Here is a 113632-nt window from a genome sequence, read left to right as displayed (position 1 = left end):
TGGTGGTCGGTTTCCTCATGATGACCGCGGTCCGGACGATCGACTGGAACGACTACGAGATCGCCATCCCGGCGTTCCTCACCATCGTGCTGATGCCGTTCACCTACTCGATCTCGAACGGGATCGGGGCCGGGGTGATCAGCTTCGTGGTGCTCAAGCTGGCCCGGGGCAAGGCTCGGGAGTTGCACCCACTGCTGTACGGGGTGGCCGCGCTCTTTGTGCTCTACTTCCTGCGCGGTCCGATCGAGACCGTACTGTTCTAGCTGGCCGGCGGGTCCGGCTGGCTGGTGGGACGCCGTCCGGGTGGCGGTGACAGTGGTCATAACAGCTGGTCGTTAGCCTGGCTCATTAGTTAGGCTAACGACCGTGACGGAGTGGACGGTGATGGCAGAGCACATGCCGGCGACGCAGCTCGCCACGGTGCTGCGTGACGCGATCACCCGACTCAACCGACGGGTACGGCAGACCCGCCCCGTCGGCGATCTCACGGGGACCCAGCTCTCCGCGCTGACCAGCCTCGAGCTGGCCGGCGCGCTGACTCCCCGTGAGCTGGCCGACACCGAGCGGGTCCAGCCGCCGACGATGACCAAGATCGTTGCGAAGTTGGAGGAGCGCGGCCTCGTGCGGCGTACCCCCCACCCGACCGACGGCCGCCAGGTCATTCTCGCGGTGACCGACCCCGGTCGCTCGATGCTGGCCCAGTTCGACCGGGCCCGTAACGAGTGGCTGGCCGGCCGGCTCACCGAGCTGACCCCGGAAGACCGTGAGGTGCTGCGGCGGGCCGCCGAGATCCTGCAGAAGGTGGCCCGCGACTGACCGGCGGCCTCCATCGGGTCCGCTTCGTCCGCACGGTAGCCGGCGCTCTCGCCGGGTACCCGGATGACGCGTACGATCCGAGGAGGCGCACCCCGAGTGCGGGCAAAGCTGAGCACGACCTTCCAGTCCCTGAAGGTTCGCAACTACCGGCTCTTCGCCACCGGTCAGCTGATCAAGCTGATCGGCGTGTGGATGATGTTCACCACCCAGGACTGGCTCGTCCTGGACCTCTCGGGCAACAACGCCACCGCGCTCGGCATCGTGGTCGCGGCCCAGTTCACCCCGGTACTCCTGCTCACCCTGCTCTCCGGGCGGCTCGCCGACCGGTACGACAAGCGCTTCCTGCTGATGGCCGCCAACACCGCGTGGAGCGTGCTGTCGCTCGCGATGAGCGTGCTGGTAATCACCGGCCTCGTGCAGCTCTGGCACGTCTTCGTCTTCGCCGCCCTGCTCGGCGTGGCGAACGCGGTCGAGACCCCGGTACGGCAGTCGTTCGTCTCCGAACTCGTCGGCACGCCGCTGCTGCCCAACGCGCTCTCGCTCTCCGCCGCCACCTTCAACTCGGCCCGGATCATCGGCCCGGCGGTCGCCGGCATCGCGATCGCGGTCTTCGACGTCGGCCCGGTCTTCCTGTTCAGCGCGTTCAGCTCCATCGCCCCGGTGATCTGCGTGGTGCGGATGCGGGCCGCCGAGTTGCACCGCGAGGACCTGCCGCCGATCGGCGAGCGTGAACCCGCCCGGGTGATCGACGGGCTGCGGTACGTCGCCCGCCGCGCCGACCTGCTGCTGCCGATGGCGGTGATGTCGGTGATGGGACTCGCGCTGTTCAACTTCCAGCTCACCCTCTCGGCGCTGGCCAAGACCACCTTCAACACCGGAGCCGCCTCGTTCGGCCTCTTCACCACCGCGCTCGCGGTCGGCGCGCTCTGCGGGGCGCTGGCCGGCAGCGGCCGGCGCAGCCGGCCGTCGGTCTGGATCGTGTTGGGTGCCGCGATCGGCACCGGCTTCTTCGGCACCCTGGTCGGGCTCGCGCCGACGTACTGGCTGGTGGTGACGCTGCTGCCGCTGACCGGATTCTTCATGGTCTTCTTCGCCCAGGCGGCCAACCAGCGGGTGCAGCTCGGCGTCGACGCCGCCTTCCGGGGCCGGGTCATGGCCCTGTGGGTGCTGGTCTTCCTCGGCACCAACCCGGTCGGTGCGCCGATCGTCGGCTGGATCGCCGAACGGTACGGCGCCGGGACGAGCATCTGGATCGGTGGGCTGCTCTCGATGGCCGCCGCCGGTGCCGCCCTGATCTGGCAACTGCACCGCGACGGCGCCCGCCTGCGCCTGCGGCTGCTGCCCCTGCCCCGGTTCTACGTGGTCAGCTCCGCCGACCTGTAGGGCGGCGCCCGGTCCGGGCGGGCCACAGCCACGCCGGGCCGTCCAACGCCAGCGTCAGCGTCAGCCCGTGTCCGCCGCCGCTGTCTCCCGCCACACCGCTCGGGGAATCGTCGATCCGGCGACGGGCCGCGCCGGCGCTGCCGATAATCCTCGGGAGACAGGGCGGAGGCGGGTCATGACCACCGGTGGGGATGCGGCGCTGCTACGCCGGCTGGACGGGTCGACCCGGGCCACGCTGCTGGAACTGCTCTTCGACGTGGTCTTCGTCGCCGCCCTCGCGCTGTCATCGAATCTGTTGACCGAAGACCTCTCCTGGTCCGGTAGCGGCAAGGTGCTGCTGCTGCTCACCGCCATCTGGTGGACCTGGTCGGTCACCGCGATCACGACCGAGTTCTACGACCCGCAGCAGCGCCCGATCCAGGCCATCCTGATGATCGCCATGGTCGGTTCGGTAGGGATGGCGGCAGCGCTGCCGATGATCACCGCCGGGCACCTGCGGGTCTTCGTGAGCGCGTACGTTGGCACGCACCTGATTCGCACCATCATCCTGGTCATCGCCCTGTACTGGCAGGGGCACCAGGCGGCCAGGCAGCGGGCCACCCGGTTTCTGTTCTGGTTCACGGTATCCGGCGTCTTCTGGGTCGCCGGCGCGTTGGCGAACGCTCCGAACTGGGGGCTCTGGACCATCGCCATAACGATCGACCTGGTCGCCGGGGCGGCCCGCTACCCCACGCCCTGGCTGGGTCGGGTGCCGGTCGACCAGTACACGCGGACCACCGGGCACCTGGGCGAGCGGTACCAGCAGTTCGTCATCCTCGCCCTCGGCGACATCATCCTGTTGCCCATTCTGCAGGTCAGCCGGAGCCACCTTGAATTCTTCCGGGTCGTCGCCCTGCTCTGCGCGTTCACCACCATGCTGCTGCTCTGGCAGGTCTATGCCTACCGGGCCGGCGAGTTGGTGCTGGCGGCCGGGTCCAAGGCAGGCCGGCCGGCGCGGCTGGCTCCGTACACCCATCTGCTGATGCTGGCCGGCGTAGCCGCCACGGCGGCCTCCTTCGACCTGGTCGTCGCCCGCCCGACCGGAACAACGCCGGTGCCGTGGCTCCTGCTGATCATCGGCGGCCCGGCGTTGTTCGTCATCGGCCGCTTCCTGTTCACTCTGCTGGTGTCCGCCGTCGTACCGTCGTGGCGAGTGAGTTGGCAGCTCCTGCCGCTGCTGGTGCTGCCCTGGGCCGGTGGCTGGCCGCCCCTGCTGGTCACGGTGCTTGTGGTGCTCGGGTTGGCCGGTCACATCATGGTCCCCACGGGGGCCCGGGAGACCACGCCGGGCCTGCGAATGCGCTGAACCGGCGACTGACCCGCAAGAGTCGGGCGAGGTGTCGACCGGCTCCAGGCGGTCTGGGACCGGCGACACAGTGAAATGGTCGGTGCCGCCCCATCGGTAGCGGTACCCTGTATTCCGCCTAGCGTCGAAGGATGTGTCCGCCGTGCATGCTCTCGCGCTGCCGCTGGCACTACTCGCGACCGCGTGTCTGCCCGTCGTCGTGGCCGCGCTGATCTGCGCGGACGAGTTGCTCGACCACCTCGGGCGCCGGATCGCCCGGCGCCGGCAACAGCGCCGGGAACGGCGTCTGCTGAACCGGTTCGACCGGGCGTTCGAGGTGGACCCGCACGGCCGGATCGATCCGACCGAACTGGACCGGGTCGACGGCCCGACCATCCAGCAGCTCGCCGCCGACCTGCGTCGCCTCGCCGACCAGCGCTGGTACGCCGCCGACCGGTCGGGCCCGGAGCAGCAGGCGCTGCTGGAGGCGTACGACGACCGGCTCCGGCTGGCCAGTCAGCGCCTCGGCGTACCGGAGCACCTGGGCGAGCTGACCGGCGTCGACCGGGAGATAGAACGGGTACGCGTCGAGGGCGAACTGGAGGCCGCTGGTCTGGTGCTCCGGACCCCGCACGCCGGTCCCCGGCGACCGGCCGGCTGACCGGACCCGGGACCGGCGACCGGTGCGGCTCTTCGTCGCCGTCTACCCGCCCGTCGAGGTGGTCGACGACGTGATGGCGCAGGTGCGTCGGCTCCGGGTCGGCGCGGTGGCCGACACCGGAGTCAACGTACGTCTCGCCGACCGGGCGAACCTGCACGTCACGGTCGCCTTCCTCGGAGAGGTGCCGGACGACCGGCTACCGGAGGTGGCGAAGGCGCTCGACCGGGCCGTACAGACCTGGCGTAAGCCGCCCATCCGTCGGCGGGACCGGCAGGCCGTCCCCGAGCCGAGTCCGCTCCGGTTGCGGCTCGGTGGTGGCGGCCGGTTCGGTCGGGGCCGGTTCACCGTGCTCTGGGTAGGCCTGCTCGGTGACGTCGCGGCGCTGCGTCGACTGGCCGACGTCAGCCGGCGCGAGCTGCGCAGGGCCCGGTTGCCGTACGACTCCCGACCGTTTCGACCACACCTCACCCTGGCCCGGCCCGGCGACCGGATCGACCGGGAGAGTGTCGACGAGGATCTGCGTACCCTCGACGGTTATCTCGGACCATCCTGGCCGGCGACCGAACTGGTGCTGGTCCGCAGCCAGCTCGGGCCCCGCCCGACGTACGACCGGCTGGCGACCTGGCCGCTCGCCGGGGACGCGTCGGAGCAGCCGGTATCCGACCGGTAGCCGCGACGGGCCGCGCTCGACCGACTAACCGTGCTCCACGAGGCGGGCGGGCCGGCGGAGCTACCCGGCCGTCGGGAAAGTCACCAGGCCCAGGCCTCCGGGCCGGCGCCGCCCTTGCCCGGTGGCGGGAAGAGGTCGTCGAGCCGGGCCAGCGTCTCGGGGCTGAACTCGACACCGAGCGCCCCGAGGGTGGCGTCGAGCTGCTGCACCGTACGCGGGCCGATGATCGGCGCGGTCACCGCCGGCCGGGTCAGCAGCCAGCCGAGTGCCACGTTCGCCGGGTCGTGACCCAGGTCGGCGCAGAGTTCCTCGTACGCCTCGATCGCCGCCCGGTTCTCCGCCAGCAACCTGGTGGCGTGCTCGTTGCGCGACCGGCTCGCGCCGCCCTCGGCGAGTTTGCGGATCGCCCCGCCGAGCAGCCCGCCCTGCAGCGGTGACCACGGGATGACGCCGAGGCCGTACTGTTCGGCGGCGGGCAGGACCTCCAACTCCACGAACCGGTTCATCAGGTTGTAGATCGACTGCTCGGAGACGAGACCGAGGAAGTTCCGCCGGTTCGCCGACTCCTGCGCCCGGGCGAGGTGCCAGCCGGCGAAGTTGGAGGAGCCGACGTAGAGCACCTTGCCCTGGGCGACCAGGGTCTCCATCGCCTGCCAGATCTCTTCGAACGGGGTGGTCCGGGAGATGTGGTGCATCTGGTACAGGTCGATCCAGTCGGTCTGCAGACGACGCAGCGAATCCTCGCAGGACCGGACGATGTGCCGGGCCGAGAGACCCTGCTCGTTGGGCCAGTCACCCATCCGGTTGTGCACCTTGGTGGCCAGCACGATCCGGTCCCGGCGGCCGTCCCCTCGGGCGAACCAGCGCCCGATGATGTTCTCGGTGACGCCCTCACCGACCTTGCGGCCGTACACGTTGGCGGTGTCGAAGAAGTTGATCCCCTGCTCCAGCGCCCGGTCCATGATGGCGTGGCTGTCCGGCTCGCTGGTCTCCGGCCCGAAGTTCATCGTGCCGAGGCAGAGCCGACTCACCGACAGCCCGGTTCGACCGAGATTCGTGTATTCCATGACTCCCACCCTGCCACGCGCTCCGTCGAGCTTGATCATGACGGTGGCCGCGGGGCGGGAAGTGAGCCCCGTCCCGCGGCCACCGCAGGGACCACCGTCCGGATCAGGCCGTTGCGGCGTACGGCCCCGACCAGGTGGGTAGTGTCGACGTCGGCGGCAGCTCGGATCGGCGCGGCGACGAGGCCGGCACCGGGTCGGCGACCGGCGCGCAGCTGGCCCCGGCCGGCGGGACGATCCGGTCGACCAGGTACCGGTCGACGAATCCGACGGTGCAGGGGGTGCGGTCGTACGCGCCGTGCCCCCAGCCGAGGTAGCTGACGAGCCGACCATGCCGGCCCAACTGCTTCGCGACCGCCACCGACCACTGGTACGGGGTGGCCGGGTCGTACCGCGAACCGAGCACCAGCAGCGGGATGTCCGTCCGTATCTTGGGCCGGTGCTGGGGGTTGCCCACCTCGCCCGACCAGCCGAGGCAGATGGCGACCGCGAGGACGCCGAGCGTCGAAGCGCGGATCTGGGGAGCCACCCGCCGGTTCTCGGCGAGGAACCGGGAGTACTGCGCGAAGTCCCGTACCGGCAGCGACCAGTCCTGACACAGGATCGCCATCGGGAACTGGACGACGGTGGGCGGAGCGACAACGTCGGCCCGCCCGGCCGTCGGGTCGTTTGTGGCGCCGGTCGCCGGCCAGGTGAGAGCCGCTGCCGGGTCGTCTGTGACGTCGGCCGTCGGCCAGGTCAGGGTCGCCGCCGGTACCGGCCGTGGTGCGGGCGACCGGTCGGCGTCGGCCCGGTCCGCGGACCTCTGCCCGCCATCCGGGTCACCGGCGGTGTCGGCCAGCGCGGCGAGCCACTCGGCCAGTGACAGCCAGGCCGGACGGTAGCCGGCGGTGCGGACGGTGCTGCTGAGCGCGTACCAGTCGAGCGGCGTGCCGGTGCCCGGATCGACCAGGCCACCCGCGTCGGCACGGCGCATCAGCTCGTCGAAGAGGGCCAGCACGTCCCGGCCGTGCAGCGCACACCTCTCGTCCCGGTCGCACCAGGCCGCGAACTCCTCGAACGACTCCTGCGCTCCCACCGTCTGGCCGAGGAGGAAGTCCCGGACACCCACGCTGTGGTCCATGTTGCTGTCGATCACCAGGGCGCGTACCCGGTCGGGGAAGCGCTCGGCGTACGTCTGGCCGATCAGGGTGCCGTAGGAGAGCCCGTAGTAGCTGATCTGCCGTGCGTTCAGCGCCGCCCGGATCGCGTCCATGTCGCGTACGACGTCGAGGGTGTCGACGTGGTCGAAGAGGGGACCGGTCTGCCGCCGGCAGTCTTCGTGCAACCGCTGGCTGAACCGGAGCAGATCGGCGTACCCCGCCTCGGTGGCGGGCGCCGGGGAGGGGCCGGTGGCGAGTACGTCGATCGAGCAGACGATCGCACTGCTGCGCGCGACTCCGCGGGGATCGAAGCCGATCACGTCGAAGCGTCGCAGCACCTCGGCGCTGAGCTGCTGATCCGCGCCGAGTGCGGCGTCCACCCCGGAGCCGCCCGGGCCGCCCGGGTTGACCAGGAGCGGACCGATCGCCGGCTCCGGCCCGGTGGCGGCGCGTTTGGCGATCGCCAACGGGAAGGTGGCGCCGTGTGGTCGGCTCCAGTCGATCGGCAGGTCCAGCGTGGCGCACCGTACGCCGGGGTCGTCCGGCCGTTCCGGACAGGGCTGCCAGTCGACCGGCGCCGCATGCCAACCTCCGGTGACCCGGTCGGGTGCCGGGGCCGCCGCGGCCACCCCCGGCGCGGTGGTGACCAGCAGGAGCGAGGTGGCGAGTAGGCCGATGGCGGCATGGGACGTTCGTCTCATGGGCACTCCCCGTTCGACGGAGCAAACTGATACCGGTCAGTTGATCACAGTCGTCGGTCGGAGCAAAGAGCAACGGTCCGAAGTGTCCGGTTGTTCTACCGGGTGGCGTCTACGGTCTGACGACGGATCGGCACCTCGGTCCGGGGCGCGGAAGCCGGCGAGTCGCCTCGGTCCGGGGCGCAGGCCAGCGGGTCACCGCCGGTGACGAGTGGACCCCTGACCCCGGTCCACCGCTGCGACGGTGGCCGCGGGCCGGGCGTACGTCCCGACCCACGGCCACCCCGGGGTGTTCCCGGTCGTCCAGGTCAGCCCGCGTGCCGGCCGAACCAGGTCGGTGGGTTCGGCAGGGTTGGCGCCGGCAAGCCGGGGCGCTGCGGTGACGGTGTACCCGAGGGCTGCGAGCGGGGGGTCGGATCCAGGACGCCCACGCAGGTCGCTCCGGGTGGCGGCAGTTTCCGGTCGACCAGGTACCGGTCCACGATCGACACGGTGCAGGGTGTGGCGTTGTAGCCGCCGTGTCCCCAACCGAGGTAGGTAACCAGTCGACCATGCCGGCCGAGTTGCTTCGCCACGTTCACCGACCACTGGTACGGGGTGGACGGGTCGTAACGGACGCCCAGCACCAGCAGCGGAATCGACGTACGCACCCGGAGCCGGTGCTGCGGGTTGCCCGGCCTCGCGGGCCAGCCGATGCAGGAGCCGACCGTGAGGCTGCTGAGCGTCGAAATCCGGACCTGCGGTGCGACGCGCCGGAGCTCCGCCAGGTGGCGGGAGTACTCCGCGAAGCTCCGGACCGGCAGCGACCAGTCCTGGCAGAAGATCAGGAAGGGGTGCTCGGTGACCTCCACTGAGGTGGCGTCGGTACCGGGTGCCGTGCCGGCACGATCCGCCGCAGGGACGGCCCGGCGCGGCGCCACCGCGCCGGCCGCCGTCGGGGACGTCTGGTCCACCAGCGCGGCGAGCCAGTTGGACAGCATGATCCAGAGCGGTTCGAAGCTGCTGCTCCGAACCTGGGCGCCCAGCTCGGACCAGTGCATCGGGGCGCCGGTGTCCGGGTTGACCAGCTCGCCGGCCTCCGCCCGACGGAGGAGGTCGTCGAAGATGGCCCGCACGTCCCGGCCGTGCAGCGCGCACCGTTCGTCCCGGCCGCACCAGGCGACGAAGCCGTCGAACAACTCCTGTACCGCGACCGTCCCGGTGCGCAGGAAGTCCCGGACACCCAGGCTGTGGTCCATGTTGCTGTCGATGGCCATGGCCCGGATCCGGTCCGGGAAGTGCTCGGCGTACATCTGGCCGATGAGGCTGCCGTACGAGAGGGCGTAGTAGCTGATGTGTCGCGCGCCCAGCGCGGCCCGGACGGCGTCCATGTCGTACGCGACGTCAACGCTGTCCAGGTGGTCGAAGAGCGGTCCGGTTTGGGTACGGCAGTCGGCGTACAGGCGCCGGTTGTAGTTGACAAGTGCGGTGTAGGCCGCCTCGCTCTCCGGGATCAGGAACGGCTGCTGGGCGAGGAGTTCGCTACTGCAGACGAGTGGGTGGCTCCGCGCGACCCCCCGCGGGTCGAAGCCGATCAGGTCGAAGCGGCGCAGCAACTCGGGGCTGTACCGCGGCTCGCCGCCGAACCGTGCCCCGAGGTAGATCGCCTCGTCGACTCCGGAGCCGCCCGGACCGCCCGGGTTGACCAGCAGCGGCCCGACGGCTGGTTCGGGGCCGGTGGCGGCGCGCTTGGCGATCGCCAACGGAAAGGTGGGGCCGTGTGGCCGACGCCAGTCGATCGGCAGGTGGAGCGTGGCGCAGCGGACGCCCGGGTCGTCGGGTACCTCGGGACACGGCTGCCAGTCGATCGGCCCCGGCCGCCAGTCGCCCACGACCCGCTCGGGTGCCGGGGCGGCCGGTGCCGCGACCGCCGGGTTGGCGCCGGACAGGATCAGTGTGGCGGCGAGCAGGCCAACGCCGGCGCGGAACGTTCGTCTCATGCTTCTCCCCGTTGATCGTTAGACGGTCGTGGTTGGTCCACGACCGCCACAGTCGACCACGTCGATCGGGTACGGGAAAGGGACCGTCACCCGGGTGGGAACGGGACCCGGGCCGGATCACCGCCCGGGACGCGACCGGCCGGCCCCGGCGGATCCCTGGTGGGCCCGGTGCAGCCGGTCGGCGACCACGGCGAGTTCCGCGACCAACTCGGGTGGTTCCAGCACGGTGAAGTCCTGCCCGAGCAGCGCGAGGTGCACCGCGATACTCGTGACCGAGTCGGCGCCGGTGACCAGCAGGCAGTGCCCGGCGTCGACCGACTCGACGACCCCGGCCGAGGACGGCACCCGCTCGGCGACCTGCTCGGCCGGCGCGTGCACCAGGACCCGGGCCCGGAACCGGTACGGCGCGGTGGTGATCGCGTCGGCCACGAACGCCGCCGCGTCCGGCGGGTCGCGCGGGGTGAACCGGCCGCCGGTGGCCCGTGGGTCACCGATCCGGTCGACCCGGAAGGTACGCCAGTCGTCCCGGTCCTCGTCGCGGGCGAGCAGGTACCAGCGGCGGCCGGTGTGCACCAGCCGGTGCGGCTGCACCCTCCGTACCGTGGCAGTGCCGTCCCGGCTCCGGTAGTCGAAGCTGAGACGCCGGAACTCCTGGCACGCCTCGGCGAGCGTGGTGAGCAGTTCGGGAGCCACCGGCGTGACCCGGTCCGGCAGCGGCACGGTGGCCAGCCGCAGTGCGGCGGTACGTCGACCCAACCGGGCCGGCAGGATGCGCTCCAGTTTCGCCAGTGCCCGTACCGACGTCTCGGCGATGCCGGTGACGGTGTGGCTGGTCGTGCCTCGCAAGCCGAGCACCACCGCCACCGCCTCGTCGTCGTCGAGCAGCAGCGGTGGCAGGGTCGAGCCGCTGCCGAGCCGGTAGCCGCCGGCGACCCCCGGGGTGGCGTGCACCGGATAGCCGAGTTCGCGCAGCCGGGCGATGTCGCGGCGCAGCGTCCGTACGGTCACGTCGAGCCGGTCGGCAAGCTCCGGCCCGGTCCATTCGGAACGGGTCGAGAGTAGGGCGAGCAGCCGGAGCAACCGGGCCGAGGTGTCCAACACCCACCAAGTCTGCCAGCGATCGAGGACCGGAACTGTCCTCGATCGTGGATAGCGTGACCGGATGGACCTGATCTGGACCGACCAACTCGCGGACCAACTGGACTGGCACTGGCAGCACCAGTTGCGAGCCCGGCTCGACGGACTCACCGACGACGAGTACCTCTGGGAGCCGGTGCCCGGCTGCTGGAGCATCCGGAGCCGGGCCGAGAATCCGGACGGGCACGGTGGCGGCGGCCACGTCGCCGACTTCGTCTGGCCGGAGCCGGTTCCGCCTCCGGTGACCACGATCGCGTGGCGGCTGGCCCACCTCGTCGTCGGCGTCTTCGGTGCCCGCAACGCGAGCCACTTCGGCGGCCCGGCCCGCGACTACACCACCTTCGACTACGCCGGCACGGCGGCCGAGGCGTTGGCGCAGCTCGACGAGGCGTACGGGACCTGGATCGGGGGCGTACGCGGGCTCGGCACGGAAGGTCTCGCCCGACCCTGCGGTCCGGCTGAGGGCCCGTACGCCGAGTATCCGATGGCCGCGCTGATGCTGCACATCAACCGTGAAGTCATCCACCACGGAGCCGAGATCAGTCTGCTCCGCGACCTCTACCAGCACAGGAGCTGACGATGCCGTACGAGTTTCAGGTGACCCAGGACAGCACCGACCCGCGTACCCTCGCCGACTGGTGGGCCGAAACCCTCGGCTGGCAGGTGGAGCCGAGCGACGAGGCGTTCATCCAGCGGATGGTCGACACCGGCCAGGCCAGCGCGGACGAGACCACGCGGCACCACGGGGTGCTGGTGTGGCGGGCCGGGGCGGCGATCCCACCGGGAGGGGCCGCCCGGCTCGCCCCGGGTGCTGTTCCAGAGCGTGCCGAAGGGAAAGCCTGACGAACCAAGAACCGGAGGCTATTTCAAAAGGGTTCGCCGGCCGCTCGATAGATCTCCAGCTTCGTGACGGTGCGTAACACTCGTGGGAAATCGTGGAGGGACCGGCGGTAGCCGGTCTTGAGGATCTTCCAGTTCTTGAGGTGGGCGATGGCGCGTTCGACGGCGGCGCGGGTGCGGTTGATCGCGGTGTTGCAGGCGCGGCGTACGTCGGTGAGGTCTCGTCCGGGTGGTTTCTTGTACGGGGTGGTCAGGCCGGTGCCTTGGTAGCCCTTGTCGCCGATCACGCCGGGACCGTCCGGGGCGTAGTGGCTGGCCCAGCGGGTGGCGGTACCGGAGTCGACGAACGCCTTGCTGTCGTGGCGGGCTCCCGGGCAGGGTTCCCCGACATCGACGACGCGGCCGGTGAGGGTGGCCACGACCTGCACGTTCTGCCCGGGCATGTGCTTCTTGTCGGAGAACAGGCCGGTGGCGTTGGCGCGTTCGCCGACCGGGGCGACGAACCCGTCGACCAACACCGCCCCCGAACGGGCCCGGGCGGTCACCCGCGCGGCGAACTCGTCGAGGATCGCGTCGATGAGCGGTTCGAGTTGCTCTTGATAACGCCACACGGTGGCGGTCGCGCAGCCGAACACCTCGGCGCAGACGTCCTCGGGCAGGTTGTGGCGCAACTGGAACAGGACCATCACCAGCGCCGTGTACAGCGGCAACGCCTTCGGCCGGCCCAGCGGCGCCTGCCAGTCCAGGATGAGATCCAACTCGGCGTACAGGCGGTCGACTTGCTCCCGACTCAACCCGGTCATACGCTCACAGCGCGGCGGCTGTCCCTCGATCAACGTGGTCCACACAACCCAGTTGATCTACCGGGTGACAGCCGCCGTGTCCATATGCGACACACGCGACGCGGACCACTTACACCCCGCGGCGATCACACAAGGTTACATCGATTACCCTCAGATCAAGATCGCAAATAGAGTTTTGAAATAGCCTCACGGTATCGTATTTCCCCCCGGTCGTGAGTTGACGCCGGGTGGATTGCCTCGTGATGCTGTGGGTCCATCCGCCACTGCCTACACCGGAGGACTTCACCGTCGGCGCTCCTCTTGAGGCGATCCGGCAGACCTGCCCCGATGCGGACCAGATCCAGGGCGCCGCCTGGATCACACTCATTTCAACGCGCTGCTCGCCGTGGGGGACGGCTGCGGTTATCTCTTCCTGCATGACCGCATGACGGGAAGACGTGCGAGAAGCTGCCCGCTCGGGCTTCGAGAAGCAGCTTCGAGCTTTGCCCGGCCCGAACGACCCAGTTCGTCTTGACGCCTTCCGGCTGGAAGATGAGTTCAGTGGTCTGGGGTGACATAGGTGGTTATCGGTGTGCGTCGGTGCGTTGCAGCCGTAGCCAGCCGAGCAGGAGTGCGCCGATTCCCCAGGCGAAGAGGACTGCCACCGACGATGCCGTTGTCATCCCTGGCACTTGACGGGTGATGAGGAATATCGTGCCGGAGCCGGGCAGGATCTCAGCTATCGCGGAGGCGAACGTTCCGAATTGCCGCAGCACCTGGGGAAGGACGAGCATCAGGACAAACAACGAGACCAACGCCCCGGCTGTGTTGCGCAGCACGAAACCGACCCCGGCCGCGATGGTCGCTCCAGCGGCAAAGACGACAGCAACCGTGCCGACAAACCCAGGAAACTCGTTGAACTGCAAGGTGAGCGCGGAATTGGCGGTCGCGAACGCGGTCAGTGCCGCCATCACGGCAAGCACGACACCGGCTCCCGTGGCGGTGGCGACGGTGACGAGCAGGCGGGCGAAAAGCAAGACCGTTCGGCGCGGCGTCCACTGCAACGCTGCAACGATGCCTCCGGTGGCGTAGTCAGCGGTCACCGAGATGGCGGCGAGACCAAAGAGGGCGAACTGTGCTGGCAGGGCAATGAAACGGACCTCTGTCCACGCTGGCTGGCTGGGTAGTTCCGCCGGGCGGGCAGCGGACTCGAAACCGGCGATGGTTCCCAGGCCGAGCATCACGAACGCTGCTGCGGCAAGGAACCACCAAGTGGCTTTGACGCTCCACAGCCGGGTCCACTCGGCCGCACACGTCCTGGCGAAGGTCTGTCCAAGGGAGACGTTGGGGCGCAAGTCATCGGGGTCGGGGGCGATCGTTGTGGCCGTCATGGCATGTCCTTTCGGCTGTGGTGTTCCACGCTGCCGTTGGTCAACTCGAGGTAGGCGTCTTCGAGGGATTGGTGAACTTCCGACAGGTGGTGCACGGCAACGTTCAAGGTGTGCGCCAGATTGCCAATGTCTTCGGCGGTGCTGTTGCCGACCTTCAGCTCATGTGGGTCAACGCGTTCGACGGTGAGGCCCTGCTCGGTTAGCCGGCTGAACATCAGGTCCGGCTGTGGGGTGCGGACGCGTACTTGGCGGTTTCCCAGCCCGTTCAGGATGTCCTGGGTCGTCGCGTCGGCGATCAGGCGGCCGCGGCCGATGACCAGCAGGCGGTCAGCGGTCTGCTGCACTTCGCTCATCAGGTGACTGGACACCAGCACGGTTCGGCCTTCGTCGGCGAGCTGGCGCAACAGGTCGCGGATCCACAGGACACCGTCGAGGTCCAAGCCGTTGATGGGCTCGTCGAACAGCAGGACCCGTGGCTCGCCGAGTAGCGCGGCGGCGATGCCGAGCCGCTGGCGCATTCCCAGCGAGTACCCCCTGACGGGTCTGCCAGACGCACCAGCGAGCCCGGCCTGTTCGATCACCTCTTGCACCCGGCGCATCGGGATGCCGTTGGTTTTGGCGGCGATGCGCAGGTGGTTGCGCCCGGTCCGGCCCGGGTGCATGAAGCTGGGGCCCAGGAGCGCGCCGGCTTCGCGCAGCGGTTCGGCGAAGGTCGCGAATGGCCTGCCGTTGATGAGCGCCTGTCCCGAGGTGGGCCGGTCGAGGCCAAGCATCATCCGCATCGTCGTGGACTTGCCGGCACCGTTCGGGCCGAGGAAGCCGGTGACCTTGCCGGGCTCGACGTCGAAGCTCAGGTCGTCGACGGCCAGGATGTCGCCGTAGCGTTTGGTCAGTCCCCGGACCTCAATCATCGCTGTCTCTTTCCCAGCGCAGGATGTCTCCCGGCTGACAGTCGAGGGCTTTGCATAGTGCTTCCAAAGTGGTGAAACGCACCGCCTTGGCCCGGCCGTTCTTGAGGACGGCGAGATTGGCGGGGGTGATCCCGATGCGGTCGGCTAGCGCGCTGACGGAGATCTTGCGTTTGGCCATCATGACATCGATATCGACGATGATGGGCATCAGATCACCTCATCGAGTTCGTCCTCAAGGTGCGCGGCCTGAGCATCGCGGGCGACGGCTTGAGCCAACAGCATCCGCAGCACGAGCACGATGAGAGCGGCGCCGAGGATGGCCACGACGACTCCGCCCATGATGAGGAACACTCCGGGGGAGTCACCCTCGCCCGGGGCCAGGATGATCACGAGGGCTGCCGCCAGGACAGCGGCTGCCAGGATCGCGCCGATCACAATGTCGACATAGCGGAAAGCGGCGTGGGAGAACACGGTTCCCCGTTTCACCATGGTCACCAGGCGCCATATGCAGACCAGGATGACCTGAAAGGTCAGTAGGCCAAGGGCCACGATGGCGATCACGGCATAGGGACTGTTTCCGGCTGCTAGGCCTTCGTCGAGCTGCACCGCGTTGGAGGCCACCATCGCGACTTGCACGTAAAGCGAACCGGTGAGCAGCACCACGATGACGGCCCGCAACGCGAGCACCGTCAGCTTTCCCATCGCTTCTCCCTCGATCGAACCACGATGGGAATCTACCGGTATTCGATAGGTTCAGCAACTCCCCTCAACGGGCGAGCCCACTGCGATGGCCGGAGTAGAACGGCGCCTCGGGCACACGTCGCGGGTGCTGCTGTCCGGTTTCCACCGGACGAACACGGGTGAGCATCGATCGGTTGTTGGTTCGTCGAGGTTGCCCTCCGCAACAAGGGAAAAGATGTCTGATTGTTCCGGTATGAGCCCGAGCCGAAGACGGTGAAGAACCGGATGCACCTCGACGTACGGGTCGGCACCGACGACGTCGACGTGGCGGTCGAAAAGCTTGTCGGCCGGGGTGCGACGTTCCTACACCACGGCCGGCAGGGCCCCTACACCTGGGTCACCCTCGCCGATCCCGAAGGCAACGAGTTCTGCGTCACGCTGTCCTAGCCGGGACCGCCGCCGAGCGCCGGGTAGGTCGAGCGCCCGTTAGTTGCCGCGTCGCCGCATTGATCGGTACAGCAGCCACAGTACGAGCGCGACCGGTGTCAGGACCGCCGAGAACAGGATTCCTGCGAACGCTGCGTAGCCGTGCGGATCGGAGGACAATCCGAGGGCGCTGAGCACCACCTCGGCCACGAGCAGCACGATCACCATGGCGACGCAGGCAAACGCGCCGAGCACGACGCGCCGGAGCGCTGCCCGTGGGAAACCTGTGCGGGAAGGGCCATCCGGTGTGTCCATGTCTGGCTCCACTGGATCGTGCCGGCATCAACCCGGTTCGGGAGTGCAGACTGTGAGGAACGACTTCTGGTTTTCGCGTTGAACGTCCGACGCGTCCATCCAGCCGCGCTGACCGAACAGGTAGCTTCCGGACGGGTGCTCGGCCGATTCGCGCAGCACCTGGGCGACGTCGACCCTGGCACCGAACGCCTTCGGGCCGTCAACGGAAAAGTTGATCCAGCGTGCCCTCGTCCAGTCGTAGTCCGCGGGCAGCGGTTTCTGGACTTGGAGAGGTCCGCCGGTGTCCGGGGAGGATCCCCCGACCGTGGCGAGCAGGTCCATGCGCTCGACCGTCACTCCCGGCTGCGGTGCGGTCCACACCTGCTCCGCACTCCCCTGGGTGCCGGTGTCGAAAATCAACGTCAGGCGGATGACGCCGGAGCAGGGGGTTCCCGTCCACAACTTCAGGACGCCGTCGGCGACGCGGAATCCGGCCGCCGGCGGCAGCGACGGCTCGAACCGCGATCTGGTGTCACACGCCGCGATCGTCGTCGCCACCAGTAGGGCAGCGCAGGCGACGCGCAGCCGTCTAGTGATATCCACCATCGGAAAGCCCCGCGTCTTCCTCGGTCTCGTTGCCGCCGGTGACCTGTTCCCACACGTAGGAGGCGAGGAAGCCCGGGTGGCCTTCCCGCGCCCACTGCTGGGAGTGGCGTTCCTCGTGGTGCAGCAGTCGGTCGGCGTCGAGAGCACCCTGGTATGGGCCGTCATCGCCTTCGTACCACGCGTGGCCCGACCTCACCACCTGTCGCAACTGTTGCGCCGGGTCTTCCGGGTCGTCGATGTTCAGCATGAACGTGTCGCCCCATGCCGTCCCGCCCTGCTGGCTGAACTGGTCCTGGATGAGGTTCCCGCCCAGGCCCATCATCATGCCGTTCGGGGTGGTCACCAACCGCCCACCGTTGCCGTGTACGAATCCCACATCTTCGTCGTAGCTCCAGGAGTTCTCCCGTTGCCGTTCGGTGATTCGCCGCAGTTCCTCGGACCCGTACGGGGTCGGTGCGAAGTCGGTCTTCTCGCCCTCGGTGCCGTAGTCGGTGCCCGCGTTCATGAGGTAGGTCATCCGCACCGCCTTGGCCGCATCGTCCCCGCTGATGTCGGTCGGCAACAGGAAGTACGACTTGAAGATTCCGTCGCCGTCCTCGTCCTCGCGGATCTCTTCCAATCCGTCGAGGACCTTGAAGTCCTCCGGGGTGATGTGGTGTTCGGCGACGATCTTCTTGATGGTGTCGATCGAGACGCCTCGACGCACGGCGTTCTCCAGCCACTGTCGGTAGTGGCCGGAGACGGGTGGCCCGGTCAACAGCCCGGCGTCACGCAGCGACTGCTCCATGTCGACCACCTGGGCGTCGATGTCCCCGCCCTTGTTGGCGCCGGCCAGGGTGGTCGCGTCGTGGTCGCTGACCTTACGGTCCTGCGCGAGTTGCATCACCCGGGCGAGAGTGGTGTCGATGTTGTTCGCCGTGGTGAGGATCGCCGTGGTTTCCTGCGCCAGCTGCTGCCTGATGGTTTCGCGGTACCGTTGGGCCTCGGCCCGGTCCTCGGCCTCGAACCGCGACGTTGGCGGAGGGTCGGCGGGCTTGGTGTCCACGATCGCGCCGTCAGCGGCAATGCGGAACTGGTAGGTGTCGGCGAGGGAGTCGTTGTTGGCGACTCGGTTCTTCAGCGTGTGTACGTCGTCCGCGGCGTTCTGCAGGGCTCGCTCGACGGCGGCCAGTTCAGCGACCAGGATCTCGGCGTTGTTCCGGGTGGTTCCCAGCGAATTGCGGGCGTTCTCGCCTGCGGTGCCGTTCCAGTTGGGCAACTTCCGGGCGTCGTCGAGCTCGTCCTGCAGCTCGATGATCTTGTTTTTCCGCCCGTGCAGGTTGGTGGCTGACGTGTCCAGCGCCTTGGCGTCCCATTTGCGGACGTCGTCGTAGCTGACAGTCATATCCCGAAAGCCTTCTTGGCCGCTTCGTCACTTTCGGAGTATTTTTTCGCGGCCGAGGCGACCGATCCGCTCCATCGGTCGATCTCGTCAGCCCATCTCTTCGCGCGCTGGTTGAACGTCGACGCCAGAGTGGGCGCGCTCGATGCCGCGGTGCCACCTGGCAGGCCTGTCGCGATGGTCTCCAGGCCGGCACCCGGGTTCACCGCCCTGGCCTGCTCCGCAGCGGATCCCGCTGCTGTGGCCGCCTTCCGCAGCTGTTCGATCTGGACCTCGAATCCGCTCACAGTCCGTGGCCCCCGCCCTCTGGGTCGGTCATCGACCGACACGGTACCGAAAGGTGGCAAGCCTGGGTCGACCTCGATCCGGTCGGGCGGCTCAGCAGTCCAGGGAGGGCTCGTCCGCCTCGGAGCCTCGGGATGGTGAGCCCTCAGCCTGGCGGGAAGCGGGCGATCAGTCCCACGACAGGAAGCGGTGGCCCTTGGCCGAGGACGGCACGCGGCCGTTGGCCATCCGCCGCTGCCACCGAGACCGGAGATGCCGAGCCCGAGCAGCTCGATGAGGAAAAGGCCGACGCTGGCGGCGCGTTCGGAACCGCAGACTCACGGGACGGGTTGCCTCCGCCCCCGACAGCCGTGGCTCAGGAACTCTCCCGCGCCGCCGGGCCGCCGCCGAAGAGCACGTCGTCCCAGCTCGGCAGCCGCTTGCGGGGCTTGCCCGCCGCGTCGCCGCCCTCGCCGCCCGGCCCGGAGGTGCGTCGGGGCCGCAGCACCGCCAGCGACGGTACGGCCGGGACCTCCTTCGGGGCGTCGGAGTCGTCGTCGAAGGCGGAACCGGGACCACCGCCGAGCAGCGCGGCGGCGCCGCCGACCACCGGCCGCTGCCGGGGCGTCTCCGGCGCCATCGAGGCGGCCGGTTCGAGACCCCGGCCGGCGTTGGAGCCGAGCGGACGGTCGAGCGAGGCGAGCAGTGCGTCCCGGCCGGCCCGGATCGGGTCCCGGCCGGGCCGGGGCAGGTCGCTGGCGGTGGGCAGGCCGTGCCCGCCACGACCCGGCTCCACCCGGGACGGACCGGGCAGGGCGTGCCCGCTCCGCTCCGGCGCCGGCTCCTGGCCGAGCAGCGGCGCGGGCCGCTCGGCGCAGAGATATTGCGCCATGTCGTCGTGCGGGGTGACCGCCTGCCGGGTCTTGTCGAGGTCCCAGACTGCCTGGGCGGTCGCCTTGCCGGACGGCCAGGTCGCGACGATCCGCCACGTCCCGTCGTCCCGCCGGTAGGCGTCCCAGGAGATCTTCTCGGTGTCGATGCCGTGCTGGGAGAGCCGGCCGTCGACGATCTCGGCGAGCGGGGTCGGGTTCTCGGCGTTCTTCAGCCGGCTCCGTCGGGCGTGCTGGGCGAGCATCGCCCGCTCCTGGAGCACCGGCCCGGCGTACCGCAGCACCCGGTCGACCGGCACGCCGGCGATCCGGGCCACGTCCTCGGCGGACTCGCCGGCCCGGATCCGGGCCTGGATGTCCCGGGGGGACAGCGACGGCATCGGGTCGGTGCCGCTGCCGACTGCGGTCAGGGTCGGGCTGCTGGGGTCACCGTGCAGGACGGTCTGCACCCGTTCGTCGATCGGGAGCGCGAGAAGGCGGCCCACCTCGTCGGTGAGCACCATGGCCTGGCCGTCCTCGGAGAGGGCGACGAAGCGTACTGGCCGCATCGCGTTGCCTCCGTCCCGCCTCGCTGGCCCCACGCCACAGGTCAGCCACCCGGGCGTCCTTGTGACACGGTACGCCGGTTCGTCACCCGGTGGGGAGAGCCACGCCCGCATGTCGCGGGTGAGCTGGACCAATTGATCAATCGGTTCCGCTGCCCCGGCCGACCGGGTCGGGTGGTCGGTACGACCATCCGACCCGGAGGCCGGCGTTCCCGCGCCGCCCGGTGGCGGGCCTCAGAGCCGCTCGACCACGTGGTCGACGCAGGCGGTCAGGGCCTCCACGTCGGCCGGCTCGACCGCCGGGAAGAGCGCGATCCGCAGCTGGTTGCGGCCCAGCTTCCGGTACGGCTCGGTGTCCACGATGCCGTTCGCCCGCAGCGCCTTGGCGATCGCGGTCGCATCCACGCCCTCGGCGAAGTCGATCGTGGCGACCACGTTGGAGCGCAGCGCCGGATCGGTCACGAACGGGGTGGCCACGGTGGAGCGCTCGGCCCAGCCGTACACGATGGCGGCGCTCTCGGCGGTGCGCTTGGCGGCCCAGGCCAGCCCGCCCTGTGCGTTCATCCAGTCGGTCTGCTCGGCGGCCAGGAAGACGGTGGCCAGCGCCGGCGTGTTGTACGTCTGCTCCAGCCGCGAGTTGTCGATCGCGGTGACCAGGTCGAGGAAGGCCGGGATGTAGCGACCGGACTGCTTGATCTCGGTGGCCCGGGCCAGCGCGGCCGGCGACATCAGGGCCAGCCAGATCCCGCCGTCGGAGCCGAAGCACTTCTGCGGGGCGAAGTAGTAGACGTCGCTCTCGCGCACGTCGACGTCCAGGCCGCCCGCGCCGGAGGTCGCGTCGACCAGCAGCAGCGCGTCGTCGTCGGCCCCGGCGACCCGGCGGATCGGCACCGCGACCCCGGTCGAGGTCTCGTTGTGCGGGGTGGCGTAGACGTCGACGCCGGCCTCGGCGACCAGGGTCGGGGCGCTGCCCGGGTCGGCCTTGCGCACGGTGGGCTCGCCGAGGAACGGCGCGTCGGAGACGGACTTGGCGAACTTGGCGCCGAACTCGCCGAAGCTGGCGAACTGGGCCCGGTCGCGGACCAGCCCGAAGGTGGCGACCTCCCAGAACGCGGTGGCGCCGCCGTTGCCGACGATCACCTCGTAGCCCTCGGGCAGGGAGAAGAACTCGGCGATGCCGCGACGCAGCCGGGCGACCTGGTCACGCACGGTCTTCTGCCGGTGCGAGGTGCCGAGGTACGTCGTGGCGACGTCCGCGAGCGCGGAGACCGCGGCCGGACGCACCTTGGACGGGCCGCAGCCGAACCGGCCGTCAGCGGGTTTGATCTCGTCTGGGATCCGAATGGTCGATACGTCAGCCACGGTTGCGAAGATCCTTCCGATGGGCCGAGGAGCCCGGGTGCCGAGCGGTTTATCCGGCGACGCTGCCGCCCGACCATCCTCGCACCCGTCCTGTCCGGTCGGTCGGGCTATCCCATCGTGCCCACTGAGGCGTGCCCCACATCCGGGCCGGCACAATCTGGGTGGTGACCGCCCGGCGGGGCCGTCCCCGACGCCGCCGCCCGCAAGGTTGGACCCGGGAGGGACGATGGCGAGGCGGAGTCGACGTGGGCCGTCGGGGCCGGATCGTGGGCAGCTGGTGGCCCACCGGGTGGCGATGCTGCTCGGCCTGGCCGGGGCGGTCTTCTTCCTCTTCGAGGGCGTACGCGACGCGCGGCAGGACTGGTATCTGCGCGGGGCGCAGGAACGGGCGTCGGCGAGCGTCGTGCAGCTGGTCAACCGGGGCCGGGGCGGGGACGACGCTCGAATCGTCTACACCACCCGGGACGGGCGGCAGGTCACGACCACGGTCGGCGCGTACCACGGGACCAGGGCCGGTGACGTGATCACCGTTCGGTACCACCCGGTCGACCCGGCACGGTACGTCGAGGATGTGCGGACGCTTCCGCTGCGCTTTGTCGGCGCGGGTGTCGCGGCGGCCGGCTCGCTCGGCCTCGCGGCGCTGACCTGGCTCATCTGGCGGGCCGGCCCCGGGTGGCTGCCCGGTTAGGAGGGCCCTTCCACGTCACCGGCTGCCGCTCGGCGACGGGAAGGGCCCTCTTCCGGCAGTTCAGGCGTTGTGCGGGATCGCGGTCCAGCCCTCGACCTCGCTCGGCTTGCGCGGGCCGTTGCCGACGTACTTGGCGGACGGCCGGACCAGCCGGCCGAGCTTCTTCTGCTCCAGGATGTGCGCGGACCAGCCGGCCACCCGGGCGCAGGTGAACATCGAGGTGAACATGTGCGCCGGTACCTCGGCGAAGTCGAGCACCACGGCGGACCAGAACTCGACGTTGGTGGCGAGCACCCGGTCCGGCTTGCGGGCCTGCAGTTCGGCCAACGCGGCCTTCTCCAGCGCCTCGGCGACCTCCAGCCGGGGGGCGCCGAGTTCCTTGGCGGTGCGGCGGAGCACCCGGGCGCGCGGGTCCTCGGCCCGGTAGACCCGGTGCCCGAAGCCCATCAGCCGCTCACCCCGGTCGAGCAGGTTCTTGACATACCCCTCGGCGTCACCGCTGCGCTCGACAGCCTCGATCATCTCCAGTACCCGGGACGGCGCGCCGCCGTGCAGCGGGCCGGAGAGCGCGCCGATGCCGGAGGAGATGCAGGCGGCGGCGTCCGCGCCGGTCGACGCGACGATCCGGGCGGTGAAGGTGGAGGCGTTCATGCCGTGCTCGGCGGCCGAGATGAAGTACGCGTCGACCGCCTTGACGTGCCGGGGGTCGGGCTCGCCGCGCCAGCGCTTCATGAACCGCTCGACGATGGTGGACGCCTTGTCGATCTCCTTCTGCGGCACCGCCGGCAGGCCGAGACCCCGGGCCGACTGGGCGACGAAGGAGAGCGCGGTGACCGAGACCCGGGCGAGGTCCTCGCGGGCCTGCTCGTCGGAGATGTCGAGGAGCTGGCTCAGTCCCCAGTACGGGGCGAGCATCGCCACCGCGGACTGCACGTCGACCCGGATGTCGCCGGAGTGCACCGGTACCGGGAACGGCTCGGCCGGCGGCAGGCCGGGACCGAACCGGCCGTCGACGAGCAGCGCCCAGACGTTGGCGAAGGAGACCTGGCCTATCAGGTCCTCGATGTCGACGCCCCGATACCGCAGCGCCCCTCCTTCCCGGTCAGGCTCGGCGATTGCGGTCTCGAAGGCGATCACACCTTCCAGCCCCGGTTTGAAGTCGGACATGCGCGCTCCTGGATCGTCGTCCGTGCTCTCGGGGCTCGTTCCCGGTGCGCCCGGCGTTTCGGGTGTGTCGGGCTGGAGCCTCCGGCGTACTCAGGGATGTATTCGTGCCATCTTGCCTGCTGGGTAACTAACTTGCGAGTGGCCCGGGTTGTGCTGTCCGCGACACGTCCGTCACCCGGGATCGGCGTACCGTCGCCGGCCGGGGCGTCGTGGTCCGGGCGTACCGTCGGCGGGCGGCGGCCGGGGGCCGGCCGGGTGAGGGAGGAGAGGGACGTGGTGGGGGAGACGGTGCCACCTGCGGAACTACGCCAGGAGTACCCGACGACGGGCGGGCTGTCCCGAGCCGACCTGGCCGGTGACTGGTGGACCCAGTTCCACCGCTGGTTCGCCGACGCGGTCGCGGCCGGGCTGCCGGAACCGAACGCGATGGTGGTGTCGACCGCCGACGAGCGGGGGCGGCCCAGCTCCCGGACGGTCCTGCTCAAGGGGTACGACGAGCGCGGGCTGGTCTTCTACACCAACTACGGGTCCCGTAAGGGCACCGAGGCGCGGGCCAACCCGTCCGCGAGTCTGCTCTTCCCGTGGTTTCCGATGCAGCGGCAGGTGGTGATCTGCGGCACGGTGACACCGGTGGACCGGGCGGAGACCGAGGCGTACTTCGCCAGCCGGCCCCGGGGTTCCCAGCTGGGGGCCTGGGCCAGTCCGCAGTCGGAGGTGCTGGCGGACCGGACGGTGCTCGACGACCGGTTCCGGGCGGTCGTCGAGCGGTTCCCGGAGGGTACGCCGGTGCCGCCGCCACCGCACTGGGGCGGGCTGCGGGTGGTGCCGGAGTCGGTGGAGTTCTGGCAGGGGCGGGCCAGCCGGTTGCACGATCGACTGCGCTACCGTCGGTCCGGTACACAGCATTGGACCATTGAGCGGTTGGCGCCTTGAGCAGCGGTAACAGCAAGATCACGGGGGATGGTCGTGGTCGGTTCGCCCGGATGGCGATCGACGTACGACCGCTGCGGGTGCCGGCGTACCGGCGGCTCTGGATCGGCACCGCGGTGTCGACGTTCGGTCTCCAGCTCACCGCGGTCGCGGTGCCGGTGGAGATGTACGCGCTGACCGACGAGTCGTTCTGGGTCGGGCTGCTGGGCATCGCCGGGTTCGTCCCACTGTTGATCTTCGGGCTCTGGGGCGGTGCGATCGCGGACGCGATGGACCGCCGACGACTGCTGCTCGCCAGCTCGGTACTGATGTGGCTGGCCACCCTCGGCCTGCTGCTCCAGGCGCTGTTCCGGGTCGGCAGCCCGGTCCTGCTGCTGGTCCTGGTCGCGCTGCAGACGACGGCGTTCGCGATCAGTTCGCCCGCCCGGCAGGCGATCATCGCCCGCCTGGTGCCGCCGACCCTGGTCCCGGCGGCGAACACCCTGGGCTTCACCACCAGCACCTTCGGTGCGGTCGTCGGGCCACTGATCAGCGGCGTGGTCTTCTCGGTGGCCTCGGTCGAGGCGGCGCTCCCGATCGCGTACGGCGCCGACGCGCTGCTGTTCACCGTGTCGCTGTGGGCCACCTACCGGCTGCCGCCGATGCCGCCGATCCTCGACGGGGACGACGCCACGCAGCCGCGCCGGGCCGGCCTGCGCAGCATCTCGGACGGGCTGCGCTACCTCGTCGGTACGCCGGTGCTGGCGCTCTCCTTCGCCATCGACATCATCGCGATGGCCTTCGCGATGCCCCGGGCACTCTTCCCCGAGGTCGCCACCGAACGGTTCGGTGGTGGGGCGGCGATCGGCTGGCTGTACAGCGCGATCGCGATCGGCTCCGTACTCGGCGGGCTCACCTCCGGCTGGATCAACCGGATCAGCCGCCAGGGCCTCGGCCTGATCATCGCGGTGGTCGGGTGGAGTCTGGCGATCGCCGCCGCCGGGCTGGCCCACCAGCTCTGGCTGGTGGTCGGGCTGCTGGTCCTGGCCGGCGCCGCCGACCTGGTCAGCTCCGTCTTCCGGCAGTCCATGCTCCAGGTGTACGCCCCGGACCGGCTGCGCGGCCGGCTGCAGGGCGTCAACATCACCGTGGTCGCCGGCGGGCCGCGCCTCGGTGACCTGCGGTCCGGGTCGATGGCGAGCGTGTGGGGGGTCGGCGCCGCCTGGTCCGGCAGTGCCTTCGCGGCGGCGGTGCTGGCGGTACTGCTCGGGCTGCTCTTCCCAGCGCTGCGCCGCTACCGCGCCCCGGTCGCCGACGATCCGGTGGAGCCCGTCGCCGGTGCCGTGCCTGGACCGGGCAATCTGCCCGCCGCCTCCGGTCCGGCCAATTCGTCCGCCGTTCCCGGTCCGGGCGATCTGCCTGCCGCCTCCGGTCCGGCCGAACCGCCCGCCGTGCCCGGTCCGGGCGCGCCTGTTCCGAGGCGGCCGGCGGACCAGCCCGGCGTGCCGTCCGGGCGGCCCGGCGCCACGTCCGGCTAGCGGCTATCGTCCGATCAGCAACCGAGCCGCACCGCACCTCCTGTCGGGCGCGGCCGACCTAGGAGCAGCACATGGAAGACGTCAGGACGGCGGCCCGACCGCTTTCCGGTACACAGTGGACCATCTCGGCGGACGGCCACGAGGCGGTGGTGGTCGAGGTCGGCGGAGGGCTGCGGGCGTACCGGGCGGACGGGGTCGACTACGTCGACGCGTACGGCGAGGACGAGCTGGCCCCCGGCTCGGCGGGGCAGATCCTGGCACCCTGGCCGAACCGGATCCGGGACGGCCGGTACACCTTCGGGGACCGGTCGTTGCAGCTGACGTTGACCGAGCCGGAACGGCACGTCGCGATCCACGGACTGGTGAACTGGCAGCCCTGGCGGCTGGTGTCGCAGCGCTCCGACAGCGTGGTGATCCGCTGCGAGATGCCCGCCCAGCCGGGTTACCCGTGGCCGCTGGAGCTGCAGACCGAGTGGCGGGTCGGCGCGGACGGGCTGCGGGCCGAACACGAGGTGACAAACGTGGGGCGGGAACCGGCCCCGTTCGGCTTCTCGGTGCACCCGTACCTGCGGTTGCCCGGGGTGCCGGTGGACGACCTGCTGCTGCGGGTGCCGGGCCGCAACCGGCTGATGCTGGACGGGCGGCTCCTGCCGGTCGGTGCGGTCAAGGTCGCCGGCGGCGAGTACGACTTCACCGCGCCGCGCCGGATCGGTCCGGCGGTGCTCGACCTCGCCTTCGGTGACCTGGACCCGGACCAGGTCGACGCGGCCGGTTCCAGCGTCACGCTGGCCGCGCCGGACTCCTCGGCGGCGGTGAGTATCTGGGCCGACGCCTCGTTCGGCTGGTGGCAGGTCTTCACCGGAGACACCCTGACCGGCGACCGGCACCGCCGTTCGGTGGCGGTGGAGCCGATGACCTGCCCACCGGACGCGTTCCGGTCCGGCAAGGACGTGATCGTCCTCGAACCGGGGCAGACCTGGCGGGCGGCCTGGGGCATCCGCCCGGGCGCCTGAGCGACGGGACGGCCGGATGGAGTTCTCGGCGGTGGTCCGGCGGCGTCGGATGGTCCGCAACTACGACCCGGACCGGCCGGTGCCGCCGGAGGTGGTGGACCGGTTGCTCGACCACGCCGTACGGGCGCCGTCCGCCGGTTTCTCCCAGGGCTGGTCGTTCCTGGTGCTGACCGAGCCGGCGGACCGGGACCGGTTCTGGACGGTGACCAGCCCACAGGCCCGCCCCGAGGTGTCGGGAAGGGGCTCCTCCGCTACCGGAAACGACAGGAAGGGTGCCTTTCCCGCACCGGGCCGGTGGTTGACCGGGATGCGGCGGGCGCCGGTGATCGTCGTGCCGCACGCGAGTCGGGAGGCGTACCTGGACCGGTACGCCGAGCCGGACAAGGGCTGGACCGACCGGGACGAGGCCCGCTGGCCGGTCCCGTACTGGTACGTCGACACCGGGTTCGCCGCCCTGTTGATGCTGTTGACCGCGGTGGACGAGGGGCTCGGGGCGTGCTTCTTCGGACTGCCGGTGGAACGGGTCGGTGCGTTCCGGGAGGCGTTCGGGGTGCCGGACCGGTTCACCCCGATCGGCGCGGTCACGGTCGGTTACCCGGCGCCGGACCACCGGTCGGGTTCGTTGCGCCGGGGTCGCCGGCCGGTGGCCGAGGTGGTGCACCGGGGGCGCTGGGGCGGCGTGACAGATTGACCGAGAGCAGTCAGGTGCGCTACCGGAGGTAGTAACGAAACTGACATCGGCGGACAAACCACGAGGTCGTACGGGGTCGCTAGGCTGACGGGCGTCATTTGCAATCTGCGGCTTGCGCCGGGGCGGGCCGCCGGGGTGGAAACGCAAGGGGTCAGGCCAGCACGGCCATGGGGAGGGGAGCGTGCCGTCGTGATCTTCAAAGCGGTTCGGGACGGGCGACCGTACCCGGACCACGGGCTCACGTTGAAGCAGTGGGCAGAGATCCCGCCACGTCCGCTGCGCCTCGACCAGCTCATCACGACCAAGCGGGAACTCGCCCTCGACAAGCTGCTCGCCGAGGACTCCACTTTCTACGGCGACCTGTTTCCGCACGTCGTGCAGTGGGGCGGGCACCTCTATCTGGAGGACGGGCTGCACCGGGCGCTGCGGGCCGCGCTCCAGCAACGCAACCAGATCCACGCCCGGGTCCTGGTGCTGCCGGCGTCATGACCACCTACCCGTTGGAACTGCTCGACCTGGACGACGCGCTGACCGCCGAGGAGCGGGGGATCCGCGACGTCGTCCGCGAACTGGTCGCGAGCCGGGTCCGTCCGTACGTCGCCGACTGGTACGAGCAGGGCCGGGCACCGGTCCGGGAACTGGCCGCCGAGTTCGGCCGGGTCGGGCTGCTCGGCATGCACCTGACCGGGTACGGCTGTGCCGGTGCCTCGGCGACCGCGTACGGGCTGGCCTGCCTGGAACTGGAGGCCGGTGACTCCGGCGTCCGGTCGCTCGCCTCGGTGCAGGGCTCGCTCGCCATGTACGCCGTCTGGCGGTACGGCTCGGAGGAGCAGAAACAGCGGTGGCTGCCGTCGATGGCGGCCGGTACGACGGTCGGCTGCTTCGGGCTGACCGAGCCGGACCACGGCTCCGACCCGGCCTCGATGACCACCCGGGCGCGGCGGGACGGCACCGACTGGGTGCTCGACGGCGGCAAGATGTGGATCACCAACGCGCCGGTCGCCGACGTCGCGGTGATCTGGGCCCGTACCGACGACGGGGTGCGGGGTTTTGTCGTACCGATGAGCACGCCCGGGGTGACGGCGCGGGAGATCCGGCGGAAGATGTCGCTGCGCGCCTCCTCGACCGGTGAGATCGTGCTCGACGACGTCCGGCTGCCGGCCGAGGCGCAACTGCCCGGGGCGGTCGGGTTGAAGGCCCCGCTGAGCTGTCTGACCGAGGCGCGGTTCGGCATCGTCTGGGGTGCGCTCGGCGCGGCCCGGGACTGCCTGCACACCGCGCTGGAGTACGCCACCACCCGGGAGCAGTTCGGTCGACCGATCGCCGGTTTCCAGCTCACCCAGGCCAAGCTCGCCGACATGGCGGTCGAGCTGCAGAAGGGCTACCTGCTGGCGCTGCACCTGGGTCGGCTCGCCGACGCCGGCCGGCTCCGTCCGGAGCAGGTCAGCGTCGGCAAGCTCAACAACGTACGGGAGGCGTTGGCGATCGCCCGGCAGTGCCGGACGATCCTCGGCGCGAACGGGATCAGCGGGGAGTATCCGCTGCTCCGGCACGCCAACAACCTGGAGAGTGTGCTGACCTACGAGGGCACCTCGGAGGTCCACCAACTGGTCATCGGGCAGCGGCTGACCGGCATCTCCGCCTTCACCGGCTGAGACTCCGGGTCAGACCACCTTCTTGGCGCCGCGGATGGCGTTCGCCAGGGTCTCCAGGGCGGCGGCACTGCCGGCGTACGAGAACCGGGGTTCGCTGTTCCAGCCGACGATCTGGTTCGCCCGGACCGCCGGGAGCTGGTTCCAGGTCGGCTTGCTGGTCAGGTCCTTCGGCTGCAGTGTGGAACTGCGGTTGTCCAGCAGCAGCAGGTCGGCCGGGTACTTGTCGGCGTTTTCCCAGCTCAGGCCCTCGAAGTAGCCGAGGCTGTCGAGCTTGTCCGGCACGACGACGTCCACCCCGAGAGACCTGTAGTAGAGGATGTCGGAGTTGACGCCCGGGTTCGAGGCGTAGAAGAGGTCGGCGGAGGCCGAGCAGGCGAGCACCCTGAGCCCCGGCTTCTCCGCCACTGCCTGGCGGATGCTGGCGGCGGCGGCCTCGAACCGGGCCTTGGCGTCGGTGACCTTCGGCGCGGTCAGGTCGGCGCCGAGCGCGGCGGCGAGTTCGGCGTGCCGACCGATCACCGTGTCGAGTGGCGCCCGGGAGGCGACCAGTGCGACGCTTGGCGCCAGCGGGGCGATCTTGTCCTTGCTCTCGTCCGGTACGTACCAGAGCGCGCCCTCCTCGTACTGGTGGGTGACCAGCAGGTCGGGCCGGAGTGCCGCGTACTTCTCGATGTTGAACTCGCCCCAGACGTTGCCGATCACGGTCAGCCGGCTGACGTCCAGGTCACCGGCCTGTACGTCCGTCCGGCCGTCCGGCAGGGTGGTCGGGCCGAAGACCCCGACGAGCTGGTCGGTGACACCGAAGTCGTGGAGTGCGGCGGCGGTGCCGGTGAACGCGACCACCCGCTGCGGCCGGGCGTCGGTCTTCACCTGCTGGCCCCGGTCGTCGGTGAAGCTCCACGGGCCGCCGCCCGGGGCCGATCCGGAGCCGCCCGACCCGCTGTCGTTCCCGCCGCAGGCGGTGAGCAGGGCGCCGAGGCCGAGGGCGCCGGCCGCGCCGAGCAGGTTCCGGCGGCTGAGGGTACGACTGTGGGGCATGGCGGATGGCTCCTCGAACTGACGCGGATGGCGTGGCGGTACGACCCGTGGCGCGGTGGTGCGGCGACCAGCGGGCCTTAGGTTAGCCTGACCTAAGTCGGAACTGTCAAGCGGGTGAGAGTCGAGCCACCGCCGTACGCAACACCTCCCGGAACCACTCGTCCGCCCAGACCGTGTCGTCGGCGCTTCCGCCGGTCGACGGACGAAGTCGTTCCTCGGCATCGGCGAGCCCGGTCAGGCCGGGAACCGCCTCGACCGCAACCATCTCCACAAGCAGGGCCACCCCCGCCGGGTCGGCGTACCACTCCCGGACCGCGTCGAGCAGCGCCGGCACCAGTTCGGTACGCGGCTCGCCGAGCAGCCAGAGCGCCCGGGCGGCGGCGACCCGGGCCACGCCGTCGGCGAGCAGCCTCCGCAGCGACGGCAGCAGGACCTTTCGGGCCTGATCGTCGACCGCACCCAGGTCGGCGGCGAGGGCGACGGCGGCCTGGGCCGGACCGCCCCCGGTGTCCGCCCACGGGCTGCGGGCGTCCAGGATCGCGACGAGCGTCGGCAGCACCTCGGCCGGGTCGCCACCGTTGCGCCAGACGATCCGGGCCGTGGCGATCTGCACCTCCCGGTCCGGATGGATGTCGGCAGCGGTGCCGGTGAGCCGGTGGCGCAGTCGGGGTACCAGCGGGCCGAGCGCCTCGGCGGCCCGGGCCGCCGTCGGCAGCTCCCAGCCCAGCCGGTTGCCTCCCTTGGTCACGTGGGGCTCCAGGGCGGTCAGCAACGGGCCGGCGTCACCGTTGAGCCGCCACAGTTCGACGGCACAGTGCAGGTCGCCGTCGAGCGCCGCGGTCCGCAGGTACGGTTCGGTGGCCGCGTCGGCGATCCTGAGCAGGGCGAGGGTCCGGGAGACCAGCCTTGGCGCCAGCGACAGCACCGCCCGCAACTCCGGGCCGGCCTCGGCGGCGGACGGTCGCCAGCCGGGGACCCCTCCGGCCGTACCCGAGCCGGTCGTACTCCAGCCGGCGAGGAGCCCGGCGAGGCCCCGGACGACGGCGCCACCGGCATCGGCCGTTGTCGGTGTTTCGGCGTCGGCCGGGTCGGCTGCGCTGCCCGTGGTCGCGGCCAGTTCGCGGAGCTGGTGGCGTACCGCCGCCAGGTTCGCCGGGGAGCACCAGAGTCCGGTCGAGGGGAACCAGACCTCGCGCCCGGCGGCCCAGGCCGCGCAGAGCGGATCCAGCCAGCGCGGATCGCCGAGCAGGGCGAGCGTCTCCAGCGCGTGCTGCTCGGCGGTGCCATGGTTGCCGGCCACCATCGGAAAACGGGCGGCGATCCGGGCCAGGCGGTCGGCGAAGACACCGGCCGTCCGTCCCGCGCGGCGCAGCGCCCAGACGGCGGCTTCGCGGACCTCGGACACCGGATCGTCCAGGGTCGGGGCCAGCAGCGGCACGAACCGTTCGGGAGCCGAACGCTGTTTCTCGACCCGCTCGCCCAACGCCCAGATCGCGGCGCTCCGGACCGTCGGAGCCGGCGCGGCGAGCAGTCGGCCCGACAGGTCGGCGGCGACCTCGGCGGACGCGTCCCGGACAACCTCGTCCAGCACGGATCCGTGCGACAGCCAGGGCGAGAAAGCCTCGGCCTGCCCGCCGTACCCGGGATGCGCGTCCCCGTCGGCGCGAAACGCCTCGGCGAGGGAAGCCGTGCCTCCGCTCGGCCCGGCGAGGCCCGCCCGGAGCATCGCGAGCGCGGCGGCCAACCGTGCCGGGGGCGGGCCCTGGGTGACGGCGTGCCCGAGCAGTTCGGCGGAGCCGGCCGGGTCACGCAGGCCGAGCGCGAGCAGCAGCGAGGCCCGGGCACCCGGGGACTCCTCCACGTCGAGACGGTCCCGTAGCACCCCGACCGGCACCACGTCACCGCACTGGGCCAGCGCGTAGGCGGCGTGGCCCCGGACGGTCGGATCCGGGTCGGCCAGCAGCGGGCGGAGCCGGTCGGCCTCGGCCCGTACCGCCGCCCGCACCTGGTCGGCGCTGTCACCGTCCGTGTGCGCGGGATCGGCGAGCATGCCGACCAGGGCGACGATCGCGGCGCGGCGCGGCGATCCGGCCCGGGCCAGCGCGACCAGGAACCGGACCGCCGGAACCGTGGCCGGATAGACCGTGCCCTGGTGGAAGAGGCTGCTGACGACCTCGTCCCAGGCCTGCTCGACCTGCTCCGGCTCCCCGGCGGCGAGCCCGCGCAGCATGTCCGGTACGTCCCCTGCCGGCCCGTAGGCGTGGGTCAGCCCGGTCCAGTCGACGTCGTTGATCGCGGTGAGCGGCATGGGCCGGAACTGTAGGGGATTAAGGCCCGGGGTGCGGGGTAGCCGCGTGTCGTGTCCGACGAACCCCAGACGATGGCTTCGCCCGACTTTCCCCGGGTGCTGGTTCCGGTCGACCACATCGAGCCCGCCCCCCGGCGGATCCGCGGGATCCTGAACGGTGAGTGGGTGCTGGACACCACGCACGCCAAGTACGTCTGGGAGTGGTCGCACTATCCGCACTACTACGTCCCGTTGGACGACATCCGTCAGGACTTCCTGGTCGACGAGCACGACATCGAGGAGTTCAAACTCGGATCGGCCCGGCAGTACGGCCTCCGGGTCGGCGACAACTACCGGGCCGGTGTCGTCCGGGTGCACATCGACCCCTCGAAGGAGGGGCTGGTGAACATGGTGCGGATCGACTGGCAGGCCCTCGACACCTGGTTCGAGGAGGACGAGGAGGTCTTCGTCCACCCCCGGGACCCGTACACCCGGGTCGACGCGCTGCGTTCGACCCGGCACGTACGGGTCGAGCTCAACGGTGAGCTGCTGGCCGAGACCCGGTCCCCGGTGCTGGTCTTCGAGACCGGCGTACCGACCCGCTTCTACCTGAACCGGGCCGAGGTGCACCTGGGCCGGCTGATTCCGACCGAGACCGTGACCGCCTGCCCGTACACCGGCCGGACCAGCAACTACTGGTCGGTGCGGATCGGCGACACCCTCCACGAGGACGTCGCCTGGGCGTACGACTTCCCGAGCCACCTGCTGCAGCCGATCGCCGGAATGGTCTGCTTCTTCAACGAGAAGGTCGACCTCGTCGTCGACGGGAAACGGCTGCCCCGGCCGCAGACCCGCTGGTCGAAGTGACGCCGCGATCCCGGTGTCCGAGGAACTGCTGGGCCGCGTCGTCGAGGTACTGGTCGTCGTCGTCGAGGCGGTCGGTGCCGCGGTCATCTTCGTCGGTGCGGTCTGGACGGCGGGCCGGTTTGTCGTCTCCGGCCTCCGCTACCGTTCCGCCGCCGTCTTCACGCCGATCCGACTGTCGTTGGGTCGCTTCCTGACCCTGGGGCTGGAGTTCCAGCTCGCCGCGGACATTCTCCGGACCGCCGTCTCGCCGAGCTTCGGGCAGCTCGGCAGGCTGGCCGCGATCGCTACCATCCGGACCGCGTTGAACTACTTCCTGCGTCGGGAGATCGAGCGGGAGCAGCGGCAACTCGGCACCCCGGCCGATGCGGGCCACCCTGCCCGGCCCGGTCCCAGCCGGTCCGGGTCATCCGGTCGCTCCGGTGTGGACCGGCGATGAAACCGTGGACGACCCTGCTCACCGCGGTGGCGCTGGGCACCGCGGCGGTGGTGCTGCTGACCGCCCGCTCGTGGCGTACCGCACTGCGGATACTGCTCGACCTGCTGACCGCCGTCGGGTTGATCCGGTTGTCCGCCGCGCAGACCTGGACGGACCTGGCGGCGGCGGCGGTGGTCGTCGCCCTGCGTCAGCTCGTCTCGACGGCCCTGCTCGGCAGCGGTCACCGTACGGAGCGACCGGGCGGGGCGAAAGTCCTGTTCGGCACCGGTCATCGCGTGGACCGGCCGGGCGGGGCCGACGGGACGAGCCCGGGCGGGCCGGGGTGAGTACGTGGGCGGGGGACGCGCTCGGCCCCGGTCCGGGTTGGGGCCGGGCCGGGGCCGAGCACCGGTGGGGTCGGGACGCGTTGGCCGACACCGGTGGGGGGTGGTGCTGGTCGGTGCGGAGTCCGCCGGTCGGCAGGGTCCGCACGGGCGGTGACCGACCGGGGACGGGCCCGGGCCTGGCCCGTCCCCGGTCGGTCCGTCAGAAGCCGCGCCTGCTGTTCGGATCGGCGGCGACGGCGAGGACCTGCTGCAGGCCCCGGTACGCGGCCTTGGGCTGGAAGTTCTCGTCCATCGGGGTGGCCGCGCCCTGGCCCTCGAAGAAGCCGGGGACCCAGCTGTACTTGTCGGTGAAGCCCCAGACGGTGAACATCACGCACTTCGGGGTGAGCAGGCAGGCCTGGAGCAGCGTGTTGAAGCTGCCGACCTGGCCGGCCTCCTTGTACGTGTCGACCGGCAGGAAGAACCGGACGTCGACCTCGGTGAACGCGGTCTCCAGACCGAGCTTGTCGAAGCGGGCCAGGTTCTGCGGGGCGTCGATCGGCAGCGGGTACTGCAGGTCCAGGTGGCCCTGGAAGCCCTGGCCGTGCAGCGGCACCCGCTGCTTGCGCAGCTGCTTGGCCAGCTCGTAGTAGGCCGTGCTCTTCGGGTTGATGTTGTCGATCGCGTAGTCGTTGAGGAAGAGCTTGGCCCTCGGGTCGGCGGCGTGTGCCCAGCGCAGCGCGTCGGCGATGTAGTTCTCGCCGAGGTGCTGGCGGAAGATGGTGTCCCGGAGCACCGGCGCGTCGCCGTCGGTGAACGCCTCGTTGACCACGTCCCAGGCCCGGACCTTGCCCTTGTAGCGCTTCACCACGGTGGTGACGTGGTTACGGACGATGGTGCGCAGTTCGGCCGGGGTGATCGAGCCGTCGGCGACGCCGTTGCTCAGCCAGGCGGGAAGCTGGCTGTGCCAGAGCAGGGTGTGACCGTGGACCTTCTGCCCGTTGCGCCGGGCGAACTCGACCAACTCGTCGGCGGGGCCCCAGTTGTACGTGCCGCGGGTCGGCTCCAGGCTCTCCCACTTCATGGCGTTCTCGGCGGTGACCGCGGAGAATTCCTTGGCCGCCAGCTCCCGGTAGACGGCGTCGTTGGTCAGGTTGTTGACGTCGATCGCCGTACCGAAGCCGAGACCGTGCTTCTTGGCCAGCACCCGCAGCGGCAGGTCGGTGGTGACCGGTGTGGGGGCGTGCCAGCCGCCGGTCGCCAACGTCTGACCGGTGGGCACGAGTGCCTGGGTCGGCGCGGCCGTGGCGGACGAGGGCCCGACCGCGTAGAGCGCGCCGGCGGTGAGCACGCCGGCGACCATTATCCGGAGCTTCTTCATGTCGAGCGAAACCTCCAGGGGTGGGGGTTCGACGCCGACCACCGGAGTGGCCGACGGCGACGCGCGTGCCGGGGACGGGTACGCGCGGATCTCCCCTCGAACGCGCGCCGGGCGTCGAATTGCTGCACCCCGCACTGTCAGAGATCCGACATCTCTGATGAAGATCTGAAGCTTGCCATCAGGTCACGTGAATGTTATCGGGTATCGTCCTAGTTGGACATCAACGCCGCGAACTGCTCGGCGGTCAACTCCGACCGGAACAGCCGCCGCAGGTTGGTGTTGAGTTTCGACGCCGTCTCCGGGTCCACCGCCTGATCCCAGGCCAGTCCGTACGACGGCGCCCGGGCCACCAACTCCGAGATCGAGGTGGTGAACTCGGCGTGCGTACTGCCCCGCAACCGGGTCGCCGCGTCGACCACCGGCGGCACCTCACCGTCGGCGACCAGGTCGTCCAGGTACGCGTCACCGGCGACCGCCCGGACGAAGTCGACCGCCGCCGCCCGGTGCCGGCTGTGCCCGGCCACCGAGAAGTACTGCGCCGGCACGCCGACCAGGTCCGCCGGGTCACCGACCCCACCGGCCACCGCCGGGAACGGCACCCAGCCGAGCCGGCCGTCGAGGACAAAGTCGGAGTCCCGGCCGAGCTGGGTCGGATACTCCCAGGTCCCCATCAACTGCATCGCGGCCTCCCCGCTGGCCAGACGCCGACCCGCCGTGCCGTCGTCGTAGCCGATCGACGCGAAGTCGGCGCCGAAGGCACCCCGTTCGGCGAGGTCCCGGGCCTCGCGCAGGGCCTGCAGCACGGCCGGCTTCGTCCAGGCATCCGGCCGGCCGGCGGCGACGTCCGCCGTCGTACCCGGGCCGCCGATCCGCTCCGCGAGGTACATCACGTACATCAACTCGGTCCAGCCCTGAGCGCCGCCGAGGGTCAACGGAATGGTCCCGTTCGCGGAGAACCGGTCCACCAGCTGGAGCAACTCGGCATAGGTGCGGGGAGGCCGCAGATCGGCCCGGGCGAAAACGTCCCGGTTGTAGAAGAGCACCACCGGATGCGTACCGCTCATCGGCAGCCCGTACTGGCGGCCGTCGACCGCGCCACCGGCGAGCACGTCCGGCAGGAACCGCTCGGCCACCCCGGGCCGCTCCCGCAGCGGCCCGGTCAGGTCCAGCAACCGGCCGGTCCGGGCGAGCCGGGCCAGCTCCGCCCCGCCCCAGCTGACAAAAACGTCCGGGCCGGCCGGATCCTCGCCGACGCCCCGCAGCCGTTGCTTGTACTCCTCGTTGCCGTACAGGGTCAGCTCCACCCGTACGCCGGTCTCCTCGCCGTACCGCTCGACCAGCTCCTGCAGGGCGGAGTCCCGGACCGGCGGGGTGATCGCCCAGACCCGGATCGTCGCGTCCCCGTCGTTCGCGGGTGGGGCGCCCAGGCCGCCGCCCCGGATCAGCTGCGTGCCGGTCAGGGTCACCGCGAGCACCAGGACCGCCGCCGCCACGCTGGCCAGGCCGGCCCGCCGCCGCTGGCCACGTCGGTAGCGGCGGCGGATCACCGTCAACGTCTCCGGGCCGGCCGCCGGCAGCGCGGCCTGCGCCTCCGACAGCGTGGCGGCCAGTTCCTCGGCGAGCCGCCGATCGTCGGTCGAACCAGTCTCGTCAACCACGTACGCTCCGAATCGTCGGCCGGACCTCCCCCAGATGCGCCCGCAGGGCACGTCTGGCTCGCGCGTACCGGCTGGATACCGTGCCCGGCGGCTCGCCGCAGATCCCGGCGATCTCGCTGAACGTGTAGCGGTAGAGCACATGCAGGACCACGACGGTGCGTTCGGGTTTGCCGAGCTCCTGCAACGCCTGCCACAGCGCGCCGTTGCTGACCACCGCCCCGGCCGGGTCGTCCGGACGGTGGTCCACCTCGTCGGTCGGGACCTCCCGCCGCCACCGCCGCCACCGGCTGACGTTGCGGGTCACGATGACCTGCCGGGCGTACGCCTCGGGATTCTCCCGCGCCTTGCGCCAGCGCTGCCAGACCTCGACCACCGCGATCTGGGCCAGGTCGTCCGCCTCGGCCACGCTGCCGCTGATCAGGTACGCGAACCGCCGCAGTGCGTCCAGGCGCGCCCGAGCGAACTCCTCGGAGTCGCTGAAGGCACCATCGGCCATCGCCGGTTCCCTCCTGTCGGACCACAGACGCCGAACGCCGTCGATCCGTCCGAGTGTAGGGAAGGGCCCCTGCTGTCGCGTTTCGTCGAGGAAGGGCCCTACCCGACCGCTCAGCCGGCGTGCCGGCCGGTCTGCCGCTCGGCGAGCTCGACCGCGTTGCGGAAGAGCATCGCGACCGTGGTCGGGCCGACCCCGCCGACCCGGGGCGTGATCGCGCCGGCCACCGTCGCGCACGACTCGTCCAGGTCCGGCAGGAGCCGACGCCCCTCGTACCGGACCCCACCGCCGATCGCGACCGCGCCGGGCCGCAGGTGCTCCGGCCGGACGATCCCGGGTACGCCGACCGCGGCGACCACGATGTCGGCCCGCCGGGTGTGCCGCTCCCAGCCGGGTACGCCACTGTGCACCACGGTCACCGCCGCGTCGGCGGTCGCCCGCTTCTGGCTGAGCAGCAGGGAGAGCGGACGCCCGAGGGTCGTACCCCGACCGAGGACGACCACGTCCCGGCCGACGACCGGGATCTGGTGGAAGGCGAGCAGTGCCTCGATCCCGGCCGGGGTGCAGGGCACCGGGCCGGGCAGCCCGACCGCGAGCCGGCCCAGGTTCTCCGGGTGCAGCCCGTCGACGTCCTTCGCCGGGTCGATGGCGAGGATCGCCGCCGGATAGTCGAGGTGTGCCGGGGTGGGATGCTGGACCAGGATCGCGTGCACGTCCGGGTCGGCGTTGTACGCCTCGATCGCCCGTACCAGGTCGGCCTGGGTGGCGCTGGCCGGCAGGTGGGTGTGCGGGGAGGCGAAGCCGAGGTCGGCGGCCCGCTGCTGCTTCATCCGGATGTAGCCGGCGCTGGCCGGGTCGTCGCCGACCAGGATCGTCGCCAGGCTCGGTACCACCCCGGCCGACCGCAGTGCGGTGACCCGGGCGGCGACGGAGTCGAGGACCGCCTCGGCGACCGGGCCTCCGGGCAGCAGACGGGCGGTGTGGGTCGGGTTCTGGGTCAGGGTCACGGGGCTTCCTCTCGACAGCGGGAAAGCCCCGGCACCCAGGCGTACGGCGACGGAGTTCAAGTCCGGGCGGTCCGTTCCCCGGTGGTGCTCCACCTGCGCGCCAGTCGCGGAACCGCCGCCGCCAGCGTACTCCGGGACGGGTCCGGATGCCGGGCGCGGCGGCGGTGGAGGGCGGCGGCGACGACGGCGGTGGCGATGCCGAGGACGGCGTAGCCGGCGAGCACCGTCAGCGACTGGGCGATGGCGTGACCGGCGAAGTAGACGGTGTTGCGGACGGCGGTGGTGGCGGCGCCAGGCGGCAGCCAGGAGCCGATCGCGCGCCAGAACGGCGGCAGCAGCACGTGCGGGTAGGCGCCGCCGGCGCTGGGGTTGCCGAGCACCACGAAGAGGACCACCGCGGCGCCGATGCCGATGACGCCCAGCAGGGTCTGGAGGGCGACCGTGACGGCGGCGGAGGCAAAGACCGTGAGTGCGCCGATCGCCCACAGTTCGAGCAGGTGGCCGCTGAGCGCGCCCATGACCGGGCCGGCGATCAGGGCGCCGCCGAGGCCGGAGGCGACCGCGTACAGCGCGAGCACACCGAGCCGGACGATGGTGCGGTGCGGGTTGGCCGGGCGGGCTCCGGCGGCCATGCCGAGGATGGCGGCGGCGAGGTAACCACCGACGATCCAGCCGAGGGCGAGATAGAACGAGGACATCCCGCGACCGTCGCCGGCGTCCGGCGGGCGCAGGTCGGTGACCCGCACCTGCCGGTGCTGCTGGGCCTCGATCGTCTCGGCGATCTGCTGGGTGGTGGCGGAGACCGCGGGGCCGGCGGCCGAGGCGACCAGCAGGGTGTCGGTGCTGCTGCGGGGGTCGACGACGATCGCGGCGTCGACGGTGCGGTCGAGGATGAGGGTACGGGCCCGCGCCTCGTCGGTCACCGGACGGGCCCGCAGCGGCTCGTCGGGCAGGTTGTCCAGCTGGGTGACGAGCTGGTCGGAGACTTGGGCGGGGGCGACGACCGCGACCGGGATGTGCCGGGGTTTGGGCGCGTGGAAGGCGCCGATGTAGGACAGGACAAATCCCAGCTGCACGGCCAGGACGGCGACGACCAGCGAGATGGTGCGCGGGCTGACCGCGTCGCGTAGTTCGGCGACGAAGCTGGCCCGTCCGGTGGGCGGTGTCGGGTCCGGGGTGGGTTCAGCGGACGGGGTACGCATGGGGTTTGTCCTTCGGGTCGGGGTCGGCAGCCAGGGCGGCGGATCGGACTGGTCGGCAGGTGGGGCGGGTCGGCGGGCAGGTGCCGCCCCGGTTCAGCGGGTGTAGTCGACGAGGGTGGTCAGGTCGTTCACCGTGTAGCCGAGCGAGAGGCGGAAGCCGGTGCCGGTACGCCGTACGGCCAGGTCGGCCAGTTCCTCGCCGTGGGCGGGCGGGAATGCCAGTTCGCCGTTGCCGGCCCACGCCTCGGCGACGTGCACGTCGTCGAGGACCGCGAGGACGAGTTCGTGGACCGCCGGCTGGTCGTACCGCCCCTTGGCGAGTCGGGGAAAGTAGCGCAGGTTGACGACCGGCCGACCACCGAAGAGGGCGGCGGGGTTCTCGACCGGCTGCCGGAGGGTGACCCGGGCCTCGGCGATCCGCTGTCCGGCGGCGGAGGCGGTGGCGGCGAACTCGCCGCCGGGCGCCACCGCCGGGGTGGCGGGTCCACCGGTCGGGAAGGCGCGGGTCTGGTGGATGCTGCCGAGCTTCTTCGGGAAGCCCTGGATCCAGCCGCGGGCCAGGGCGGCGTCGTTGTCGACGTAGATGTACGGGCACCAGGCCACCGGGGTGTCGTCGTTCCAGCGGGCGTCGAGCAGGACGAGGAACTCGTGGTACTGGGCGCGGGCCGGGTCGAGGTACTCCCGGTCGGTGCCGGAGTACTGCCAGTCGACGAACATCGCGACGCCGCGTCCGGCGCTGTCCGGGTCGAGGGTGAGGCCGGCGGGAAGCGTCGCCTGGGCGGCCTCCGGGTCGGTGAAGAACTCGAGACCGATGGCGGTGCCGGCGTAGCTCCACGGCGGGGTGGCGGCCAGGTTGGCTTCGCCGCGAGGGGAGAGGGGAACGGTGTAGCCCTGCATGACGTGCTCCTTCCGGCAAACGATACGCGACGTATCGTTTCGTTCGAGGGAGACCGTAACACGCCTTGACCGAAAAGTGAAACGCTACGTATCGTTCTGCTCATGCAGTCGTCAGCCAACTCAGGGGCGCCAACCGGCTCGCGCCCGTCAACCGGTTCGCGCCCGTCAGCGGCCTCCCGCTCGGCCGCCGGCCCGCGCTCGGCCTCGAAGATCCTGGGTGCGGCGCGGGACGTCCTGGCCCGGCAGGGCTACGCCGCCCTCACCATCGAGGCCGTCGCGGCGACCGCCGGGGTCGGCAAGTCGACGATCTACCGCTGGTGGCCGAACAAGGAGACGCTGCTCGCCGACGCGCTCGCCGAGATCTTCCGGGGTGACGAGATTCCCGACCTGGGTGACACCCGGGCCGAACTGCGTCGGGCCGTCGACATGACGATCGACAACTACGCCAACGAGGACCTGGCGACCGCGCTGCCCGCGCTCGCCGCCGGACTGCTGCCCAATCCCGAGCTGATGGCGGGCTTCCGGGAGGGGTTCCTGCGCCGCAAGCGGGAGAACATCGCGGTCGCGTTGCGCCGTGGGGTCGCGCGCGGCGACCTGCCGGCCGATCTCGACACCGACCTGGTGCAGGACCTCTGGGCCGGCACCGTCCTGTACCGCCGGCTCATGGTCGGCGCGTCGCTCGACGACAACCTCGCCGAACGCCTGGTCGACCTCGTCTTCGCGTCCGCGTCCGCGCTCACCGTTGGTACGGCCACCCCGGACTGAGCCCGGTCGGCCGATGGGCATCCCGCGCGACTCGACGTTGAGCTGGGCAAACGTGACGGCGGGCGAAGGCGGGCAGATCCGACTCGCGGGTGTCGTACCAGGGCCGTACCGTTTGATTCAGGTACTTCTCTGACAAGGACGGTGAGGGCGCGATGTCCCGACCAGGTGATGTCAACGAGCCCACGCGTGAGGTTCCCGGGTACGCGAAGGGGCAGGCTGCGCCGGCTGTCCCGACCGACCCCTGGGCGAGTGAGGGCGACACGACGCCGTTCGACGCCGCACGGCCCGCCACCGACCACACCACCACCGAGCTGCAGCCGTCCGGCGGCGGCGGGTGGGGGCGCGGCATCCTCGTCCTGGTCGGCGTCATCGGCCTGGTCGCGGTGCTGGCGCTCGGCGCACAGATCAGCGGCATCCTGCCGGACTGGCGCAACCCGTTCACCAAGGAGCAGACCGACCGCAGCCAGCCGCCACTGCTGAAGTCGATCCAGGACCTCAGCCGGTACGTCGCGGCCGAGGGCAACTTCGAGGTCGTCGTCGACCTCGAGCAGAACCGCCGCTACGTCCCCGACTTCCTGCTCGGCGAACGCACCCTGTTCGTCGGCGCCGGCACCGTCGACGCGTACGTCGACTTCGGGCAACTCGGCGAGGGGGCGATCGTCCAGGCACCGGACCAGAAGTCGGTCGAGATCAAGCTGCCGGCGCCGCAGCTCGGCCAGGTCAACCTCGACCTGGAACGCAGCTACGTCTTCGCCGAGGACCGGGGCATCCTCAACCGGCTCGGCGAGGTCTTCGGCGGCGACCCGAACCGGCAGCGCGAGACCTACCTCAAGGCCGAGCAGAAGATCGCGGAGTCGGCGAAGAGCAGCGGGCTCGGTGAGCGGGCCCAGGAGAACACCCGGAAGATGCTGGAGCAGCTGCTCCGCTCGCTCGGCTACGAGAAGATCACCATCACCTACACCCAGCCGTAGCACCTTCCGGACGATCGAACGCCTGACGGCGGCGCGGGTCAACCCGCGCCGCCGTTACTGTTGGTGGCCGCCGTCGCGGTCGGCGATCGCCGCGACAGGAAATTCGGGTGCCGAGGCAGCGGCTGGCGCCGTACCGGCGTTGGAGACGGTATGACTGACAGGCACCTGAATGAACGCTGACCTCGAACGGGAGTTCAGTGAGTTCGTCGAGGCCCGGTCGCACGCGCTGTTCCGTACCGCCCTGGCCCTCACCGGTCACCGGCAGCAGGCCGAGGACCTGTTACAGACGGTGCTGGCCCGCAGCGTCCGGCACTGGGCCCGGATCCGGACGGAGGCGCCGGAGGCGTACCTGCGGACGGCGTTGTACCGGGAACAGACGAGTTGGTGGCGCAGCCTGCGGCGACGGCGTGAGGTGAGTGTCGAGCGGCTGCCGGAACCAGCCACCCGCGACGACACGGCCACCGTCGATCTCCACCTGGCGCTGCGGCAGGCACTGGCGCAGCTTCCCCCCAAACGGCGCGCGGTGCTGGTGCTGCGCTACTTCGAGGACCGCCCGGACAGCGAGATCGCCGAGATCCTCGGCTGCTCCGAGTCGACCGTACGCAGCCAGGCGGCCCGGGCGCTCACCCGACTCCGCGAACTCTGCCCCAGACTCGACATCCTCCAGGCGAAGGAGACCGTAGGCCGATGAACCCCCACGTCACCGGGGCCATCCGGAACACATTCGAGGAACTGGCCGACTCCGCGCCGCCGCCCACCGGGCTGGCCCAGGTCACGCTCGCGCGGGCCCGACGGCAGCGGATCACCCGACTGGGCGCGGGCGGCGGTCTGGCCACCGCGCTCTGTGCGGCACTGGTCGGGCTGCTCGCCACCGTCGTCCCCACCGGCGACGGCCCGGCCGAACAGGCGGCGGCCGGGGCTCCGGGTCGCGATTCGGTGGTCACCGCCTACAGCGGCATCCGCGACCCCGACGTCCAGGATCCGAGCCCGAACTTCTTCTACTCGGTGGTGCTGAACCGGAAGACGGGCCAGTACGACCGGTTGCCGTACCGGTTCGCCATGCCGTCACCGGACGGCAGCCAGGTGCTGGTGGGCACCGGCGACAACGCCGTGCCCCACCCGACCCGGGTCGGCATCCTGGACCGGGCCGGTGGGCAGGTCCGCTGGCTGCCCACCCCCGAGATCGGTGCTGCCAACGTCTGGGGGTACGCGGACTCCGGCAGTTGGTCTCCCGACGGGCGGCAGATCCTCTTCACCTACCGGCCCAAGCAGGACGGGCAGGCCGGCTTCCTGCTTACCGACGCGGCGACGCTGCAGACCCGGTTCGTACCGCTGCCGGACGTCGAGGCGGAGAACACCCGGGGGCTCAGCCTGGCCTGGGCTCCGGGTGGGGTGGGGGTCGTGCTGACCACCAGCCGGAATGTCGACGAGAGTCAGCCGGGTGTGGTGACCGGGATCCGCTTCTACGACCTCACCGGACGGCTGGTACGGACCCTGCCGGCCAGCGTGCCACTGGCCGACGGCGCCGGGATCTCGCCCAACGGGAGCCAGTTGGCGCTGGTGGATCCGAACCTTCCCGGTCCGACGAGGGTGACCGTCGTCGACGCCGCGACCGGTGTCCAGCGGGCGGTGGTCGACCTGGGCTCGCCGGCCCGGCTGGTCGGCTGGACCGACGACACCCATCTGCTGCTGTGGGTCTTCGCCGACTCCGCCCCGGGTGCGGAGCAGGAGACCGGGCTGGTGGTCGTCGACCTGACCGGAAAGGTCGTCCGGACGATCCGCCCGGCGGCCGACCAGCCACAGCAGACGTTTGTCGGCCCGGCCGACGGGCTGCCCGCCGAGGCGGAGCAACTGACCTTCTGACCGGTACGGATCCGGCCTTTCACGGCAACGCAGGTGCGACGTCGGAGAAATGGCGCGGGTCCGGTTTTCGGAAAAGCGGTACGCCGGGTCCGGGGCACCTGCCGGAAGAGGCGTGTGGTTCGACGGCGGCGCGGGGCTCCCCACCCGTGCCGCCGTCATGGTCCGGACGGCGGACGTGGGAAATAGGCCCGACTCGTCCGGTCCACCGCCATCGGCGGAAATTCGCAGGTGGATGGTGGAGTCTGCCCGCCGACAGTTTGTCATCGACCGCCCGATCGCCGTGCCAGACTGACGCCGGGGTCGATTCGGGTCACCTGTCCCGCCAAGAAATCCGTATCTCCGACCGGTGGATATCCATATTCCTGGCTCGGGGAGTAATCGTATTCGTGGCTGGGGGCAGTGGAGGCATTTGCATCGACTTTAATCAATTCATGGATACGAGGGGGAACCGCAGTGACCGATCATCTGGAGAACATGCCGGTGTCCCGGCGTGACCTCATCCGGATTTCCGGGGGGACAACGCTGGCCGCCGTGACGCTCGGCTCGCTCGGCGTGCCGGCGGCGGCCGGGGCCAGCCCGACACCGGCGAGCCGGCCCGCCGCCGACGGGGTCGGCTCGGCCTCGGCCAGCCCGGCGGCCCGCACCAGGCTCCGCTCCACCGGAGCCGACCTGCTGATCCGTGACGGCTCGCCGCACTGGTGGCTCAGCCCGGACATCTGGGCGGTGCCGGGCACCGACCCCAACGGCACTCCGGGCACCCCGGCCGCCGGTGACGTCGCGTACGTCTGGGCGCGGGTGCGCAACACCGGGCGGGAGGACGCGGTCGGTGTACAGCTCCGGTTCTACTGGGGCAACCCGTCGGTGCAGATGTTCTACAGCACCCTCAACCCCATCGGTACGGCGTTCGCCGACGTCGCCGCCGGTGACACCCAGGAGGTGCTCTGCCTGGTGCCGTGGAACGTGGTGACCGTCAACGACGGACACGAGTGTCTCGTGGTGGTCGCCAGCCTGCCCGACGACCCGCCGCTGCCGGACGCCGTCGACCCGGTCGGACATCCGAACGTCGCCCAGCGCAACCTGACCCTGGCCAGCGCCGGCAAGAGCGACTTCAAACTGACCCTGACCGTCACCGCCGGGCGCCGCGAACCGAAGCGGGTCCGGATCAGCGCCCTGGTCGGCGGCGAACTGCCGAAGGAGACGCTGCCGACGCTCGGGCTGCGTGACCACCGGCCGGTGGAGAAGCCGCTGGTCGAGGTCGGGTTCTCGACGAAACCGATCACCGACCCGAACGACGGCGTCGGCGAGCCCGAGCTGGAGCTGGAGGTGCCGGCCGGGCGCAGTGTGCCGGTCCACCTGACCGTACGCGGCGGGCGGGACCTGGCCGGTGGTGAGTACCAGCTGGTCGAGGTCGTCGAGTCGGACGGCAAGCAGACCCTTGGCGGGATCTCCTTCGCGGTGGTCGGTCCGGAGGGGGTCCGGTGAGCGCCACGCCGATGGCCGTGCAGACCCGGCCGTTCGCCATCGAACCGTTCACCAACGTGATGCTGCCCGACGGCATCTTCGACAACGCGCTCTACAAGCTGCGGATCGCCTGCCACTACACCAACACCTCGGGCGGCGACCTGACGAACGTCACGATCTACCTGGAGAGCGTCGGCGACCCCGGGATCGTGGTGACCGGGCAGACGTACACCTTCGCCCGGATCCCGGCCGGTGCCTCCGTGCTGGTCAGCTGGGCGGCCGACTTCCAGCACGCTTCACCCGGCAAGCCGCTGGTCAGCTTCGTCGCCCGGGCGGACGGTTTCAGCTCGGCCCGGTCGATCCGGCAGATCTTCGTCTCCCAGACCCGGTACGACGAGACGACGAAGACGTACTCGATCCAGATCCCGGAGGGGCGGCTCGAACTCTCCAAGGTGACCGTCGTACCGCCGGCCAAGGGCGAATGGTGGGCCGGGGAGAAACCCGACGGCGAGAAGCGCAAGCCGTGGCACGGCCCGTACGTCCCGACCGGCTGCACCCTGGTCTGGGTGCCGAACCCCGCCTATCCGGGTACCCACGGCGAGCTGCCGTTCGAGGACCCGTGGTGGAAGGTGCTGGCGTTGATCATCCTGGTCATCGCCGCGATCGTCGGCATCATCGCGGCGGCGGTCGGCGCGGGCACCTTCTACGTCGGGATCAAGGGCGAGTTCGAGGAGACCGATCCCGGGGTGGTGACCGAGTGCTGCAAACCGGCGCCGGGCGACGTGTTGAAGGGCGGCCTCACCGTCGCCGGGGTGGCCGGGGTGATCGCCTCGGTCGCGTTGGCGGTGGCGCTCTCCGACGAGGCCGACCCGCACTGGCGCGGTCAGGAGGCAACCCCGCCCGGGCCGGGCGAGCTGACCGTCGGCGAGCGCGTCGAGGCGCACTGGACGCTGCTCGACGAGCCGTACGCCGGGAAGCCGTACCGGACCCGGGTCAGCTGGTCGTACGAGCGGACCACCACCGGCGGCGTCTACCAGCACCTGGTGGAGGAGGAGCAGACCAACATCCACGTCACCGACGAGGTCAAGGTGGTCACCCCGGACACCGTCGCCTCGCCGGGCACGCTCTGGGCCCGGGCGACCTTCACCCGACCCGACGCGACCCTGTTCAGCGGCCCCGACCTGTACGCGTTCGCGCTGTTCCGGGCACCGCAGGGGCTCTACTTCGTGGTGCCGTTGACCGACGACGGTGTCGGGTTCGACGACTCGGCGTCCGACGGGGTCTACACCGGTGGTCTGCACCTGCGGGAGGCGCTGCCGGAGCTGAAGAAGGCCGACCAGACTCCGTACGGCATCTGGAAGGTCTACGTCTTCGCCCAGGACGTGAACCGGGTGGCACCGGGCACGCCGCCGCAGATCGCCGCCCAGACCATCGGCGGGTTCTTCGTGGCCAGCGCGGTCCAGATCGCCTTCGACCCCAACCTGCCCTGCCCGCTTGAGGCGCAGTCCAGCATCAAGGTCGTCTGATCCGGGTCGGGTCCGCCGGAGCGTCGAACCGGATGCTCCGGCTCCCCGGCGCACGGCGGTCGCCGGAGCACGCGCCGGTCGGGGTCAGTGTGCGGCGGCGTAGTGCCGGTCCTCGTTCGGCATGACGATCCAGAGCGCCAGGTAGATGACCACCTGCGGTCCGGGCAGCAGCACCGAGAGGACAAAGAGCAGCCGCATCAAACCGGCGGACATGCCGAAGCGGCGGGCCAGGCCGGCGCAGACGCCGGCGATCAAACGATTGTCGCGGGGGCGGGCGAGCTTGCGGCTCATCGTCGTCTCTCCTCGTCAGGGAACGGTCGCTGATTCCACGGTAGGAACCGGCCGAGGTGCCGCCCTCGGTCTCCAGACGGAGCCAAACACCCCGTACCCGTAGGGACGTACCCCGGAGGGACGGCCGCCATGCTCCCGTCACCAGCTCCGGGTAGGCTCGCGGACCGGCAGGTCAGGGCCATGCTGGAGGAGTACCGGCGCGCACGCCCGAGGCCAGGGTCGGCAACGGGGCCGGCCGGGAGGAGTTTCGATGATCAGCGCTTTCGACCTGTTCACCGTCGGGATCGGGCCGTCCAGCTCGCACACCGTCGGCCCGATGCGGGCGGCCCGGACCTTCGCGGCCGGGCTCAAGGCCGACGGACTGCTCGCGGTCACCGGCCGGATCCACGCCGAACTGTTCGGCTCGCTCGGCGCCACCGGGCACGGGCACGGCAGTGACCGGGCGGTCCTGCTCGGCCTGGCCGGGGAGGCGCCGGAGACGGTGGACCCGGACGGGGTGGCCGCGACCGTGGCGCAGGTCCGGACCGAGCGGCGGCTGAACGTGCTCGGGGCGCACGTCGTCGACTTCGACGTCGACCGGGACCTGGTACTGCACCGGCGCCGGTCGCTGCCGTTCCATCCGAACGGGATGACCTTCACCGCGTACGACGAGACGGGTGGACCGCTGCGGACCCGGACCTACTACTCGGTCGGTGGCGGTTTTGTGGTGGACGAGAGCGCGACCGGCGCGGACCGCATCAAACCGGACAACACGCGGGTCCGGTACCCGTTCCGCACCGGCGCCGAACTGCTCGCCCTGACCGCCGAGACCGGGATGTCGATCAGCGACATCATGCTGGCGAACGAACGGTCCTGGCGCGGCGAGGCGGAGATCCGGGCCGACCTGCTGGAGATCTGGCGGGTGATGCGGGAGTGTGTCGAGCGGGGCAGTACCCGGGACGGGGTGCTCCCCGGCGGGCTGAAGGTCCGCCGCCGGGCGGCCGAGCTGCGCCGCGGCCTGGAGGCGGATCCGACCTCCACCGACCCGCTGCGGGTGATGGACTGGGTGACCCTCTTCGCGCTCGCGGTCAACGAGGAGAACGCCTCCGGCGGCCGGGTGGTGACCGCGCCGACCAACGGCGCGGCCGGGATCATCCCGGCGGTGTTGCACTACTACAGCCGGTTCGTGCCCGGCGCCTCCGAGGAGGGGGTGGTCCGGTTCCTGCTGGCCGCGGCGGCGATCGGGGTGCTGTTCAAGGAGAACGCCTCGATCTCCGGCGCCGAGGTGGGCTGCCAGGGCGAGGTCGGGTCGGCGTGTTCGATGGCGGCGGCCGGGCTTGCCGAGGCGCTCGGCGGCACCCCGGCCCAGGTGGAGAACGCCGCCGAGATCGGCATGGAGCACAACCTCGGGCTGACCTGTGACCCGGTCGGCGGTCTGGTGCAGATCCCGTGCATCGAGCGGAACGCGGTGGCCAGCGTCAAGGCGATCACCGCGGCCCGGCTGGCGCTGCGCGGCGACGGGGAGCACACCGTCTCGCTGGACAAGGTCATCAAGACCATGCGGGAGACCGGCGCCGACATGAAGGTCAAGTACAAGGAGACCGCCCGGGGCGGGCTGGCGGTCAACGTCATCGAGTGCTGACCACGCCGAGCGCGGTCCGTCGGGTGGCCGGCAGGCGTCCGTGGGGTAGCGTGCCGGCGGCTGTCGGGTAGCGTTGGCGCGTCGCCGGGACGGCCGGACGGCGGCAATCCGGGTCCGGTTGGCGTCATCTCGGCCTTGGCCGGCACGTTACGGCGGAGCTGGCGGACTGCCGGCAGGAAATCGGGCGGTTAGTCGGCATTGTGGCGGTTTTCCTGACTGGTACCCTATGCCGCGTCAGCGGCTGCCGGGAAGGCGCGGAATGACAAGCGGGAGGCGGCGGTGACGTCCGGCGTGGTGGCGGTCTGGTCGCACCGCAACACGCTGCGGCTGCTCGTCCGCCGGGACCTCGCGGTCAAGTACCAGCAGTCGGTGCTCGGCTACCTCTGGTCGCTGATCGAACCGCTGGGCATGGGCGCCATCTACTTCTTCGTCTTCGGCCTGCTCTACCGCTCGGCCACCCACCGGCACCTCGGCGACGCCGCCGACTCGTACCCGCTGTTCCTGATCACCGGGATCTTCGCCTGGATGTGGACCAACTCGGCGATCAGCGAGGCGACAAACGCGCTCACCGGACAGGCCCGGTTGATCACCACGATGAACCTGCCCCGCGAGGTCTTCCCGGTCGGCCGGGTCGCCGGCCGGTTCGCCGAGTACCTGGCCGGCCTGCCGATCCTGGCCGCCGTCGCGGTCGCCTACGCGGCGTTCAACAAGGTCGAGTTCGGCGTCTGGCTGCTCTCGCTGCCGCTCGCGGTCCTGGTCCAGGCCACCCTGCTGATCGGGCTGGCGCTGCTGCTCTCCTCGCTCAACGTCCTGATGCGCGACATCGAGCGGTTGATCCGGCTGGTCACCCGGGTGCTCTTCTACGCCACCCCGATCATCTACCCGCTCAGCCTGGTCCGGGAGTCCGGCATGCCGGACTGGGTGAAGATCGGGTACGAGGTCAACCCGCTGGTCGGGATCTTCCAACTGCACCACGCGGTCTGGTACCCCGACGAGTTCCCGGACACCCGGCTGCTCTGCCTCAGCGTCGGCGGCAGCCTGCTCACCCTGCTCGCCGGCGCCTGGGTGTTCCGCCGGCTCGAACCCGCCGTACTCAAGGAGCTGTAGGTGGGCGAGCCGATGATCGAGGCGACCAACCTGGGGATCCAGTTCGTCCGCAACCGGCGGCGCAACCTGCGACTGCGGGAGATGTTCATCCACCGGGGCGGGCGGCAGCCGTCGGCCGGGGTCTTCTGGCCGCTGCGCGACGTCTCCTTCACCGTGGCCCCCGGCGACACCGTCGGGGTCATCGGCCGCAACGGCACCGGCAAGAGCACCCTGCTCCGGCTGATCGCCGGGGTGCTGATCCCGGACGAGGGCCGGATCCGGGTACGCGGGGCGGTCGCCCCGCTGCTGGAACTCTCCGCCGGGTTCTCCAACGACCTGACCGGGCGGGAGAACGTCCACCTGGTCGGCTCCCTGCACGGACTCAGCCCCAGCTTCCTGCGGCGGCACTTCGACGAGATCGTCGCCTTCGCCGGGGAGCAGATCGAGAACGCGATCGACACCCCGGTCCGGCACTACTCGTCCGGGATGAAGGTCCGGCTCGGCTTCTCGGTGATCGCCCAACTGCCGCACCCGGTCCTGCTCATGGACGAGGTGACCGCGGTCGGGGACGCCGACTTCCGGAAGAAGTGCTACGACACCATCGACCGGCTGATCGCCGAGGGGCGGACCGTCATGCTGGTTTCGCACAACGAGAACGACCTCACCCGGTTCTGCAGCCGGGGACTCTACTTCGACGGAGGACGATTGCGGGTGGACGGCACCATACGCGAGGCGCTCGACGCATACCACGACGTGGTCAGGCCGTGATGCTGGCGATCCTGCTCACCCCCACCCGGCCCGGAGCGCCGCTGACCCGCCCCGACGGCAAGCCACTCGCCGCGCACCTGCGGGAACAGTTGCGGGCGGCCGGCGCCCGGGACGTCGTACTCACCGATGACCTGGCCGAGGTGGCGGTGCTCGCCGGCACCGCCCGGGAGCCGGTCCTGCTCTGCTCCGGGGACCTGGTCGCGCACACCGCCGTACTCCGGCACCTGGCCACCAGCCCACTGCCCGGCACGGTGGCCCTGGTGCTGCCGGACCCGGACGCCGGCCCGGTCGGCGTGGTCGAGGAGCGCAACCAGGTGGTCGCCGCCGGCAGCCCGGCCCAGGCCGGGTCGGGCGCCGCCGTCGCGACGCTGGCCGCCGCCCCGACCGGCGCCTCCGGCGGTGCGGTACGGGTCAGCGCCGCCGACCTGCCGGCCCTGGTCACCGCCGCCCGGTCGCTCGCGGCCGCCGACGCTGCCGGCGGCGTCGACCCGACACCGGCGCTGGACCGGCTGCTCGCCGAACTGGCCCGGGTCGGCGACACCGCCGTGCCTGGCATGACGATCTTCGCCCAGCGGGTACGGCTGCTCGTCGCCCGCCGGGCCGCCGGGCCGGCCGAGGTCGCCGCCGCCGAGCAGGCCGTGGCCGCCGTCGACGCGGACAAGGCCGAACTGCGGCTTTCGGTCAAGGAGAAGGACGACTTCTTCACCACCTTCTTCGTCAGCACCTGGTCCCCCTGGGTGACCAAGCTCTGCGCCCGGCTGCGGCTCACCCCGACCGGGGTCACCGCGATCTCGGTGCTCTTCGCCGGGGTGGCGGCGCTGCTCTTCGCCTACGGCGACCGACCGGCGCTGGTCGCCGGTGCGGTCCTGCTCTACCTCGGCTTCATGCTCGACTGCGTGGACGGGCAGCTGGCCCGCTACACCCGGCACTTCAGCCCGTGGGGCGGCTGGCTCGACACCATCGCCGACCGGGCCAAGGAGTACCTGGTCTACGCCGGCCTGGCGGTCGGCGCCGAGCGGGCCGGATTCACCTACGGCTGGGCGCTCGGCATCGCCGCGATCACCCTGCAGACCGTCCGGCACATGACCGACACCTGGTACGGCGCGTTGCACGACGAGGCGGCGAAGCGACCCCGGCCGGCCAGGGCGGCCACCGGTGGCCTCGGCGCCCGGCTCAGTGCCGCCTCCAACAAGGTGCAGGCGGACACCGGTTCGGTGTCGTACTGGCTGAAGCGGACCGTGGTCTTCCCGATCGGGGAACGCTGGGCGCTGATCGCGCTCACCGTGGCGATCTTCAATCCGACGGTCAGCCTGATCGCGGTCCTGGTCTGGGGCGCTCTGGCGGCGGCGTACACGCTGGCGCTGCGGACCGTACGGGCCCGGTCGATGCGGGTCGCGGTGCTGACCGGGGTCGACACCGGACTGCACCGCGACGACGGGCCGGTGGCGCGCTGGCTGGCCGGGCTCGGCCGGGCCGCCCGACTGCCCGGACCGCTGCCGTTCGCTGTGCTCGGTGCGCTGGTCAGCCTGACGCTGCTCGGCGCCGGCCTGGCCGGAGTCGGCACCGGACCGGCCCGCTGGCTGGTGCCGCTGGCCGTGCTGGTGGTGCTGCTCGCCGCACTGCCGGCGGCGGTCCCGCACGGTGGCGCGCTGGACTGGCTCGTCCCGGCCGGACTGCGGGCCGCCGAGTACCTGCTGGTGATCGCGGTCGGAGTCCTGGTCGACGCCCCCGAAGCGGTGATGTTCGGGTTACTGTTCGTATTGGCGCTGCGGCACTACGACCTCACCGCCCGACTGGAGAAGCGGGAATCCGCACCACTGCTGCACTCCCTCGGCCTCGGCTGGGACGGCCGGCTGCTGATCCTCGCCCTCGCCACGCTGCTCGGTCCCACCGCGGCGCGGTGGGCGATGCTGCTGCTCGCCGGCTACCTGACGGTGATCTTCGCGGTGAACGCGCTGCGGGGCTGGACACCGCGCGGCATCCCCGGCCCACGACGGCCGGCCGAGACCGACCCGGTGACCGTCGGGTCGGAGGTGACGACACCGGTCGGGTCGGAGGTCGTGACACCGGGCGGGGCCAGCCCGGACCCGGCCGCCGGCGGCGGTCCGGGGATGCGGGAACGGAACGGGTAACGCCGCTGGTCGGCTGAGACAGCGCCGGGTCGGCTGGCGGCGGAGAAGGGTACGGATGACGCCGCCAGCCGAACGGCCAGACCGCCGATGGCACTGATCAGCTTCGTGGTGCCCGCCTACCGGGTCCAGGGCTACCTGCGGGAGTGCCTCGACTCGATTCTCGACCAGCCGGTCCGGGACATCGAGGTGATCGCGGTCGACGACTGCTCCCCGGACAGCTGCGGCGAGATCATTACCGAGTACGCCGCCCGCGACCCCCGGGTCCGGGCGGTCCGCCTCGACACCAACGTCGGGCTCGGCGAGGCCCGCAACATCGGCCTCGACCGGGCCACCGGCGAGTACGTCTGGTTCCTCGACAGCGACGACTGGCTGGCCGAGGGCTGCCTGCCGGTGGTGGCGGAACGGCTGCGCCGGGCCGACCCGGAGGTGCTGGTCGTCGACCACGTGCGGGCGTACTGGAACAACCGGACGCTCGGCAGCGCGATGACCCGTACCGTGCCGGACAGCGGGGAGCGGGTCTTCACCGTCCGGGACCGGCCCGAGGTGCTGGGCGTCCTGCACACCGCCTGGAACAAGGTGGTCCGTCGACGTTTCCTCACCGACCTCGGTCTGCGCTTCGGCCCCGGCTGGTACGAGGACGTGTCGTTCAGCTATCCGGTGCTGCTCGCCGCCGAGCGGATCAACGTACTGGACCGGGTGTGTGTGCACTACCGGCAGCGGCGGGCCGGCGCGATCACCGGTACCCGCGACGACCGGCACTTCGAGGTCTTCCCGCACTGGCGGCGGGTCTTCGCGTTGATGGACCGGTGGGGACCGGCGTACGACGACCTCCGCCCGTTGATCTTCGAACGGATGGTCTGGCACCAGTTGATCGTGCTCGGCAACGGTCGACGACTCTCCCCGCGACTGCGCCGGGACTTCTTCGACCGGGTGGTCGCCGACTACCGGCGCTTCCGGCCAGCCGGGGGATACCGGCGGCCGGGCGGGGCGGAGGGGGTGAAGCACCGGCTGGTGGCCGGCGGCCACTGGTGGGCGTACCTGCTGTTGCGCGCCCTGCACCGGTCGCGGAGCACGCTGGCGGGCCGGTCCCGCTGGGCGGTGCCACTGGCCACCCTGACCGGACGCCGCTCGGAACCGGCAAATAGCCGGCCGGAACGGGGGGACCGGCCGCGATTGCCGGGCAGCCGGCCGGAACCGTCGGGGGACCGGCCGGGACTGCCGGAGAACGGGCCGGTGACGGTACGGCCGTCGAGGGCCCGCCGGCTGGTCGGGCTGGGCCGGGCGGGGCTGCGGCGGGCCTACTACGCCGCCCAGTTGCGTCGTCCGATCGACCCGACGCTGGCGGTGTACGCCGCGTACTGGTATCGCGGCTACGCCTGCAATCCGGCGGCGATCCACGCCGAGGCCCGTCGGCTCGCCCCGCACATCCGAGGTGTCTGGGTGGTACGTCGCGACCTGGCCGACACCCTGCCGCCCGGGGTGCCGTACGTGGTGGCCGGGACCCGGCCGTACCTGCGGGCCCTGGCCCGGGCCCGCTGGCTGGTCAACAACGTCAACTTCCCCGACTACGTCATGAAGCGGCGCGGCTCGGTGCACGTCCAGACCCACCACGGCACGCCGGTGAAGGTGATGGGGTTGGACCAGCAGCGCTATCCGGCCGGTGCGGTCGGACTCGACTTCCGCCGGTTGCTGCGCCGGATCGACCGCTGGGACTACAGCATCACCTCGAACAGCTTCTCCACCCAGATGTGGGACCGGGCCTACCCGGCCGGGTACGTCACCCTGGAGACCGGCTACCCGCGCAACGACCGGCTGGTGAACGCCACCCCGGCCCAGATCGGCGCGGTGCGGGACGCGTTCGGGTTCGGACCCGCCGACCGGGTGGTGCTCTACCTGCCGACGCACCGCGAACACCGGCCCGGTTACCGGCCGCCGTTCGAGCCGGCGGCGCTGCTCGACGTCCTCGGCCCGACCGGCCGGGTGCTGGTCCGGGGCCACTACCTCGACCCGACCGCCGGGCGCGCCGCCGCCGGGGCGCCGCCCGACCCGCCGGACGCCGTCGCCGGCTCCACCGGGGTCGTCGACCGGTCGGACGCCGGCACCGACGTGGGCCGGCTACGGGACGTGACCGGCCATCCCCGGGTGGAGGACCTCTATCTGGCGGCGGACGTGCTGATCACCGACTACTCGTCCGCGATGTTCGACTACGGCTGCCTGGACCGGCCGATCGTGATCTACGCGCCGGACTGGGCGGACTACCGACGGCAGCGGGGAGTGTACCTCGACATCCTGGCGGAGGCGCCGGGCGCGGTGGCGACGAGTTTCACCGAACTGCTGACCCGGTTCCGTACCGGAGCGGTGGACGATCCGGCGGCGACCCGGGCCCGGGACCGGTTCCGGCGGCGGTTCTGCGCCCTCGACGACGGCCGGGCGGCCGAGCGGGTGGTCCGGCGGACCCTGCTCGGCGAGCCGGACTGACCGGTCGGCGGGTCCTGCCGTGCCGGCGCTGGTCACCGTCGTCGTACCGGTCTTCGACGTCGAGGACTATCTGCCGGAGTGTCTCGACTCGCTGGCCCGGCAGACCTGGCGCGGGCTGGAGTTGGTGCTGGTCGACGACGGGTCCACCGACGGCAGTGCGGCGATCGCGGCCGGGTGGGCGGCCCGGGACGACCGGTTCCGGTTGCTCCGGCAGGACAACCGGGGGTTGGGCGCGGCCCGCAACGTCGGCCTCGACCACGGTACGGGCGAGTACCTGATGTTCGTCGACAGCGACGACGTGCTGCCGCCGTACGCGGTGGAGGTGCTGGTCGGGGCGCTGGAACGGACCGGTTCGGACTTCGCCTCCGGCAACGTGGCGCTGCTGACCGGACAGGGGCTGCGGCAGTCGTGGCTGCACCGGGGCACCCATCGCACGACCCGGCTCGGGATCAGCCTGCGGGACCAGCCGAACCTGGTCTACGACCGGCTGGCCTGCAACAAGGTGTTCCGCCGGTCGTTCTGGACCGGGCACCGGCTGCGCTTCCCGGAGGGGATCCGGTACGAGGACATCCCGGTGACGATCCCGGCGTACGCGGTGGCGCGCCAGGTCGACGTGCTCGACCTGCCGGTCTACTACTGGCGGCAGCGGCCGCCCGGCGCCGTCCGCTCGCTGAGCCAGCGCCAGGACGAGGTACCCAACCTGGTGGACCGGTTCGCCGCGGTGACGTCGGCGAGCCGGTCGCTGGCCCGGCTCGCCGAACCCGAGCTCAAACGGTGGTACGACGAGAGCGCGCTCCGCAGTGACCTGCGGATGTTCCTCGACCTGCTGCCCGTAGTCGACGACGCCTACCGCCGCCGGTTCCTCGACCTGACCGTCGACTTCCTGGCCGGGGTGGACGAGTCGGTCCTCGACCGGCTCGCTCCCCGGCTGCGGGTCGCCTGGCGGTTGGCCCGGGAGCGGGCGCTGCCGGAGCTGCTCGCGGTGCTGGCGGTCGGCCCGGCGGGGCAGCCGTCGACGGTGGTCCGTCGGGGGCTGCGCCGCTATCTGGACCTGCCACTGTTGGACGCCGGGCATCCGGCGGTGCCCCGGCGGGCGTACCGGGCGCCGGGCGGGGTGCGGACCGAGGTGCACGAGGCGCGCTGGGTCGGGAACCGGCTTCTGGTCCGAGGGCTGGCCTACGACGTGTCCCGGGGCGCCGCCCGGCCGTGGCAGCCGATCCGGCTGCTCTGGCTGCGTGCGCCGGCCCGCCGGTGGCGGCGGATGCTGCCGTTGCCGACTCGGGTGCATCCGACGGGCGGGGTGCATGCGACGGGCGGCACCGAGCCTCCGGGCGCCGACGGCCGGCAGCCCGGGGCGGGCTGGGCGGGTTTCTCGACCCTGGTCGACCCGCGTCGGTTGCGGGGCCGGGGCGGCTGGGCCATCGGGGACTGGAGTTTCCTGGTGCTGCTGGTCGGTGCGGGTCGGCCGCGTCCGGGCATGCTGGCGGTCGGCGACGCCCGGCCGGCGCTGCCGGCCCGGTGGGTCGACGCCGGGGTGCGGGTGGTGCCGTTCGTCCGTTCCGGCCGGCTCTGGTTGCGGGTGGAGCGTCCGGGGGCCCGGGTGACCGGGGTACGGGTGGCGGAGAAGGCACTGCTGGTCGAGGGGGTGGCCGGGCGGAGGCCGGCGCCGGGGACGACGGTGTGCCTGAGCCGGGTCACCGGGGTGGTGGGTCGGGCCTATCCGGTGCTACCGACCGGCGCCGGCCCGGTGGACGGGTGCTGGACGGCGCGGGTGCCGCTGGAAAATCTGGTCGCGGACAGCGGCCTGGTCGACGGGGACGCCCGGCCCGTCGGGGACGGCCCGGCGGCGACCGGCGGTCGCGCGGTGCTGGTCGGTGAGGCGGGGGCCGGGTGGCGGGTGGCGCTGGCCGAACCGGGGGCGGAGCCGGTCGAGTTGCCGGTGCCGGCGGACTTCACCGGAGTACGACAGGTGCTCGGCCCGGTGGAGCTGATGGCCCGGCCGACCGACGACGGCGTGTTGTGGTTGCGGGTGCTGCCGCCCGGTCCGGTTGCCGCCGGGGCGGAGTTGGCTGACGGGACGCTGGTGCTGACCGGTGGCCTGCCGTCCGACGGCGAGGGCTGGGCCGAGCTGCGGATCCTGCTCCGCCACCGGGAGTCCGGTACGCCGACCGGCCCGCCGTTGCCGGACCTGGTGTTGCCGGCCGAGGTCCGGGGTGCGTGGTGGTCGGTCCGGATTCCGTTGACCGGGGCGGACGGGCCGGCGGACGGGGACTGGGTGCCGCTGTACCGGCGACGATCCGACGAGATGCCGGTTGACCTGCCGTTCGACGTTTCCGCGCGGCGGATGCTGCCCCGGGACGTCAACGTGGGGATCCGTCGGCTGGAGCTGCTGCCCGACCGGGAGCGCGAGGTGGTCCGGCTGGGCCCGCGGCCGGCCTGAGGCGGCTGCGGCCACGGACGGGGGCGGTCAGCGGCTGACGGCCCGAGGCGGCTGCGGCTCAGCAGTCGGGCAGGTGTTCCCGGGCCCAGGCGGAGACGCCGTCCAGGGCCGGGATGAGGGCCTGGCCCCGGGGGGTCAGCTGGTAGGAGACCGCGACGGGTGGTCCCGGGTCGACGTTCCGGGCGATGAGCCCGTTCTCGGTCAGTTCCGACAGGCGGTCGGAAAGCACCGAGTCGCTGACCCCTTCGATCGACCGGGACAGTTCCCGGAACCCGGCCGGGCCGGAGCTGAGGCTGCCCAGGACGAGTGCGGTCCAGCGCTTGCCGAGCAGCGAGAAGGCCCGGGCCAACGCGGCGTCGGCGCGGGCGCAGCTCTCCGGCGTCTCGGCCGGGGTTCTCGCTGGCATGACCCCATGCTAGCCACGGAGGTAGCGCTCTTCTTTTCGAAGCGGCTAGTCTGGCGCTCACGACTTCGATTTTCCAAGGCCGAAAACGGGCCAGAAGGAGACAGACATGACCGAGCAGGCAGACAATCCGCCACACGTGGTGGTGGTCGGCGGCGGCTACGGCGGTATCAAGGTCGCGAAACAGCTCGACGACGTGGCCCGGGTGACACTGGTCGACCCGACCGAGGCGTTCGTGCACAACGTGGCGGCCTGGCGAGCGCTGGTCGAGCCCGAGTGGCTCGACCGGATCTTCTTCCGCTACGACCACCTGCTCAGGCGGGGACGGTTCATCCGGGACCGGGCGGTGGCGGTCGACGGCCGCCAGGTGACGCTCGGCTCCGGCGCCCGCCTGGAACCCGACTACCTGGTCCTGGCAACCGGATCGGCGTACCCGTTCCCGGCGAAGGTCGCCGACCCGGACGTGGAGACCGCCCGGGCCCGGCTCCGGACGGCGCACACCGAGCTGCGCGGCGCCGAGCGGGTGCTGCTCGTCGGGGCCGGCCCGTCCGGGCTGGAGCTGGCCGGCGAGATCAAGGCGTTCTTCCCGGAGAAGCGGGTGACCATCGTCGACGCCGGACCGGACATCCTGCCCGGCCCGTACGACCAGGAACTCCGTGACGAGCTGCGCCGTCAACTCGACAAGATGGGCGTGGAGCTGATTCTCGGCAGCCGGCTCCGGGCACTGCCGGCCGCCGAGCCGGCGACCCGGGCGGCGGTGGCGGTGACCACCGAGGCGGGCGAGGAACTGACCGCCGACATCTGGTACCGCTGCTTCGGGGTCGCCCCGGCCAGCGACTACCTCACCGGCGCGCTCGCCGAGGTCCGCAACGAACAGGGCTACCTGCGGGTCGACCCGCGGCTGCGGGTGCTCGGCCAGGACCGGGTCTTCGCGGTCGGCGACCTGACCGACGCCGACCTGAACATGGCAGGTCGGGCGAGCGCGCAGGCCGACCTGGTCGCCGCGAACCTCCGGCACCTGATCACCGGCGAGGGCGAGACCGCCGACTATCAGCCGATGCCGCCGGTCATCCTCGTGCCGCTCGGCCCGGAGGGCGGCGCGGGGCTGCTGCCCGGCATGGTCGAAGGGGTCGCCGGACCGGAGATCGCCGCCGACATCAAGGGTCGGAACATGCTGGTCGGTACGCTCGTGGAGCTGTTCGACGCGGCACCTGACGAGGTCGACTGACCCGCCCGGGGCGTTCGTACACATGTTCGTCCACAGCCTGTGGATGGAACATGTGTACGACCGGTCAGCTGGTGGGCGGGCCGGGCCGGCGCAGCCGCTGCCGGAGGCGGTCGGCGGCCAGTCCGGCGTACCGGTTCGCGACGAACCGGGTGGCGTTGGCCAGGGACCGGATCCCGCCCACCGGAATGGTCTCGACGCCGGCCATCGCGGCGCGTCGGGCCCGCTTGTCCGACCGGACGACCAGTCGGGGTCGGGGGGCCACCCACTGGCTCTCCGGCAGGCGTCGCAGGTCGCCGACACCGAGGTCGTCGCCGCTGACCCAGCGCCGGCCGGCCACCTCGGCGACCACCTGGTCCAGCGGCTCGTCTCCTCGACGCACCCGGGTGGCCCGGCTGACCGCCGAGGTACGCCAGAGCGTCACCGCGTCGTCCGGGGTAGCGGCACCGACCGGCAGTACCCGGACCAGGCCGACCTGCCACTCGTCGGCGACCGCCACCAGCCGCCGTACGGTGTCCGCGTCGACGCCGACCCACGGCGCGAGTTCCAGCAGGTACGGGGCGGGGAAGGCGGTGTCCGGCCGGGCCGAGGCCAGGGTCACCCGAGGCTCGGAGCGGTACGTCGCGGCGAGCAGCCGGCGTTCCAGCAGCGGGTCGGCGAGGATCGACCGGCGGTCGTCGGCGATCTCGGCCCAGTCGGCGACCAGGATCACCCGCAGGTCGGTCAGGTCACCGGCGAGCAGCCGGTCCACGCAGGTGCGGACCATCTCGTACGGCCCGTCGGCCGGGACCACCGCGACGACCAGCGGCACCGCGAAGACCCGGTTCGCGGCCGGCCGCAGGTAGCGGGGCTGCGGCATCAGGTCGGCCAGGAACGGGCGGTTGTACCGGCGTAACGCGTCGCCCCTGGTCATCATGTGGGACGGGCCGAGGTGCCAGCTGCGGGCACGCGGTTCCGGGACGAAGACCGCGCCGGCCTGGGCGAGCCGGTAGCCGAACTCGGTGTCCTCGCCGAGCCGCAGACCGGGGTTCAGGCCGCCCGTCTCCGCGTACAGACTCCGGGAGAGGGCGGCGGTGGCGCCGACGTGGGCCCGGAAGTTCAGGTGGTCGCCGCCGCGCAACTGGTCGGTGTCGTTGATCAGGCGTTCGACGTACTCGTGGGGTTCGGTCTCCTCGAACCGGAACAGCCGGTCGACGGCCCCGGTGGCGCAGGCCTCGGCGACCTGTTCCGGGGTGACCGCCCAGCCGTGGTTGACGAACCGCTTGTACCCGAGGGTGACCACCTCGTCGCTGGCGTGCTGCCAGCGGACCTGCGCCGCGACGTGGTCCGGGAAGACGACCATGTCAGCGTCGAGCCAGTGCAGGATCTCGCCGTCACCCACCCCCGCGCCGACGTGCAACGCGTTCGCCCGCCCCCAGCCGGCGCCGTGCTCGTCGGCCCGGACCAGCCGGCAGTTCTCCGGGCGGATCTCCGGCAGCCGCAGCGGCGGGTCGCTGTCGTCGTCGACCACCACGACCTCGAAGAGTCCGGTCGGATAGGTCTGGTGCCGCAGCGCGGCCAGGGTGAGGTCGAGCGTCGACTGGCACTGGTACGCCGGGATGACCAGCGACACCGACCGGCTCGGCCGCCAGTCGTCCAGGGCCGGCGGGGCGAGCGGACTCCAGTCGTTGCGGAACAACCGGACCGGGGTGTGGGCCGGAGCGGCGGCCCGGCTGGGGGACGACAACACGTGCCACAGTGTAGTTATCTGACTGCGTAGCGCTGACGTTCTGTCGCCGCGCGCCGAGAGGTTGTCGGAATCCGATCCAGAAACCGCTACTGTAAGTGGCTTCACGATAGCGGCCCGTAGGCTGAGTTCTGTCACCAGTCGATGAGGGGGTCGGCTTGCCGACCAGCGACGAACCGGAGAAGTACCTGCGCTGGCGCGTGGTGGCCGGCGCGCCGCACCGCCGGCGGCACCGACGCTGGCCGGTCGCCATGCTGGGCTCCGGCCTGACCGGGGTACCCGGTCCGCCGGCCGGCGGCCGGAAGGCGGGGCCGGGCAGACCATGGCACCGGGTGTTCGTGGTCCGGATGGTCGTCGCCGCCGAATCGCTGAGCTGGCTGCGGCACCTGCTCGACCAGCCCGTCGCACAGGCCCGGGTACGTCAGGTCCGGATCGTCGTCGACGAGTGGCGGATCCCGCAACGGAGCTGGTCCGGACGACTGGGCCCGCTGCCGCACCTGCTCCACCAGCGGATCCGGCTGCCCCGGCAGGATCGGGGGCGGGCGGTCGTCGACCTCGAACTGCGCTGGTCCGTCCCGCTGCGTTCGGTGCTCGCCGCCGTCCTGCCGCTGCTCACCCCGGTACGGCCGCTGCCCGTACCGGCCGGGCCGGACGTGACCGCCCAGGACGTCGTACCCGACTGGCTGGGGGCGGGACCCCACCTCGCGGTCGTCACCGGCGACCTCACCGCCAACCCCGAGATCCGCCCGTACGACCTGGTGCTGCGCCCCGACGACCGGACGCCGCCACTGGCCGGGCCGGACCGGGGTGGCGCCACCGGGTCGGCAACCGAAGGCGGCGGTGTGCCGGTGGAGGAGCAGTACCGGGCGTTGCTGGTGGTCGATCCGGGACCGGTGCTGCTCGACGTCGAACACGCCGTACCCGTCGGACGGTACGGGCCGTTCGGGCCGGACGTACCCCGGGCAGAACTGATCTTCCCGGTGGCTTCGGCGGCGCCCGGCTGGCGGATCGTCGGCCCGGACGGACTCGACCTGAACGGCCCCCCGGACCGTGCCTGGCTGACCGAGCGGGAGTCGGCGGCACTGGCCGGGATCGGGCTGCTCGAGTGCCGGTCGGTGCCGGGTCGACGGCCGGCCCGGGAGGCGGCGCTGCTGCTGCGGCTGATCGCGGCCGGGATCCCGGTACACACGACGGAACTGCCGCCGGCCGCCCGGGCACACCTCGCCGCCGAGGTCGCCGACCTGATCGCCGGCGACCTGCCCGACCGGTACGCGACACCGCTGGACTGGGAGATCCGCGCGGTCCGGCAACGCCGGGCGGTACTGCGCCGGCACGGTCGGGCCTTCGCGCTGACCGGGTTGGCCGGCCCGGCCTTCCCGGGGCTGCCCACGGTGCCCCCGGTCTCGGCGCTGCTGGTCACCCGGCGGCTGGCGCAGGTGCCCGAGGCGGTCGCCGCGATCGAGGCACAGAGCTATCCGAACCTGGAGATCGTGCTCTGCCTGCACGGCGTGACCCTCCCCGCCGACCTGCGGTCCCGGCTGGCCGACTGCCGCCGCCCGCTGGAGATCCACGAGGTGCCGGCCGGGCACAGCTTCGGCGCCGTGCTGGGCGAGGCCACCGCCCGGGCCCGGGGCAGCCTGGTGACCAAGTTCGACGACGACGACACGTACGGCCCCGAACACGTCTGGGACCTCGTCCTCGCCCGGCACCACTCCGGCGCCACCCTGGTCGGCAAGGCCGCCGAGTTCGTGCACCTGGCGGCCCTGGACACCACCGTACGGCGGGACGCGGGCGCCCCGGAGAGCTTCACCACGGTGGTCGCCGGTGGCACGATGCTGCTCGCCCGGGGTGACCTGGAACAGGTCGGCGGCTGGCGCCCGGTGCCCCGGTCGGTCGACCGTGGCCTCATCGACCGGGTACGGCGGGCCGGTGGCCTGGTCTACCGGACGCATCCGCTCGGCTACGTCTACCACCGCCGCTCGACCGGGCACACCTGGGATCCCGGGCTGGAGTACTTCCTGCGGGGTGGGGGTGTGCAGTGGTCAGGTCTGCCCCGACACGCCGAGTTCGGTACCGGCCCGGCCGACGGGGCGGCCGGTCCCGGCAGCACGTCGGTCGGATCGGTCGGATCGGGCGGGTCACCGGTCGAGCCGGTCGGGTCCGGCGCGATGGGCGGATGACGGCGCGGCCGTCGGACCGGCCCGGACGGCCAGCCGGTCCGGACCGGGCCGACCCGACAGCGGGCCGGCCCGCCGGTCAGCAGGACCGGGCCGCCCCGGCAGCCGGCCGGGCCGGGGCTGACCGGTCGACGCTCTCGGCGTACCTGGTGCTGTCGGGGTTGGCGGTGCTCGGGGCGGTCGCCCTGAGCCTGCGCCAGCCGTGGGGCGCGGACTTCGGGCTGCACGTCGCGACGGTCGGCCGACTCGCCGACGACCTGGGGCACCCCGGCAACCCGATGGTCGACTCGACGGTCAACGGGCCGTACGCGACGCCGTACACCCTGCTGCTGGCGTTGGTCGCCAGGGTGACCGGCGCCCCGGCCGCCGTGGTGCTGAGCGCCGCCGCCCCGGTCAACCTGGCCCTGCTGCTGTACGGGCTGCGCCGGTTCGTCGGGCTGTTCAGCGCCGACCCGTGGGCGCCGGTGCTGGTCCTGTGTGCCGTCCCGCTGCTCTGGGGAACCGCCGTCCTCAGCTGGAGCGGGTTTCCGACCCTGCGCGGGCTGGTGCTGATCCTGCCGTACCCGGGCACCCTCGGGCTGGCCCTGCTGCTGCTCGGCTGGGTGGCGCTGGCCCGCGCCCTGGCCGCGCCGACGACCGGCCGGTGGATCCCGGTCGGCCTGCTCGGCGGGGCGCTGGTCCTCGTCCACCCGTTCACCGCGCTCGGCGCGGCGCTGGGTTCGCTCGCGCTGGTCGCCGGGCGGTTCGGCCGGACCCTGCTGGTGCGGCGGGCCGGCGAGACCCCGGTACGGGCCGAGCTGCGCGGCCTGTCGGTCGCCGTCGTGGTGGCGGTGCTCGTCGCACTCGCCTGGCCGTACTTCCGGGTCACCGACCTGGTGACCCGGACCGGTGACCTTGATCCGATCCACCGGCCGCTCTACCTGGATCCGGTGGCCCGGTACGGCTTCGGCTTCCTGGTGGGGCTGCCCGCACTCGCGGTACGGCTGTGCCGGGACCGGCTCGACCCGTTGGTGCTGCTCTTCGGCCTGAGCGGTGTTCCGGTGCTGGCCGGCGGGGTGACCGGTGGATACGCCCTGGGCCGGCTCTGGCCGATCGTGCTGCTCGGTCTGCAGGTGGCGGCGGCGGTGGAACTGGTCCGGGCGGTCCGGGCGGTCCGGCGCGCGACGGCGCCCCGGGTCTCCCTCCGTACCGGGGCGACCTGGTTGTGGGCGGCGACCGCGGTGGTCACGCTGCTGGCCGGGCTGGTCGTCCAGTACGGCAATCTGCTGCTGGTGCTGCCCCGGGAACAGCTCACCCCGGCCCGCCGGGCGGCGTACCGGGTGAGCGTGCCGTCCGACCACCGGTGGGTGGCCCGCCAGGTACGGCCGGACGCGGTGTTGCTCACCGCCGACCCGGTGGTGAGCCGTGCCCTGCTGCGGTACCGGATCCGCGCGGTCGCTCCACCGTGGCCGGATCCGCTGCTGCCGGACGAGCCCCGCCGCCGGGCCGACCAGGCGACACTGCTTGATCCGGCGACCCCGGTGCCGCGCCGGACCGTACTGCTCGCCGGATACCGGGTCGACTGGGTGCTGGCCCCGGCCGGCGGTTATCCGTGGCTCGACCGGTACGCGGTCCGGGTCGTACCCGGACCGGACGGCCGCCGGTTGGTCCGACTGCGCGTGCACTGAGTGCCCGCCAGGTAGTGGGACAGCGTGTCGAGAGGGTGATTCGTTTCAACCCGACGACCTCGGGTGCTTGACGATCGTGCAACTTTCACGCCGATTCCGGTAACCGTTGCGTCACAACGTGAACATGGCACGTTTACCCGATGGGCTTATGCCATGATCCTCGTCACAGTCATTCCGGGTTGGCCCATTACGCTGCGGGGAGGTGACGGTGACCACCGTCGCGCTCAAGGATGTCACCAAGGTGTTCCCGGACGGGACAGTGGCGGTGGACAAGGTGAGTCTCGACGTCAACGACGGCGAGTTCATGGTGCTGCTCGGACCCTCGGGCTGCGGAAAGTCCACCGTACTGCGCATGGTCGCGGGCTTGGAGGACCCGACCAGCGGTGCCGTGCTGCTCGACGGTGAACTCGCCAACGACCTGCCGCCACGGGACCGTGGAATCGCGATGGTCTTCCAGGACTTCGCGCTCTATCCACACATGTCGGTGGGAAACAACATCGCCTTTCCGCTGCGGCTGTCGGGTGTGGAGGAAACCGCCCGCGGTGAGCGGGTGGCGGACGTGGCGAACGCGCTCGGGATCGGCGACGTACTGGGCCGCAAGCCGAGCCAGCTCTCCGGCGGTCAGCGGCAGCGGGTGGCGATGGGACGGGCCATCGTTCGCCGTCCCGGTCTCTTTCTGATGGACGAGCCGCTGTCCAATCTAGACAGCGGGCTGCGGGCGGAACTGCGGGCGGAGATCTCCGGACTGGTCCGGGAGCTCGGGGTGAGCACGGTCTACGTCACCCACGACCAGGCCGAGGCGCTGACCATGGCGGACCGGGTCGCGATCATGCGCAAGGGGGTCCTGCAGGACGTCGGCACCCCGACCCAGGTGTACGGCCGGCCGGCGACCCTCTACGTCGCCGCGTTCCTCGGCAGTCCCCGGATGAATCTGCTGGAGGCGACGGTCTACGTCCACCTCGACCGGTACGTCACGCTCAACCTCGGGGAGCAGGCGCTCTATCTGCCCTGGGACGACATCCGGGCCCGGGCGGTGGCGCACTACCACGGTGAGCGGATCGTGGTCGGGATGCGGGCCGAGGCGTTGACCCCGGTGGCCCCGGACACGGCGGGAGACGTGCTCCAGGGGCGGATTCGCTACTTGGAGCACCACGGGCACGAGTCGCTGGCGTTCCTCGACATCGGGGCGACGGCGATCGTCGTCGACGACCTCGGCGCCCCGGTGAGCGGCGACCGGGTCGGTGGTGCGGGACGGGGCATCCGGCGGCTGGGTCAGGTGATGCAGCGACTGACCGGCCGGGCCACCGCGTCGGCGCCGGTGCCGCCGCCGGGCCGGAACGGCACCCGGGACAGTGTGCTGAACGACCCGGGACGGCACCACCGCCGCCCCGCCGAACTGGCGGTACGGCTGGCGCCGTACCCGGCGGTCTCGGCCGGTCACCCGATGGCGGTCTCGGTACGGATGGACGCCGTGCACTTCTTCGACGAGCGGGGGGACCGCATCGACGTCGGCTGGCGCTGACAAGTTACCGACCGGTAGTGTGCGGCCATGTCCACTGACGTACAGCGGCTCGCCGCCGGGATGCTCGGTTCGGTGCCGTTCGCGCAGACCCTCGGCATCGAGTTCGTGGCGCTCACGGCGCCGGACTCCAGCGGGGCCCCGCAGGTCGTGGTCCGGCTGCCGGACTCGCCGGCGACCCGTAACCACGTCGGCGGGCCGCACGCCGGCGCGCTCTTCACCCTCGGCGAGACCGCGTCCGGCGCGGTGGTGCTGGCCGTCTTCGGTCAGCACTTCGACCGGGCCGTGCCGCTGGCGGTTCGGGCCGAGATCGGCTACCGCCGGCTGGCGATGGGACCGGTCCAGGCGACGGCGCGGCTCGGCCGGCCGGTTGCCGAGGTGCTGTCCGAACTGGACGCCGGGCGCCGACCGGAGTTCCCGATACTGGTCGAGATCGAGGCCGAGGAGAACCCGGACGGCGAGCCGACCACCGAACTGACCGTGCTCTGGACCCTGAAGCCGCTGTCCCGCCGACCCTGAAGGACCGCCGGGCACGGCTACGGGGCTCCCTGATCCCACCCTGACTTTCCGGCGTGGGTCTCGACGGCGGGCCAGATATGCAGACACCCTACATGTAGCGAAGCGCGCTATAGGAGGGGTGTGGATGTCCGGCACGGGGGCACGGCGATGGGTCAAGGTACTGGTCGGCACGCTGGCCGGCGTGCTGCTCATCTGCACCGGCGGGGCCGGACTCGGCGCCTGGGTCTGGACCCGCAGCGCCATCGACACCACCGGCCGCGTCGACTTCGTCAACCCGCTGGCGATTCCGCCGCTGGCCGGGTCCCGGATCGACGAACAGGGCCGCCGGGTCTTCGACCTGCGCGCCCAGCCCGGCCACCGGAACCTCCACCCGGGCGGCGCCACCCCCACCTGGGGCTACAACGGGGATTACCTGGGTCCGACCCTGCGGGCCGCACGCGGCGAACAGGTCGTGGTCAACGTCGTCAACGGCATCGGCGAACCGACGAGCGTGCACTGGCACGGCATGCACCTGCCGGCGGTGATGGACGGCGGGCCGCACCAGATGATCCGCCCCAACGCCACCTGGTCGCCGCACTGGACGGTCAACCAACCCGCCGCCAGCCTCTGGTACCACCCGCACCTGCACGGCGAGACCGAACGGCACGTCTACCAGGGACTCGCCGGCATGTTCATCTTGGACGACGAGATCTCCATGGGTCTGCCGCTGCCCCGACGGTACGGCGTCGACGACATCCCGGTGATCGTGCAGGACCGGAACTTCGACTCCGCCGGGCGGTTCGACGCCGGACGCGGGCTGCTCGGCGGGATCGGCGTACTCGGCGACACGCTGCTGGTCAACGGCACCGTCGGCCCGTACCTCGAGGTGGGCACGGAACGGGTGCGACTGCGGCTGCTGAACGGCTCCACCGCCCGGACGTACCGGTTCGGGTTCGCCGACGACCGGGAGTTCGCGCTGATCGGCACCGACGGCGGACTGCTGGCGGCGCCGCACCGGACCGACCGGATCCGACTCTCCCCCGGCGAGCGGGCCGAGATCGTGGTGCCGGTCCGGGCCGGCGAACGGGCGGTGCTGCGCAGCTACCCGCCGGAGCAGGGCCTCGACATCTTCGGCCAGCGGTTCACCGGTGGCGACGACCGGTTCGACGTACTCGAACTACGGGCCGCCGGCACCCTCGCCCCGGCCCCGGAGGTGCCGGACCGGCTCGCCCCGATCGACCGGCTCGACCCGGCCTCCGCCGCGACCACCCGGACCTTCACCCTCTCCGGGCGGGAGATCAACGACCACGACATGAGCCTCGACCGGATCGACTTCGCGGTCACCCGGGACACCACCGAGATCTGGGAACTCAACAAGCTGGACGGCACCTCGCACAGTTTCCACGTGCACGACGTCCAGTTCCAGGTCCTCTCGGTGGCCGGACGGGAACCGCCACCGGAACTGCGCGGCTGGAAGGACACCGTACTGCTGGAGACGAGGCGGCCGATCCGGATCATCGCCCGGTTCGCCGACCACGCCGACCCGAACGTGCCGTACATGTACCACTGCCACCTGCTCTACCACGAGGACCAGGGCATGATGGGCCAGTTCGTGGTGGTCGAGCCGGGCCAGCAGCCGGGCCGTCCGCCCGCCAACCCGCACCACCACGACTGAGTGCCACCCCGCCGGGCGGGTCAGCCGGCTGCCGGCGGGGTGAACTCGGGCCGGTCGAGGACCCGCAGCCAGGAGCCGTCCGGCTGTCGCCGGACCACCTGGGCGCGGGCCCCGGCACCGTCCCGGGGCGGCGTCGAGGTGAGCGCGAGGTCCCCGCTGACCAGCGTCGGCAACGGCTCCTCCGGTGCGAGACGCGGCCGGTTCGCCAGCACCCTCGCCCACAGGTCCCGGATCGCGGCCCGTCCGACGGTCACGCTCCCCGGCGGGTACGCCAACACGGCGTCCTCCTCGTACAGCGCGGCGACCCCCTCGGCGTCACCGGCGTTGGAGCGCTCGACAAAAAGCCGGGTCAGGTCTTCCGGGCGCATGGCCCGCTCGCGGTCCGCCACCGTACCGCCCCTCTCGTCACTGTCCACCGGGCAAGCCTGCGGCGCCCCGGATCAGAAGTCCAACAGCTTGTTCTGCTGAAAACTAGAATCTGCGGTTATGGAACTGCGGCAGCTGGAGTACTTCGTCGCCGTCGCCGAGGAGGCGAACTTCACCCGCGCCGCCGAACGTGTACGGATCAGCCAGTCCGGGATCAGCGCGCAGATCCGGCAGCTCGAACGGGAGCTCGGCGCGACCCTGGTCGACCGCTCCACCCGTACCGCGACCCTCACCGCCGCCGGTCGGGCCGCACTCGAACCGGCCCGGGCCGCGCTCGCCCACGCCGACGCGGTACGGCAGGCGGTCGGCGAGGTGACCGGCGTCATTCGGGGCGAACTCGGCATCGGCATGATCATCGGTTGCACCGTCGGGCCGTTCTTCGCCGCGCTCGCCGCGTTCCACCGGGCACATCCCGGGGTGACCGTGACGGTACGGGAGGACAACTCCGACCGGCTCGTCGACCAGATCCGCTCCGGCCGCCTCGATCTCGCCCTGGTCGGCACCGCGGACGCCGCCCCGGCCGGGCTGACCACCCGCACCATCGTCAGCGAGCGTCTGGTCGCCGTCGTACCACCGGACCATCCGCTCGCGGACCGGCGGACGGTGACCCTCGCCGACCTTACCGAGCACGCCCTGGTCTGCCTGCCGGAGGGGACCGGCATCCGCACCGTCCTGGACCGCGCCTGCGCCGCCGCCGGACTCCGGCCGACCGTCGGATTCCAGGCCAGCGCCGGCGACGCGATCGCCGACCTCGCCGCCCGGGGCCTCGGGGTGGCGGTGCTCAGCGAGTCGATGGCCCACGGCCACCGGGACCGGCTGACCGCGCGGCTGATCGACGACGTCGAGGCGCCGGCCCGGCTGGCCCTGGTCTGGGCCGACCGGCCGCATCCCGCGCTGCGCAAGCTGCTCGGGCACCTCCGGGAGGCCTTCCCCGGCGCAGACCGCTGAACGTCGGCAGCGGTGGGGGCGGGCGGAGGGTGCCCTGCCGCGCCCCGGGGCGCCGCCCGGTCGGGCCTGGCGGGGGCGCGGCAACCGCTGGTCGGGCGACAACAAAGGGCCCCTTCCTGGCCGCTGTGCGTGCCGATCAAGGGCGCCGCGGTTAGGTTGGTAGGCGTGCTGGGCCTACCCGCTCATGTGACCGCCTGCCTGTTCGATCTGGACGGCGTGCTGACCCAGACCGCCCAGGTACACAACGCGGCCTGGGCGGAGACCTTCGACGCCTTCCTCCGGCAGCGCGCGAACGCCACCGGAGAGCCGTTCCGGCCGTACGACCCCGGCGAGGACTACAACCGGTACGTCGACGGCCGCCCCCGGGCCGACGGGGTACGCACCTTCCTCGCCTCCCGGCGGATCGTGCTACCCGAGGGCCAGCCGGACGACCCGCCGACCGCCGCGACCGTCAACGGCGTCGGCAACCGGAAGAACGCCATCCTGCTCCGGCGGATCCACGACGACGGGGTGCGGGCGTACCAGGGGTCTATCGCGTACCTGAAAGCCGCCCAGGCCGCCGGGCTACGCCGGGCCGTCGTCTCGGCCAGCGCCAACGCCGCCGACGTGGTGGTGGCGGCCGGATTCGGGCCGTACGTGGAGGCCCGGGTCGACGGGGTGCTGGCCCGGGAGCGGGGACTGCGCGGCAAGCCACACCCGGACACCTTCCTGGCCGGCGCGGACCTGCTCGGGGTCCGTCCCGAGCAGGCGGCGGTCTTCGAGGACGCCCAGGCCGGAGTGGCGGCCGGCCGGGCCGGCGGGTTCGGGTTCGTGGTCGGGGTGGACCGGGTCGGCCAGGCCGACGAACTGCGCCGGCACGGTGCGGATGTTGTGGTCTCCGACCTCGCCGAGCTGCTGCACGCCGGAGAAGACGGCCGGGCCAGCCAGGGCGGGGGCCAGGTCAGCCAGGGCGGCGGCGGCCAGGTCAGCCAGGGCGGCCCGGCCGGTCCCCGGCCCGGCGCCGACCCGGAGGTGGCCCGGTGATCCGCGAGCGGGCCTATCCGGTCGAGCCGTGGCACGTCCGGGAGACCCGGCTCGACCTGGACGTGCTGGCCCAGTCCGAGTCGGTCTTCGCCCTCTCCAACGGGCACATCGGGCTGCGCGGCAACCTCGACGAGGGCGACCCGCACGGGCTGCCCGGGACGTACCTGAACTCGTTCTTCGAGCTGCGTCCGCTGCCGTACGCCGAAGCCGGCTACGGCTTCCCCGAATCCGGCCAGACGATCGTCAACGTCAGCAACGGCAAGCTCATCCGGCTGCTCGTCGACGACGAGCCGTTCGACGTCCGGTACGGCGAACTGGTCAACCACGAGCGGGTTCTCGACCTGCGGGCCGGCACCCTGCAGCGGTGCGTCGAATGGCACTCGCCGGCCGGACGTGCGGTACGGGTCCGCAGCACCCGACTGGTCTCCTTCACCCAGCGGTCGGTCGCCGCGATCGAATACCGGGTCGAGCCGATCAGCGGGCCGATGCGGCTGATCGTCCAGTCGGAGCTGGTCGCCAACGAGCAGTTGCCGTCGCAGAGCCGCGACCCCCGGGTGGCGGCGGTGCTGGAGTCGCCGCTGCGGGCCGAGGAACGGCTGGTGCACAGTGACGGCGGGCTGCTGATCCACCGCACCAAGGCGAGCGGGCTGCGGCTCGCCGCCCAGATGAGCCACGAGGTGTACGGGCCGGAGCGGAAGCTGATCGGCACCGAGGCGTACGAGGACTGGGCCCGGACCACCGTCACCTGCGTACTCCGTCCCGGCGAGGAGCTGCGGGTGGTCAAGTACGTGGCGTACGGCTGGTCCAGCCGGCGGTCCCGGCCGGCGCTGCGCGACCAGGTCGGGGCGGCGATCGCCGGCGCCCGGTTCTCCGGCTGGGAAGGGCTCTGCGCCGAGCAGCGGCACTACCTCGACAACTTCTGGGACGACTCCGACGTCCGGGTCGAGGGCGATCCGGAGGTGCAGCAGGCGGTCCGGTTCGGACTCTTCCACGTGCTGCAGGCCGGCGCCCGCGCCGAGCTGCGGCCGATCTCGGCCAAGGGGCTGACCGGACCGGGGTACGACGGCCACGCGTTCTGGGACACCGAGCAGTTCGTGCTGCCGGTGCTGACGTACACCCTGCCGTCGGCGGTCGCCTCCGCGCTGCGCTGGCGGCACTCCACCCTGCACCTGGCCCAGGAGCGGGCCAAGACGCTGGGGCTGAACGGGGCCGCGTTCCCGTGGCGGACGATCCGGGGCCAGGAGACGTCCGCGTACTGGCCGGCCGGCACCGCCGGGTTCCACATCGCCGCCGACATCGCCGACGCGGTACGCCGGTACGTACTGGCGACCGGCGATACCCAGTTCGAGCGGGAGGTGGGGCTGGAGCTGCTGGTGGAGACCGCCCGGCTGTGGCGGTCGCTGGGCCACCACGACCGGCACGGCCGGTTCCACATCGACGGGGTGACCGGCCCGGACGAGTACACCGCGGTCAAGAACGACAACGTCTACACCAACCTGATGGCGCAGCGGAACCTGCTGGCCGCCGCTGACGCCGCCACCCGGTACGGCGAGGAGGCGTGGCGGCTCGGCGTCGACGACGAGGAGACCGCGTCCTGGCGGGACGCCGCCGCCGACATGTACGTCCCCTGGGACGAGGAGCTGAAGGTCCATCCGCAGGTGGAGGGCTTCACCCGGTACCAGGAGTGGGACTTCGTCGGCACCCCGCCGGACCAGTACCCGCTGCTGCTCAACTACCCGTACTTCGACCTGTACCGCAAGCAGGTGGTGAAGCAGGCCGACCTGGTGCTGGCGATGCACTGGCGGGGTGACGCGTTCACCGACGAGGAGAAGGCCAGCAACTTCGCCTACTACGAGCGGCGTACGGTCCGGGACTCGTCGCTGTCGGCCTGCACCCAGGCGGTGCTGGCGGCCGAGGTGGGGCAGCTCGAACTGGCCCACGACTATCTGGGCGAGGCCGCCCTGATGGACCTGCACGACCTCAACCAGAACACCCGGGACGGGGTGCACGTGGCGTCGCTCGCCGGGGCCTGGATCGCCCTGGTCGCCGGCTTCGGCGGGCTGCGCGACCACGACGACGTGCTCTGCTTCAAGCCCCGGCTACCGAGCCGGATCGACCGGCTGGAGTTCTCGCTGCGCTGGCGGACCGTGCACCTGCGGGTCGACGTACGCCAGCACGAGGTGACGTACGCGCTACGCGACAGCGACCACCCGGACGCGGTGATGGAACTGACCCACCACGGCGAACTGGTCCGGGTCACCTGCGACGACCCGGTGACCCTGCCGGTGCCGCCGATGCGGCCGACCGGGCCGCAGCCGGCCCAGCCGGACGGCCGGGCCCCGGTGCGCCGGGCGACCGAGAGCGAGCCGTAGGCCGCCCGGCCGGGTGTCGCGTCGGCGCCGCCGCACCTCAGAGCAGCGACAGGTGTACGTGGTTGGTGTGGTCGCTGGACGGGTCGCCGTGCGCGCTGCCGTACGACTTCCAGCCGGTGGCCGGGAACCAGATCTGCCGGTACCAGATCACGTAGAGGATGCCGAGCCGGTCGGCGTTGCGGACCAGGAACGCGGCGAGGTTGTTGCCGTACGTCCGGTCGCCGCCCCTGGCGTCGCCGCCGAACCCGCGCTTCTCGGCGGAGAAGTCGCAGGCCCGGCCCTTCGGGTGCTCGTACGGCCCGCCCGGGCGGAAGCAGGAGGTGAACCGGGTGAAGCCGGCCCGGCGCGCCTCGGTCAGCGCGTGCAGGGTGCGGGGGGTGACGCAGCCGCTGGTGGTCGGGTCCGGTTGGCTGCAGGTCTGGGCCGGCCACGACCCGTCGGCGTCGCGCGGCGCGGACCGGGCCACCGGTGACTCGACGGCCACGAACCCCCTGGTCGACTCGCCGCCGACCAGCGCCAGCGCCCGTTCGGCGGCCTGCTTCTGCTTGACCATCACGGCAAGCTGCCGGCGCTCCTCGGTGACCTCGGCGTCGAGGGCGAGTTTCGCCCGGACGAGCCGGGCCCGGGCCTGGCCCAGCTGGCGGAGCCGGTGGTTGTCCCGCAGGGCCATGGTCTCCAGACCCCGGGCGCGTTCCAGGAAGTTGTCGGCCGAGGTGCTGCCGAGCAGCACCAGCACCGGGCCGATCCGACCGGTCCGGTACGCGTTGCGGGCGACCTGTTCGACCTCGGGCACCAGTTCCGCGATCCGGGCCTCGACCCGGCGTACCTCGGCGGCGAGTTTCGCCTGCCGGGTTTTCGCGTTCGCGAGCGCGGCCCGGGCCTGCAGATAGCCCCGGCCGGTGGCTTCGAGCACGTCCCGGATGAGCGGTGTGCCACCCTCGTCGCCGGCCGGGGCGGCGGGGTCGAGCGCCGCCGACGCCGTACCGGGGCGGACCGCGGTCGTGGCGAGCGCGCCGACGGCGACGAGCAGCGCCAAGGCCAGTGGTAATCGTGGACGTCCGGATCCTGTCATGCAAGCCCCTCCGTCGGCCGACCACCGGGCCGGCTGACCGGGCGTACGCCGTGACGGGCGCGCTGCGCCCGATGCGGCGGTGGATTCTCCGGTCAGCTGGGCCCCGGCTCGCCCGGAGGGCGAATCGGCGGCGGTCACGCCGGCGCGGAGGGGTGCGCCACCGGGCGAAACCGTGGCCAGCTTACCGAACCGGCCAGTGCGACATGCCGAAAAGAGGGATTGACCAGCAACTTCCACCGAAAGAGTGGATCAGGTGCCATTTCGCCCCGTGGGTGTGCCGTCAGCGTTCGTAGCGCTCGCCGCTGGAGGGCTGCCCGGTCGCGTCCCGGGGCGGCAGTCGGCGCAGGTCGTCGAGGCTGCGTGCCTTCGCCGCCTCGTCCGTCCAGCGCTTCGGGTCGGGACCGTGCTCCCCGGCCTTCTGTTCCGGGTTGGCGGTGGACTTCGACTTGCCGGACTTCTGGCGGGCCATCACATTCCTCACCTTCGTCGCGTACGTCGTGGAGCGTCGGCCAGCCGGCCTCCGGATCACCGCGTTCCCCACCGCCGGGAGGGCAAACGGGGGCCGCCCGTCGGGGGGACCGCTCCGGATGCGTCCAGCGGCGCCCCGGTCACCGCTCGTGGTCGCCGGCCTCGGGCCGCCTCACATCCGGGCTCTCAACACGTCGAACTCGCAGCCGGGCTCGGCCGGGTCGAAGCCGTGCTCGGCCAGCCAGCGGGCCGCCACCAGGCTGCGCCACGACCACCATCCGCGGATCACGTCGCGGTCGACGTCGGCGCCGTAGCCGGCGACCACGTCGTCAAGGTGCTCCTCGTGTCCGAGCGTCAGGACGGCGAGGTCGTACAGGGCATCACCCTGGGCCGCCTCGGACCAGTCGATCACACCGGTGATCGTGTCATCGTCGTCGACGAACACGTGGGTCAGCTGCAGGTCACCGTGGATGAACACCGGTTTCCACGGTCGGAGCGCAGCCTCGGCAACCTCGCGGTTGCGGGCGACCAGTTCGGCGGGCAGGACGCCGCTCGTGACGAGCGCCTCGCATTCGCCGTCCAGGCGGGACACGAGTTCGTCGAGGCGCCGACCGGGCCACGGCGGCAGGGGCGCGTCGTGCAGTGCCCGTACGGCCGCACCCGCCGCGGCCCACGCCGCCGCTGACACGGGCGACGGCTCGCCGAGGCGGCCCAGTGCGACCCCGGGCACGGCGGCGAGCGCGAGCACCGGGGGCTTGCGCCAGAGGACCTGCGGAGTCGGGATCGGCGCCAGGGCCATCGCCTCGACCTCGACGTCGATGCGCGTCTGATCGGCGTCGATCTTCAGAAACACGTCGCCGACCCGCAGGGTCGCGCGCTCGTCATGGGCGACGACGACCTTGACCTCTTCCATGTCAGCCATTATCACGAAATGATCATCGGCGCCACCACAGGTTTATCGCGTACGACGCGACATGCGCCACGGCGCACGGAAAAGTGGTGGCCTCCCGCGAGGGTCAGTAGTCGCATCCTGGCTCGACTGGCTCCGGACGCGACGACCGAGCGGCGGCAGCAGACGGGAAAACGGGAGCACGCCACGCGGGTGCTACTCCGGTACACCGGACGCCTCGGCGATGCGGGTCCGTGGCGATGGCGCATCCTGCCGGCGGAACAACGGGCAGCCAGGGAAGACGCCGGAACCGACGCTGCTCGTGGCGCCCCTCCGGCAGCCGATCGAGACGTCCGGGGACCGCCCCGTCGTCCGGAAGCCGACTGAGGATGGTCCCGTACCACAGCAGGCCCGGCACATCCGGAAGGGCCGGGGACGGACGCCACAGCCGCACCTCCCGCCGAGCGAACCCGGGTAGCCCCCGGGCTGCGGGCGTCGATGGCGGGATTCCGGTGGAACCAGATACGACTGCCGGCGGTCCAACCTGACATGCGTGCGGTCGTCTCCCTCGGCTCTGTCCTGTTGGGCCTGCTCGTCGGCGCTCTCATGCTGCGGTCCGGCTGGGAGTTGCCGGTACGCATGTCCTGCTCAGGCGATACCTGCATGTCGCAGTCGTGGGTCGACGTCGACTGGGAGCGGGTCAACTGGGAACTGAAGCCGACCAGGATCGCCTGCTTCGAGCCCAACCCGGCCGACCACGACGTCCTGATCGGGCCCGGCGACGAGTGCGTGTCGTCCCGTGGCGACGTCGTCGAAGAACGGGCCAGCTACGAAGAACTGCGTGAAGAGATCCAACAACGGCGCATTCTGTCACTTGCGTTCGCCGGCGCCGCGATCGTGCTGCCACCGGTCCTCGTCGAAATGTGGTGGCGGCTTCGCCGCAGGCCGGCACCGACCGTACGCCGACTCCACGCTCCCCCGCCCTGAGCGTGGCAGATGAGCACGCCCCGCCAGCTTGATCGTGCAACAGCCGGTGGTGCTGGCTCGCGTTCGACCTGCCCAGCTTGGCCAACACCGCCGTGGCGACAGCGATCGCACACCTCTGTGGACAGCTGGGCGTTGCCGGGCCCGCCATCCATCCCCCGTAGTCTTCTTCAATGATGATCAATCCGATCGAGCTTGTCATCTTTGACTGCGACGGCGTGCTGGTCGACAGCGAGCGCATCGCGGTCCGCGTCCATGTCACGGTCGGCGCGGACCTTGGCTGGCCACTCACCGAGGCGGACGTGGTCGAGCGGTTCATCGGCCGGTCCCACGCGTCCATCCGGGGGTTGATCGCCGCCCGCCTCGGGCACGATGTGGCCGCGACCTGGGCCGAGCGGTTCGAGTTGGCACACCGCCGGGAGGTGGACGCCGGACTGACCGCGGTCGAAGGCATCACCGACGCGCTCGACGCGATCAGTCAGCCGACGTGCGTGGCCTCCAGCGGTACCCACGAGAAGATGCGGCACACCCTGGGCCGCACCGGACTGTACCGCCGCTTTGAGGGTCGCATCTTCAGTGCGACCGAGGTCGCCCGCGGCAAGCCCGCCCCAGACCTGTTCCTGCACGCGGCGGCGACCATGGGTGTCCCGCCTGCGGCGTGCGTCGTGGTCGAGGACAGCCTGTACGGCATGCAGGCGGCCCGCGCCGCCGGCATGCGCTGCCTCGGCTATGCGGGTGGACTGACTCCCGCCCGCCAGCTTGAGGGCGCCGCCACGGTGATCTTTGATGACATGCGCAAACTGCCGGCCCTGCTCGAAGAGGTCTGAGAGGTCCGACTGCGACAGCCTCCACTCCAGCAGCGACGAAGTTGAGTACGGTTCGCCGTCCGCCGGCCGGTTCGATCTGCCGGAGAAATGCCCGCCGAGTGGAGAGGCGGTTCACCGAACGTCCGCCTCATTGGCATTACGCAGGTAATCCTTGTCAAGCTGAGCATGACGCGCGTCGGTCGACGCGGCGCAGGGTCGGTCGTGACGCTGGGCAGGGGCAGAGACCGCCCACGGGCTGATGCGTGCCCTGGCGGCCGGTGGGTAAGGCGGATCGGACGGCCACGACGTACCGGCGAAGGGTGGAGGCGGACGGATGGAGACCCGGACGACCGAGACGACAGTTCCCACCGCCGGGGTGCAGCTCACCGGCGACCTGGTGGTCCCCGCGCAGGCCCGGGCGGTCGTGCTGTTCGCGCACGGCAGTGGCAGTTCCCGGCGCAGTCCACGCAACCGGTTGGTCGCCGACGCGCTCAACCGGCAGCACCTGGCCACCCTGCTGGTCGACCTGCTGACCGTCGCCGAGGAGGCGATCGACGACCGGACCGGCGAGCTGCGGTTCGACATCGGGCTGCTCACCGAGCGCCTGGCCGGCATCGTCGACTGGCTGGCCACCGGCGAGCCGGCCGGGCCGCTGCCGATCGGGCTCTTCGGCGCCAGCACCGGCGCCGCCGCCGCGCTGGCCACCGCCGCCGCCCGGCCGGACCAGGTGTACGCGGTCGTCTCCCGGGGCGGCCGGCCTGATCTGGCCGGTGCCGACCTGGGCCGGGTCCGGGCCGACACCCTGCTCCTGGTCGGCGGCCTCGACACCGAGGTGATCCGGCTCAACGAGCAGGCGCACGCCCAGCTGTCGGCCGAGGCGGAGTTGCGGGTGATCCCCGGGGCCAGCCATCTGTTCGTGGAGCCCGGCACCCTGGACCGGGTGGCCCGGGACGCCGCCGACTGGTTCACCGCCGCCCTGCCGCCCCGAAGTGCCGGATAGCCGCCGACGCCACCTCCCGGCACGCCGTGACGGATACCTATGAGCGTGGGCGGCTCATACTGAGGAGCATGACGGAGCAGCAGGACGCCAGTGCCACTGATCTCGGTTACCTGACCGGTGGGGCCCGGGCCGCGGTGCGTACCGGTCTCGCCATGCTGCACGCCCGTGGCCTGGTGGTCGCCGACCCGCCCGGCCGGCTCCGCCGTGCCGGGGTGCTGCCGGCCCGGCTCGAACCGCTCGAACGGGCGCTCTTCGGTGCGCTGCACGGTGCGATGGCGCCCCGTGAGGTGGCCAACCAGCCCCAGGTCCGACGGGCCCTGGCCGAGCACCGGGAGGGGTTGATCGGCCTCGGGCTGCTCCGCCCGGCCTGGCGGCGGATCGCGCTGCCGGCCATGCTGGTGCTGGTGCCACCGCTGCTGGTCGCCCGGCTGGTCGCCGACGACCTGGTCGGTGGCGGGGCGGCGCTGCTGATCGTGCTCGCCTTCGCCGTCTTCGCCAACCTGTTCCTGCCCCGGCAGACCGTCGCCGGTGCCCGGCTGCTCCGGGACGCCCGTCGACGGCATCCGGTACCGGGCGCGCCGGCCACCGATCCGGCGGCCGAGCCGGGCACGGCGGTGGCGTTGTACGGCGTGACCGCGCTGCGGATCCTGATGCCGCAGTTCGCCCGGGACAGCGGGTTGCTCCAGGAGGGGTGGTGGACGCGCCTGCTGGACGCCTTCCGCCCCGGCGTCCCGTCCCTGCCTGCCGGCGCGGTCTGACCGGTTCGGCCCGGGGTGTCGGGCCCGGAGCCGGGCTCAGTGTGGCCGGGAGGCCGGGAACCCGGTCGGTTCGGCGAGTACCGAGCGGGCGGTCTCGTCGGGCACGCCGAACGGCACCACCACCGGGAAGTTGTCGGAGCGGAACGAGAGCTCGTCCTCGGTGACCACGCCCACCTCGTGGTCAGCCAGGCCGGCGAGCCAGTGCAGGCCGGCGGCGCCCATCGCCACCCCGGCGGTGGCGAAGGCGTCGGCCCGCCCGAGGTCCGTGCCGACCACGGTGACCGAGGCGAGCGCCGTGGCCGGCGCGCCCCGGTACGGGTCGACCACGTGGAAACCCCGCTCGTACGTGCCGGAGGTGGCGATCGCGAAGTCGGTGCCGCCCAGCACCCAGCAGACCCGGTCCGGCTGCCACGGGTGACGGATCCCGATCCGCCACGGCTCGTCCGGCCGGGGCCCGCCCCGGGCCCGGATGTCGCCACCGGCGTTGAGCCAGTGTGAGCCGCAGCCGGCGGCGAGCAGCCGGTCCGAGGCGACCTGTACCGACCAGCCCTTCACGTAACCGGAGGGGTCGAACCGCCCGGTCGCGTACGCGTCGAAGTAGCCGTCGGTCTCCCGCCACAGGTCGGCGCAGGCCTCGACCACCAGCCGCAGGTCGGCGGAGCAGTCCTCGATGGACAGCTCGCCCCGGTCGAAGCGGTTGACCTCGCTGTCCGGCTTGTACGTGCTGAACCGCTCGTCCACCTCGCGGAACCAGTCGAAGACCTCGTCGGCGAGTTCCGCCAGGTGCCGCCGGGGCAGCGGATCGGCGAGCTGGACGCTGATCGGCGTACCCATGATCTGTTCGACCCGACGCAGTCCGGTGCTGCCCATCGGCTCAGGCCTTTGCCCTGTCGAGCGCGGACTGCAACGACGCCTGGTACGCCTCGCTGGTCAGGCTCGCCCCGGAGACGGTGGAGATCTTGGCGCTCTGCGCGGTGAGGACCTCCTGCCGCAGCTTCGGGATGGCCCGCTCGTTGACCGAGATGCTGGTCGGGTCGTCCTGCGGGTACGCGGCCGAGACGTCGGTGATCTTGCCGCCCTCGACGACCAGGGTGACCTTGATCCCGCCGTACGTGTAGTTCGCGGTCGCCCCGGCGAAGGTGCCGTCCTTCAGCCCGCTCGACGGCGGCTTGGTCGGCGGGTTGTTCTTCTTCGGCGGACTGCTCTGCTTGCCGCTCGGGGTCGCCTTCGGGCTCTCCGGGGCGCCGCCACCGGCCGCGCCGGCCTCGTCGTCGGTGAGTTCGAGCGCCACCTGGGTGCCGGTGCCGGGGGTCGGGGTGCCGAGTTTGGCTCCGATCAGCAGGCTGGTGCCGATGGCGGTGCCGAGTACGGCGAAGGCGGCGCGACGCACTTCTTCTCCTTCGTGGTGGGTCAGAACTCGAACGGGTCGAGGTGGATCTGTCGGCGGGGGACCCGGAGTTTGCGCAGGGTACGCAGCGAGACGTCGACCAGGCCGGGCGGCCCGCAGAGGTAGATGTCGCGGCGGCGGACGTCGGGGACGAGTTCCCGCATGCCCTTGGCGGTGAACAGGTGCCGGGGCGCCGGGTCCTCGCGGGAGCCGATCACGTACCAGACCTGGGCCTCGCGGGACCGGGCCAGCCAGTCCAGCTCGTCGCGGAAGAGCAGCTCCTCCTCGGTCCGGGAGCGGTAGATCACCACGGCGCGCTCGGGCAGGTCCTCCAGCAGCGCCCGGATCGGCGCGATGCCGCTGCCGCCCGCGATGAGCAGGGCCCGGGGCCGGATCGCCCGGTTGGCGGTGAAGACCCCGGAGGGCCCCTCGGCGAAGATCTTGGTGCCGGGTTCGAGGTACTGCAGCGACTCCGTGTGGTCGCCGACGATTTTGACGGTGAGGCGGAGCCACTGCTCGTTCGGCGCCGCCGACAGCGAGAACGGGTGCGCCTGCCACCAGCAGCCCTTGGTCAGGAACCGCCACCGGAAGTACTGCCCGGCCCGGGCGTCGAGCTCGTCGAGGCGCTGCCCGGAGATGTAGATCGACACCATGTCGGTGCCCTCCGGGACGACGTCCTCGACCTGCAGCCGGTGCCGAAGGTTGAACCGCAGCGGGGAGATAATCCGTCCCCAGAGGACGGAGACGATGACGAAGACGTAGAGGCCGGCCCAGAAGTAGCGGCCGAAGCCCGGCTTGACGAACTCCTGCCCGGTGGCGAACTGGTGCCCGTAGCTGAACAGCAGCACCAGATAGGTGCTCAGGTGCAGGTAGTACCAGAGCTCGTAGTTCATCCGGCGTCGGATGCCCCGGATGGCGAGCAGCGCGATCCCGACGATGATGGCGGTGGCGCCGACCGCGCTGAGCATGTCCTCGTACGTGCTCAGCAGGGTCCAGGTGCCGTCGACCAGCGGCTCGTTGGTGAGTTTGCTGTAGCCGACCGCGATCAGCGCGGCGTGGGCCAGGATCGCCAGCAGCAGGAAGGCGCCGAGTTCCCGGTGCCAGATGAGCAGCGAGTGTGCCCCGATCCAGCGTTCGAGCCACCGTACCCGGCTCATCAGCAGGACCTGGGCGAGCAGCAGGTAGCCGCCGACCAGGCCGGTCAGCCGACCACCGGCGACCAGCACGTCGGCGGTGGTGGTGATCGACCCGGTCGGGGTGTTCAGCCACCAGAGCTCCACTGTGGTGGCCAGCGCCGCCCAGAAGACGATGTGGAAGAAGAGCCGGCCACCCCGGTCGTAGACCTCGACCTCGGCGGTCTCCCGGTGCCGCGCGGCCTCCGCGCCGCCGGAGGGCCCGGGCCGCCAGGCGGGCGCGGTCTCCGCGTACGACCGGGGCTCCCGATCCCGGTCGCCGGACGGGTACGACCGGTCCGTACCGCCGCGGCGGGGGCGTTCCCGGGTGGGGTACGGGTCCGGATCCGGCTCGGCGTAGGTGTCCACGCCCCGGGTCGGGTACGGCTCGTAGTCCGGATAGGCGTCGCGATCCCGGCCCCGCGACGGTGGCCGGTCGTAGGGGTCGTCGTCCGACACCCGAGGTATCAGGCCGGTCACCCACTCGGTGAGGGGTTCGGCGGTCTCGACATCCCGGCGGCGTGTCACGTAACAGGTGTACCGGATCCCGACGCCACCGACGATCGGCTTAGGCCACACTTAAGATTCGTTTGGCGGCGGGCTAAGGAAGCCCGGTCGCGAACGACCCGGACGGCCCGTGTCGGGGCCCACCGGGTTTCGCTGCGCCGCCCGGCGGCCCGCCCCCCCAACGGGCCGCCCGCCCCCGTCGGCCGGCCCGCCCCCCGACGGGCCTCCAGCAGCTTGGACCGCCCCGCCACACAGCCACCACACGAATGCGTCCGCGCCCACCATCGACCATCCGAACCGGAGGGTGCGCCTTCCGGGCCGGCCCGGCGCCCGCCCCGGAGGCCCGGGCCGGCCGTACGTCGGGTGAACCACCGTCGGCGGTACCGTTACCCGTCGGTGACTGGCCACCGGCGGGTGCTGGGAGACGACGGATGAGGTTCGGTGTTCTCGGGCCACTGCGGGTCCGCCTGGACACCGGCGCGGAGGTGGTGCTGCGCAGCCGGCACCAGCGCACGGTGCTGGGCACCCTGCTGGTCGGCGCCGGGCAGGTGGTGGCGGTCGACCGGTTGGTCGAGGTGCTCTGGGCCGACCGCCCACCCGCGTCGTACGCCTCGAACCTGCAGACGTACGTCTCCCGGCTGCGGGAGCGGCTGCCCGGGGTGACGATCGACCACAGCGGCGACGGCTACCTGCTCCGGGTCGGCCCCGACGACCTGGACGTGCTGGTGTTCCGGCGTGAGATCGGGCTCGGCCGGGCGGCGATGGCCGCCGGCGACCCGGGTACGGCGGCCCGGCGGTTCCGGGCCGGCCTGCGGCAGTGGCGGGGCCGACCGCTGGCCGACCTGTCGGTGCCGCCCCTGGAACCCGAACTCGCCCGCTGGGAACTGGACCGGACCGGCGCCCAGGAGGAGTGTGTCGACGCCGAACTGGCGGCCGGCGGGGACCTCGGGACCGTGCTCGCCGAACTGCACCGGATGGTGGCCGAGCAGCCGCTGCGGGAACGGTCGCACGCCCAGCTGATGCTGGCGCTGGCCCGGGCCGGCCGCCGTGCCGACGCCCTCGCCGCCTACCGGCACGCCCGGAATCTCCTGGTCACCGAGTTGGGCCTGGAACCGGGCCCCGAGCTGCGTCGGGCGCATCGGGCGGTCCTGCACGGTGAGGAGCCGGTGGCGGTCGGGTCGGCCCCGGAGTCCGGGACGCCGTTCCCGGTCTGCCAGCTGCCACCGGCCGCACCGGGTTTTGTCGGCCGCGCCGACCGCATCGAACGGATCGCGAGGCTGCTGGAGCCGGGCGTCGGCGTGGTGCCGGTGGTCGCGGTCTCCGGACAGCCCGGGGTGGGCAAGACCGCGCTGGCGGTGACGGTGGCACACCGGCTCCGGGGCCGGTTTCCGGACGGGCAGCTCTTCGTCCACCTCGCCGGTGCCTCGGCGGCACCCCGCGATCCGGCCGGCGTCCTCGCCGACCTGCTCCGGAGCCTGGGGGTGCCCGGCACCGCCGTACCGCAGAACCTCACCGCCCTGGCTGCGGTCTACCGGGCCCGGCTCGCGGACCGGCGGATACTGGTGGTCCTCGACGACGCCGCGACCGCCGCCCAGGTCCGCCCGCTGCTGCCGGGCACCCCGGGCAGTGCGGTGCTGGTCACCAGCCGACGTCGGCTCAGCGACCTGATCGACGCCCGGCACGTACCGGTCGGCCCGCTGACCGACCGCGAGACCCGGGACCTGCTCGCGCACGTGGTCGGTCCGGACCGGGTGGCTGGTGAACCCGTCCCCGCCGCCCGGATCGCCGCCGCCTGCGGCAACCTCCCACTCGCCGTCCGGATCGCGGGCACCCGGCTGGCGACCCGGTCCTGGCCGCTGGCCGTACTCGCGGACCGGCTCGACGACGAGCGACGGCGCCTGGACGAACTGGCCGCCGGTGACCAGCAGGTCCGGGCCAGCCTCGCGCTCAGCGTCCGGGCCCTCTCCCCGGCGGCGCGGGAGGCGTTTGTGCTGCTCGGCACCCTTGGGCCGGTCAGCTTCGCCGGGTGGGCGGTCGCCGAGCTGCTCGACCGCGCCGACCCGGACCGGGTCCTCGACGAGTTGGTGGAGGCGAACCTGCTGGAGGTGGCCTGCCCGACCGACCGCACCGAGCCGCGGTACCGGCTGCACGACCTGCTCCGGGTCTACGCCGAGGAACTCGCCGCCGGTGACCTGACCGGACCGGATCAGGCCGCCCGACCGGGCGGCCCCGCCACCGCCGGGCGGAACCGGCTGCTGGCGACCGCCGCCGCGCTGGCCGGCGCCGCCGCCCGACGGCTGCCGCGCACCCTGACCTGGGCCCGACCGGAGGAGCCGGCCGACCCGGTACGACCGACCCGTAGCGGCGTCGAACGCCTTGTCGCCGCCGACCCGCTCGGCTGGCTCGGCGCCGAACTCGACTTCCTGGTCAACCTGATCGGTCTGGCCGGGCACCGCGCCGTCGACCGGGACGGACCCACTGCCGATCGGGCCGCGATCGTCCTGGCCGAGCGGCTGGCGCCGTTCCTCTGGGTGCACGGACACTGGACCGCGTTGCGGCTCGCGCAGCGGCTGGCCGGAGCGGCGGCGGCCCGGACCGGTGACGAGCGGGCGTTGGCGCGTACCGAGTTTGTCGAGGGGGTGCTCTGCCTGGCCCGGGGCGACCTGGCCGGGGCCGCCGAGCGGCTGCGCAGCGGCGAGGCCCGGTTCACCCGGTTCGCCGACCGGCACGGCCTGGCCTGCCTGCTCAGCGACCTGGCGGTGCTCTACGACTACCAGAACCGGGCCGAGGAGGCGGCCGCCACGGCACAGCGGGCGGTGCAGCTGTTCCGCGCCGAAGGTGACCCGCTCGGCGCGGTGCTGGCCGCCCCGGTGCTCTCCGCCGCCTACCGGGGTCTGGGCCGGCTCGACGAGGCGTTGGCGGTGGACCGGGCGGCGGTCACCGAGGCCGCCGACCTCGGCGTACCGGAGATCGTGACGGCCCGGTGCCTCAACGCGCTCGCGGTGACCCGACTGCTGCGCGACGAGCCGGGACTGGCGTACGGCGCGGCGGAGCGGGCGGTGACGCTGCTGGAGACCGTCGGCGACCGGTACGTACTGCTGGCCGCCCTGCGGCACCTCGCCTCGGCCGCGATCTGCCTCGGGCGGCGTACCGAGGCGATCGACCGGCTCCGGCAGAGCCACGAACTGGCGGTGCAGCTCGGTGACCGGCCGTGGGCCACCGGACTGGCCCGGGACCTGGCGGTCGGCTGGATCGGGGAGGGACGGGCGGCGGCGGCGGTCGAGGTGCTGCGCGACTGTGCCCGTGCCTTCGGCGAGATGGAGATGCCGGCGACCCAGGCCGCCACGCTGCACATGCTCGCCCGGGCGTACGACGAGACCGGGCAGCCGGAGGCCGCCCGGGACGCCCGGCTCTGGGCGGACCTGCTCGCCGATCCCCGGGACATCCGTACCCCGGCGTTGGCGAACATCGTGCTGCGGCTGGCCGAACCGGATTCGTCCGACCCCTCCGGCGGCCCGGACGGCGGTACCGACGAGGACGGGAGCCGCTGCCGGGCCACGGCGGGGGAAAGCGTCGTACCGCGTCGGTAGGGTCGGCGGGTGAACCGTACCGACCGGCTCTACGCCCTGGTGGAAGAGTTGCGGGCGGTCGCGCCGCGACCGCGCAGTGCGCGCTGGCTCGCCGCGCGGTTCGAGGTCGACGCCCGCACCATCCGGCGCGACATCGGCGCCCTGCAGGAGTCCGGCGTACCCATCTATCCCGAGCGGGGCCGGCGCGGCGGCTACGTGCTGGACCGCGCCTACACCCTGCCGCCGGTCAACATCACCCCACGGGAGGCGATCGCCGCCGCGGTCGCCCTGGGGACGATGGCCGACACCCCGTTCCTCGACGACGCCCGGTCGGCGCTCTACAAGCTCCTCGCAGTGATGTCGCCGTCCGATGTGGAGGCCGCGCGCCAGGTGGCGGACCGCATCCACCTCGGCGCCCCGGAGCGGTCGGCGACGCCGGCCCGCCAGGTGTTGCGTACCGCCGGCGACGCCGTCGTCCGGCGGACCGTACTGGCGATCGAGTACGTCGACCGGCACGGCCGCGCCTCGCACCGGCTCATCGAACCGGTGGAACTGCTCGGCGCCGGCCACCAGTGGTACCTGGTCGGCTGGTGCCGGCTCCGCCAGGAGGTGCGCGGGTTCCGGCTGGACCGGATGCGCCGGGCGTCGGCGACCGACGAGGTCGCCCCGCCCCGGTCGGTCGGCGCCGCCTGGCGGAGCCGGTTCGAACTGGCGACGGCCCCGCTGAACCTGCCCGGCATGATGTCGTCCTGAGCCTCTGATCAGGCAATTTCCGTCGCGAAAAGCGGACAGGATGGTGCCTCGGGACAGGTCGAGAATGGTGGTTGATGACGTTCGGCGCGGGCAGCGCGAACGACCGGTGCGCCGGCTGCCGGACACCGCCCCCACGGGAGGAAGTCTCGCCATGACCATCAACACCAACCACAGCTCGGCCCTGCTCCCCGTCGACCCCCGGCCGAGGCTCTGGGACAACTGGGTGGCCCTGCGCAACGGTGACCTGACGCTGGTCGACGAGATCGTCGCTCCCGTCCTGACCGTCCACCTGCCGAGCGTCGGCGACGGCCCGGCCCGGCTGCGTGGTCGGGGCGAACTGCTCTCCTGGCTGTCGGCGGCGCACACCGCCCACCCCGGGCTGCGGCTGACCGTCCAGGTCGGCCCGATCATCGGTCCGGACCTGGTCGCCGGCCGGTGGACCTGCACCGGTCTCCGCCCAGGACGGCAGCCCACCCGTCGGCTCCGGTCGGTCGGGACCGTCTCGGGCGTCGACATCATCCGGATCGAGGGCGACCGGATCGTCGAGTGCTGGAGTCACGACGACGCCCACGCGGGGCAGGACCGGGCGGCCGCGTACGCCGCCGCCTGACCGTGGTCGGGGACGGGCCGGGGCCGGTCCGTCCCCGATCCTCGCTCAGTTCGGTGCCGGCTCGCCCCGGTACGTGCCGAACGACCAGCGGTTGCCCTCCGGATCACGTACCAGGAACTCGCGTGAGCCGTAGCTGGTCTCCTGCACCTCCCGGACCAGTTCGGCGCCGGCCGCGACCGCTCGGGCGCAGAGCCGGTCCGGATCGTCCGTCACCGCGTACGCGCCGAAGGTGCCGGGCAGCAGCGGCCACGGGTCGTCGGCCCGGTCGGAGGCAGTGCCCAGCATGATCCCGCCGCCCGGGGGCCACCGGAGCTGCGCATGGTGTACGACGTCACCGTCGGCGCTGACCGAAACCTCTTCGAAGCCGAAGGCGTCGACGAGAAAACTGATCAACTGTCGGGCGTCCCGGGCTCGTAACGTGGGCCAGACCTGGGGCGGAGGAGGTTCGGCTGTCATGCCGACGATTCTGTCGGCGGGTCGACGCGGCCGGCTTGGACGTTTCGGAACTCCTCCGCCAGCCAGCGGCTCGGCGGGCAGCCGGCGAATTCGCGGAAGTCCCGGTCGAGGTGGGCCTGGTCGTAGTAACCCGCCACCGCGGCGACCTCGGCCAGCCCGGCCGCCGGGCCCCCTGGTCGGGCTCCGGGCTGCGGCAGGCGTCGGGTCTGGTCCCGCTGCGCCGGGCCTCCGATCCGGCTCTGCGGCAGGCGTCCGGCCTGGCGCTGCAGCAGGCGTCGGGCCCGGTCGAACCGGACCACCCGGGCGGCCCGTTTCGGGCTCAGTCCGACCTCGACGCCGAACCGGCGACTCAGGTACCGGCCGCTCCAGCCGGTCTGCCGGGCCAGTTCACCCACCGGCACCGTCCCACCGCTGGCCAGCAGGCGGTGCCAGGCCCGGACCAGTTCGGCCGGCGGCCCGGCGCCAGCGTCAAGACGGCGGACGAGCAGCCGGTCGAGCACGTCGAACCGCTCGCTCCAGCTGGCAGCACCGAGTAGTCGTTCCCGCAGTTCCCCGGCGAACGGGCCGAGCACCAGGTCGGCGCTGAGATCGGCGGCGGCGAGCTCGCCGGCCGGCAGGCCGAGCAGCGCCCGTGCGCCGAGTGGGGAGAGGCTGAGCTGGACGCCCGACTGTCGACCGTCGTGCTCGATCAGCGCCGGTGCGGTGTGCAGACCGCCGACGAGCGTGTCGTACCGGCCCGGTGGGGTGCGCGGATCCGGGTGGGCGGTGACCACCAGCGGATCGTCGAGCGTGATGATCAACGTCAGGTGTGGCGACGGCAGGCCCCGGTGCCGGCCGGGCGGAACGCCACGGTCCCGGTAGCCGACGTACGGGGCGAGGAACGGGCGCAGCGGCGGCGCGGGCAGCCGCTGCACCAGTTCCGACCGCGGTTCGGGCACCACGTGGGAAGTCTAGGCCGGAAGTCTGGGCCGGTCAGGCGTCGTCCGTGGGCAGTCGCCGGGCGACCAGGACGGCGTCGTGGATGGTGATCTCCCGCCCTTCGGGGTCGACTGTGGTACGTGGCCGGGCCTCGGCGGCGGTGACCTTCCACCCGGCCGGGTCGAGGGTGGCGGCGACCTCCTCGGCGGTGAACATCATGTCCGGGAAGTGCATCCGGTGCGCCGAGGTGCGCAGGTCCGACGGATGGTGACCGACGATCAGCAGGGTTCCGCCCGGAGCCACCGCGTCCGCCAGCCGCCGGAACAACTCCTGCCGCTGTGCGCTCGGCAGGTGCATGAACTGGGACGAGACCAGGTCGTACCCGCCCTCGGGCAGCGGCCGGCCACGCAGGTCGGCGTGCAGCCAGTCGATCCGGCCGGCGACCTCCGCCCCGGCGGACGCCGCGTTCGCCGCGCCGCGTTGCAACGCCGTGGTGGAGATGTCGACCGCGGTCACCTGCCAGCCGCGCCGGGCCAACCAGACCGCGTCGGCGCCCTCGCCGCTGCCGACGTCGAGGGCCCGGCCGGGTGCCAGGTCGGTCGCCTCGGCGACAAGCTGCGGGTTCGGCTGTCCGCTCCAGATCGCCGGCCGGCCCTGGTAACGCTCCTCCCAGGCGGCCTCCTCGAACAGGGTGCGCACCTGCTCCCGGTACGCCCGCACGGCGGCCCGGGTCTCCTCGTCGACCAGGTCCGCGTTGATCGCCGCACCCGCGTTCAACCCCGCCGCGGCGGCGGAGAGCACCTGGGCACGTATGTCGGCGACGTTGCCGGCCACCCAGACCCCGGCCACCCCGGTCGCCCCGGTCGGGTCGGCGTTGATCTGACTGCCGACCACGTGACCGTTGATCTCGACGTCGACCGGCTCCAGTCCCAGTGACTCCAGGACCGCACTGCGGGCGGTGAGCCGGGGCGCGACGACAACCGCGTCGAGCGCGATCACCTCGCCGGAGTCGAGACGTACCCCGGTCAGGGCGTTGTCGGTGGCCTCGACCGCCGCGACCGGCCCGGGTACGACGACGATGCCGCGTGCCGCGAGCCGCTCCGCCTCCTCGGCGTTCGGCGGCGGGGTGTGGTGCGACAGGAGCAGCACCTCGGAACTCCACTGCCGCCACAGTTCGGCCTGGTGCACGGCGAGCGGCCCGGTCGCGAGTACGCCGATCCGCCGGTCCCGGACCTCCCAGCCGTGGCAGTACGGACAGTGCAGCACCTGCTGTCCCCACCACCGGGCCAGTCCGGGCACGTCCGGCAGTTCGTCGACGCCGCCGGTCGTCACCAGCAGTCGCCGGGCCCGGGTCTGCCGCCCGTCGTCCAGGGTGACCTGGAAGCCGTCGCCGTCCCGGGTCGCCGCCTCGACCCGGCCGGTGACGATCTCGCCGCCGTACCGGGTCACCTCGGCGTTCCCGAGGGCCAGCAGTTCCGCCGGCGGCGTACCGTCCCGGGTCAGGAAGTTGTGTACGTGTCCGGCCGGTGCGTTGCGGGGCTGCCCGGCGTCGATCACCAGTACCGAGCGGCGTGCCCGGGCCAGGGCCAGCGCGCCATTCAGCCCGGCGGCGCCGCCGCCGACCACGACCACGTCGTACGTCTTGTCCATCCGCTTCTCCCTGCTGTCCGTCGCTGGGTCCACGGTCCGACGCGGCGGCCGACCTGACAAGTATTCTTGCCGGTATGGCAAACGACGCCCGGCGGCCCGGGGCCCCGGATCCCGGCGACCCGGCGTCCGGTGACGGTCCGGACCTCTCCGGTGTGCTGGCCGGGGTCGGTCCGCGCCTGCGCGCGTTGCGCAAGCAGCGGGGCACCACCCTGACCCAGCTCGCCGAGCTCACCGGCATCTCGGTCAGCACCCTGTCGCGGTTGGAGTCCGGCGGTCGTAAGCCCACCCTGGAACTGCTGCTGCCGCTGGCCCGGGCCCACCAGGTGGCCCTGGACGAGCTGGTCGGCGCCCCACCCACCGGGGATCCGAGGGTGCACGCCCGGCCGATCGTCCGGCACGGCATGACGTTCCTGCCGCTGACCCGCCGCCCGGGTGGGCTGCAGGCCTTCAAGCAGATCCTGCCGGCCAACCCCTCCGCCGAGCTGCGCCAGCAGACCCATGAGGGCTACGAGTGGCTCTACGTCCTCTCCGGCCGGGTACGTCTGTTGCTCGGCGAGCACGACCTGGTGCTGACCCCGGGCGAGGTTGTCGAGTTCGACACCCGGGTGCCGCACTGCGTGACCAATCCGGGGCCGGGCACCGCCGAACTGCTCACCCTCTTCGGTCCGCAGGGCGAGCGCCTGCACGTACGGGCCCGGCCGACGAAGCGTTGACCCGGGCTGCCTGGGCCGGTTTGTCCGGTCTTCGGTCGGGTAAGGGTCGGCGACGCGGGGGAGGGGGACCTGACGCACCCGGGTATCCGTCACCGGGCCGGTGGCGGCCCCGGCTCTGGCCCCGGCTCTGGCCCCGGCTCCGGCCCCGGCTCCGGCCCCGGCTCCGGCCCTGGCTCTGGCCCTGGCCCCGGCTCCGGCCGCCCGGCGGGTTCGTCGCCGGGTCCGTCGGTCTCCGGGCCGTGGTCGCCCCCGGAGCGTCCGGTGCCGGGCGCACCGACGGCGGTGTCGGCGGCCCGGCGTTCGTCGGCCACCGTCTTGAACACGTTGTAGAGGACCGCCGTGATCGGGACCGCGACGAAGGCGCCGACGATGCCGCCGAGCAGGGTGCCGGCGGTGACCGCGAGCAGCACCACGACGGGGTGCAGGCGTACCTGACGTTTCATGATCAGGGGTTCGAGCAGGTTTCCCTCGGTCTGCTGTACCGCGATCACCGCCGCCAGCACGAGCAGCGCCGTCGTCGGCCCCTTGGCGGCCAGCCCGACCAGCACCGCGATACTGCCGGCGACGGTCGCGCCGATGATCGGCACGAACCCGCCGAGGAACGTGATCACGGTCAGCGGCAGGGCCAGCGGGACCCGGAGCAGGACCAGGGCGAGCCCGATGCCGGCCGCGTCGATCGCGGCGATCATCATGGTGCCCCGGGTGTACGCCCCCAACGTCCGCCAACCGGCCCGGCCCGCCTTCGCGGCGACCGGCCGGGACCGCTCCGAGACCCGGCCGAGGACCCAGTACCACATCGGGCGGCCGTCCTTGAGCAGGAAGAACAGCAGCACCAGGACGAGCAGCAGACCACCGGCCGCCTCCGCGACGGTGGCCGCGCCGCTGACCGGGTCCGGCGCCGAGCGCCGTATACCGCCGACCGCCCGCTGCGTCCACTGGTCCAGTTGCTCCCGGCTGATCGGCAGTGCCGAGGTGAGGAAGTCCCGGGTCCGGTCCAGCCCCTGGTCGAGTTGCTGCGCCAGATCGGAGAACTGGTCGGCGGTCAGCCGCCAGACCAGGACGATCGCCCCACCCAGTACACCGAGCAGCAGCAGTACCGAGACGAGTGCGGCCAGCGCGGGCGGAAACCGGTGCCGGCGCAGCAGGCTGGCCACCGGGTCGAACATCGCGGCCAGGAAGAGGGTGGCGGCCAGGGCGATGCTCAGCGGGGCGAGTTTGGTGGCGATCTCCGCGAGGACGTACGCCCCGGCGGCGAGGACGAGCAGGCAGAGGCTGGCCAGCACCGCCCAGCGCAGCAGCCACGGGAGGCGGTCCAGCAGGTGCCCGCGGTACCCGCCGCGTCCGTCCGACCGGTCGGCCGCCCTGTCCATCTCCGCCTCCTGTCGGCCCGAGTGTCCTGGTTACCCACCGGACGGGCCGACAACACCTGCCACCGCCCGCCGGCGTGACCGACCGGACGGGCGGTGGGCCAGGCCGGAGGCGTGACCGGGCGCCCGCCCCGAGGGCGGGGCGATGGCTGGCGCGGGTCCGGCGGTTCGGCCACGGCCGGTGGCTGGCGCGGCTCCGCCGACTCGGTCAGGAGGCCGAGCCGGGTTGGCGGTCCGACCAGCGGGTGGGGGAAACGACGGTGGAGCGGCTCCGTCCCGACGAGTTCCGGCCCGGGGTCGTGGCGGCCCAGCCGGCGGTCGGCGCGTTGCGGCGGCGCAGCGACCGGCGGTAGTAGTCGTCCCGGTGCGCGAACTCGACCGGCAACGCGCCGGGCAGGTCGACACCACGCTCGGGGTCGGCCAGGGCATCGGCGAACGGCGCCAGCCCGGCCCGGGCGAGCAACGCGTCCCACTCCGGCGGGGCGAGTTCCACCATCGTCGGGTTGGCCAGCCGGAACCCGGCGACGCCGCGCCGGATCAGGGTGGCGACCCGGCGGACCGTACGGGCCGAGCCGAGGGTGCCGCCGGAGAGCGCCAGGGCCGGACGGCCGGTGCTCCGGACGGCGTCACAGACGACCAGCAGGCGTTCCGGATCCCGACCGCCGGCCTCCGGCCCGGTCGCCGGCAGGATTCGCAGCGCCGACGGCCACTGCCAGCGGATCTGCCCGGTCACCACATGACTGCCGATCGGAGCGCTGCGGCGCCGTTGCCGGGAGCCGGCCCAGGGTACGGGAGCGGGCCCGATCCGCCAGTCGACGCAGACGTACGCCAGCCGTCGGTCGGTCACCGTCACCTCGGCCCGCCGGGGCAGCGTCCAGACCAGCTCGCCGGTGCTGTCGTCCGGGGAGAGCAGATGCCCGGCGACGTCCACCTCGTCCCGCCACAGCAGCTGCTCGTCCGGCTCCAGGACCAGCCGACGGTGCCAGTCCAGCCGGGGAAAGTACGTGTCGTCCTGCGCGGGGTCGTCGAACCGGTGCGGCCGGATGAAGAACGGAGACGCGTCCTCGGCCATGTCGCCTCCCTGCTGTGCTGGTCGGTACCGGAACCCGGGCGCCGGGGCTGACCGGGGCCCGGGTCGGGCGCGGTCACGGGGGAGGGCCTCCGGGGTTCCGGTACGTCTTGGTCATCAGGTAATCGGAATTACACGGAACTGTCACGACGGCTGTTGGGGGGTCGGACGCTCGGCCGACCCGCCGGACACCCGTCGGGTGATGCGGGGTGGATCCACCGGTGCGACGGCCGGGACCGATGCCCGGCCTCCCGGGTCAACTGCCGATCTCGTCGGGACGGACGAGGCCGTCCTCGATCGCCCGGGCGAGCAGGGCCGCCTTGGTCGCGGCCGGCCGGCCCGCCCTGGCGTACTTGATCCGGGCCCGGTCGACGTACTGCTTGACGGTGTGTTCGCTGATGTTCATCCGGCGGGCGACCGACGCCTTCGACATCGACTGGAACCAGAGCAGCAGCGCCTCCCGTTCCTTGTCGGAGAGGACCGGCCGCCCGGTGCGGCGGTCGCCGACGATCGCCCCGGCCAGCGCCGGTGGCACGTACGGTCGGTCGTGCGCCGCCGCGAGCACGGTCTGTACACAGTGTTCCCGTCCCTCGTGTTTGGCCAGGAAGGCGACCGCACCGGCGTCCAGGACGGCCAGGATGGTCTCCGAGTCGGTGTGTTCGGAGTAGACGACCACGCGTCGGCCGGCGCCGCTGAGCTCGGCGACCCGGTCGATCACGGTCCGTCCGTGCAGGCGCAGGTCGAGCAGGATCACGTCGGCCGCCGGCTGGTCGGCGGCGAGCACCACGTCCGGGTCGTCGCCGGCCGCGACCACCACCAGCCGGGGCTCGGTGGCCAGCCAGGACCGGATTCCCTCGATGACCACCGGGTGGTCGTCGACGATCGCGATGGCGACCCGGGACCGCTCCGAGGTCACGCCCGCCACCGGGTCTGCACCCATACCATGTCCTCGTTCTCTTCGTAGAGGTACTCGACCTCTGCCCCGTGGTCCGGGTCGCCGGTCCGGCCGTCCCCGGTGGTGTCGATGCTGCCGGTGCCGGCCGGACCGGACGCCACCGTGGAGGTCCCCGGGGTGGTCAGGCTGACCACCACCTCGTCGGGCTGGGCCACGACGGTCAGCCGCGCCCACCGGGTGGCGGCGGCCAGGGTCGCGGTCAGCGGTTCGGCCAGCCGTCGACGGATCTCCACCGGCAGCGGCGGCAGGCTTCCGACCGCGACGAGATCGACCTGGAGGCCGTTGCGTTCGACCACGTCGACACAGGCCCGCAGCTCGTGCAACAGCGGGTCCGGGACGTCGTCCGACTCGGCGATGAGCCGACGCAGCCGGGACGCCTCCAGGGCACAGCGACGCTGGACGGCGGGATCCGCCGGATCGGCCCGCCCCTCGGCCAGCTCGGTCAGGATCGCCCCGGCGGTCCGGTTCAGTTCGGCGAGCCGGTCGCGCCGGGCCCGGTGCACCCGGCCGGCGGCGGCCCGTTCGGTCTCGAGCGCGTCCCGGGCGGCCGCCGCCCGGGCCGTCCGTCCGGTCAGTTCGGTGAGCAGGTTGATCGCGATCATCATGGCGATCGGCAGCACGATGGTGCCGTAGACGGTCATCGCGTAGCGGCTCAGTTCGGCCGGGCCGCGGTCGGTGTTGACCAGTACGCCGACCAGGGCGATGAGCGCGCCGGCCGCGAGCACCGCGACCAGTTCCGGGATCCGTCGCCCCCAGAGCAGCAGGAGCGCGAACCAGGCGAGGGTCGCCCAGCCGAAGTTGGCCGAGTCGAACACCGCGTTGGGCGGGGTGCAGGCGAGGACCGCCACGTCGATGACGAGCAGCACCCCGATCAGCGGCCAGGCCGGCGCCCGGGTTCCCCGGAGCAGGTGCCGGGCGGCGACCGCGCCGACGACCACATAGCCGAGCCAGCCGGCGGCGACCACCCACGGTGACCGGTACCGGTCCCACTGGGCGATCACCGCCGGCAGGTTGATGGCGAGGTGCCAGCCGAACGCGATGAGCACCGCCGCCAGCCGGGGTCCGCGTTCGACGGTGCTGGTGACCGCGCCGGTGGGGCCTTCGACGCTGTCCGTGCCGGGGGGACCGTCGGTGGTGGGCTCGGCCGGCCGGCCGACGACGGTGGAGACGGTGGGCAGGTCAGCCGACATCGGACCACTCCAGGCGTACCCGGCTGCCCCGGCCGGGTGCGGAGTCGACCTCGGCCCGTCCACCCACGGTGGCCATCCGACCGTGCACGGACTCGCGCAGGCCGTACCGGTGGTGTGGGACCGTGCCGGGGTCGAAGCCGGGGCCGTCGTCGCCGACCTCGACCACGACGGTGCCGCCGTCGCGGCTCAGCCGGACCGTCGCGGTGGCGTCCGGCGCATGACGCAACACATTGGACAGTGCCTCGCCGGCGCTGTCGGTGATCGCATCGGCGACCTTGGTCGGCACCTCGCACGGTTCCAGGGCCACCGTCACCCGCAGCTGCGGTGACCGGCGAAGCAGCCGGCGCAGCCGCTCGTCGAGCGCGGTGTCGCCGCCGTCGGCACCGTCGTGGCCCGCGTCGCCCGCCGGTACGTCGGCCGGCTCGCGCCCCCCGGCCAGCGCAGCCAGGGTACGCAGGTCCCCGGCGGCCCGCTCGCGCAGCGGCGCCGACTGCCCGGTGACCGCACCGAGGCCGACCACGGTCAACGTGGAGAGCACCGTGTCGTGCAGGTCCCGGTTCTGCTGGCGTTCGGCGATCCGGGCCGCCCGGGCGGTGAGCGCGGTCCGGGCCGCCTCCTGGTAGCCGGCGAAGGCGTCGTCGGCGCGCCGGCTGCTGCGCCGGGCGACCCCGGCGAGTACGGCGCTGCAGAGGGTCTGTACGACGAGGGTGACGCTGTTGTCGACCGCCTCGGCCTGGTCGCCGGCGAGGTGCGCGCCCGTCCCGTACGCGGCGGCGACCAGCAGGCCGGCCGGGATCGACCAGCGGGTGGGCAGGACGAACTGGGCGATGATCACCGTGGTGCTGGACTGGATCGCCACCCAGCTGACCCCGCCGGGCAGCACCTCGGCGGCCACCAGGCGCCGGATCAGCAGGCAGGCCCCGACGGTGAGCAGAACGTCGACGGCCATCACCGGGGCGTGTCTGCTGTGGCGGACGACCCAGCCGGCGAAGAACGCCGACCAGACGGTCAGTACAGTCACCGCGACCACCAGCAGGGTGGTGTCGACCGGTGGGGTGCGGACCGCGAGCGCGACGGCGGCGCAGGCGAGCCCGCAGGTGAGCCGGAGCAGCGCGGGGAAGATCGTGTAGACCCAGCCGAGGGCGCTGGCGGCCGGCATCTCGGGCGGGGACGGGGCAGACACTTCCGTCGTCCCTCCCCCCGCTCACCCACCTGCCGGTACCCCGACGAGGGGTGCCGAACCGGACCGTACCGCTACATATCGAAGCAGGAGAATAGCAGGCGGTGGCCGACCTGCGGGGCCCCGAAACGGGTTCGACGTGGCAGGAAACGGCCGCTGCCGCGGTCGGATCAGGCGTGGTCGTTGGCCGGAGGCACCGCGTTGACCGGCAGCCGGTAGATCCAGACCGGGTAGTCGACGGCGGACCGGCCGCCGGCCAGGCCCGGGGTGCGGTTCAGTTGCGCGGCGGGAATCCACAGGTGGCCCGTGCCGTCGAGCCACATCGCGTCGGCCCAGGCCAGGCGCGGATCGCTGAGCAGGACCTCGACCCGACCGTCGGGCCCGACGGTCAGGAGCCGCCGCTTGTCCACGTCGCTCAGGTAGATCACCCCGGCCGCGTCGATGGCGGTGCCGCCGGTGGTCGGGGTGTCCGCCCACGGCTCGACCCGCTCGGCCACCACCTCCGGAGGTACGGCCGGGTCGTCGAGGCAGCGCGTCTCGATCCGGTACAGCGGCCCGGACGCCGGTTGGAAGTACAGGTACGCCCCGTCCGGCGACACTTCCAGTTGGTCGGCGTGGATCCGCAGTTCGTTGCCGTCCGGGTCCCGGAGGATCTCCCCGTCGGCGCGCATCGGTCGGCGGGCGACGGTGCTCGGGTGCTGCTCCAGCAGCCGGCGGGCCTCGCCGGTCGCCAGGTCGAGCACGATCAGGCCCGGTGCCCCGGCGTCGGTCAGGTACGCCACCGGCCCGTTGAACCGTACGTCGTCGAGGTAGCTGTGCTCGTGCACCGCCGTGTCGAGCGGGTACTCCCGGAGCACCGTCGCGGTGTCGGTCGCCACGACGACCAGTCGGGGCCCTCCGGGTACGACCGGCAGCCCGAACCCGGGTGTGCCCGCGTCGACGATCCACAGGTTGCCGTCGGGGCCGATCCGCAGCCCGTTCACGTGCACGAACGCGCCCCGGGGGTCCGGGGTGTGCCGGACCTCGTTCCACGCCTCGTCCGGGAAGGGGACGATCCGACCGTCGGAGACGACCTCGCCGACCTGGATCCCGGGGCCGTCGGCCGACGGGAAACTGACGAAGACCCGGCCGTCACCGGTGGTGGTCACGCCCGTCCAGACCCGGTCCGCTGCGGTAACCGGGCGCAGTCGGGGGTCCTCGCTGGTGCCGGCGCGCATGCTGTTCAGCGTATCGCCGGATCAGTCCGGTAATAGCGTTTCGTCCGGTCAGCCCCGGTTTGTCGGCTGTCCGAGGGCCCGGTCTGTCGGCTGTCCGAGGGCCCGGTCTGTCGGCTGTCCGAGAGCCCGGTCAGAGCAGCGGTTCGAGTAGCCGGTGCGGCTGGCGCAGCGCCCGGCTGACCGGATCGTCGCGCAGGTCGTCCCGGGCACCCGGGCCCGGGCGTACCTCGACCTCCTCGGGCGGGACGAGCCGGTCGCAGCGCTCGCAGACCCCGCGCGGGTCGAGGGGCGCGTCGCAGTCGGCGTGGCTGAAGAGTCGGCGGGGCCCGCCGGCGGAGGTGTGCCGCTCGCCCCACTGGCCGAGTTGGTGGAGCATGCCCCACAACTCGCGGCCGCGCTCGGTCAGCACGTACTCGTCCCGGGGCGGAGAGTCGGAGTAGCGGTGTCGGGCCAGCACCCCGGCCTCGGTCAGGGTGCGCAGCCGCTCCGCGAGGACGGCCCGGGGGATGTCGAGGTGGGCCAGAAAGTCGGCGTACCGGCGTACGCCGTAGAAGGCGTCCCGGACCAGGAGCAGGGTCCACCGTTCGCCGAGCAGTTCCAGTGCGCGGGCGAAGGAGCAGTCCTGCCGTTCGTAGTTCTTTCCCAGGGCCACGGGTCGATGGTACCCGCCGGTTGGTTCGTTCACCGAACCTCGTCTGGTAGTCTTCCGGTTCGTTCATTGAACCCAGCCCTGGTGTGGGCCGAACCTGGAGGTGGAAATGGAGCTGCGCCAACATGCCGCGCGGTCCGGAGGCCCGGCCCGGCCGTCGGCGGGCGGGGCGGTCCTGCTGGTGGTCTGCATCGCCACCCTGCTGGCCGTGATGGACTACTCCGCGCCGGTCACCGTGCTGCCACAGACCGCCGCCGGACTGGGCGCCGGCCCGGTCGGGCAGGTCTGGATGATCAACGGGATCGCCCTCGGGCTGGCGGCGACGGTGCTGGTCTCCGGCAGCGTCGCGGACAACTTCGGCCGGCGGCGGATCTTCCTGGTCGGCACCGGGCTGCTCGGGCTCGCCAGCCTGGGCAGCGCCCTCGCCCAGGAACCCCTGCTCTTCATCGCCGCCCGGGTACTCCAGGGACTGGCGAGCGCGGCGATCATGTCGGCCGGCCTCGGCCTGCTCGGCCACGCCTTCCGTACCGGGCCCGAACGGGGCAAGGCCACCGCCCGGTGGGGTGCCACCCTCGGTGCCGGTATCGCGCTCGGGCCGCTGGTCAGCGGCGCGCTGGCCGAACTCGTCAACTGGCGGGCGTACCACGTGGTGGCAGCGGTCGCCGCCGTCGCCCTCGTACCGTTCGGGGCGTGGCTGCTCGACGAGTCGCGGTCGAGCCGGCCCCGGCCCGTCGACTGGGCCGGAACCGTCGCCCTGGCCGCCGGCCTCGCCCTGCTGCTGGTCGCGGTCACCGACGGGCGCACCGGCTGGCTGCGTACCCCGGTCCTGCTGCCGCTGGTGCTGGGTCTGCTGCTGCTCGGCGCTTTTGTCGTCGTCGAGCGACGCAGCCGGCAGCCGATGCTGGAGCTGGCGCTGTTCCGCTCCCCGATGTTCCGGCTCTCCGCCCTCGGCGGGCTGGTCACCGGACTCGCCCTGCTCGGCCCGATGTCGTACCTGCCGACCCAACTGCAGGGTCCGATGCGGCTGGGACCGCTGGCCGCCGCCGGGATCTTCGCCGTCTGGTCCGGCATGGCGTTCCTCGTCGCGTTGCAGATGCGCCGGTTCGGCGCCCGTCACTCCTCGGCGAAGCTGCTGGTGGTCGGGCTGCTGCTCACCGCCGCCGGGGAGGCGGCGCTGCTCGGCCTGGTCGGCTCCGGTACGTGGTCACGGGCGCTGCCCGGCCTCGCCGTGGCCGGGATCGGTACCGGCGTGCTGAACGCGACGCTGGCCCGGCTGGCCGTGGAGAGCGTGCCGGCCGACCACGTCGCGATGGGCTCCGGCGCCAGCAACACCGCCCGGTACGTCGGTGCCTCGCTCGGACTGGCCCTGGTCGGCTCGATCGCCTCCAGCGGCGTACGACTCGGTGACCCGGCCGACGTCACCGTCGCCGTGGCCGCGCTCGTCGCGGTGCTCGGCGCCGTGCTGGCCGCCACCCAGCGGCGGCGGCTCGCCGTGGCGACCGGCTGAGCGGCGGCGGCTTGCCACGGCGATCGGCCGACTCCCCAGCCGCAGACCGGTCGGCGGCTACTCCGGCCGGAAGAGGTCAGCGAGGGCGGCGTCGCCCTGGGTCAGCGTCGAGTCGCCGGAACCGGCGGTCAGCAGGATCCGTCGGCAGCCGTCGAGTTCCACGGTGACCTCCGCCCCGACCGGAACACCCGCCTCCTGCAACAGTGCGAACCGGCCTGCCGGCAGGGCACACTCCCGGGCCGGTCCCCGGTCCGCCAGCGCGGCCCGCAGTACGGTCCACCGGTCCCGCGGCAGGAGCAGCCCGTACTCGAAGTCGCCGGCCGGTTTCGTACTGCCCTGCTGGTCGGCAGGGACACGATAGACGCAGAGCCGGATCTGGCGGGCCGAGCCCAGCGGGACGCCGTCGAGCCGGCCGGAGGTCTGCGCCGGCGCCAGGCGGGTGTGCATCGCGATCGTGTCGGCCCGGCCCTGCCCGCAGCCGGAGGCGGCGGCGCCGGCCGACTCGATCTCCCGCACCGGCCGTGCCGAGACCTGGGTCAGGGTGAGCTGGTCGAGTGCCCGCGTCACCTCACGCCGGGGCTGGCCGCAGGCGTTGCGGGGTACGCCGGGCCGGTTCCACCGCCCCTCGGCGTCGAGCAGGGCGAACCACGGGACGAGCACCAGATTGAGCAGGCACGGGTTGTCGGTACGGGGTTCGTCGGGCAGCCGCAGCGCCGTGACGAGGTCGCCGACGTCCTCGGCCCGCCGCTCGAACTCGACCAGATCCTGGCCGCCGGCGGGACGCTGCTGCGGAGCCCGGACGCAGAGCACCGCCGAGGTGGCGACAAAACTGTCGGGCAGCCGGGGAAGGGTCAGCGGGTCTTCGTCGTACTGCGGCGGCACCCCGTCCCGGGTGCCCCCGTCCGGCGGGAACGCCTCCGCGGCACAGGAGGTCCAGCTCGACCGCAGTACGGCGGGTCCGGTCGGCACCGGCCACTGCTCGACCGGTGGTCCGGACCTGTTCGTGCCACTTCCGGCGCAGCCGCTCGAGGCGGCCGTGACGGCGCCCACCAGCAGCAGCCCGACGAGGAGTCGTGCCAGCGGTCCGCGCATGCCGTCGCCCCATCCCCAGATCCCGGTGCACCATCCCACCGCGCTGTCCTTTGTGACGCGCTCACCCGACTCCCGGTTCCGCGCTGGTGGCGACCTCGGGGGCCGGCTCCACCGGGACGGCCAACCCCCGGGCAGTGGTCACCACCGCCGGTCGGTCACCCCGGGCCGGTGCGGTCCGGCGTCAGGCGGCGGCGATCCGTTCGGAGAACTCGACGAGGCGGTTGGAGAATCCCCACTCGTTGTCGTACCAGCCGAGCACCTTGACCTGGTTGCCGACAGCCTCGGTCAGTGGGGCGTCGAAGATCGACGAGTAGGGGTTGCCGACGATGTCCGCCGAGACCAGCGGCGCCTCGGAGTACTGCAGGTAACGCTGGAGCCGCGGGGAGGCGGCCGCCTCGCGGAACGCCGCGTTGACCTCCTCGACGCTGGCGCTGCGCCGGAGGACCACGGTGAGGTCGGTGATCGAGCCCACCGGGACGGGGACGCGCAGTGCCGCGCCGGTGAGCCGTCCGTCGAGCTCCGGGATCACCTTGCCGATCGCCCTCGCCGCGCCGGACGACGTCGGAATGGTCGAGACGGCGGCGGCGCGGGCCCGGCGCAGGTCGGAGTGCGGGGCGTCGTGCAGCCGCTGGTCGCCCGTGTAGGCGTGGACCGTCGTCATCAGGCCGGATTCGATGCCGAACGAGTCGTTCAGCACCTTCGCCAGCGGCGCCAGCGAGTTCGTGGTGCACGAACCGTTGGAGAAGACGTCGTGGCTGTCCGGGTCGAGCCCCTCGTCGTTCACTCCGAGAACAAACGTGGGGACGTCCCCCTTGGCCGGCGCGGAGATGATGACCTTCCGCGCGCCACCTTTCAGGTGGGCCGCCGCCGCGACGCCGTCCGTGAAGTGGCCGGTGGACTCGATGACAACGTCGGCGCCGACGTCACCCCAGGGGATGGCCGCCGGGTCCGGTTGCGCGAAGACCCTGATACGCCTGCCCCGGACGGTGATCGTGTCGCCCTCGAAGGCGACGCCGTCGAGGCGGCCGAAGATGGAGTCCCATTCGAGCAGGGTGGCCAGCGTGCGGGCGTCGGTGAGGTCGTTGACCGCGACCACCTCGACGTCGGCGTCGTTCGCCAGGGCGGCGCGCAGGTAACTGCGCCCGATCCGCCCGAACCCGTTGATGCCGATGCGTACCGTCATGACGTTCTCTTCCTCTTGTCGTTCGTGTTGCTCGGTGCGGACGGTGCCGCCGCCCGGAGCAGGTCGAGGGCGCCGGCGCGGGCGTCGTCGAACGGGCCCGGGTCCTGCTGCGCGATCGCGAGCACGTAGCCGCCCTGCAGGACGGCCATCAGGGTGTGGGCGAGGCGCTCGGGATCGAGGTCGTCCCGCAACTCGCCGGCGGCGACCGCCTCGCGAAGCACCTTCACCCAGCTGCCGTGGACCTGGGCGAACGCCCGCGCCACCGGGGCGAGCAGCACCGGGTCCTCGCGGACCTGCGGATCCTGGGTCATCCGGCCGACCTTGCAGCCCTTGAGGGCGGCGCGGGGGCGCATCAGATAGGCCTCGATCCGGGCCATCGGGTCGCCCGGACCGTCGAGCTCGGATGCGGCCGGGAGCAGGTCGACGACGTTGCGCTCAAGGGCGGCGAGCGCCAGCTCCCGCTTGCTCGGGAAGTGGTGGTACATGCTGCCCTGGCCCAGACCGGACCGTTCGCGCACGTCACGCGGGCTCGTGGCGGCATAGCCGCGCTCCCACATGAGCTCGCTCATCGTCTCGACCAGCAGTTGTCGCGAGTCCATGCCAGTATTCTGTACATACCAGTAGGTACAGCGCAACCTCGTGTCCCTCCCGAGGACCAACCTGGGCCGGGCGGTGGTGGTCGTCCTCGTGGGGCCTGGTTCGTCCGCACGGCCAACCGTGTCGCTCTACCGTGGCCGGCATGGCCATCTGGCCGTACGTCGCCCGGCTCCGCGCCCACCTCGGGACCGAACTGTTGCTCCTGCCGTCGGCCGCGGTCCTGCCCGTCGACCCCAGGGGCCGGATCCTGCTGGTGCACCGCCGCGGTCACCACGACGGCTGGGGACTGGTCGGCGGCGCCGTCGAGATCGGGGAGTCCCCGGCGCGGGACCGTAGGAGTTGGCGGGGGGCCGTAGGAGTTGGCGGGGGCCGGCAGGGTCGGGTGATTCCGGCGTATCGTCGCAATTTCTCGGGCACGATGACCAGGTGAAACTCGTTTCGGCCGGTGCCCACCAGTCGGCAGTCGCTCGCCGGGTCGGCCCTGATGGCGGCGGTCGTACCCCTGGTGGCGGCGGTCGTACCTGAACGGCGGCCCGGTGAACGGCGTGGTCGACACCCTCTCCGCGCTCTCCGGCTGGGCCGCGCTACTGGTGGTCGGCGCGCTCGCCTTCGGCGAGTCCGCCGCCTTTGTCGGCCTTTTCCTGCCCGGCGAGACCGCCCTGCTGCTCGGCGGCGCCCTCGCCGCCACCGGGCAGGTCAGCCTGCCCGCGATGGTCATCGTGTCGATCGTGGGTGCCATCGCCGGAGACAGCGTCGGCTACGAGATCGGCCGCTGGAGCGGCGCACCGCTGCGGCGCAGCCGACCGGGCCGATGGGTGGGGGAGGACCGCTGGAACCGCGCCGAACAGTTCATCGCCCGGCACGGACCGGTGGCGGTGCTGCTGGGCCGCTGGGTCGGAGTGCTGCGTACCCTGGTGCCGGCCCTGGCCGGGATGAACCGCATGCCGTACCGCAGGTTCCTGCTCTACAACGCGATCGGCGGCGCGGCCTGGGCGACCGCCGTGGTGCTGGTCGGCTATCTGGCCGGTGCCTCCTGGCGGCGGGTGGAGAACCACCTCGGCGAGGCCGGTGCCGGCCTCGCCGCCCTGGTGGTCGTGGCGCTCGGAGTCTGGTGGTGGTTACGCCGCCGTCGTCGGCACCGGTAGCCGCCTCCACCAGCACCGTCGGCGGACCCGGCACGCGGCCCGTCGACCTCGCCACCGCCCGCCCGACCGGTACGTCCGTCAGCGGGCGCCGACCGGAACGTTGATGATCGTCGCCAACAGTTCCTGCGCCCGCTGCGCCCGGTCGATGTCCTCGCGCTGGATGCGTTCGATGAACTGCCGGATGTCGTCATGGCCCTCGGCGTCGTTCTTGTACTGCTCGTAGACCTGTCCACCCTTCAGCGCGTGGTACTGGATGGAAACCAGGTCGTAGACGATGTTGTCGGCGTGGCCGTGCTTCTTACCCATGGTGATCTCCCTCCCTCGGCTGCCACCGATCGCCTTCCCCTTTCCCACCTGCTTGAACCCGCGCCCCGCCCGCACTGGCTGTCGTCGGTCCGGGCGTGCTCAGTCGGCGTGCGGCCCGGGCGTGCTCGGTCGGCCCTCGGCCCGGGCGTGCTCGGTCGGCCCTCGGCCCGGGCGTGCTCAGTCGGCGTGCGGCCACGGCGAGGCGGCCACCACGACGCCGTACAGGAGGTGGTCGGCGAGCAGGCCGAACTGCTCCCGGACCCCGTGCCGACGTTCGCTGATGCCGAGCAGTGGGGCGAGGCCGACCTCGAACACCACCCAGAAGCCGAAGCCGTACGCCGGGCCGACCCAGCGCCGTCGACGCAGACCCCGGGGCAGCAGCCCGAAGAGCGCGCCACCGGCCGTGCCGTAGGCCCAGTGGACCAGTTCGACGAGCGCCTGCCGGCGGGCCACCGGCACCCGGCGGAAGAGGCCGGGCGCCGTGTGCAACAGCACCGACTCGGGGGGCGTGCGCTGGACGATCCCGAGCGCGGTGGTGGCCTGCCGTACCCCGGACATCGCCATCGCGGCCACCGTGCCGCGCGCACCCCCGCGGAGCACCGCCGCGGTGGCGGCACGCGGTCGTCGCCCTGCCCCGGCCACCTCCACCCCCTCTCCCGGCGAGAGGAAGGTCCCTTGTTGTCGCCCGGGCGGCAGCCAGGGGTGCGGAAGGGCCCCTCCCACGGTCGGGGTACCCCGCCGTGATGCCGGAAAACGAGGCCGCGCCCGGAAGACGACGGTGGGACGGGACCGGAGGTCCCGTCCCACCGTTTGCCGGCCATGACGGTACGTCTGCCGGCCGTGGACGCCGTGCCAGGTCAGGGCGACCTGATCACCGCCACCCGGTCACTCACCGCCGTCGGATCACTGCCACCAGAAGCGGGAGGTGTACACCAGTTGCCCGGGTACCACCTCGCCGTCGATCCGCAGCTCGGTGTACGCCCAGTACTCGCCGTCGCCGGTCAGCGGGCTGTCCGGCCGGAGCGTGAACTGCGGCGTGGTACCCCGTTCCACGGTGGCCGGCAGGGTGAGCGTGGCCGGCGCGTACCGGCCGGTACGGCTGAGCACGGCATGCCCGAGCCGGTAGTCGACCACCGGACCGCTGGCGGTGTACGCGAAGACGTACGCCGTGTACGTCCCCGGTTCGGGCAGGAAGACGTACGCCTGCTCCGAACTGTGCCAGTTGGCGCTCCGGTACATCAGCTTGTCGCCCTTGTACAGGAACAGGTCCAGGTCGGCGTTCGGGTCGTCGGTGCCGGTCTGCACCACGATTCCGGCGCTGCCCTTCGGCACCGTGAAGGTGTGTGCCCGTACGCCCAGGCCGTTGCGGTCGAAGACGCCGCCGTCGACGCCGGCCGGCATGGAGTACGAGTTCCACTCGATCGGGGTGTAGCCAGTCGAACGGCCGGAGATCGGGCCGGTGAAGCCCGGCTCCAGCAGGCCGAACGCGCCGGTGGTGAGCCGCCCGAACTCCAGCTGCTCGTCGTCGTAGGGCCGGGGGGTGATGCCCCACGGACGGGCGGCGACCGGGATCCGGACCTGGTGGGCGTGGCTGTGCCAGGTGATCGCCCCGGTGACGTACCGGTCCCACGGCGCGTCACCGCGACGCAGGGTGATGGTGACCGTGACGGTCTTGCCGGGGTCGACGGTGACCGACGACGGGCTGACCGTCACCCGCATCCCGGGCAGGCCACTGACCGAGGCCCGGTACGTCTCCCGCTTGCCGCCGACGTTGGTCAGCTTGCGGGTCAGCGTCACCGGCCGGGTGCCGTCGTACTCGCGCAGCGAGATGGCGGGCAGGTTGAGGTCCCGGCCGTCCGGCGTGGCGGCCTCGCTGAAGGCGACCAGGTCGGCGGCGGCCGGCTCGAACACCAGCCCGGGGTCGTCGGCCCGGTCCAGGGCCAGCATTCCGCTGCCCTGGGCCAGCGGGGTGTCGGTGCCCTCGGTGTCGGTGGCGGTGGTCCGCAGCGCCGAGGCGACCGCGGCCGCGGACCAGGTCGGGTGCTTGGCCCGCAGTACCGCCGCCGCGCCGGCGACCTGCGGGGCCGCCATCGAGGTGCCGGAGTACACGTCGTACTCCCGGCCGAAGTTGCCCGGCGGGGAGACCGCGGCGAGGACGTCGCTGCCCGGGGCGACCAGGTCGGGCTTGAACAGCCCGTAGTGCACCTGGTCGGGGCCCTTGGACGAGAAGTCCGCGACGCTCGGCAGGCCGGGAACGCTGGATCCGTCGCCGCCGGAGCCGACCAGCGCGGTGGCGTCGGTCGGGTGCCGCATCAGGTAGTTGAAGAGTGTGCCCGACTGTTCCCGGGTGGGCAGGTAGAGCACCGGGAAGTCGTAGAGCGAGTTGACCCGGAAGTTGCCGATCGGGTCGAAGAGCAGCATCGCCGCCGCACCCTTCGCCTTCAGTTCCTGGACCGAGTCGTACGGGTTGCTCAGCGCGCAGGCCACCACCTTGCCCTGGACCTTCGCCGGGTCGATGCTGCCCGGCACGCAGTACGCCGAGCCGTTCTCCGGCGAGCCGGCCTGCTCGCCGAAGACCAGGGGCAGGGGCTTGCGGCCACCTGGCAGCACGTCGAGCGAGGTGCCGACGATCCTGCTGCCGTCACCGAGCCGGACGGTGCCCTCGTTGGGCGTGGTGACCGCCGCGCCGACCGTGGTCACCCACGGCTGCGCGTTGGCGATCATCCCGCTCATGCCGTCGTTGCCGGCGGCCGCCGAGACGAAGACCCCGGCCAGGGCGGCGTTCAGGAAGGCGTTGCCGATCGGGGTGTTCGGCTGCTGGTCCCCGAAGGTCATTCCGATCGAGTAGTTGATCACCTGCACGCCGTCGGCGACCGCCGCGTCGATGCCGGCGATGATGTCCTCGTCGAATCCCTCGCCGCCCCAGAGCACCTTGTAGGCGGCGATCTGCGCGTCCGGCGCGACGCCGCCGACGGGGCCGAAGTCGCGGCCGGAGATGGTGACGTTGCGGATCGGCAGGCCGGCCGCGGTGGAGGCGGTGTGCGTACCGTGCCCGGACATGTCGCGGGCCGAGAGCAGTTCGCCCGGCGGCAGCTCGCCGTAGACCGCCAGGTACGCGTCGGCGAAGTAGCGGGCACCGACGATCTTGCCGTTGCAGTGCTCGACCACGAACGCCGCGCCGGTCTGGCAGGTCCCGTGCCAACCCGCCGGGGCCGGCATCCTCTTGGCGAACGACGGGCTCTCCGGCCAGATGCCGGTGTCCAGCACGCCGATCACCACGCCGGCGCCGGTGTCGCTGCCCGGCTTCGGCTTGTCGGGCTTTCCGGGCTTGCCCGGCTTGCCGCTCCGATCCGCCGTCGCGTCGTCCGCATCGCCGGTGGTCTCCCCGGTCGCCGTCCCGGCCGGGTCAGCGGTCGCGGGTGCGCCCGGGACCGGGGTGCTCGGCCGGGTGTCGGGGGTGGTGCCGTCCGGTGTCGCCGTGCCGGTGGTGACCAGCCGGGACTCGGTGACGCTGCGGACCCGGTGGTCGCGCCGCAACGCGGCCACCTGTTCCGGGGTCAGCTTGGCGGAGAAGCCGTTGAAGGCGGTGGTGTAGGTCCGGGTGACCGTGACCCCGGCCGCCCCGGCCACCGCCGCGCGCTGGGCGTCGAGATGCTTCCGGTACGCCTGCGCCGCCGTCGACTGTGGTGCCAGCTGCTCGCCCGCCGCCGGCCGGGTCCGGGCCAGGCCCGAAACCCCGCCCTGGTACGTCGTCACCGGCTCCTCGGCCAGCTCCACGATGTACCGGCCGGTGCTGGCGGGTTCGGCGGCCCGCCGCTCGGTGCCGGACCCGGGTGTCCGGGTCCGGTCGGCGTCGAACGGCCGTCGGCCGGCGCCGCCGGTCAGGTCGATCCGGTCGCCGTCCTTGACCAGGCCGAGGTCGGTGGGGTCGTGTGCCGTACCGCCGGGCTGGGGCGGTGCCGCCGACGCCGTACCCCCGGTGGCGACTGTTCCGCCGCCGGCCAGGGCGAGGACCAGCAGCGGTACCGCCAGTCTTCGACGCAGGCTCCTGTTTGTGCTCGTCACGGAGCTCCTTTCGACGCCTCCACTGGATGGAAGCGCTCCCATGAACGTTGCGGCGCCTCCCGGATCAGCGGGAGGTGCCGACCCACCCAACCGGATGCCGGTTAGGCGGAAGTTCAGAGGATGTTACGACTGATCTTGCTTAGCAAGATCAACCTTCTGCCCGGGTGGCCATCCCCTGGGACGGAACACCTCCGTACGCCGCACCGGGGCGCGGGTCAGGGGCGGTGTCCGGGAGGCTCGGGCACGGGCGACGACACCACAGAATCGTCGTCGCCCGGCCGACCGGTCACCGCTCGACGGCCAGCCGTACGCCGAGCCCGATGAAGAGGCCGCCGGTCGCGGCGTCGATCCGGCGGCGTACCGCCCGGCGGCGTCGGAGCCAACCGCCGATCCGGCCGGCGAAGACGCCGACCGCGCCGTCGACCAGGAACTCCAGGAAGATCATGATGGCGCCGAGGATCGCGAACTGCAGCCAGACCCGGCCCAGGGCCGGGTCGACGAACTGCGGCAGGAAGGCGATGGTGAACGTGACCATCTTCGGATTCAGCAGGTTCGTCAACAGTCCACTGAGGTATGCCCGTCGACCGGAGAGCCCGGCGCCGGTCTGCGACGGTTCGGCCGTACCCTTCCCACGCTGTCGGATCAGCTGCACCCCGAGCCAGATCAGGTAGCCGGCGCCGACGATCCGGACCACGGTGAACGCGGTCGGCGCCGCCGCGAAGAGCGCGGCCAGCCCGGCCGCCGCCACGGCGACGTGGATCGCCTCGCTCGTCGCCACCCCGGCGGTGGCCAGCAGGCCGGCCCGGGCGCCACCCCGCATCCCGCAGCCGAGCACGAAGAGCATGTCCGGCCCGGGCGTGACCATGGCGACGGTGGTGGTCAGGGTGAACGCGATCAGCAGATGATGGTCGATCGGCACGCTCGGATCCTCACCGTCGGGCGCCGCGTCGTACCCGTGAATTCCCGCCCTTCGGACGTGACGCAGAAAGTTGCCGGCGCCATCCAACACCAGGAGGCCCCGGTTACGTCTGAGGGGGTGAGAGGGAGCCGAAGGAAGGGCCTGCGACGTGACGTTCGAGGAGTACGTCCATCTCCGGGGTGCCGCGCTGGTCCGGTTCGCGCGCCTGCTGACCGGAGACGACCACCGGGCCGACGACCTGGTCCAGGACGTGCTGGCCAAGGCACACCGCCGGTGGCGGCGGGTGATGGCCGGGGACAGACCTGACGTGTACGTCCGGCGGATGCTGGTCGACGCCGGCTGCGCCGGTCGGTGGCGCCGGTTCGGCCGACGGTCACGTCGCCAGCCCCGACCGGGCGCCCCCGCCACGGCGGCCACCGGTCACGGCCCGGCTGACCCCGGATCCGAGGCGGCCGGGCGGGACCAGACGTGGGGGCGGATGTCCCGGCTGCCGCCCCGACCCCGGGCGGTCCTGGTGCTGCGTTACTACGAGGAACTGGACGACGTTCTGATCGCCGAGATCGTGGGCTGTTCCCCGGAGACCGTCCGGGCCACCGCGCTCCGGGCCCTCGCCACGCTGCGCGGCGGTCCGCTCGGTGTCGCCGATCCGGTGCCGGGAAGTGGGCGGTGACCGACCAACTCGAGCGGACCCTCGCCCGCAGCCTCGCCGAACGGGTGGGCGGCCCGGTCGACACGGCCGACCTGGCGGCCTCGGCCCTGCGCCGGGGCCGTCTCCAACGTCGTCGTCGCCGCACCCTGGTCGGGGCCGGTGCCGCCGTCGCGCTGGCGGTCGCCGGGCTCGCCGTCCTGGAGCCGGCCGCCAGCGACCGGGTGGCCGGCGTACCACCGCCGGCCGCGCCGCATACCCCGGCTCCGCCGTCGGTCGGTCGACGGGCACCGACGCCGCCGGTCGCGGTCGGCGTACCGGGTGCGGCGGACGCACCCCGGCTGGTCGGCACCGATCCGGGGGTGTTGCACTTCGCGGTCGACGGGTTCACCGTCGGCGCACAGAGCGTGACCTGGGCGGTGGAGTCCGGCAGCGAGCGGGTGGCGGTCACCGCCGGGGCGCGGTACACCGAGGTCGCCCTGGCCCGCGCGGTCGGGCCGCTCGACCTGCTGGTGCAGCGACAGGACGTGGAGCCGACCGCCGCCTGGTCCGAGCCGGAGCTGTCGGCGGCGACGGTCGGCGGACTGCCGGCCACCCTCCACGTCCAGCGCAGCGACCGTGCGGAGGCCTTCCACCTGCGGTGGAAGGCGGCTCCGGGGGTGTGGGCCCAGGTGTCCGGGCACGGCGGCTGGGGCCGCGCGGCCGAGGCCGGGAGCATCGCGAACCGGGTACGCCTCGACACCGCCACCCGGTGTTCCGCACCGGTCAGGCTGCCGGCGTGGTCACCGGCGGAGATCCCGCTCGGCTGTCGGGTGACCATGGCCGGCGGCGAGGTGCCCAACGCGGACGGACGACTCACCCGTCTCGTGGAGGCGGTCCTCACCGTCGGCCATCACCAGGGGCAGGTGGAGATCGGGGTACGCCGCCGGACGGCGGACGGCACTCCGGCGCAGCAGCGGTTGGCCGGACGTCCGGCGTACGGGTCGACGACAGCGTCGGGTGGGACCCGGCTCGTGGTGCCGGACTTCGACGGCCTGCGGGTCGAGCTCGGCGCCTCCGAGGGGATCACCGCCGTGCGGCTGACCCGGGTCGTGGACGGGCTCCGGCTCGACGGCGACCCGGAGGAGCCGGCGACCTGGCCGCAGTGGCCGTCCACCGGCGGGTGACCGTCAGCACCACCCGACCCGGGCTGACGAAAGGGCCGGTGCCGAGGACCGCGTCCTCCGCACCGGCCCTTCGGCTGGTGGCTACGGTTCAGCTGGCAGAACAGGTGGGACTCATGCCGCTGCCGCTGCCGGTGCCCTGGAAACCGAACTCGGTGGACTGTCCGGCGGCGATCCGGCCGTTGTAGCTCACGTTGGTGAACGTGACCGCGCCGCTGTTACCACTGCGTTGGGTGTTCCAGGCGTTGGTGACCGTGGCACCGGACGGCAGGGTCATCCCCACCGACCAGCCGTTCGTGCCGGACGAGCCGGCGGTCACCCGTACCGTGGCGACGAAGCCGCCGTTCCACTGGTTCAGCGAGACGGTGGCCGAGCAGCCGCCCGGTCCCTGCGTCGGCGGCGTGGTGGGCGGGTTCGTCGGCCCGCTCGTCGGCGGCGTGGTCGGCGGGTTGGTCGGGGTGACGCCGTTGTTGAGCGCCTGGAGCGTGGCGTCGTACGCCGGCTTCTTGTTGCCGTTGCACTCGAACAGCAGCGGAGTGCCGCCGCTGCGCCACGAGTCACAGTCCCGGACGCCCCAGACGGTGATGCCGGTGCACCGCGAGACGGCGAGGCAGTCGTTCACCACGTTGCGGTAGGTGTTCGCCTGGGTCGTGCCGGAACCCTCGATGTCCAGCTCGGTGATCTGTACGTCGACGCCGAGGGCGGCGAAGCTGGACAGCGTGGTGCGGTAGTTGCTCGGGTACGGCGAGCCGCTGTTGAAGTGCGACTGGAAGCCGACGCAGTCGATCGGCACCCCGCGCTGCTTGAAGTCCTGCACCATCCGGTACACCGCCTGGGTCTTGGCCCAGGTCCAGTTGTCGGTGTTGTAGTCGTTGTAGCAGAGCTTCGCGTTCGGGTCCGCCGCGTCCGCGGCCCGGAACGCGGCCTCGATCCAGTCGTTGCCGGTGCGCTGCAGGTTGGAGTCGCGGCGGGCGCCGCTGTTGCCGTCATCGAACGCCTCGTTCACCACGTCCCAGGAGTCGATCTTGCCGGCGTAGTAGGAGGCGACCCGGGTGACGTGGTTGACCATCGCGGAACGCAGCGCACTGCCGCTCATCGCCTCCATCCACGCCGGCTGCTGGGAGTGCCAGGCCAGGGTGTGGCCGCGGACCTTCCAGCCCCGGCTGAGCCCGTGGTTGACGATCCGGTCGCCGTTGGTGAAGTTGAACTGGTTCTGCTGCGGCTCGGTCGCGTTGATCTTCATTTCGTTCTCGGCCGTGATCTGGTTGAACTCGCGGTTCAGCACGGTGGTGTAGGTGCTGTCGCTGAGCTTGCTCACGGAGACGGCGGCGCCGAAGTACCGGCCACCGCGTTCGGCGGCGGACGCGCCGAGGGTACTCGCGGCGCTGGCGGAGCCGGCGAAGGTGATCGCGGTACCGCTGGCGACCAGCGCAGCGGCGGCCGAGACCAGCAGGACGCGTACGCCTTGCCGCAGCTTCGGGCGTCTGCCCGTCGGCGGGGATACGTAACTCATGGTTCGTGCCTCTCGATGGTGGTGTGGGTGGCGCGGGGTGATCGGGTCACCGCCTGCTGTGCTGCCGACTCAGCAGGAGACGTCGATCTGCGTGAACGGTCCGGACCGCTGGGACGGTCGGGGGTGGGCACCTCGGGCGGTGGCATCTCCGCACGCGGTTCGGGTCGGTCGAGGTGGCGTACGCCGGCGCCTCCGACACGGCCGTCAGCCGTCCGGACACGGTGGCGCGAGGTAGCCCTTCCGCGCGTGACCCGGTGGCCCGGATCCGGTCACACTGCGCGGACCTCATCGACACGACTCGATTTCGGGATGCTAACGAAAGAATTCCGAAACTTCAACGGGACGAACGTCGGTCCGATCTGGACGAGCAGCGGGTCGGACGTCCGCTGACCCGCCCCTCCGTGAAGCTGAGCCGCTGGTCAGCTCGGAGGCGGCGGGGCAGGGTGCGGCGGAGGTGCGGAACGAACCCGTTCGATGGAACTTTCCGGAACTAGGCCGTGTGTCATAAGTGCCGTTCGAGTCTCCGAAGCCAGGTGTCGATCATGCTGATGGTGGCGGTGGCTTCGTAGCGCACGGCGAGTTTGTCGTAGCGGGTGGCCACGGCGCGGTGTTGTTTG

Annotated in this window: 104 protein-coding genes and 1 pseudogene (1 of these 105 cut by a window edge); 53 read left to right on the top strand and 52 right to left on the bottom strand. The window is 72.2% G+C overall.

Annotated elements, in window-relative coordinates; all coding sequences use genetic code 11:
* From ABGB05_RS09030 to thpR, 6 genes are all read left to right on the top strand, one after another.
* Positions 1-263: the end of an NCS2 family permease gene (locus ABGB05_RS09030; RefSeq protein WP_347652748.1), read on the top strand. It extends 1255 nt beyond the left edge of the window; only the last 263 of its 1518 coding nucleotides appear in the window; its start codon lies beyond the left edge, outside the window; the stop codon is at positions 261-263.
* Between the two features lie 103 nt (positions 264-366).
* Positions 367-816 carry a MarR family transcriptional regulator gene (locus tag ABGB05_RS09025; protein WP_347652747.1) on the top strand — a complete coding sequence of 150 codons (450 nt, stop codon included), beginning with the start codon at positions 367-369 and terminating at the stop codon, positions 814-816.
* 96 nt (positions 817-912) lie between these two features.
* Positions 913-2199, top strand: coding sequence for an MFS transporter (locus ABGB05_RS09020; RefSeq protein ID WP_347652746.1), 1287 nt, complete (start codon positions 913-915; stop codon positions 2197-2199).
* 175 nt (positions 2200-2374) lie between these two features.
* A complete protein-coding gene (locus tag ABGB05_RS09015; protein ID WP_347652745.1) occupies positions 2375-3544 on the top strand; it encodes a low temperature requirement protein A in 1170 nt (389 codons plus the stop codon).
* 133 nt (positions 3545-3677) lie between these two features.
* Positions 3678-4184, top strand: coding sequence for a hypothetical protein (locus ABGB05_RS09010; protein ID WP_347652744.1), 507 nt, complete (start codon positions 3678-3680; stop codon positions 4182-4184).
* A gap of 22 nt (positions 4185-4206) precedes the next feature.
* On the top strand, positions 4207-4854 hold the full coding sequence (thpR, locus tag ABGB05_RS09005; RefSeq protein WP_347652743.1) for an RNA 2',3'-cyclic phosphodiesterase: 648 nt from the start codon (positions 4207-4209) through the stop codon (positions 4852-4854).
* Positions 4855-4934: 80 nt separating this feature from the next.
* Here the strand turns inward: thpR and ABGB05_RS09000 are convergent, their stop codons facing one another.
* The 4 genes from ABGB05_RS09000 to ABGB05_RS08985 all read right to left on the bottom strand — a co-directional run bounded on the left by ABGB05_RS09000 (position 4935) and on the right by ABGB05_RS08985 (position 10838).
* Entirely contained in the window at positions 4935-5921 is a 987-nt protein-coding gene (locus tag ABGB05_RS09000) for an aldo/keto reductase (RefSeq protein ID WP_347652742.1), read from the bottom strand.
* A 103-nt stretch (positions 5922-6024) separates the two neighbouring features.
* Positions 6025-7761, bottom strand: coding sequence for an alpha/beta fold hydrolase (locus ABGB05_RS08995; RefSeq protein ID WP_347652741.1), 1737 nt, complete (start codon positions 7759-7761; stop codon positions 6025-6027).
* A 305-nt stretch (positions 7762-8066) separates the two neighbouring features.
* The gene (locus ABGB05_RS08990; protein WP_347652740.1) at positions 8067-9737 is read right to left on the bottom strand and encodes an alpha/beta hydrolase; all 1671 of its coding nucleotides are present in this window, start codon (positions 9735-9737) and stop codon (positions 8067-8069) included.
* A gap of 117 nt (positions 9738-9854) precedes the next feature.
* Positions 9855-10838: a YafY family protein gene (locus tag ABGB05_RS08985; RefSeq protein ID WP_347652739.1), complete on the bottom strand. Its 984-nt coding sequence runs from the start codon at positions 10836-10838 to the stop codon at positions 9855-9857.
* Positions 10839-10905: 67 nt separating this feature from the next.
* On the opposite strand from ABGB05_RS08985, the gene ABGB05_RS08980 reads away from it, so the two are divergent.
* Entirely contained in the window at positions 10906-11451 is a 546-nt protein-coding gene (locus ABGB05_RS08980; protein WP_347652865.1) for a DinB family protein, read from the top strand.
* A 2-nt stretch (positions 11452-11453) separates the two neighbouring features.
* Positions 11454-11717, top strand: a complete 264-nt coding sequence (locus ABGB05_RS08975; RefSeq protein ID WP_347652738.1) for a VOC family protein — start codon at positions 11454-11456, stop codon at positions 11715-11717.
* 23 nt (positions 11718-11740) lie between these two features.
* On the opposite strand, the gene ABGB05_RS08970 is transcribed toward ABGB05_RS08975, so the two are convergent.
* The 5 genes from ABGB05_RS08970 to ABGB05_RS08950 form a co-directional block, all read right to left on the bottom strand.
* Positions 11741-12517, bottom strand: coding sequence for a transposase family protein (locus ABGB05_RS08970; RefSeq protein WP_347652737.1), 777 nt, complete (start codon positions 12515-12517; stop codon positions 11741-11743).
* A gap of 563 nt (positions 12518-13080) precedes the next feature.
* The gene (locus ABGB05_RS08965) at positions 13081-13887 is read right to left on the bottom strand and encodes a hypothetical protein (RefSeq protein WP_347652736.1); all 807 of its coding nucleotides are present in this window, start codon (positions 13885-13887) and stop codon (positions 13081-13083) included.
* Positions 13884-14798: an ATP-binding cassette domain-containing protein gene (locus ABGB05_RS08960; protein ID WP_347652735.1), complete on the bottom strand. Its 915-nt coding sequence runs from the start codon at positions 14796-14798 to the stop codon at positions 13884-13886. The genes ABGB05_RS08965 and ABGB05_RS08960 overlap by 4 nt, the downstream gene beginning before the upstream one ends.
* Positions 14791-15006, bottom strand: a complete 216-nt coding sequence (locus ABGB05_RS08955; RefSeq protein ID WP_347652734.1) for a helix-turn-helix transcriptional regulator — start codon at positions 15004-15006, stop codon at positions 14791-14793. The genes ABGB05_RS08960 and ABGB05_RS08955 overlap by 8 nt, the downstream gene beginning before the upstream one ends.
* Positions 15006-15500, bottom strand: coding sequence for a DUF2975 domain-containing protein (locus ABGB05_RS08950; RefSeq protein ID WP_347652733.1), 495 nt, complete (start codon positions 15498-15500; stop codon positions 15006-15008). The genes ABGB05_RS08955 and ABGB05_RS08950 overlap by 1 nt, the downstream gene beginning before the upstream one ends.
* Positions 15501-15722: 222 nt before the next feature.
* Here ABGB05_RS08950 and ABGB05_RS08945 point away from each other — a divergent pair, with 222 nt between their 5' ends.
* Complete coding sequence (locus ABGB05_RS08945) at positions 15723-15926, top strand: VOC family protein (RefSeq protein WP_347652732.1); 204 nt, start codon at positions 15723-15725, stop codon at positions 15924-15926.
* A gap of 39 nt (positions 15927-15965) precedes the next feature.
* On the opposite strand, the gene ABGB05_RS08940 is transcribed toward ABGB05_RS08945, so the two are convergent.
* The 6 genes from ABGB05_RS08940 to serC all read right to left on the bottom strand — a co-directional run bounded on the left by ABGB05_RS08940 (position 15966) and on the right by serC (position 21247).
* Positions 15966-16220 (bottom strand): hypothetical protein, encoded by a 255-nt coding sequence (locus tag ABGB05_RS08940; protein WP_347652731.1) that lies wholly within the window; start codon positions 16218-16220, stop codon positions 15966-15968.
* Positions 16221-16247: 27 nt separating this feature from the next.
* Positions 16248-16757, bottom strand: a complete 510-nt coding sequence (locus tag ABGB05_RS08935; RefSeq protein ID WP_347652730.1) for a hypothetical protein — start codon at positions 16755-16757, stop codon at positions 16248-16250.
* Positions 16758-16788: 31 nt separating this feature from the next.
* Positions 16789-18189, bottom strand: coding sequence for a hypothetical protein (locus ABGB05_RS08930; protein WP_347652729.1), 1401 nt, complete (start codon positions 18187-18189; stop codon positions 16789-16791).
* Complete coding sequence (locus ABGB05_RS08925; RefSeq protein WP_347652728.1) at positions 18186-18473, bottom strand: hypothetical protein; 288 nt, start codon at positions 18471-18473, stop codon at positions 18186-18188. Before ABGB05_RS08925 ends, ABGB05_RS08930 begins: the two co-directional genes overlap by 4 nt.
* Before the next feature lie 353 nt (positions 18474-18826).
* Positions 18827-19888: a septation protein SepH gene (gene sepH / locus ABGB05_RS08920; RefSeq protein WP_347652727.1), complete on the bottom strand. Its 1062-nt coding sequence runs from the start codon at positions 19886-19888 to the stop codon at positions 18827-18829.
* Positions 19889-20119: 231 nt separating this feature from the next.
* Positions 20120-21247, bottom strand: a complete 1128-nt coding sequence (serC, locus tag ABGB05_RS08915; protein WP_347652726.1) for a phosphoserine transaminase — start codon at positions 21245-21247, stop codon at positions 20120-20122.
* Positions 21248-21473: 226 nt separating this feature from the next.
* Here serC and ABGB05_RS08910 point away from each other — a divergent pair, with 226 nt between their 5' ends.
* On the top strand, positions 21474-21935 hold the full coding sequence (locus tag ABGB05_RS08910) for a DUF3592 domain-containing protein (protein WP_347652725.1): 462 nt from the start codon (positions 21474-21476) through the stop codon (positions 21933-21935).
* Positions 21936-21995: 60 nt separating this feature from the next.
* Here ABGB05_RS08910 and ABGB05_RS08905 read toward each other — a convergent pair whose 3' ends face one another.
* Complete coding sequence (locus ABGB05_RS08905; RefSeq protein ID WP_347652724.1) at positions 21996-23102, bottom strand: citrate synthase 2; 1107 nt, start codon at positions 23100-23102, stop codon at positions 21996-21998.
* A gap of 273 nt (positions 23103-23375) precedes the next feature.
* Between ABGB05_RS08905 and pdxH the strand changes: the two genes are divergently transcribed.
* The 6 genes from pdxH to ABGB05_RS08875 all read left to right on the top strand — a co-directional run bounded on the left by pdxH (position 23376) and on the right by ABGB05_RS08875 (position 28908).
* On the top strand, positions 23376-24035 hold the full coding sequence (gene pdxH, locus ABGB05_RS08900) for a pyridoxamine 5'-phosphate oxidase (protein ID WP_347652723.1): 660 nt from the start codon (positions 23376-23378) through the stop codon (positions 24033-24035).
* Positions 24036-24085: 50 nt separating this feature from the next.
* Positions 24086-25549: an MFS transporter gene (locus ABGB05_RS08895; protein WP_347652864.1), complete on the top strand. Its 1464-nt coding sequence runs from the start codon at positions 24086-24088 to the stop codon at positions 25547-25549.
* A gap of 71 nt (positions 25550-25620) precedes the next feature.
* Complete coding sequence (locus ABGB05_RS08890) at positions 25621-26562, top strand: aldose 1-epimerase family protein (protein ID WP_347652722.1); 942 nt, start codon at positions 25621-25623, stop codon at positions 26560-26562.
* Between the two features lie 16 nt (positions 26563-26578).
* A complete protein-coding gene (locus ABGB05_RS08885) occupies positions 26579-27253 on the top strand; it encodes a nitroreductase family protein (RefSeq protein WP_347652721.1) in 675 nt (224 codons plus the stop codon).
* A 189-nt stretch (positions 27254-27442) separates the two neighbouring features.
* Positions 27443-27742, top strand: a complete 300-nt coding sequence (locus ABGB05_RS08880) for a type II toxin-antitoxin system VapB family antitoxin (RefSeq protein ID WP_347652720.1) — start codon at positions 27443-27445, stop codon at positions 27740-27742.
* Positions 27739-28908 carry an acyl-CoA dehydrogenase family protein gene (locus ABGB05_RS08875; RefSeq protein WP_347652719.1) on the top strand — a complete coding sequence of 390 codons (1170 nt, stop codon included), beginning with the start codon at positions 27739-27741 and terminating at the stop codon, positions 28906-28908. The genes ABGB05_RS08880 and ABGB05_RS08875 overlap by 4 nt, the downstream gene beginning before the upstream one ends.
* A 9-nt stretch (positions 28909-28917) precedes the next feature.
* Here the strand turns inward: ABGB05_RS08875 and ABGB05_RS08870 are convergent, their stop codons facing one another.
* A complete protein-coding gene (locus ABGB05_RS08870) occupies positions 28918-29946 on the bottom strand; it encodes an ABC transporter substrate-binding protein (protein ID WP_347652718.1) in 1029 nt (342 codons plus the stop codon).
* Between the two features lie 106 nt (positions 29947-30052).
* Positions 30053-32254 carry a HEAT repeat domain-containing protein gene (locus ABGB05_RS08865; RefSeq protein WP_347652717.1) on the bottom strand — a complete coding sequence of 734 codons (2202 nt, stop codon included), beginning with the start codon at positions 32252-32254 and terminating at the stop codon, positions 30053-30055.
* Between the two features lie 51 nt (positions 32255-32305).
* Here ABGB05_RS08865 and ABGB05_RS08860 point away from each other — a divergent pair, with 51 nt between their 5' ends.
* Genes ABGB05_RS08860 through ABGB05_RS08850 form a run of 3 tightly spaced genes read left to right on the top strand, consistent with a single transcriptional unit; the run spans position 32306 to position 33862 of the window.
* A complete protein-coding gene (locus tag ABGB05_RS08860) occupies positions 32306-33100 on the top strand; it encodes a DUF427 domain-containing protein (RefSeq protein ID WP_347652716.1) in 795 nt (264 codons plus the stop codon).
* A gap of 13 nt (positions 33101-33113) precedes the next feature.
* Positions 33114-33536 (top strand): DUF1622 domain-containing protein, encoded by a 423-nt coding sequence (locus tag ABGB05_RS08855; RefSeq protein WP_347652715.1) that lies wholly within the window; start codon positions 33114-33116, stop codon positions 33534-33536.
* Positions 33533-33862 (top strand): hypothetical protein, encoded by a 330-nt coding sequence (locus ABGB05_RS08850; protein ID WP_347652714.1) that lies wholly within the window; start codon positions 33533-33535, stop codon positions 33860-33862. Before ABGB05_RS08855 ends, ABGB05_RS08850 begins: the two co-directional genes overlap by 4 nt.
* Positions 33863-34061: 199 nt before the next feature.
* Here the strand turns inward: ABGB05_RS08850 and ABGB05_RS08845 are convergent, their stop codons facing one another.
* The 6 genes from ABGB05_RS08845 to ABGB05_RS08820 form a co-directional block, all read right to left on the bottom strand.
* The gene (locus ABGB05_RS08845) at positions 34062-35222 is read right to left on the bottom strand and encodes an endo-1,4-beta-xylanase (protein ID WP_347652713.1); all 1161 of its coding nucleotides are present in this window, start codon (positions 35220-35222) and stop codon (positions 34062-34064) included.
* Between the two features lie 209 nt (positions 35223-35431).
* Positions 35432-36880 carry an extracellular solute-binding protein gene (locus ABGB05_RS08840; protein WP_347652712.1) on the bottom strand — a complete coding sequence of 483 codons (1449 nt, stop codon included), beginning with the start codon at positions 36878-36880 and terminating at the stop codon, positions 35432-35434.
* Positions 36873-37376 (bottom strand): sigma-70 family RNA polymerase sigma factor, encoded by a 504-nt coding sequence (locus ABGB05_RS08835; RefSeq protein ID WP_347652711.1) that lies wholly within the window; start codon positions 37374-37376, stop codon positions 36873-36875. The genes ABGB05_RS08840 and ABGB05_RS08835 overlap by 8 nt, the downstream gene beginning before the upstream one ends.
* A 110-nt stretch (positions 37377-37486) precedes the next feature.
* Positions 37487-38380, bottom strand: coding sequence for a bifunctional 5,10-methylenetetrahydrofolate dehydrogenase/5,10-methenyltetrahydrofolate cyclohydrolase (locus ABGB05_RS08830; RefSeq protein WP_347652710.1), 894 nt, complete (start codon positions 38378-38380; stop codon positions 37487-37489).
* A gap of 56 nt (positions 38381-38436) precedes the next feature.
* Entirely contained in the window at positions 38437-39582 is a 1146-nt protein-coding gene (locus tag ABGB05_RS08825; RefSeq protein ID WP_347652709.1) for a hypothetical protein, read from the bottom strand.
* A 93-nt stretch (positions 39583-39675) separates the two neighbouring features.
* A complete protein-coding gene (locus tag ABGB05_RS08820) occupies positions 39676-40479 on the bottom strand; it encodes an acetoacetate decarboxylase family protein (RefSeq protein ID WP_347652708.1) in 804 nt (267 codons plus the stop codon).
* Between the two features lie 102 nt (positions 40480-40581).
* Here ABGB05_RS08820 and ABGB05_RS08815 point away from each other — a divergent pair, with 102 nt between their 5' ends.
* From ABGB05_RS08815 to ABGB05_RS08790, 6 genes are all read left to right on the top strand, one after another.
* Positions 40582-41244, top strand: a complete 663-nt coding sequence (locus ABGB05_RS08815) for a TetR/AcrR family transcriptional regulator (protein WP_347652707.1) — start codon at positions 40582-40584, stop codon at positions 41242-41244.
* 152 nt (positions 41245-41396) lie between these two features.
* Positions 41397-42215 (top strand): DUF4230 domain-containing protein, encoded by an 819-nt coding sequence (locus tag ABGB05_RS08810; protein WP_347652706.1) that lies wholly within the window; start codon positions 41397-41399, stop codon positions 42213-42215.
* Positions 42216-42384: 169 nt separating this feature from the next.
* The gene (locus tag ABGB05_RS08805; protein ID WP_347652705.1) at positions 42385-42906 is read left to right on the top strand and encodes a SigE family RNA polymerase sigma factor; all 522 of its coding nucleotides are present in this window, start codon (positions 42385-42387) and stop codon (positions 42904-42906) included.
* Positions 42903-44078 (top strand): hypothetical protein, encoded by a 1176-nt coding sequence (locus tag ABGB05_RS08800; RefSeq protein ID WP_347652704.1) that lies wholly within the window; start codon positions 42903-42905, stop codon positions 44076-44078. Before ABGB05_RS08805 ends, ABGB05_RS08800 begins: the two co-directional genes overlap by 4 nt.
* Before the next feature lie 453 nt (positions 44079-44531).
* Positions 44532-45560 (top strand): hypothetical protein, encoded by a 1029-nt coding sequence (locus tag ABGB05_RS08795; protein WP_347652703.1) that lies wholly within the window; start codon positions 44532-44534, stop codon positions 45558-45560.
* Positions 45557-47065 carry a hypothetical protein gene (locus ABGB05_RS08790; protein ID WP_347652702.1) on the top strand — a complete coding sequence of 503 codons (1509 nt, stop codon included), beginning with the start codon at positions 45557-45559 and terminating at the stop codon, positions 47063-47065. Before ABGB05_RS08795 ends, ABGB05_RS08790 begins: the two co-directional genes overlap by 4 nt.
* An 84-nt stretch (positions 47066-47149) precedes the next feature.
* On the opposite strand, the gene ABGB05_RS08785 is transcribed toward ABGB05_RS08790, so the two are convergent.
* On the bottom strand, positions 47150-47356 hold the full coding sequence (locus ABGB05_RS08785) for a PspC domain-containing protein (protein WP_347652701.1): 207 nt from the start codon (positions 47354-47356) through the stop codon (positions 47150-47152).
* 250 nt (positions 47357-47606) lie between these two features.
* Here ABGB05_RS08785 and ABGB05_RS08780 point away from each other — a divergent pair, with 250 nt between their 5' ends.
* The 6 genes and pseudogenes from ABGB05_RS08780 to ABGB05_RS08755 all read left to right on the top strand — a co-directional run bounded on the left by ABGB05_RS08780 (position 47607) and on the right by ABGB05_RS08755 (position 57881).
* Complete coding sequence (locus ABGB05_RS08780) at positions 47607-48977, top strand: L-serine ammonia-lyase (RefSeq protein ID WP_347652700.1); 1371 nt, start codon at positions 47607-47609, stop codon at positions 48975-48977.
* A 279-nt stretch (positions 48978-49256) separates the two neighbouring features.
* The gene (locus ABGB05_RS08775) at positions 49257-50084 is read left to right on the top strand and encodes an ABC transporter permease (RefSeq protein ID WP_347652699.1); all 828 of its coding nucleotides are present in this window, start codon (positions 49257-49259) and stop codon (positions 50082-50084) included.
* Positions 50085-50831 carry an ABC transporter ATP-binding protein gene (locus tag ABGB05_RS08770; protein WP_347652698.1) on the top strand — a complete coding sequence of 249 codons (747 nt, stop codon included), beginning with the start codon at positions 50085-50087 and terminating at the stop codon, positions 50829-50831. It begins immediately after the preceding gene.
* A pseudogene (locus ABGB05_RS08765) lies at positions 50831-52798 on the top strand (DUF5941 domain-containing protein); the annotation flags it as partial. The gene ABGB05_RS08770 and the pseudogene ABGB05_RS08765, both read left to right, overlap by 1 nt.
* A gap of 252 nt (positions 52799-53050) precedes the next feature.
* Positions 53051-55441, top strand: a complete 2391-nt coding sequence (locus ABGB05_RS08760; RefSeq protein WP_347652697.1) for a bifunctional glycosyltransferase family 2 protein/CDP-glycerol:glycerophosphate glycerophosphotransferase — start codon at positions 53051-53053, stop codon at positions 55439-55441.
* 19 nt (positions 55442-55460) lie between these two features.
* Positions 55461-57881: a glycosyltransferase family 2 protein gene (locus ABGB05_RS08755; protein WP_347652696.1), complete on the top strand. Its 2421-nt coding sequence runs from the start codon at positions 55461-55463 to the stop codon at positions 57879-57881.
* Positions 57882-57939: 58 nt separating this feature from the next.
* Here the strand turns inward: ABGB05_RS08755 and ABGB05_RS08750 are convergent, their stop codons facing one another.
* On the bottom strand, positions 57940-58287 hold the full coding sequence (locus ABGB05_RS08750; RefSeq protein ID WP_347652695.1) for a helix-turn-helix domain-containing protein: 348 nt from the start codon (positions 58285-58287) through the stop codon (positions 57940-57942).
* A 106-nt stretch (positions 58288-58393) separates the two neighbouring features.
* Between ABGB05_RS08750 and ABGB05_RS08745 the strand changes: the two genes are divergently transcribed.
* A complete protein-coding gene (locus ABGB05_RS08745; RefSeq protein ID WP_347652694.1) occupies positions 58394-59512 on the top strand; it encodes an FAD-dependent oxidoreductase in 1119 nt (372 codons plus the stop codon).
* Positions 59513-59576: 64 nt separating this feature from the next.
* Here ABGB05_RS08745 and ABGB05_RS08740 read toward each other — a convergent pair whose 3' ends face one another.
* Positions 59577-61238 carry a glycosyltransferase gene (locus tag ABGB05_RS08740; protein ID WP_347652693.1) on the bottom strand — a complete coding sequence of 554 codons (1662 nt, stop codon included), beginning with the start codon at positions 61236-61238 and terminating at the stop codon, positions 59577-59579.
* Positions 61239-61393: 155 nt separating this feature from the next.
* On the opposite strand from ABGB05_RS08740, the gene ABGB05_RS08735 reads away from it, so the two are divergent.
* The 5 genes from ABGB05_RS08735 to ABGB05_RS08715 all read left to right on the top strand — a co-directional run bounded on the left by ABGB05_RS08735 (position 61394) and on the right by ABGB05_RS08715 (position 68771).
* The gene (locus ABGB05_RS08735; protein WP_347652692.1) at positions 61394-63415 is read left to right on the top strand and encodes a glycosyltransferase; all 2022 of its coding nucleotides are present in this window, start codon (positions 61394-61396) and stop codon (positions 63413-63415) included.
* Positions 63412-65079 (top strand): hypothetical protein, encoded by a 1668-nt coding sequence (locus tag ABGB05_RS08730; protein ID WP_347652691.1) that lies wholly within the window; start codon positions 63412-63414, stop codon positions 65077-65079. Before ABGB05_RS08735 ends, ABGB05_RS08730 begins: the two co-directional genes overlap by 4 nt.
* A 208-nt stretch (positions 65080-65287) precedes the next feature.
* The gene (locus ABGB05_RS08725) at positions 65288-66601 is read left to right on the top strand and encodes an ABC transporter ATP-binding protein (RefSeq protein ID WP_347652863.1); all 1314 of its coding nucleotides are present in this window, start codon (positions 65288-65290) and stop codon (positions 66599-66601) included.
* Between the two features lie 27 nt (positions 66602-66628).
* Positions 66629-67117, top strand: coding sequence for a DUF4442 domain-containing protein (locus ABGB05_RS08720; protein WP_347652690.1), 489 nt, complete (start codon positions 66629-66631; stop codon positions 67115-67117).
* Between the two features lie 124 nt (positions 67118-67241).
* A complete protein-coding gene (locus ABGB05_RS08715) occupies positions 67242-68771 on the top strand; it encodes a multicopper oxidase domain-containing protein (protein WP_347652689.1) in 1530 nt (509 codons plus the stop codon).
* A gap of 20 nt (positions 68772-68791) precedes the next feature.
* Here the strand turns inward: ABGB05_RS08715 and ABGB05_RS08710 are convergent, their stop codons facing one another.
* Complete coding sequence (locus ABGB05_RS08710) at positions 68792-69139, bottom strand: nuclear transport factor 2 family protein (protein WP_347652862.1); 348 nt, start codon at positions 69137-69139, stop codon at positions 68792-68794.
* A 118-nt stretch (positions 69140-69257) separates the two neighbouring features.
* Here ABGB05_RS08710 and ABGB05_RS08705 point away from each other — a divergent pair, with 118 nt between their 5' ends.
* From ABGB05_RS08705 to ABGB05_RS08695, 3 genes are all read left to right on the top strand, one after another.
* Positions 69258-70145 (top strand): LysR family transcriptional regulator, encoded by an 888-nt coding sequence (locus ABGB05_RS08705; RefSeq protein WP_347652688.1) that lies wholly within the window; start codon positions 69258-69260, stop codon positions 70143-70145.
* A gap of 165 nt (positions 70146-70310) precedes the next feature.
* Positions 70311-71168: a beta-phosphoglucomutase family hydrolase gene (locus ABGB05_RS08700; protein ID WP_347652687.1), complete on the top strand. Its 858-nt coding sequence runs from the start codon at positions 70311-70313 to the stop codon at positions 71166-71168.
* Entirely contained in the window at positions 71165-73540 is a 2376-nt protein-coding gene (locus ABGB05_RS08695) for a glycoside hydrolase family 65 protein (protein WP_347652686.1), read from the top strand. Before ABGB05_RS08700 ends, ABGB05_RS08695 begins: the two co-directional genes overlap by 4 nt.
* A 37-nt stretch (positions 73541-73577) precedes the next feature.
* Here ABGB05_RS08695 and ABGB05_RS08690 read toward each other — a convergent pair whose 3' ends face one another.
* The 3 genes from ABGB05_RS08690 to ABGB05_RS08680 all read right to left on the bottom strand — a co-directional run bounded on the left by ABGB05_RS08690 (position 73578) and on the right by ABGB05_RS08680 (position 75993).
* Positions 73578-74612: a hypothetical protein gene (locus ABGB05_RS08690; protein ID WP_347652685.1), complete on the bottom strand. Its 1035-nt coding sequence runs from the start codon at positions 74610-74612 to the stop codon at positions 73578-73580.
* 280 nt (positions 74613-74892) lie between these two features.
* Positions 74893-75081, bottom strand: coding sequence for a hypothetical protein (locus tag ABGB05_RS08685; protein WP_347652684.1), 189 nt, complete (start codon positions 75079-75081; stop codon positions 74893-74895).
* Between the two features lie 171 nt (positions 75082-75252).
* Entirely contained in the window at positions 75253-75993 is a 741-nt protein-coding gene (locus ABGB05_RS08680) for a phosphotransferase (protein ID WP_347652683.1), read from the bottom strand.
* A gap of 558 nt (positions 75994-76551) precedes the next feature.
* Here ABGB05_RS08680 and ABGB05_RS08675 point away from each other — a divergent pair.
* The 4 genes from ABGB05_RS08675 to ABGB05_RS08660 all read left to right on the top strand — a co-directional run bounded on the left by ABGB05_RS08675 (position 76552) and on the right by ABGB05_RS08660 (position 79517).
* Positions 76552-76956 carry a hypothetical protein gene (locus ABGB05_RS08675; protein WP_347652682.1) on the top strand — a complete coding sequence of 135 codons (405 nt, stop codon included), beginning with the start codon at positions 76552-76554 and terminating at the stop codon, positions 76954-76956.
* 173 nt (positions 76957-77129) lie between these two features.
* Positions 77130-77780 (top strand): HAD family hydrolase, encoded by a 651-nt coding sequence (locus tag ABGB05_RS08670; RefSeq protein ID WP_347652861.1) that lies wholly within the window; start codon positions 77130-77132, stop codon positions 77778-77780.
* 313 nt (positions 77781-78093) lie between these two features.
* Entirely contained in the window at positions 78094-78759 is a 666-nt protein-coding gene (locus ABGB05_RS08665; protein WP_347652681.1) for a hydrolase, read from the top strand.
* 68 nt (positions 78760-78827) lie between these two features.
* A complete protein-coding gene (locus tag ABGB05_RS08660; protein WP_347652680.1) occupies positions 78828-79517 on the top strand; it encodes a TIGR04222 domain-containing membrane protein in 690 nt (229 codons plus the stop codon).
* A 36-nt stretch (positions 79518-79553) separates the two neighbouring features.
* Here the strand turns inward: ABGB05_RS08660 and ABGB05_RS08655 are convergent, their stop codons facing one another.
* Genes ABGB05_RS08655 through ABGB05_RS08645 form a run of 3 tightly spaced genes read right to left on the bottom strand, consistent with a single transcriptional unit; the run spans position 79554 to position 82604 of the window.
* Positions 79554-80351: an FAD:protein FMN transferase gene (locus ABGB05_RS08655; RefSeq protein ID WP_347652860.1), complete on the bottom strand. Its 798-nt coding sequence runs from the start codon at positions 80349-80351 to the stop codon at positions 79554-79556.
* A 40-nt stretch (positions 80352-80391) separates the two neighbouring features.
* Positions 80392-80907 (bottom strand): FMN-binding protein, encoded by a 516-nt coding sequence (locus ABGB05_RS08650; RefSeq protein ID WP_347652679.1) that lies wholly within the window; start codon positions 80905-80907, stop codon positions 80392-80394.
* Positions 80908-80927: 20 nt separating this feature from the next.
* Complete coding sequence (locus ABGB05_RS08645) at positions 80928-82604, bottom strand: ferredoxin reductase family protein (protein ID WP_347652678.1); 1677 nt, start codon at positions 82602-82604, stop codon at positions 80928-80930.
* A gap of 410 nt (positions 82605-83014) precedes the next feature.
* On the opposite strand from ABGB05_RS08645, the gene ABGB05_RS08640 reads away from it, so the two are divergent.
* From ABGB05_RS08640 to ABGB05_RS08630, 3 genes are all read left to right on the top strand, one after another.
* Entirely contained in the window at positions 83015-86173 is a 3159-nt protein-coding gene (locus ABGB05_RS08640) for a BTAD domain-containing putative transcriptional regulator (RefSeq protein ID WP_347652677.1), read from the top strand.
* Positions 86174-86182: 9 nt separating this feature from the next.
* Positions 86183-86905: a WYL domain-containing protein gene (locus tag ABGB05_RS08635; protein WP_347652676.1), complete on the top strand. Its 723-nt coding sequence runs from the start codon at positions 86183-86185 to the stop codon at positions 86903-86905.
* A 151-nt stretch (positions 86906-87056) separates the two neighbouring features.
* Positions 87057-87515 (top strand): nuclear transport factor 2 family protein, encoded by a 459-nt coding sequence (locus tag ABGB05_RS08630; protein ID WP_347652675.1) that lies wholly within the window; start codon positions 87057-87059, stop codon positions 87513-87515.
* A gap of 45 nt (positions 87516-87560) precedes the next feature.
* Here ABGB05_RS08630 and ABGB05_RS08625 read toward each other — a convergent pair whose 3' ends face one another.
* From ABGB05_RS08625 to ABGB05_RS08615, 3 genes are read right to left on the bottom strand one after another with little or no spacing between them, the layout of a single operon-like run.
* A complete protein-coding gene (locus tag ABGB05_RS08625; protein WP_347652674.1) occupies positions 87561-87971 on the bottom strand; it encodes a VOC family protein in 411 nt (136 codons plus the stop codon).
* Positions 87968-88912, bottom strand: coding sequence for a helix-turn-helix domain-containing protein (locus ABGB05_RS08620; RefSeq protein ID WP_347652673.1), 945 nt, complete (start codon positions 88910-88912; stop codon positions 87968-87970). The genes ABGB05_RS08625 and ABGB05_RS08620 overlap by 4 nt, the downstream gene beginning before the upstream one ends.
* Before the next feature lie 31 nt (positions 88913-88943).
* Positions 88944-90539, bottom strand: a complete 1596-nt coding sequence (locus ABGB05_RS08615) for an FAD-dependent oxidoreductase (RefSeq protein WP_347652672.1) — start codon at positions 90537-90539, stop codon at positions 88944-88946.
* 74 nt (positions 90540-90613) lie between these two features.
* Here ABGB05_RS08615 and ABGB05_RS08610 point away from each other — a divergent pair, with 74 nt between their 5' ends.
* Complete coding sequence (locus tag ABGB05_RS08610) at positions 90614-91252, top strand: XRE family transcriptional regulator (protein WP_347652671.1); 639 nt, start codon at positions 90614-90616, stop codon at positions 91250-91252.
* Between the two features lie 89 nt (positions 91253-91341).
* On the opposite strand, the gene ABGB05_RS08605 is transcribed toward ABGB05_RS08610, so the two are convergent.
* From ABGB05_RS08605 to ABGB05_RS08575, 7 genes are all read right to left on the bottom strand, one after another.
* Positions 91342-92622 carry an AI-2E family transporter gene (locus ABGB05_RS08605; protein ID WP_347652670.1) on the bottom strand — a complete coding sequence of 427 codons (1281 nt, stop codon included), beginning with the start codon at positions 92620-92622 and terminating at the stop codon, positions 91342-91344.
* 205 nt (positions 92623-92827) lie between these two features.
* Positions 92828-93691, bottom strand: a complete 864-nt coding sequence (locus ABGB05_RS08600; protein ID WP_347652669.1) for a hypothetical protein — start codon at positions 93689-93691, stop codon at positions 92828-92830.
* Positions 93692-93944: 253 nt separating this feature from the next.
* On the bottom strand, positions 93945-94628 hold the full coding sequence (locus tag ABGB05_RS08595; RefSeq protein WP_347652668.1) for a response regulator transcription factor: 684 nt from the start codon (positions 94626-94628) through the stop codon (positions 93945-93947).
* A complete protein-coding gene (locus ABGB05_RS08590) occupies positions 94601-95833 on the bottom strand; it encodes a hypothetical protein (protein WP_347652667.1) in 1233 nt (410 codons plus the stop codon). The genes ABGB05_RS08595 and ABGB05_RS08590 overlap by 28 nt, the downstream gene beginning before the upstream one ends.
* Entirely contained in the window at positions 95823-97016 is a 1194-nt protein-coding gene (locus ABGB05_RS08585; RefSeq protein ID WP_347652666.1) for an ATP-binding protein, read from the bottom strand. Before ABGB05_RS08585 ends, ABGB05_RS08590 begins: the two co-directional genes overlap by 11 nt.
* A gap of 167 nt (positions 97017-97183) precedes the next feature.
* The gene (locus tag ABGB05_RS08580) at positions 97184-98230 is read right to left on the bottom strand and encodes an L-dopachrome tautomerase-related protein (RefSeq protein ID WP_347652665.1); all 1047 of its coding nucleotides are present in this window, start codon (positions 98228-98230) and stop codon (positions 97184-97186) included.
* Between the two features lie 130 nt (positions 98231-98360).
* Entirely contained in the window at positions 98361-98882 is a 522-nt protein-coding gene (locus ABGB05_RS08575) for a helix-turn-helix domain-containing protein (RefSeq protein WP_347652664.1), read from the bottom strand.
* Positions 98883-98988: 106 nt separating this feature from the next.
* On the opposite strand from ABGB05_RS08575, the gene ABGB05_RS08570 reads away from it, so the two are divergent.
* On the top strand, positions 98989-100386 hold the full coding sequence (locus tag ABGB05_RS08570; protein WP_347652663.1) for an MFS transporter: 1398 nt from the start codon (positions 98989-98991) through the stop codon (positions 100384-100386).
* Between the two features lie 57 nt (positions 100387-100443).
* On the opposite strand, the gene ABGB05_RS08565 is transcribed toward ABGB05_RS08570, so the two are convergent.
* The 3 genes from ABGB05_RS08565 to ABGB05_RS08555 form a co-directional block, all read right to left on the bottom strand.
* The gene (locus ABGB05_RS08565) at positions 100444-101478 is read right to left on the bottom strand and encodes a hypothetical protein (RefSeq protein ID WP_347652662.1); all 1035 of its coding nucleotides are present in this window, start codon (positions 101476-101478) and stop codon (positions 100444-100446) included.
* A 181-nt stretch (positions 101479-101659) separates the two neighbouring features.
* Positions 101660-102661 (bottom strand): type I glyceraldehyde-3-phosphate dehydrogenase, encoded by a 1002-nt coding sequence (gene gap / locus ABGB05_RS08560; RefSeq protein ID WP_347652661.1) that lies wholly within the window; start codon positions 102659-102661, stop codon positions 101660-101662.
* Positions 102658-103260, bottom strand: a complete 603-nt coding sequence (locus ABGB05_RS08555) for a TetR family transcriptional regulator (protein WP_347652660.1) — start codon at positions 103258-103260, stop codon at positions 102658-102660. Before ABGB05_RS08555 ends, gap begins: the two co-directional genes overlap by 4 nt.
* 140 nt (positions 103261-103400) lie before the next feature.
* Between ABGB05_RS08555 and ABGB05_RS08550 the strand changes: the two genes are divergently transcribed.
* Together ABGB05_RS08550 and ABGB05_RS08545 are read left to right on the top strand one after the other, a co-directional pair.
* A complete protein-coding gene (locus ABGB05_RS08550) occupies positions 103401-103688 on the top strand; it encodes an NUDIX domain-containing protein (RefSeq protein WP_347652659.1) in 288 nt (95 codons plus the stop codon).
* Between the two features lie 106 nt (positions 103689-103794).
* On the top strand, positions 103795-104403 hold the full coding sequence (locus ABGB05_RS08545) for a DedA family protein (protein ID WP_347652658.1): 609 nt from the start codon (positions 103795-103797) through the stop codon (positions 104401-104403).
* 78 nt (positions 104404-104481) lie between these two features.
* On the opposite strand, the gene ABGB05_RS08540 is transcribed toward ABGB05_RS08545, so the two are convergent.
* The 4 genes from ABGB05_RS08540 to ABGB05_RS08525 all read right to left on the bottom strand — a co-directional run bounded on the left by ABGB05_RS08540 (position 104482) and on the right by ABGB05_RS08525 (position 109693).
* Positions 104482-104709: a hypothetical protein gene (locus ABGB05_RS08540; protein ID WP_347652657.1), complete on the bottom strand. Its 228-nt coding sequence runs from the start codon at positions 104707-104709 to the stop codon at positions 104482-104484.
* Between the two features lie 177 nt (positions 104710-104886).
* A complete protein-coding gene (locus ABGB05_RS08535; protein WP_347652656.1) occupies positions 104887-105273 on the bottom strand; it encodes a hypothetical protein in 387 nt (128 codons plus the stop codon).
* Positions 105274-105612: 339 nt separating this feature from the next.
* A complete protein-coding gene (locus ABGB05_RS08530) occupies positions 105613-108774 on the bottom strand; it encodes a S8 family serine peptidase (RefSeq protein ID WP_347652655.1) in 3162 nt (1053 codons plus the stop codon).
* Positions 108775-109060: 286 nt separating this feature from the next.
* On the bottom strand, positions 109061-109693 hold the full coding sequence (locus tag ABGB05_RS08525) for a LysE family translocator (RefSeq protein WP_347652654.1): 633 nt from the start codon (positions 109691-109693) through the stop codon (positions 109061-109063).
* A 148-nt stretch (positions 109694-109841) separates the two neighbouring features.
* Here ABGB05_RS08525 and ABGB05_RS08520 point away from each other — a divergent pair, with 148 nt between their 5' ends.
* Positions 109842-110363 (top strand): SigE family RNA polymerase sigma factor, encoded by a 522-nt coding sequence (locus ABGB05_RS08520; RefSeq protein WP_347652653.1) that lies wholly within the window; start codon positions 109842-109844, stop codon positions 110361-110363.
* Positions 110360-111505: a hypothetical protein gene (locus ABGB05_RS08515; protein ID WP_347652652.1), complete on the top strand. Its 1146-nt coding sequence runs from the start codon at positions 110360-110362 to the stop codon at positions 111503-111505. Before ABGB05_RS08520 ends, ABGB05_RS08515 begins: the two co-directional genes overlap by 4 nt.
* Before the next feature lie 88 nt (positions 111506-111593).
* On the opposite strand, the gene ABGB05_RS08510 is transcribed toward ABGB05_RS08515, so the two are convergent.
* A complete protein-coding gene (locus ABGB05_RS08510) occupies positions 111594-113015 on the bottom strand; it encodes an endo-1,4-beta-xylanase (protein WP_347652651.1) in 1422 nt (473 codons plus the stop codon).
* Between the last annotated feature and the right edge of the window lie 617 nt (positions 113016-113632).

Origin of the sequence: Plantactinospora sp. B5E13, assembly GCF_039871775.1 — a bacterium.
Lineage (GTDB): Bacteria > Actinomycetota > Actinomycetes > Mycobacteriales > Micromonosporaceae > Plantactinospora.
Note: the sequence above shows the minus strand (reverse complement) of the source record. Positions and strands in the feature narration are given on the sequence as shown.

What these genes read in the sequence shown, in the direction of transcription:
- ABGB05_RS09015 (WP_347652745.1), top strand. Translation starts at nt 2,375, where the DNA reads ATGACCACCGGTGGGGATGCGGCGCTGCTACGCCGGCTGGACGGGTCG.
- ABGB05_RS09000 (WP_347652742.1), bottom strand. Translation starts at nt 5,921, where the DNA reads ATGGAATACACGAATCTCGGTCGAACCGGGCTGTCGGTGAGTCGGCTC.
- ABGB05_RS08995 (WP_347652741.1), bottom strand. Translation starts at nt 7,761, where the DNA reads ATGAGACGAACGTCCCATGCCGCCATCGGCCTACTCGCCACCTCGCTC.
- ABGB05_RS08990 (WP_347652740.1), bottom strand. Translation starts at nt 9,737, where the DNA reads ATGAGACGAACGTTCCGCGCCGGCGTTGGCCTGCTCGCCGCCACACTG.
- ABGB05_RS08975 (WP_347652738.1), top strand. Translation starts at nt 11,454, where the DNA reads ATGCCGTACGAGTTTCAGGTGACCCAGGACAGCACCGACCCGCGTACC.
- ABGB05_RS08970 (WP_347652737.1), bottom strand. Translation starts at nt 12,517, where the DNA reads ATGACCGGGTTGAGTCGGGAGCAAGTCGACCGCCTGTACGCCGAGTTG.
- ABGB05_RS08965 (WP_347652736.1), bottom strand. Translation starts at nt 13,887, where the DNA reads ATGACGGCCACAACGATCGCCCCCGACCCCGATGACTTGCGCCCCAAC.
- ABGB05_RS08960 (WP_347652735.1), bottom strand. Translation starts at nt 14,798, where the DNA reads ATGATTGAGGTCCGGGGACTGACCAAACGCTACGGCGACATCCTGGCC.
- ABGB05_RS08955 (WP_347652734.1), bottom strand. Translation starts at nt 15,006, where the DNA reads ATGCCCATCATCGTCGATATCGATGTCATGATGGCCAAACGCAAGATC.
- ABGB05_RS08950 (WP_347652733.1), bottom strand. Translation starts at nt 15,500, where the DNA reads ATGGGAAAGCTGACGGTGCTCGCGTTGCGGGCCGTCATCGTGGTGCTG.
- ABGB05_RS08940 (WP_347652731.1), bottom strand. Translation starts at nt 16,220, where the DNA reads ATGGACACACCGGATGGCCCTTCCCGCACAGGTTTCCCACGGGCAGCG.
- ABGB05_RS08930 (WP_347652729.1), bottom strand. Translation starts at nt 18,189, where the DNA reads ATGACTGTCAGCTACGACGACGTCCGCAAATGGGACGCCAAGGCGCTG.
- sepH (WP_347652727.1), bottom strand. Translation starts at nt 19,888, where the DNA reads ATGCGGCCAGTACGCTTCGTCGCCCTCTCCGAGGACGGCCAGGCCATG.
- ABGB05_RS08910 (WP_347652725.1), top strand. Translation starts at nt 21,474, where the DNA reads ATGGCGAGGCGGAGTCGACGTGGGCCGTCGGGGCCGGATCGTGGGCAG.
- ABGB05_RS08905 (WP_347652724.1), bottom strand. Translation starts at nt 23,102, where the DNA reads ATGTCCGACTTCAAACCGGGGCTGGAAGGTGTGATCGCCTTCGAGACC.
- ABGB05_RS08895 (WP_347652864.1), top strand. Translation starts at nt 24,086, where the DNA reads ATGGCGATCGACGTACGACCGCTGCGGGTGCCGGCGTACCGGCGGCTC.
- ABGB05_RS08890 (WP_347652722.1), top strand. Translation starts at nt 25,621, where the DNA reads ATGGAAGACGTCAGGACGGCGGCCCGACCGCTTTCCGGTACACAGTGG.
- ABGB05_RS08885 (WP_347652721.1), top strand. Translation starts at nt 26,579, where the DNA reads ATGGAGTTCTCGGCGGTGGTCCGGCGGCGTCGGATGGTCCGCAACTAC.
- ABGB05_RS08875 (WP_347652719.1), top strand. Translation starts at nt 27,739, where the DNA reads ATGACCACCTACCCGTTGGAACTGCTCGACCTGGACGACGCGCTGACC.
- ABGB05_RS08870 (WP_347652718.1), bottom strand. Translation starts at nt 29,946, where the DNA reads ATGCCCCACAGTCGTACCCTCAGCCGCCGGAACCTGCTCGGCGCGGCC.
- ABGB05_RS08865 (WP_347652717.1), bottom strand. Translation starts at nt 32,254, where the DNA reads ATGCCGCTCACCGCGATCAACGACGTCGACTGGACCGGGCTGACCCAC.
- ABGB05_RS08850 (WP_347652714.1), top strand. Translation starts at nt 33,533, where the DNA reads ATGAAACCGTGGACGACCCTGCTCACCGCGGTGGCGCTGGGCACCGCG.
- ABGB05_RS08845 (WP_347652713.1), bottom strand. Translation starts at nt 35,222, where the DNA reads ATGAAGAAGCTCCGGATAATGGTCGCCGGCGTGCTCACCGCCGGCGCG.
- ABGB05_RS08835 (WP_347652711.1), bottom strand. Translation starts at nt 37,376, where the DNA reads ATGGCCGATGGTGCCTTCAGCGACTCCGAGGAGTTCGCTCGGGCGCGC.
- ABGB05_RS08825 (WP_347652709.1), bottom strand. Translation starts at nt 39,582, where the DNA reads ATGCGTACCCCGTCCGCTGAACCCACCCCGGACCCGACACCGCCCACC.
- ABGB05_RS08820 (WP_347652708.1), bottom strand. Translation starts at nt 40,479, where the DNA reads ATGCAGGGCTACACCGTTCCCCTCTCCCCTCGCGGCGAAGCCAACCTG.
- ABGB05_RS08815 (WP_347652707.1), top strand. Translation starts at nt 40,582, where the DNA reads ATGCAGTCGTCAGCCAACTCAGGGGCGCCAACCGGCTCGCGCCCGTCA.
- ABGB05_RS08810 (WP_347652706.1), top strand. Translation starts at nt 41,397, where the DNA reads ATGTCCCGACCAGGTGATGTCAACGAGCCCACGCGTGAGGTTCCCGGG.
- ABGB05_RS08805 (WP_347652705.1), top strand. Translation starts at nt 42,385, where the DNA reads ATGAACGCTGACCTCGAACGGGAGTTCAGTGAGTTCGTCGAGGCCCGG.
- ABGB05_RS08800 (WP_347652704.1), top strand. Translation starts at nt 42,903, where the DNA reads ATGAACCCCCACGTCACCGGGGCCATCCGGAACACATTCGAGGAACTG.
- ABGB05_RS08785 (WP_347652701.1), bottom strand. Translation starts at nt 47,356, where the DNA reads ATGAGCCGCAAGCTCGCCCGCCCCCGCGACAATCGTTTGATCGCCGGC.
- ABGB05_RS08780 (WP_347652700.1), top strand. Translation starts at nt 47,607, where the DNA reads ATGATCAGCGCTTTCGACCTGTTCACCGTCGGGATCGGGCCGTCCAGC.
- ABGB05_RS08760 (WP_347652697.1), top strand. Translation starts at nt 53,051, where the DNA reads ATGGCACTGATCAGCTTCGTGGTGCCCGCCTACCGGGTCCAGGGCTAC.
- ABGB05_RS08750 (WP_347652695.1), bottom strand. Translation starts at nt 58,287, where the DNA reads ATGCCAGCGAGAACCCCGGCCGAGACGCCGGAGAGCTGCGCCCGCGCC.
- ABGB05_RS08745 (WP_347652694.1), top strand. Translation starts at nt 58,394, where the DNA reads ATGACCGAGCAGGCAGACAATCCGCCACACGTGGTGGTGGTCGGCGGC.
- ABGB05_RS08730 (WP_347652691.1), top strand. Translation starts at nt 63,412, where the DNA reads ATGACGGCGCGGCCGTCGGACCGGCCCGGACGGCCAGCCGGTCCGGAC.
- ABGB05_RS08720 (WP_347652690.1), top strand. Translation starts at nt 66,629, where the DNA reads ATGTCCACTGACGTACAGCGGCTCGCCGCCGGGATGCTCGGTTCGGTG.
- ABGB05_RS08715 (WP_347652689.1), top strand. Translation starts at nt 67,242, where the DNA reads ATGTCCGGCACGGGGGCACGGCGATGGGTCAAGGTACTGGTCGGCACG.
- ABGB05_RS08710 (WP_347652862.1), bottom strand. Translation starts at nt 69,139, where the DNA reads ATGCGCCCGGAAGACCTGACCCGGCTTTTTGTCGAGCGCTCCAACGCC.
- ABGB05_RS08705 (WP_347652688.1), top strand. Translation starts at nt 69,258, where the DNA reads ATGGAACTGCGGCAGCTGGAGTACTTCGTCGCCGTCGCCGAGGAGGCG.
- ABGB05_RS08690 (WP_347652685.1), bottom strand. Translation starts at nt 74,612, where the DNA reads ATGACAGGATCCGGACGTCCACGATTACCACTGGCCTTGGCGCTGCTC.
- ABGB05_RS08685 (WP_347652684.1), bottom strand. Translation starts at nt 75,081, where the DNA reads ATGGCCCGCCAGAAGTCCGGCAAGTCGAAGTCCACCGCCAACCCGGAA.
- ABGB05_RS08680 (WP_347652683.1), bottom strand. Translation starts at nt 75,993, where the DNA reads ATGGAAGAGGTCAAGGTCGTCGTCGCCCATGACGAGCGCGCGACCCTG.
- ABGB05_RS08670 (WP_347652861.1), top strand. Translation starts at nt 77,130, where the DNA reads ATGATCAATCCGATCGAGCTTGTCATCTTTGACTGCGACGGCGTGCTG.
- ABGB05_RS08665 (WP_347652681.1), top strand. Translation starts at nt 78,094, where the DNA reads ATGGAGACCCGGACGACCGAGACGACAGTTCCCACCGCCGGGGTGCAG.
- ABGB05_RS08660 (WP_347652680.1), top strand. Translation starts at nt 78,828, where the DNA reads ATGACGGAGCAGCAGGACGCCAGTGCCACTGATCTCGGTTACCTGACC.
- ABGB05_RS08655 (WP_347652860.1), bottom strand. Translation starts at nt 80,351, where the DNA reads ATGGGTACGCCGATCAGCGTCCAGCTCGCCGATCCGCTGCCCCGGCGG.
- ABGB05_RS08640 (WP_347652677.1), top strand. Translation starts at nt 83,015, where the DNA reads ATGAGGTTCGGTGTTCTCGGGCCACTGCGGGTCCGCCTGGACACCGGC.
- ABGB05_RS08630 (WP_347652675.1), top strand. Translation starts at nt 87,057, where the DNA reads ATGACCATCAACACCAACCACAGCTCGGCCCTGCTCCCCGTCGACCCC.
- ABGB05_RS08625 (WP_347652674.1), bottom strand. Translation starts at nt 87,971, where the DNA reads ATGACAGCCGAACCTCCTCCGCCCCAGGTCTGGCCCACGTTACGAGCC.
- ABGB05_RS08615 (WP_347652672.1), bottom strand. Translation starts at nt 90,539, where the DNA reads ATGGACAAGACGTACGACGTGGTCGTGGTCGGCGGCGGCGCCGCCGGG.
- ABGB05_RS08610 (WP_347652671.1), top strand. Translation starts at nt 90,614, where the DNA reads ATGGCAAACGACGCCCGGCGGCCCGGGGCCCCGGATCCCGGCGACCCG.
- ABGB05_RS08605 (WP_347652670.1), bottom strand. Translation starts at nt 92,622, where the DNA reads ATGGACAGGGCGGCCGACCGGTCGGACGGACGCGGCGGGTACCGCGGG.
- ABGB05_RS08600 (WP_347652669.1), bottom strand. Translation starts at nt 93,691, where the DNA reads ATGGCCGAGGACGCGTCTCCGTTCTTCATCCGGCCGCACCGGTTCGAC.
- ABGB05_RS08595 (WP_347652668.1), bottom strand. Translation starts at nt 94,628, where the DNA reads ATGGGTGCAGACCCGGTGGCGGGCGTGACCTCGGAGCGGTCCCGGGTC.
- ABGB05_RS08590 (WP_347652667.1), bottom strand. Translation starts at nt 95,833, where the DNA reads ATGTCGGCTGACCTGCCCACCGTCTCCACCGTCGTCGGCCGGCCGGCC.
- ABGB05_RS08580 (WP_347652665.1), bottom strand. Translation starts at nt 98,230, where the DNA reads ATGCGCGCCGGCACCAGCGAGGACCCCCGACTGCGCCCGGTTACCGCA.
- ABGB05_RS08570 (WP_347652663.1), top strand. Translation starts at nt 98,989, where the DNA reads ATGGAGCTGCGCCAACATGCCGCGCGGTCCGGAGGCCCGGCCCGGCCG.
- ABGB05_RS08565 (WP_347652662.1), bottom strand. Translation starts at nt 101,478, where the DNA reads ATGCGCGGACCGCTGGCACGACTCCTCGTCGGGCTGCTGCTGGTGGGC.
- gap (WP_347652661.1), bottom strand. Translation starts at nt 102,661, where the DNA reads ATGACGGTACGCATCGGCATCAACGGGTTCGGGCGGATCGGGCGCAGT.
- ABGB05_RS08555 (WP_347652660.1), bottom strand. Translation starts at nt 103,260, where the DNA reads ATGGACTCGCGACAACTGCTGGTCGAGACGATGAGCGAGCTCATGTGG.
- ABGB05_RS08550 (WP_347652659.1), top strand. Translation starts at nt 103,401, where the DNA reads ATGGCCATCTGGCCGTACGTCGCCCGGCTCCGCGCCCACCTCGGGACC.
- ABGB05_RS08540 (WP_347652657.1), bottom strand. Translation starts at nt 104,709, where the DNA reads ATGGGTAAGAAGCACGGCCACGCCGACAACATCGTCTACGACCTGGTT.
- ABGB05_RS08535 (WP_347652656.1), bottom strand. Translation starts at nt 105,273, where the DNA reads ATGGCGATGTCCGGGGTACGGCAGGCCACCACCGCGCTCGGGATCGTC.
- ABGB05_RS08510 (WP_347652651.1), bottom strand. Translation starts at nt 113,015, where the DNA reads ATGAGTTACGTATCCCCGCCGACGGGCAGACGCCCGAAGCTGCGGCAA.